Source organism: Bacillus sp. A01H, assembly GCF_045277205.1.
GTDB classification, from domain to species: Bacteria; Bacillota; Bacilli; order Bacillales; family Bacillaceae_G; genus Bacillus_A; species Bacillus_A paranthracis.
On sequence record NZ_CP117702.1, the window covers coordinates 4,114,635 to 4,228,334 of the forward strand.

134 protein-coding genes, 1 tRNA gene, 2 pseudogenes and 2 riboswitches (2 of these 139 running past the window's edge) are annotated in these 113,700 nt (G+C 36.0%); of the genes and pseudogenes, 34 read left to right on the forward strand and 103 right to left on the reverse strand.

Features of this window, described 5'->3' with window-relative positions; all coding sequences use genetic code 11:
* Positions 1-197, forward strand: the 3' portion of a protein-coding gene (gene mgtA / locus PSR14_RS21705) for a magnesium-translocating P-type ATPase (protein WP_113732762.1). The gene continues 2,509 nt to the left of window position 1, outside the view; only the last 197 of its 2,706 coding nucleotides appear in the window; the start codon falls outside the window, past its left edge; it ends in the stop codon at positions 195-197.
* A gap of 75 nt (positions 198-272) precedes the next feature.
* A complete protein-coding gene (locus PSR14_RS21710; RefSeq protein WP_000262357.1) occupies positions 273-974 on the forward strand; it encodes an MgtC/SapB family protein in 702 nt (233 codons plus the stop codon).
* 41 nt (positions 975-1,015) lie between these two features.
* Here the strand turns inward: PSR14_RS21710 and PSR14_RS21715 are convergent, their stop codons facing one another.
* Entirely contained in the window at positions 1,016-2,254 is a 1,239-nt protein-coding gene (locus tag PSR14_RS21715) for a DNA polymerase IV (RefSeq protein ID WP_001208839.1), read from the reverse strand.
* A gap of 144 nt (positions 2,255-2,398) precedes the next feature.
* Between PSR14_RS21715 and PSR14_RS21720 the strand changes: the two genes are divergently transcribed.
* A complete protein-coding gene (locus PSR14_RS21720) occupies positions 2,399-2,599 on the forward strand; it encodes a hypothetical protein (RefSeq protein WP_000842869.1) in 201 nt (66 codons plus the stop codon).
* A 43-nt stretch (positions 2,600-2,642) separates the two neighbouring features.
* On the opposite strand, the gene PSR14_RS21725 is transcribed toward PSR14_RS21720, so the two are convergent.
* Complete coding sequence (locus PSR14_RS21725) at positions 2,643-3,761, reverse strand: tripeptidase T (RefSeq protein ID WP_000609811.1); 1,119 nt, start codon at positions 3,759-3,761, stop codon at positions 2,643-2,645.
* A gap of 127 nt (positions 3,762-3,888) precedes the next feature.
* The gene (locus PSR14_RS21730; RefSeq protein WP_033673919.1) at positions 3,889-4,434 is read right to left on the reverse strand and encodes a GNAT family N-acetyltransferase; all 546 of its coding nucleotides are present in this window, start codon (positions 4,432-4,434) and stop codon (positions 3,889-3,891) included.
* Between the two features lie 190 nt (positions 4,435-4,624).
* Between PSR14_RS21730 and prli42 the strand changes: the two genes are divergently transcribed.
* A complete protein-coding gene (gene prli42, locus PSR14_RS21735) occupies positions 4,625-4,717 on the forward strand; it encodes a stressosome-associated protein Prli42 (RefSeq protein ID WP_000549038.1) in 93 nt (30 codons plus the stop codon).
* 72 nt (positions 4,718-4,789) lie between these two features.
* Here prli42 and PSR14_RS21740 read toward each other — a convergent pair whose 3' ends face one another.
* From PSR14_RS21740 to PSR14_RS21825, 18 genes are all read right to left on the reverse strand, one after another.
* Positions 4,790-5,029, reverse strand: coding sequence for a DUF3894 domain-containing protein (locus tag PSR14_RS21740; RefSeq protein ID WP_000281163.1), 240 nt, complete (start codon positions 5,027-5,029; stop codon positions 4,790-4,792).
* Positions 5,030-5,095: 66 nt separating this feature from the next.
* Positions 5,096-5,656: a L,D-transpeptidase gene (locus PSR14_RS21745; protein ID WP_001146558.1), complete on the reverse strand. Its 561-nt coding sequence runs from the start codon at positions 5,654-5,656 to the stop codon at positions 5,096-5,098.
* A gap of 16 nt (positions 5,657-5,672) precedes the next feature.
* Positions 5,673-6,641 carry an aromatic acid exporter family protein gene (locus PSR14_RS21750; RefSeq protein ID WP_098487583.1) on the reverse strand — a complete coding sequence of 323 codons (969 nt, stop codon included), beginning with the start codon at positions 6,639-6,641 and terminating at the stop codon, positions 5,673-5,675.
* 100 nt (positions 6,642-6,741) lie between these two features.
* On the reverse strand, positions 6,742-7,464 hold the full coding sequence (locus PSR14_RS21755; RefSeq protein WP_000590218.1) for an amino acid ABC transporter ATP-binding protein: 723 nt from the start codon (positions 7,462-7,464) through the stop codon (positions 6,742-6,744).
* Positions 7,457-8,116, reverse strand: a complete 660-nt coding sequence (locus PSR14_RS21760) for an amino acid ABC transporter permease (RefSeq protein WP_001046921.1) — start codon at positions 8,114-8,116, stop codon at positions 7,457-7,459. The genes PSR14_RS21755 and PSR14_RS21760 overlap by 8 nt, the downstream gene beginning before the upstream one ends.
* Positions 8,117-8,152: 36 nt before the next feature.
* Complete coding sequence (locus PSR14_RS21765) at positions 8,153-8,932, reverse strand: transporter substrate-binding domain-containing protein (protein ID WP_000735471.1); 780 nt, start codon at positions 8,930-8,932, stop codon at positions 8,153-8,155.
* 294 nt (positions 8,933-9,226) lie between these two features.
* Positions 9,227-9,640 (reverse strand): BrxA/BrxB family bacilliredoxin, encoded by a 414-nt coding sequence (locus tag PSR14_RS21770; RefSeq protein ID WP_001998211.1) that lies wholly within the window; start codon positions 9,638-9,640, stop codon positions 9,227-9,229.
* Positions 9,641-9,783: 143 nt separating this feature from the next.
* A complete protein-coding gene (locus tag PSR14_RS21775) occupies positions 9,784-10,242 on the reverse strand; it encodes an NUDIX hydrolase (protein WP_000542556.1) in 459 nt (152 codons plus the stop codon).
* A 69-nt stretch (positions 10,243-10,311) separates the two neighbouring features.
* The gene (locus tag PSR14_RS21780; protein ID WP_000550968.1) at positions 10,312-11,016 is read right to left on the reverse strand and encodes a DUF421 domain-containing protein; all 705 of its coding nucleotides are present in this window, start codon (positions 11,014-11,016) and stop codon (positions 10,312-10,314) included.
* Between the two features lie 105 nt (positions 11,017-11,121).
* Positions 11,122-12,300, reverse strand: coding sequence for an FtsW/RodA/SpoVE family cell cycle protein (locus PSR14_RS21785; RefSeq protein WP_000831200.1), 1,179 nt, complete (start codon positions 12,298-12,300; stop codon positions 11,122-11,124).
* 340 nt (positions 12,301-12,640) lie between these two features.
* A complete protein-coding gene (locus PSR14_RS21790; protein ID WP_000257652.1) occupies positions 12,641-13,960 on the reverse strand; it encodes a dihydrolipoamide acetyltransferase family protein in 1,320 nt (439 codons plus the stop codon).
* A gap of 15 nt (positions 13,961-13,975) precedes the next feature.
* On the reverse strand, positions 13,976-14,959 hold the full coding sequence (gene bfmBAB, locus PSR14_RS21795) for a 3-methyl-2-oxobutanoate dehydrogenase subunit beta (RefSeq protein WP_000290076.1): 984 nt from the start codon (positions 14,957-14,959) through the stop codon (positions 13,976-13,978).
* A 13-nt stretch (positions 14,960-14,972) separates the two neighbouring features.
* The gene (bfmBAA, locus tag PSR14_RS21800; RefSeq protein WP_000852555.1) at positions 14,973-15,974 is read right to left on the reverse strand and encodes a 3-methyl-2-oxobutanoate dehydrogenase subunit alpha; all 1,002 of its coding nucleotides are present in this window, start codon (positions 15,972-15,974) and stop codon (positions 14,973-14,975) included.
* Positions 15,975-16,001: 27 nt separating this feature from the next.
* Positions 16,002-17,423, reverse strand: a complete 1,422-nt coding sequence (lpdA, locus tag PSR14_RS21805) for a dihydrolipoyl dehydrogenase (protein ID WP_001051291.1) — start codon at positions 17,421-17,423, stop codon at positions 16,002-16,004.
* A gap of 4 nt (positions 17,424-17,427) precedes the next feature.
* Complete coding sequence (buk, locus tag PSR14_RS21810; protein ID WP_000115774.1) at positions 17,428-18,531, reverse strand: butyrate kinase; 1,104 nt, start codon at positions 18,529-18,531, stop codon at positions 17,428-17,430.
* An 87-nt stretch (positions 18,532-18,618) separates the two neighbouring features.
* Entirely contained in the window at positions 18,619-19,719 is a 1,101-nt protein-coding gene (locus tag PSR14_RS21815; RefSeq protein ID WP_001162675.1) for a leucine dehydrogenase, read from the reverse strand.
* 34 nt (positions 19,720-19,753) lie between these two features.
* Positions 19,754-20,653 carry a phosphate butyryltransferase gene (yqiS, locus tag PSR14_RS21820; RefSeq protein ID WP_000763079.1) on the reverse strand — a complete coding sequence of 300 codons (900 nt, stop codon included), beginning with the start codon at positions 20,651-20,653 and terminating at the stop codon, positions 19,754-19,756.
* Positions 20,654-20,848: 195 nt separating this feature from the next.
* A complete protein-coding gene (locus PSR14_RS21825; RefSeq protein WP_000811008.1) occupies positions 20,849-22,921 on the reverse strand; it encodes a sigma-54-dependent Fis family transcriptional regulator in 2,073 nt (690 codons plus the stop codon).
* 136 nt (positions 22,922-23,057) lie between these two features.
* Between PSR14_RS21825 and PSR14_RS21830 the strand changes: the two genes are divergently transcribed.
* Complete coding sequence (locus tag PSR14_RS21830) at positions 23,058-23,291, forward strand: DUF2627 domain-containing protein (protein ID WP_001190187.1); 234 nt, start codon at positions 23,058-23,060, stop codon at positions 23,289-23,291.
* Between the two features lie 49 nt (positions 23,292-23,340).
* Here the strand turns inward: PSR14_RS21830 and PSR14_RS21835 are convergent.
* Positions 23,341-24,069 (reverse strand): annotated as a pseudogene (locus PSR14_RS21835) (glycerophosphodiester phosphodiesterase).
* Positions 24,070-24,119: 50 nt separating this feature from the next.
* On the opposite strand from PSR14_RS21835, the gene PSR14_RS21840 reads away from it, so the two are divergent.
* Positions 24,120-24,266: a YycC family protein gene (locus tag PSR14_RS21840; RefSeq protein WP_001247671.1), complete on the forward strand. Its 147-nt coding sequence runs from the start codon at positions 24,120-24,122 to the stop codon at positions 24,264-24,266.
* A gap of 253 nt (positions 24,267-24,519) precedes the next feature.
* On the opposite strand, the gene spo0A is transcribed toward PSR14_RS21840, so the two are convergent.
* The 14 genes from spo0A to accB all read right to left on the reverse strand — a co-directional run bounded on the left by spo0A (position 24,520) and on the right by accB (position 39,046).
* Positions 24,520-25,314 (reverse strand): sporulation transcription factor Spo0A, encoded by a 795-nt coding sequence (gene spo0A, locus PSR14_RS21845; protein ID WP_014297988.1) that lies wholly within the window; start codon positions 25,312-25,314, stop codon positions 24,520-24,522.
* 287 nt (positions 25,315-25,601) lie between these two features.
* Positions 25,602-26,900, reverse strand: coding sequence for a SpoIVB peptidase (gene spoIVB / locus PSR14_RS21850; protein ID WP_098487580.1), 1,299 nt, complete (start codon positions 26,898-26,900; stop codon positions 25,602-25,604).
* 118 nt (positions 26,901-27,018) lie between these two features.
* Complete coding sequence (recN, locus tag PSR14_RS21855; protein ID WP_000947749.1) at positions 27,019-28,758, reverse strand: DNA repair protein RecN; 1,740 nt, start codon at positions 28,756-28,758, stop codon at positions 27,019-27,021.
* 266 nt (positions 28,759-29,024) lie between these two features.
* On the reverse strand, positions 29,025-29,474 hold the full coding sequence (gene argR, locus PSR14_RS21860; RefSeq protein WP_001032581.1) for an arginine repressor ArgR: 450 nt from the start codon (positions 29,472-29,474) through the stop codon (positions 29,025-29,027).
* A 142-nt stretch (positions 29,475-29,616) separates the two neighbouring features.
* Positions 29,617-30,456, reverse strand: a complete 840-nt coding sequence (locus tag PSR14_RS21865; protein WP_001274742.1) for a TlyA family rRNA (cytidine-2'-O)-methyltransferase — start codon at positions 30,454-30,456, stop codon at positions 29,617-29,619.
* A 3-nt stretch (positions 30,457-30,459) separates the two neighbouring features.
* On the reverse strand, positions 30,460-32,352 hold the full coding sequence (dxs, locus tag PSR14_RS21870; RefSeq protein WP_000366458.1) for a 1-deoxy-D-xylulose-5-phosphate synthase: 1,893 nt from the start codon (positions 32,350-32,352) through the stop codon (positions 30,460-30,462).
* 302 nt (positions 32,353-32,654) lie between these two features.
* Positions 32,655-33,545: a (2E,6E)-farnesyl diphosphate synthase gene (gene ispA / locus PSR14_RS21875; protein WP_000150360.1), complete on the reverse strand. Its 891-nt coding sequence runs from the start codon at positions 33,543-33,545 to the stop codon at positions 32,655-32,657.
* The gene (xseB, locus tag PSR14_RS21880) at positions 33,545-33,775 is read right to left on the reverse strand and encodes an exodeoxyribonuclease VII small subunit (protein WP_000428423.1); all 231 of its coding nucleotides are present in this window, start codon (positions 33,773-33,775) and stop codon (positions 33,545-33,547) included. Before xseB ends, ispA begins: the two co-directional genes overlap by 1 nt.
* The gene (gene xseA, locus PSR14_RS21885) at positions 33,765-35,123 is read right to left on the reverse strand and encodes an exodeoxyribonuclease VII large subunit (protein ID WP_000415266.1); all 1,359 of its coding nucleotides are present in this window, start codon (positions 35,121-35,123) and stop codon (positions 33,765-33,767) included. The genes xseB and xseA overlap by 11 nt, the downstream gene beginning before the upstream one ends.
* 26 nt (positions 35,124-35,149) lie before the next feature.
* On the reverse strand, positions 35,150-36,010 hold the full coding sequence (gene folD / locus PSR14_RS21890) for a bifunctional methylenetetrahydrofolate dehydrogenase/methenyltetrahydrofolate cyclohydrolase FolD (protein ID WP_000226726.1): 861 nt from the start codon (positions 36,008-36,010) through the stop codon (positions 35,150-35,152).
* 23 nt (positions 36,011-36,033) lie between these two features.
* Positions 36,034-36,426, reverse strand: coding sequence for a N utilization substance protein NusB (gene nusB / locus PSR14_RS21895; protein WP_000830249.1), 393 nt, complete (start codon positions 36,424-36,426; stop codon positions 36,034-36,036).
* A 347-nt stretch (positions 36,427-36,773) separates the two neighbouring features.
* Positions 36,774-37,166: an Asp23/Gls24 family envelope stress response protein gene (locus PSR14_RS21900; RefSeq protein WP_000807630.1), complete on the reverse strand. Its 393-nt coding sequence runs from the start codon at positions 37,164-37,166 to the stop codon at positions 36,774-36,776.
* Between the two features lie 22 nt (positions 37,167-37,188).
* Entirely contained in the window at positions 37,189-38,541 is a 1,353-nt protein-coding gene (gene accC, locus PSR14_RS21905) for an acetyl-CoA carboxylase biotin carboxylase subunit (RefSeq protein WP_406644058.1), read from the reverse strand.
* Between the two features lie 16 nt (positions 38,542-38,557).
* Positions 38,558-39,046, reverse strand: a complete 489-nt coding sequence (gene accB, locus PSR14_RS21910) for an acetyl-CoA carboxylase biotin carboxyl carrier protein (RefSeq protein ID WP_000472870.1) — start codon at positions 39,044-39,046, stop codon at positions 38,558-38,560.
* Positions 39,047-39,515: 469 nt separating this feature from the next.
* Between accB and PSR14_RS21915 the strand changes: the two genes are divergently transcribed.
* Positions 39,516-39,704, forward strand: a complete 189-nt coding sequence (locus tag PSR14_RS21915; protein WP_002081027.1) for a hypothetical protein — start codon at positions 39,516-39,518, stop codon at positions 39,702-39,704.
* A 98-nt stretch (positions 39,705-39,802) separates the two neighbouring features.
* On the opposite strand, the gene PSR14_RS21920 is transcribed toward PSR14_RS21915, so the two are convergent.
* Genes PSR14_RS21920 through PSR14_RS21960 form a run of 9 tightly spaced genes read right to left on the reverse strand, consistent with a single transcriptional unit; the run spans position 39,803 to position 45,325 of the window.
* Positions 39,803-40,459 carry a SpoIIIAH-like family protein gene (locus PSR14_RS21920; protein ID WP_000914701.1) on the reverse strand — a complete coding sequence of 219 codons (657 nt, stop codon included), beginning with the start codon at positions 40,457-40,459 and terminating at the stop codon, positions 39,803-39,805.
* Positions 40,460-40,474: 15 nt separating this feature from the next.
* A complete protein-coding gene (spoIIIAG, locus tag PSR14_RS21925) occupies positions 40,475-41,137 on the reverse strand; it encodes a stage III sporulation protein AG (protein WP_000368876.1) in 663 nt (220 codons plus the stop codon).
* Positions 41,127-41,759: a stage III sporulation protein AF gene (spoIIIAF, locus tag PSR14_RS21930; RefSeq protein ID WP_001161050.1), complete on the reverse strand. Its 633-nt coding sequence runs from the start codon at positions 41,757-41,759 to the stop codon at positions 41,127-41,129. Before spoIIIAF ends, spoIIIAG begins: the two co-directional genes overlap by 11 nt.
* Positions 41,760-41,771: 12 nt before the next feature.
* Positions 41,772-42,944 carry a stage III sporulation protein AE gene (gene spoIIIAE / locus PSR14_RS21935; RefSeq protein WP_000943695.1) on the reverse strand — a complete coding sequence of 391 codons (1,173 nt, stop codon included), beginning with the start codon at positions 42,942-42,944 and terminating at the stop codon, positions 41,772-41,774.
* Positions 42,945-42,954: 10 nt separating this feature from the next.
* A complete protein-coding gene (gene spoIIIAD, locus PSR14_RS21940; RefSeq protein WP_077317075.1) occupies positions 42,955-43,338 on the reverse strand; it encodes a stage III sporulation protein AD in 384 nt (127 codons plus the stop codon).
* Positions 43,339-43,361: 23 nt separating this feature from the next.
* Positions 43,362-43,565, reverse strand: a complete 204-nt coding sequence (gene spoIIIAC / locus PSR14_RS21945) for a stage III sporulation protein AC (RefSeq protein WP_000020914.1) — start codon at positions 43,563-43,565, stop codon at positions 43,362-43,364.
* 14 nt (positions 43,566-43,579) lie between these two features.
* On the reverse strand, positions 43,580-44,095 hold the full coding sequence (spoIIIAB, locus tag PSR14_RS21950; RefSeq protein ID WP_000238697.1) for a stage III sporulation protein SpoIIIAB: 516 nt from the start codon (positions 44,093-44,095) through the stop codon (positions 43,580-43,582).
* Positions 44,089-45,015 carry a stage III sporulation protein AA gene (gene spoIIIAA, locus PSR14_RS21955; RefSeq protein ID WP_000665886.1) on the reverse strand — a complete coding sequence of 309 codons (927 nt, stop codon included), beginning with the start codon at positions 45,013-45,015 and terminating at the stop codon, positions 44,089-44,091. The genes spoIIIAB and spoIIIAA overlap by 7 nt, the downstream gene beginning before the upstream one ends.
* Before the next feature lie 28 nt (positions 45,016-45,043).
* Positions 45,044-45,325: a YqhV family protein gene (locus PSR14_RS21960; RefSeq protein ID WP_000816054.1), complete on the reverse strand. Its 282-nt coding sequence runs from the start codon at positions 45,323-45,325 to the stop codon at positions 45,044-45,046.
* 186 nt (positions 45,326-45,511) lie between these two features.
* Between PSR14_RS21960 and PSR14_RS21965 the strand changes: the two genes are divergently transcribed.
* Both PSR14_RS21965 and PSR14_RS21970 read left to right on the forward strand, forming a co-directional pair.
* On the forward strand, positions 45,512-46,090 hold the full coding sequence (locus PSR14_RS21965; RefSeq protein ID WP_001190070.1) for a GNAT family N-acetyltransferase: 579 nt from the start codon (positions 45,512-45,514) through the stop codon (positions 46,088-46,090).
* Positions 46,071-46,373, forward strand: a complete 303-nt coding sequence (locus PSR14_RS21970; protein ID WP_000825746.1) for a hypothetical protein — start codon at positions 46,071-46,073, stop codon at positions 46,371-46,373. The genes PSR14_RS21965 and PSR14_RS21970 overlap by 20 nt, the downstream gene beginning before the upstream one ends.
* A gap of 35 nt (positions 46,374-46,408) precedes the next feature.
* On the opposite strand, the gene efp is transcribed toward PSR14_RS21970, so the two are convergent.
* From efp to PSR14_RS21990, 4 genes are read right to left on the reverse strand one after another with little or no spacing between them, the layout of a single operon-like run.
* Positions 46,409-46,966, reverse strand: coding sequence for an elongation factor P (gene efp, locus PSR14_RS21975; RefSeq protein WP_000626512.1), 558 nt, complete (start codon positions 46,964-46,966; stop codon positions 46,409-46,411).
* 21 nt (positions 46,967-46,987) lie between these two features.
* The gene (gene pepQ / locus PSR14_RS21980) at positions 46,988-48,049 is read right to left on the reverse strand and encodes a Xaa-Pro dipeptidase (RefSeq protein ID WP_000411051.1); all 1,062 of its coding nucleotides are present in this window, start codon (positions 48,047-48,049) and stop codon (positions 46,988-46,990) included.
* A 4-nt stretch (positions 48,050-48,053) separates the two neighbouring features.
* Positions 48,054-48,494 carry a type II 3-dehydroquinate dehydratase gene (gene aroQ, locus PSR14_RS21985; RefSeq protein WP_000757088.1) on the reverse strand — a complete coding sequence of 147 codons (441 nt, stop codon included), beginning with the start codon at positions 48,492-48,494 and terminating at the stop codon, positions 48,054-48,056.
* Positions 48,495-48,546: 52 nt separating this feature from the next.
* The gene (locus PSR14_RS21990) at positions 48,547-49,035 is read right to left on the reverse strand and encodes a YqhR family membrane protein (protein WP_000076575.1); all 489 of its coding nucleotides are present in this window, start codon (positions 49,033-49,035) and stop codon (positions 48,547-48,549) included.
* 244 nt (positions 49,036-49,279) lie between these two features.
* Between PSR14_RS21990 and PSR14_RS21995 the strand changes: the two genes are divergently transcribed.
* The gene (locus tag PSR14_RS21995) at positions 49,280-50,200 is read left to right on the forward strand and encodes a DUF1385 domain-containing protein (protein WP_000807112.1); all 921 of its coding nucleotides are present in this window, start codon (positions 49,280-49,282) and stop codon (positions 50,198-50,200) included.
* 79 nt (positions 50,201-50,279) lie between these two features.
* Complete coding sequence (locus tag PSR14_RS22000; RefSeq protein WP_001014446.1) at positions 50,280-50,681, forward strand: SA1362 family protein; 402 nt, start codon at positions 50,280-50,282, stop codon at positions 50,679-50,681.
* Between the two features lie 65 nt (positions 50,682-50,746).
* Here PSR14_RS22000 and PSR14_RS22005 read toward each other — a convergent pair whose 3' ends face one another.
* From PSR14_RS22005 to splB, 3 genes are all read right to left on the reverse strand, one after another.
* Complete coding sequence (locus tag PSR14_RS22005) at positions 50,747-51,340, reverse strand: HAD family hydrolase (RefSeq protein ID WP_142328667.1); 594 nt, start codon at positions 51,338-51,340, stop codon at positions 50,747-50,749.
* Between the two features lie 53 nt (positions 51,341-51,393).
* Positions 51,394-51,822, reverse strand: coding sequence for a transcriptional regulator MntR (gene mntR, locus PSR14_RS22010; protein WP_001143073.1), 429 nt, complete (start codon positions 51,820-51,822; stop codon positions 51,394-51,396).
* Positions 51,823-51,966: 144 nt separating this feature from the next.
* Positions 51,967-52,992, reverse strand: a complete 1,026-nt coding sequence (gene splB / locus PSR14_RS22015; RefSeq protein WP_000802120.1) for a spore photoproduct lyase — start codon at positions 52,990-52,992, stop codon at positions 51,967-51,969.
* Between the two features lie 271 nt (positions 52,993-53,263).
* Between splB and PSR14_RS22020 the strand changes: the two genes are divergently transcribed.
* A complete protein-coding gene (locus PSR14_RS22020; RefSeq protein WP_061132211.1) occupies positions 53,264-54,106 on the forward strand; it encodes a hypothetical protein in 843 nt (280 codons plus the stop codon).
* Between the two features lie 28 nt (positions 54,107-54,134).
* On the opposite strand, the gene PSR14_RS22025 is transcribed toward PSR14_RS22020, so the two are convergent.
* Positions 54,135-54,971, reverse strand: coding sequence for a biotin/lipoate A/B protein ligase family protein (locus PSR14_RS22025; RefSeq protein WP_000514079.1), 837 nt, complete (start codon positions 54,969-54,971; stop codon positions 54,135-54,137).
* Between the two features lie 170 nt (positions 54,972-55,141).
* Between PSR14_RS22025 and PSR14_RS22030 the strand changes: the two genes are divergently transcribed.
* From PSR14_RS22030 to PSR14_RS22055, 6 genes are all read left to right on the forward strand, one after another.
* Complete coding sequence (locus PSR14_RS22030; RefSeq protein ID WP_000108655.1) at positions 55,142-55,525, forward strand: rhodanese-like domain-containing protein; 384 nt, start codon at positions 55,142-55,144, stop codon at positions 55,523-55,525.
* A 252-nt stretch (positions 55,526-55,777) separates the two neighbouring features.
* Positions 55,778-56,755, forward strand: a complete 978-nt coding sequence (locus PSR14_RS22035) for a LacI family DNA-binding transcriptional regulator (protein ID WP_061132210.1) — start codon at positions 55,778-55,780, stop codon at positions 56,753-56,755.
* A 96-nt stretch (positions 56,756-56,851) separates the two neighbouring features.
* A complete protein-coding gene (locus PSR14_RS22040; RefSeq protein WP_061132209.1) occupies positions 56,852-57,433 on the forward strand; it encodes a TetR/AcrR family transcriptional regulator in 582 nt (193 codons plus the stop codon).
* A 71-nt stretch (positions 57,434-57,504) separates the two neighbouring features.
* A complete protein-coding gene (locus PSR14_RS22045) occupies positions 57,505-57,837 on the forward strand; it encodes a multidrug efflux SMR transporter (RefSeq protein WP_000312349.1) in 333 nt (110 codons plus the stop codon).
* Position 57,838: 1 nt separating this feature from the next.
* Positions 57,839-58,153 (forward strand): multidrug efflux SMR transporter, encoded by a 315-nt coding sequence (locus tag PSR14_RS22050; RefSeq protein ID WP_098487579.1) that lies wholly within the window; start codon positions 57,839-57,841, stop codon positions 58,151-58,153.
* 15 nt (positions 58,154-58,168) lie between these two features.
* The gene (locus PSR14_RS22055; protein WP_000265386.1) at positions 58,169-58,426 is read left to right on the forward strand and encodes a DUF3975 family protein; all 258 of its coding nucleotides are present in this window, start codon (positions 58,169-58,171) and stop codon (positions 58,424-58,426) included.
* A gap of 16 nt (positions 58,427-58,442) precedes the next feature.
* Here PSR14_RS22055 and PSR14_RS22060 read toward each other — a convergent pair whose 3' ends face one another.
* From PSR14_RS22060 to gcvT, 12 genes are all read right to left on the reverse strand, one after another.
* On the reverse strand, positions 58,443-58,628 hold the full coding sequence (locus tag PSR14_RS22060; RefSeq protein ID WP_061185686.1) for a hypothetical protein: 186 nt from the start codon (positions 58,626-58,628) through the stop codon (positions 58,443-58,445).
* A gap of 403 nt (positions 58,629-59,031) precedes the next feature.
* Positions 59,032-59,625, reverse strand: coding sequence for an ABC-2 transporter permease (locus PSR14_RS22065; protein ID WP_000811438.1), 594 nt, complete (start codon positions 59,623-59,625; stop codon positions 59,032-59,034).
* Between the two features lie 13 nt (positions 59,626-59,638).
* Complete coding sequence (locus PSR14_RS22070) at positions 59,639-60,262, reverse strand: ABC-2 transporter permease (protein ID WP_000595387.1); 624 nt, start codon at positions 60,260-60,262, stop codon at positions 59,639-59,641.
* A gap of 32 nt (positions 60,263-60,294) precedes the next feature.
* Positions 60,295-60,927 (reverse strand): ABC-2 transporter permease, encoded by a 633-nt coding sequence (locus PSR14_RS22075; protein WP_001186556.1) that lies wholly within the window; start codon positions 60,925-60,927, stop codon positions 60,295-60,297.
* Positions 60,928-60,941: 14 nt separating this feature from the next.
* Positions 60,942-61,610 (reverse strand): ABC-2 transporter permease, encoded by a 669-nt coding sequence (locus tag PSR14_RS22080; protein ID WP_098487578.1) that lies wholly within the window; start codon positions 61,608-61,610, stop codon positions 60,942-60,944.
* Positions 61,591-62,463 (reverse strand): ABC transporter ATP-binding protein, encoded by an 873-nt coding sequence (locus PSR14_RS22085; RefSeq protein WP_000891296.1) that lies wholly within the window; start codon positions 62,461-62,463, stop codon positions 61,591-61,593. The genes PSR14_RS22080 and PSR14_RS22085 overlap by 20 nt, the downstream gene beginning before the upstream one ends.
* A gap of 3 nt (positions 62,464-62,466) precedes the next feature.
* Entirely contained in the window at positions 62,467-62,841 is a 375-nt protein-coding gene (locus tag PSR14_RS22090; protein WP_001021352.1) for a GntR family transcriptional regulator, read from the reverse strand.
* A 116-nt stretch (positions 62,842-62,957) separates the two neighbouring features.
* Positions 62,958-63,149, reverse strand: coding sequence for a hypothetical protein (locus tag PSR14_RS22095; protein ID WP_000535935.1), 192 nt, complete (start codon positions 63,147-63,149; stop codon positions 62,958-62,960).
* Between the two features lie 70 nt (positions 63,150-63,219).
* Entirely contained in the window at positions 63,220-63,423 is a 204-nt protein-coding gene (locus PSR14_RS22100; protein WP_000262495.1) for a DUF3929 family protein, read from the reverse strand.
* Between the two features lie 361 nt (positions 63,424-63,784).
* Complete coding sequence (gene gcvPB / locus PSR14_RS22105; protein WP_000795696.1) at positions 63,785-65,260, reverse strand: aminomethyl-transferring glycine dehydrogenase subunit 2; 1,476 nt, start codon at positions 65,258-65,260, stop codon at positions 63,785-63,787.
* Positions 65,257-66,600: an aminomethyl-transferring glycine dehydrogenase subunit 1 gene (gene gcvPA, locus PSR14_RS22110; RefSeq protein ID WP_000903231.1), complete on the reverse strand. Its 1,344-nt coding sequence runs from the start codon at positions 66,598-66,600 to the stop codon at positions 65,257-65,259. Before gcvPA ends, gcvPB begins: the two co-directional genes overlap by 4 nt.
* Before the next feature lie 20 nt (positions 66,601-66,620).
* A complete protein-coding gene (gene gcvT, locus PSR14_RS22115) occupies positions 66,621-67,721 on the reverse strand; it encodes a glycine cleavage system aminomethyltransferase GcvT (protein WP_000631771.1) in 1,101 nt (366 codons plus the stop codon).
* Between the two features lie 391 nt (positions 67,722-68,112).
* On the opposite strand from gcvT, the gene PSR14_RS22120 reads away from it, so the two are divergent.
* Together PSR14_RS22120 and PSR14_RS22125 are read left to right on the forward strand one after the other, a co-directional pair.
* Complete coding sequence (locus PSR14_RS22120) at positions 68,113-69,795, forward strand: DEAD/DEAH box helicase (RefSeq protein WP_001100026.1); 1,683 nt, start codon at positions 68,113-68,115, stop codon at positions 69,793-69,795.
* Complete coding sequence (locus PSR14_RS22125) at positions 69,782-70,576, forward strand: YqhG family protein (RefSeq protein WP_001183969.1); 795 nt, start codon at positions 69,782-69,784, stop codon at positions 70,574-70,576. Before PSR14_RS22120 ends, PSR14_RS22125 begins: the two co-directional genes overlap by 14 nt.
* 35 nt (positions 70,577-70,611) lie before the next feature.
* On the opposite strand, the gene PSR14_RS22130 is transcribed toward PSR14_RS22125, so the two are convergent.
* Together PSR14_RS22130 and PSR14_RS22135 are read right to left on the reverse strand one after the other, a co-directional pair.
* On the reverse strand, positions 70,612-70,743 hold the full coding sequence (locus PSR14_RS22130) for a hypothetical protein (RefSeq protein ID WP_098487577.1): 132 nt from the start codon (positions 70,741-70,743) through the stop codon (positions 70,612-70,614).
* Between the two features lie 104 nt (positions 70,744-70,847).
* Positions 70,848-71,075, reverse strand: a complete 228-nt coding sequence (locus tag PSR14_RS22135; protein WP_000032699.1) for a hypothetical protein — start codon at positions 71,073-71,075, stop codon at positions 70,848-70,850.
* 73 nt (positions 71,076-71,148) lie between these two features.
* Here PSR14_RS22135 and PSR14_RS22140 point away from each other — a divergent pair, with 73 nt between their 5' ends.
* The gene (locus PSR14_RS22140) at positions 71,149-71,265 is read left to right on the forward strand and encodes a GTP pyrophosphokinase (RefSeq protein ID WP_071727059.1); all 117 of its coding nucleotides are present in this window, start codon (positions 71,149-71,151) and stop codon (positions 71,263-71,265) included.
* Between the two features lie 134 nt (positions 71,266-71,399).
* Complete coding sequence (locus PSR14_RS22145) at positions 71,400-72,032, forward strand: VC0807 family protein (protein ID WP_001073109.1); 633 nt, start codon at positions 71,400-71,402, stop codon at positions 72,030-72,032.
* A 67-nt stretch (positions 72,033-72,099) separates the two neighbouring features.
* Here PSR14_RS22145 and PSR14_RS22150 read toward each other — a convergent pair whose 3' ends face one another.
* The 10 genes and pseudogenes from PSR14_RS22150 to comGA all read right to left on the reverse strand — a co-directional run bounded on the left by PSR14_RS22150 (position 72,100) and on the right by comGA (position 77,718).
* On the reverse strand, positions 72,100-72,300 hold the full coding sequence (locus PSR14_RS22150) for a YqzE family protein (protein WP_000106079.1): 201 nt from the start codon (positions 72,298-72,300) through the stop codon (positions 72,100-72,102).
* Positions 72,301-72,338: 38 nt separating this feature from the next.
* Complete coding sequence (gene aroK, locus PSR14_RS22155) at positions 72,339-72,836, reverse strand: shikimate kinase AroK (protein WP_000836628.1); 498 nt, start codon at positions 72,834-72,836, stop codon at positions 72,339-72,341.
* A gap of 119 nt (positions 72,837-72,955) precedes the next feature.
* The gene (locus tag PSR14_RS22160) at positions 72,956-73,606 is read right to left on the reverse strand and encodes a 2OG-Fe(II) oxygenase (protein WP_000183886.1); all 651 of its coding nucleotides are present in this window, start codon (positions 73,604-73,606) and stop codon (positions 72,956-72,958) included.
* 178 nt (positions 73,607-73,784) lie between these two features.
* Positions 73,785-74,156 (reverse strand): competence type IV pilus minor pilin ComGG, encoded by a 372-nt coding sequence (comGG, locus tag PSR14_RS22165; protein ID WP_000595196.1) that lies wholly within the window; start codon positions 74,154-74,156, stop codon positions 73,785-73,787.
* The gene (gene comGF, locus PSR14_RS22170; RefSeq protein ID WP_000923058.1) at positions 74,153-74,623 is read right to left on the reverse strand and encodes a competence type IV pilus minor pilin ComGF; all 471 of its coding nucleotides are present in this window, start codon (positions 74,621-74,623) and stop codon (positions 74,153-74,155) included. The genes comGG and comGF overlap by 4 nt, the downstream gene beginning before the upstream one ends.
* Entirely contained in the window at positions 74,593-74,895 is a 303-nt protein-coding gene (gene comGE / locus PSR14_RS22175) for a competence type IV pilus minor pilin ComGE (RefSeq protein ID WP_000829518.1), read from the reverse strand. The genes comGF and comGE overlap by 31 nt, the downstream gene beginning before the upstream one ends.
* Positions 74,888-75,343, reverse strand: a complete 456-nt coding sequence (gene comGD, locus PSR14_RS22180) for a comG operon protein ComGD (protein ID WP_000810389.1) — start codon at positions 75,341-75,343, stop codon at positions 74,888-74,890. Before comGD ends, comGE begins: the two co-directional genes overlap by 8 nt.
* Positions 75,340-75,639, reverse strand: coding sequence for a competence type IV pilus major pilin ComGC (gene comGC, locus PSR14_RS22185; RefSeq protein WP_001178694.1), 300 nt, complete (start codon positions 75,637-75,639; stop codon positions 75,340-75,342). The genes comGD and comGC overlap by 4 nt, the downstream gene beginning before the upstream one ends.
* 11 nt (positions 75,640-75,650) lie before the next feature.
* Positions 75,651-76,682: a competence type IV pilus assembly protein ComGB gene (comGB, locus tag PSR14_RS22190; protein WP_061185681.1), complete on the reverse strand. Its 1,032-nt coding sequence runs from the start codon at positions 76,680-76,682 to the stop codon at positions 75,651-75,653.
* A pseudogene (comGA, locus tag PSR14_RS22195) lies at positions 76,675-77,718 on the reverse strand (competence protein ComGA). Before comGA ends, comGB begins: the two are co-directional and overlap by 8 nt.
* Positions 77,719-77,923: 205 nt before the next feature.
* Between comGA and PSR14_RS22200 the strand changes: the two are divergent.
* The 3 genes from PSR14_RS22200 (at position 77,924) to PSR14_RS22210 (ending at position 80,489) form a co-directional block, all read left to right on the forward strand.
* The gene (locus PSR14_RS22200; protein ID WP_000434109.1) at positions 77,924-78,619 is read left to right on the forward strand and encodes a metalloregulator ArsR/SmtB family transcription factor; all 696 of its coding nucleotides are present in this window, start codon (positions 77,924-77,926) and stop codon (positions 78,617-78,619) included.
* Between the two features lie 125 nt (positions 78,620-78,744).
* Positions 78,745-78,987 (forward strand): DUF2626 domain-containing protein, encoded by a 243-nt coding sequence (locus PSR14_RS22205; RefSeq protein WP_000440714.1) that lies wholly within the window; start codon positions 78,745-78,747, stop codon positions 78,985-78,987.
* A 107-nt stretch (positions 78,988-79,094) separates the two neighbouring features.
* The gene (locus PSR14_RS22210; protein WP_001094339.1) at positions 79,095-80,489 is read left to right on the forward strand and encodes an L-cystine transporter; all 1,395 of its coding nucleotides are present in this window, start codon (positions 79,095-79,097) and stop codon (positions 80,487-80,489) included.
* A gap of 174 nt (positions 80,490-80,663) precedes the next feature.
* Here the strand turns inward: PSR14_RS22210 and PSR14_RS22215 are convergent, their stop codons facing one another.
* Together PSR14_RS22215 and PSR14_RS22220 are read right to left on the reverse strand one after the other, a co-directional pair.
* The gene (locus PSR14_RS22215; protein WP_000877912.1) at positions 80,664-81,071 is read right to left on the reverse strand and encodes a hypothetical protein; all 408 of its coding nucleotides are present in this window, start codon (positions 81,069-81,071) and stop codon (positions 80,664-80,666) included.
* A gap of 87 nt (positions 81,072-81,158) precedes the next feature.
* Positions 81,159-81,374 carry a DUF3912 family protein gene (locus PSR14_RS22220; protein WP_001008331.1) on the reverse strand — a complete coding sequence of 72 codons (216 nt, stop codon included), beginning with the start codon at positions 81,372-81,374 and terminating at the stop codon, positions 81,159-81,161.
* Positions 81,375-81,628: 254 nt separating this feature from the next.
* Here PSR14_RS22220 and PSR14_RS22225 point away from each other — a divergent pair, with 254 nt between their 5' ends.
* Complete coding sequence (locus tag PSR14_RS22225) at positions 81,629-81,940, forward strand: hypothetical protein (protein ID WP_001093243.1); 312 nt, start codon at positions 81,629-81,631, stop codon at positions 81,938-81,940.
* Between the two features lie 36 nt (positions 81,941-81,976).
* On the opposite strand, the gene PSR14_RS22230 is transcribed toward PSR14_RS22225, so the two are convergent.
* From PSR14_RS22230 to PSR14_RS22255, 6 genes are all read right to left on the reverse strand, one after another.
* Positions 81,977-82,465, reverse strand: coding sequence for a hypothetical protein (locus PSR14_RS22230; RefSeq protein ID WP_000764274.1), 489 nt, complete (start codon positions 82,463-82,465; stop codon positions 81,977-81,979).
* A gap of 79 nt (positions 82,466-82,544) precedes the next feature.
* Entirely contained in the window at positions 82,545-82,919 is a 375-nt protein-coding gene (locus tag PSR14_RS22235) for a nucleoside 2-deoxyribosyltransferase (protein ID WP_076868286.1), read from the reverse strand.
* Between the two features lie 90 nt (positions 82,920-83,009).
* Complete coding sequence (locus PSR14_RS22240) at positions 83,010-83,270, reverse strand: DUF3966 domain-containing protein (RefSeq protein ID WP_000817964.1); 261 nt, start codon at positions 83,268-83,270, stop codon at positions 83,010-83,012.
* 96 nt (positions 83,271-83,366) lie between these two features.
* Positions 83,367-84,425, reverse strand: a complete 1,059-nt coding sequence (gene murG, locus PSR14_RS22245; RefSeq protein ID WP_000724753.1) for an undecaprenyldiphospho-muramoylpentapeptide beta-N-acetylglucosaminyltransferase — start codon at positions 84,423-84,425, stop codon at positions 83,367-83,369.
* A gap of 18 nt (positions 84,426-84,443) precedes the next feature.
* Complete coding sequence (gene metH / locus PSR14_RS22250) at positions 84,444-87,842, reverse strand: methionine synthase (protein WP_061185680.1); 3,399 nt, start codon at positions 87,840-87,842, stop codon at positions 84,444-84,446.
* The gene (locus PSR14_RS22255; protein WP_000770344.1) at positions 87,842-89,674 is read right to left on the reverse strand and encodes a bifunctional homocysteine S-methyltransferase/methylenetetrahydrofolate reductase; all 1,833 of its coding nucleotides are present in this window, start codon (positions 89,672-89,674) and stop codon (positions 87,842-87,844) included. The genes metH and PSR14_RS22255 overlap by 1 nt, the downstream gene beginning before the upstream one ends.
* A gap of 70 nt (positions 89,675-89,744) precedes the next feature.
* Positions 89,745-89,854, reverse strand: a riboswitch (SAM riboswitch).
* A gap of 203 nt (positions 89,855-90,057) precedes the next feature.
* Positions 90,058-90,167: riboswitch (SAM riboswitch) on the forward strand.
* A 93-nt stretch (positions 90,168-90,260) separates the two neighbouring features.
* Between PSR14_RS22255 and metI the strand changes: the two genes are divergently transcribed.
* The 4 genes from metI (at position 90,261) to PSR14_RS22275 (ending at position 93,928) form a co-directional block, all read left to right on the forward strand.
* Entirely contained in the window at positions 90,261-91,373 is a 1,113-nt protein-coding gene (metI, locus tag PSR14_RS22260) for a cystathionine gamma-synthase/O-acetylhomoserine thiolyase (protein ID WP_000103875.1), read from the forward strand.
* On the forward strand, positions 91,370-92,533 hold the full coding sequence (gene metC / locus PSR14_RS22265; protein WP_000122291.1) for a cystathionine beta-lyase: 1,164 nt from the start codon (positions 91,370-91,372) through the stop codon (positions 92,531-92,533). The genes metI and metC overlap by 4 nt, the downstream gene beginning before the upstream one ends.
* Before the next feature lie 158 nt (positions 92,534-92,691).
* Positions 92,692-93,204 carry a cysteine hydrolase family protein gene (locus tag PSR14_RS22270; RefSeq protein WP_098487083.1) on the forward strand — a complete coding sequence of 171 codons (513 nt, stop codon included), beginning with the start codon at positions 92,692-92,694 and terminating at the stop codon, positions 93,202-93,204.
* A gap of 433 nt (positions 93,205-93,637) precedes the next feature.
* Positions 93,638-93,928 (forward strand): metalloregulator ArsR/SmtB family transcription factor, encoded by a 291-nt coding sequence (locus PSR14_RS22275; RefSeq protein ID WP_000894375.1) that lies wholly within the window; start codon positions 93,638-93,640, stop codon positions 93,926-93,928.
* A gap of 143 nt (positions 93,929-94,071) precedes the next feature.
* Here the strand turns inward: PSR14_RS22275 and PSR14_RS22280 are convergent, their stop codons facing one another.
* Both PSR14_RS22280 and PSR14_RS22285 read right to left on the reverse strand, forming a co-directional pair.
* Entirely contained in the window at positions 94,072-95,184 is a 1,113-nt protein-coding gene (locus PSR14_RS22280; RefSeq protein ID WP_000525121.1) for a class I SAM-dependent methyltransferase, read from the reverse strand.
* Between the two features lie 9 nt (positions 95,185-95,193).
* Complete coding sequence (locus PSR14_RS22285) at positions 95,194-95,823, reverse strand: MBL fold metallo-hydrolase (protein ID WP_000871248.1); 630 nt, start codon at positions 95,821-95,823, stop codon at positions 95,194-95,196.
* A 170-nt stretch (positions 95,824-95,993) separates the two neighbouring features.
* On the opposite strand from PSR14_RS22285, the gene PSR14_RS22290 reads away from it, so the two are divergent.
* On the forward strand, positions 95,994-96,167 hold the full coding sequence (locus PSR14_RS22290) for a DUF2759 domain-containing protein (RefSeq protein ID WP_000524853.1): 174 nt from the start codon (positions 95,994-95,996) through the stop codon (positions 96,165-96,167).
* 80 nt (positions 96,168-96,247) lie between these two features.
* Here PSR14_RS22290 and glcK read toward each other — a convergent pair whose 3' ends face one another.
* From glcK to PSR14_RS22360, 14 genes are all read right to left on the reverse strand, one after another.
* Positions 96,248-97,231, reverse strand: a complete 984-nt coding sequence (gene glcK, locus PSR14_RS22295) for a glucokinase (RefSeq protein WP_000391706.1) — start codon at positions 97,229-97,231, stop codon at positions 96,248-96,250.
* A gap of 19 nt (positions 97,232-97,250) precedes the next feature.
* Positions 97,251-97,451 carry a YqgQ family protein gene (locus PSR14_RS22300; protein ID WP_000949156.1) on the reverse strand — a complete coding sequence of 67 codons (201 nt, stop codon included), beginning with the start codon at positions 97,449-97,451 and terminating at the stop codon, positions 97,251-97,253.
* Positions 97,452-97,554: 103 nt separating this feature from the next.
* Entirely contained in the window at positions 97,555-98,133 is a 579-nt protein-coding gene (locus PSR14_RS22305; RefSeq protein WP_001206419.1) for a 5-formyltetrahydrofolate cyclo-ligase, read from the reverse strand.
* Positions 98,134-98,237: 104 nt separating this feature from the next.
* Positions 98,238-98,387, reverse strand: a complete 150-nt coding sequence (gene rpmG, locus PSR14_RS22310; protein WP_001265616.1) for a 50S ribosomal protein L33 — start codon at positions 98,385-98,387, stop codon at positions 98,238-98,240.
* Positions 98,388-98,456: 69 nt separating this feature from the next.
* Complete coding sequence (locus PSR14_RS22315; RefSeq protein ID WP_098487084.1) at positions 98,457-100,811, reverse strand: sugar phosphate nucleotidyltransferase; 2,355 nt, start codon at positions 100,809-100,811, stop codon at positions 98,457-98,459.
* Positions 100,812-101,189: 378 nt separating this feature from the next.
* On the reverse strand, positions 101,190-101,846 hold the full coding sequence (gene phoU / locus PSR14_RS22320) for a phosphate signaling complex protein PhoU (protein ID WP_000251231.1): 657 nt from the start codon (positions 101,844-101,846) through the stop codon (positions 101,190-101,192).
* 168 nt (positions 101,847-102,014) lie between these two features.
* Positions 102,015-102,830 (reverse strand): phosphate ABC transporter ATP-binding protein, encoded by an 816-nt coding sequence (gene pstB / locus PSR14_RS22325; RefSeq protein ID WP_000226683.1) that lies wholly within the window; start codon positions 102,828-102,830, stop codon positions 102,015-102,017.
* A gap of 28 nt (positions 102,831-102,858) precedes the next feature.
* The gene (gene pstA, locus PSR14_RS22330; protein WP_001242539.1) at positions 102,859-103,725 is read right to left on the reverse strand and encodes a phosphate ABC transporter permease PstA; all 867 of its coding nucleotides are present in this window, start codon (positions 103,723-103,725) and stop codon (positions 102,859-102,861) included.
* A 1-nt stretch (position 103,726) separates the two neighbouring features.
* Complete coding sequence (gene pstC / locus PSR14_RS22335) at positions 103,727-104,677, reverse strand: phosphate ABC transporter permease subunit PstC (RefSeq protein WP_000323875.1); 951 nt, start codon at positions 104,675-104,677, stop codon at positions 103,727-103,729.
* A gap of 27 nt (positions 104,678-104,704) precedes the next feature.
* On the reverse strand, positions 104,705-105,622 hold the full coding sequence (phoX, locus tag PSR14_RS22340) for a phosphate ABC transporter substrate-binding protein PhoX (protein ID WP_000871260.1): 918 nt from the start codon (positions 105,620-105,622) through the stop codon (positions 104,705-104,707).
* Between the two features lie 322 nt (positions 105,623-105,944).
* A complete protein-coding gene (locus PSR14_RS22345; protein WP_000516828.1) occupies positions 105,945-108,065 on the reverse strand; it encodes a penicillin-binding protein 2 in 2,121 nt (706 codons plus the stop codon).
* 109 nt (positions 108,066-108,174) lie between these two features.
* Positions 108,175-109,452: an MFS transporter gene (locus tag PSR14_RS22350; RefSeq protein WP_000871368.1), complete on the reverse strand. Its 1,278-nt coding sequence runs from the start codon at positions 109,450-109,452 to the stop codon at positions 108,175-108,177.
* A 116-nt stretch (positions 109,453-109,568) separates the two neighbouring features.
* A complete protein-coding gene (sodA, locus tag PSR14_RS22355; protein ID WP_001052031.1) occupies positions 109,569-110,180 on the reverse strand; it encodes a superoxide dismutase [Mn] in 612 nt (203 codons plus the stop codon).
* Between the two features lie 221 nt (positions 110,181-110,401).
* Positions 110,402-110,475, reverse strand: a tRNA-Ile gene (locus PSR14_RS22360).
* Between the two features lie 242 nt (positions 110,476-110,717).
* Between PSR14_RS22360 and PSR14_RS22365 the strand changes: the two genes are divergently transcribed.
* From PSR14_RS22365 to ispG, 3 genes are all read left to right on the forward strand, one after another.
* Positions 110,718-111,482, forward strand: coding sequence for a DUF1189 domain-containing protein (locus PSR14_RS22365; RefSeq protein WP_000021910.1), 765 nt, complete (start codon positions 110,718-110,720; stop codon positions 111,480-111,482).
* Between the two features lie 53 nt (positions 111,483-111,535).
* Entirely contained in the window at positions 111,536-111,901 is a 366-nt protein-coding gene (locus PSR14_RS22370; RefSeq protein ID WP_000825406.1) for a hypothetical protein, read from the forward strand.
* A gap of 164 nt (positions 111,902-112,065) precedes the next feature.
* Positions 112,066-113,169, forward strand: coding sequence for a flavodoxin-dependent (E)-4-hydroxy-3-methylbut-2-enyl-diphosphate synthase (gene ispG / locus PSR14_RS22375; protein WP_011040674.1), 1,104 nt, complete (start codon positions 112,066-112,068; stop codon positions 113,167-113,169).
* Positions 113,170-113,249: 80 nt separating this feature from the next.
* Here ispG and PSR14_RS22380 read toward each other — a convergent pair whose 3' ends face one another.
* Positions 113,250-113,663: a Fur family transcriptional regulator gene (locus PSR14_RS22380; RefSeq protein WP_001054512.1), complete on the reverse strand. Its 414-nt coding sequence runs from the start codon at positions 113,661-113,663 to the stop codon at positions 113,250-113,252.
* A gap of 13 nt (positions 113,664-113,676) precedes the next feature.
* A protein-coding gene (locus PSR14_RS22385; RefSeq protein WP_000613823.1) for a metal ABC transporter permease crosses the window boundary here: on the reverse strand, positions 113,677-113,700 show its 3' portion. Its footprint extends 810 nt past the window's final position; only the last 24 of its 834 coding nucleotides appear in the window; its start codon lies off the right edge, out of view; its stop codon occupies positions 113,677-113,679.

The following is a 113,700-nucleotide window of genomic DNA, read 5'->3' on the forward strand; positions in this document are numbered from 1 at the left end:
TACCGGTTCTTTTATTAACCGCTTGTATTATGATAATCGGAATTTATATTCCATTCTCGCCACTTGGAGCAGCCGTTGGATTACAAGCATTACCACTTAGCTATTTCCCTTGGTTAGTAGGGATACTATTAGGCTATGCTTTCTTAACACAATTCCTGAAAAATCTTTATATTAAAAAGTTTCATAGCTGGTTATAAAAATGAGAATGAGCGGGTGCTTCCCGCTCATTCTCAAAAACATAACTTGGACTTATATGTATGGAGGTGACCATGATGGTATGGTATGACATTGTACTAAGATTATTTATTGCAATTATTGTAGGTGCTTGCATCGGAATGGAACGACAATGGAGACATAGGATGGCTGGGCTACGGACAAATGCTCTCGTATCACTTGGTGCCTGTATATTTGTTTTATTATCCGTCATGATTGATCACGATGCTAGCCCTTCACGTATTGCCTCTCAAGTCGTCAGTGGGATTGGTTTTTTAGGAGGCGGCGTTATTATCCGCGATGGTTTTAGTATTAGAGGGCTTAATACTGCGGCTACCCTATGGTGCGCAGCTGCTGTTGGTACTCTTACAGGCGCTGGTTTCCTCATTGCAGCTATATTAGGTGCAGCTGGTGTTTTACTAGCAAACATACTACTTCGCCCAATCGCTCTCTTTATGAATCAGAAATCAAAAGAAGAATCACCTGAACAAACGAACTACTTACTTTCTCTCACTTGTTCAGAAGAACATGAAGCCCATATTCGTTTTTTACTTATGCATATGGTAAGTTCTGAAGGCATTGGTTTAAAAGAATTGTATAGTGAAGACGTAGATTCTAATCAAAAAGTATGTATACAAGCGACATTACACTGCAACACAAATACAGCAGTCTTAATTGAAAAAATAGTGAGCAGAATGCTATTAGAATCTGGCGTTACTGCAGCTGGTTGGAAAACTTCATTAGATTTAGAAGCAAGTTGAACATAAAAGGTGTCATGATATTTACAGCTTCATGACACCTTCTACATAAACTTATTTTCTAATTTTTGCTGAAAAGACTTTTCTTGCTTACGTAATAATTGACTACCTCGTTGTAAAAGCGGCATTCCATACTTATCATTAATTTGATCAATGACAGCAAGTAGCGGCTCTTCTTTCGCATCTTCTTCAAATGAAAACAAATCTAATTGCTTCACCGATTCAGTCTTCCACTCTATTTCAGTAGCTGTAACACCTAATAAACGAACGGAATCGCCATCCCAATGTTGCTTCCATAAACGAGAGGCCGCTTGAAAAATATCTCGTTCTTCCCAAATGGCATTTTTCAATTGCTTACTCCTCGTTACTGTCCGCCTATCATGATATTTAATCATAATTTGAATATTATAACTGACAAGAGTTCGCTTTTGTAATCTTTTACTCACTGATTTTGATAGCCTTTCTAACATATCAAGTAATTCTTTTTCTTCATCCATATCCTTTGAAAAAGTCATCGAATTACCAACGCTTTTATGTTGTCCCATTTGACTCGGATCAACTTCTCTATCATCCACACCTTTTGCCCTTCTTTGTAAATCAACACCATGCTTTCCAATTTTAGCGCGAATGATATGTTCATTTCCTTTTGCTAACTGTTCAATTGTTTGTATATGAATATCTTTTAATTTCTCAGCTGTTTTTTCTCCAATTCCATGCATCGCTCCAACCGGAAGTGGCCAAATCATTTCTGGAATATCTCGTTTTCGGAGCACGGTAATACCGAGAGGCTTTTTCATATCAGAAGCTGTTTTTGCTAAGAAAAGGTTCGGAGCAATCCCGATGCTACACGGAAGCTGCAATTCTGTTAATAACGCCTGCTGAATCATCTTTGCTATTTCAAGAGGTGAACCGAGTGCGTAACAGTCTGTAATATCTAAATACCCCTCATCTATTGAGACTGGTTGTATTTTTTCCGTAAAACGGGAAAGAATTTGAAACATTTGAAATGAAGCTTCGCGATATAATGTAAAATTAGGGCGCCTTACAATTAATTGCGGACATAACCTTTTCGCTTCCCAAAGTGGCATCGTTGTACGTATTCCATATTCTCTCGCCTCATAACTACATGTTATGATAATTCCTTTTCTTTCTTTTTCATTTCCAGCAACCGCTAACGGCTTCCCTTGTAACGATGAGTCATGAGCAATTTCAACAGATGCGAAAAAACAATTCATATCTACATGTAAAATAACACGACCTTTTTTTGGATACATTTCTCGCATAGTACTCACCCCCTAATCAGAACGTTCGTTCTTTTATTATAGCAAATTTTGCACAATAATTATAATTATTACTTGTTCTTTTCCATCATATTTATTGCTATAATTTAAATGAAGTGGATATTTTTGTAATTAGGGGTGATTATTATGAAATCAACTGATAAACTCAATTATACGTTTCTCATAATTATACTAATCGTCGCAATCAATTATTTACTTCTTCCTATATTTGATATAAACATAGCTGGTTTCTTTCCTCGTCTAGTCCATGTAGTAACAACTTACATACTGCCATGGATTTTCTTGTATTGGCTTATCCGCCTTGTAAAAGCAATCGAATCAAAGTAAAAAGCGTGTAAATCACAATTGATTTACACGCTTTTTTGTTATATTATTTCGCTACTTCCTCTATGATTGCAACAACTAATTCTGCTGTTTTCGCTAATTCTTCAACAGGAATCTTTTCGTTTGTTGTATGAATTTCTTCATAACCAACTGCTAAGTTAACTGTTGGAATTCCGTGTCCAGCAATTACGTTTGCATCACTTCCGCCACCACTTTGGTGAAGAGAAGGTGTACGACCAATTTTTTCAGCTGCGCGTTTTGCAACTTCTACAACATGATCGCCATCAGCAAATTTAAATCCTGGATACATAACCTTTACTTCAACATCTGCTTGGCCGCCCATTTCTTTTGCAGTTGTTTCAAATGCTTCTTTCATTTTCGCAACTTGTACTTCCATTTTTTCATTGATTAAAGAACGCGCTTCTGCAAAGATTTGTACATGATCGCAAACGATATTCGTTTGTGTACCACCTTCAAAACGTCCAATATTTGCAGTTGTTTCAGAATCAATACGACCAAGTGGCATTTTCGCAATTGCTTTCGCTGCGATAGTAATTGCAGATACACCTTTTTCTGGTGCTACACCAGCATGAGCTGTTTTCCCGCGAATAATCGCGTTCACTTTCGCTTGTGTTGGAGCTGCAACAACGATTTCGCCAACTTTCCCATCGCTATCTAACGCGTAACCATATTTCGCTGTAATGCGCTCACGATCTAATGCTTTTGCACCAACAAGACCAGATTCTTCTCCAACTGTAATAATAAATTCAATTGTACCATGAGGGATATTTTTTTCTTTTAAAACACGGATTGCTTCGAACATGGATGCTAATCCCGCTTTATCATCCGCCCCTAAAATCGTAGTACCATCTGATACGATATATCCATCTTTAATAGAAGGCTTAATTCCATTACCAGGAACTACTGTATCCATATGAGAAGTAAAGTAAATTGTATCAACACCATCTTTTGTTGCTGGTAATGTACAAATTAAGTTACCTGCACCATGCCCAGTAACAGCCATTGTATCATCTTCAAATACTTCTACACCTAAATCTGTAAATTTCTTTGTTAATACTTTGCAAATTTCTGCTTCAAATTTCGTTTCAGAATCTACTTGTACTAACTCCATAAATTCATTTACTAAACGTTCTTGATTAATCATAAGACTGCGCCTCCTGCACTACCATTATGTATGTAACACTATTAATTATAACAGAATTTCGCAAAAGTTTCGAAATACAAGACAAAAAACAGACGGTTTATATGTCTAGATAACCATCTGCTTTCTATTACTCATTTAACAATACCCAGCGCATATGATCTTCCCACACTCCATTAACCATTAACATCTTCCTAGACACGCCCTCATACTGAAAACCTATCTTCGTTACGACTTGTATAGATGCTAAATTTCGTGGCATAATCGGTGCTTCTATACGATGTAATTGAAATTCCTCAAAAGCAACTTGAATCGCTTTTCTAAGCGCTTCTGTCGTATAACCTTTGTTTAACTCTTCCTTATCTAATTTATAGCCGAGTACACAAGATTGGTAAATTCCACGAACAATTAAATTAAATGAAATACATCCAATTATTTTCGTATCATCACCTTTTTTAAAAATCCAAAGTCTGATGATTTTACCTTCTGCGATCTCTTTTCTATCCTTTTGTAACTTTTTCTTTTGATAATCTAACGAAAAAAAATCATCCGGTCTATACTCTTCCCAGGCTTTTAAAAATTCACGATTTCTGTCGTAATATTGAAGAACTTTTTCAGCATACGACTCATCAATTTCCCTTAAATGTAAACGATTTGTTTCATATATTTTCATCATCGTATCTCCATTCTTCAGCTTGCATAACAAAAAACTTATACCCTATCATTCTTATATATTCTCTACGTACATACAAATTTCCTGTTATACTTTACACACACTTCTCGAATTTTGTCATTTCTCTCCCCCTTGTCCACAATATCATTTCTCGTTACAATGATATTGTACTGATTTGCAAGGAGGTTTAACGATGCATAAAAAAGCTCAAAAAGTTATGATTTATGTAATGCTAATTTCTATGCTTGTAACAACATTACTTGCTGGCGCAAGTATGTTTTGGTAAAAAGGACGATCTGTTCGTCCTTTTTTTACTTTTTACACATAATAAAATAAACCATCTCGAAATCGAGATGGTTTATTTTATGTAAAGCACAATCGCTACAATACTAAAGAAAAATGACATTACAAGTGCTATCACAAAACTTGTATATTGTTTCTGCTGAAATGCCCCAATAACAAAAGTAAGATTAAGTAATGCCATACATACAATCGCTACAAGATAAGAACATATATTAAAAGTTGCCAATATGAATGTAATAATAAATAGAAATCCCATAAAAAACTGCATATACGAAAGTTTTGGATTCAAGTACATATGAGCAACCCCTTTATCTCATTTTATCTTTCTATACTCTCATTAACGCATGGTTATGTACACATGTCAAGACAACTTATTACAATAGAAAAAGCCAACTTTTTCGTTGACTTTTTCATATGCAATGGCTCCTTTTTCTTTTGCCAATTGCTGAAATGACTTTTTCGATTTTACAATCCATACTTTCGTTCCAATTGGAATGCGATCAAATAAATATTCCACATCATTTTTCTTCATTCTTATACATCCTTGTGAAATATACTTTCCAATTGAACTCGGTTGGTTTGTTCCATGTATTCCATATTTACTCCCATCAGTTCCTCTTGCATTAAATCCCATCCACCTAGATCCAAGTGGATTTTTCGGTGATCCCCCAGGAATATTCTTCGCAATATAATATGGGTCCTTTGCTTTCATTACAATATCAAAAGTTCCCTCTGGGGTTAATTCATTTGTTTTTCCTGTCGCGACTGGAAAAACCTTTTGAATCTTTCCATCGTCAATATAAGCTAGTTTATTCGTCGCTTTATTTACAATAATGAAAGGATCACCGGCACGCGGATTATCACCAAGAGGCCAAATAGGCGATAAAGAAAGACATAATAGGAAAGAGAGAAGATACGGCATAGATAATTCCTACCTTCTATATAAGTTCTTTTATATTATCCTTTCCTTTAAAGCGACTTTTAATGAGTAAATATTGTTCCATTTCGTATACAAGTTGAACAAGTTTCGCACGTATCTCAAATTCTTCACGGGTAGCCGGCAATGGCATATCTCTAAATAATTCTCGCATTTCTTGAAGCTGCCTTAAAGAAATAACCCCGGTACTCTGAGGGCTAATAGCATTTCCAATGTTTTCAACCACATCCGCAATCATGTCCGCTTGTTCATATGTCCATGATAAAGAAGCTGCTAACGGAATCATTCGCTCTAAAATTTCGAATTGTTGCATACGCATATTGAAATAGCGATAGTAATAGTCATCTTCTCGCATAAATGCATTCTCAAGTTTCTTAAACGATAAATCTCTAGCTTCATTTAGCATCTGTTCAGTTTCAATAAGTTCTGCCCCGCTCCAACTACTTTCTCGGTTTCGTAAATATACAACCATTTCAAACAAAATCGTTTTAAAATTTTTTTCTATTTTACCTTGATACTCTTTTAGCTTATTTTCACTACTTGGCATATACATATTTACTAAGAGAGCCACGCTAATCCCTATCGTTAATATCGCAATTTCATTCCCAACAATAAGCCATGTAATTTGTTTCAATGAATATAGATGCATCACAATAACTGAACTCGTAACAATACCTTCTTGAATTTTAAACATGACTGCAGTCGGAATAAATGTAAGTAATAGTACGCTAATTGCTAGTGGTGTATATCCAATTGTTTCAAAAATACAAAATGCGAACACCATTGATAATACACAGGCTAAAAAACGGTGTAACGACACTTGAAGTGATTTACGTTTCGTATTTTGTACGCATAATATAACTAAAATACCCGCTGAACTATAAAATTCCAACCCTAATAACTGTGCAATAAAAACGGCTGCGCCTGTCCCTATTGCTGTTTTTACTGTACGGTATCCAATTTTGAACATAGCATTGCTCCTATATGTATAAACGTATTTACAGTTAGTATAAAAAAAGGATGACACAATGTCATCCTTTTCTACTTATTATTCACGTAACCTTTACATATTACAATATCTTTTGTAAAAATTGTTGCGCACGCTCACTTTTCGGTGCTGCAAAAAATTCTGCTGGCGCACTATCTTCTACAAGCTTTCCACCATCTAAAAAGAGAACACGATCTGCTACTTCTTTTGCAAATCCCATTTCATGTGTAACAATCGCCATTGTCATTCCTGTCGTAACTAATGATTTCATAACTTCTAACACTTCTTTTACCATCTCTGGATCTAGTGCTGATGTCGGTTCATCAAATAACATTACTTCTGGTTCCATTGCTAACGCTCTTGCAATTGCTACACGTTGCTTTTGTCCTCCCGAAAGACGATTTGGATACGTATCTTTTTTATCTAATAAGCCGACCTTTTCTAACAGTTTTTCGGCTTTCTTTTCAGCTTCTTGTTTCGTTACTCCTTTTACATTGATAGGAGCATACGTAATATTTTCTAATACAGTCATATGAGGAAATAGGTGAAAATGCTGAAATACCATTCCGACATTTTCACGAACGTGCATAATATTCGTTTTTGGATTCGTTACTTCTTCCGTTCCAATCCAAATGTGACCATTTGTCGGTGCTTCTAACACATTCATACAACGTAAAAATGTTGATTTCCCTGATCCAGACGGTCCAATAATTGCTACTACTTCCCCTTTTTCAATCGTTGTTGTAATTCCTTTTAATACTTCGTTTTTTCCAAATGATTTATGAAGGTTTTCAATTTTAATCACTTTTCTTCATTCTCCCTTCAATTGCCTTCCCGACTAATGTAAGAATAATGACTAGCATATAATAAATGAGTCCAACAAAAAGTAATGGTTCAAGGTATTTAAAAGTCTCCCCGCCTACGATATAAGCACGACGCATTAAATCCGTTGCTCCTATTACTGTTACTACAGCCGATTCTTTCGTAAGTGTCGCAAACTCGTTTACAAGTGCCGGTAATATATTTTTTAAAGCTTGAGGAAAAATGATATTTCGCATCATTTTTCCGTATGGAATTCCTAAAGCCATCGCTGCTTCTGTTTGTCCTTTATCAACCGCTTGAATGCCGGCACGGATTACTTCTGACATATATGCACCTGAATTTAAGCTAAATGCAAGTACAGCTGCTAAGAATGCCGGTATTTCATAACCAATTATTTGCGGGACACCGAAATAAATAATCATTAATTGCAATACAAGTGGTGTACCACGGAAAATTGATGTATAAAGATCTGCCGCTATATTTAATGCTCGTATTCTAGCAATTTTGCAAAGTGCTAATAACGTCCCTAAAAGAAAACCTGCTAAAGCTGATACTGCTACAATTTTCAAAGTAACTTCTAGACCTTTTAATATATATGGTATCGAAGGCGTAATCGCCGAAAAATCTAAGTTCATTCTTTTCATTCCCCTCACAGAAAAGTGAAAGGCAGCTTATTTTTCGCTGCCAAACCATTTCTTCACTAATTTATCCATTTCTCCATTTTCTTGCATTTTTTTAATTACTTTATTAAATTCAGCTGTTTTATCACTGTTTTTCGGAAGGGCAATTGCTGCTCCAACTTCTTCTGGAGCTTCTTTAATTTCAATTCCTTGTAAATCTTTCATTTTCTCTAAATAATTTTTAGCAACTGTGTCTTCTATAATTGCAGCATCAAAACGACCAGCTTTAATTTCTTGTACGATTTCTGGTATACGGTCACGTCCCTCAACTTTGAAATCTACTTGCTTTTTAAATTCTGCTGCTTTCTCTTCTTGAATAGATCCTGTTTGTACCCCTACTTTTTTCCCTTTTAAATCCTCTATAGATTTAATGTTAGAGTCTTTTTTAGAAACGACCATGTTTTTCGCAACAAAGTAAATATCTGTGAAATCAACATTATTTTTACGCTCTGCAGTTGGCGTCATACCTGCCATTACGAAATCAACTTTTCCTGAGCTAAGAGATGCTAATAAACCACCAAAATCCATATCTTTCACTTTCACTTCATAACCAAGTTCTTTTCCGATATATTTAGCAACATCAACATCAAAGCCGATAATTTCATCACTCTTTGAAGCTTCTACGTATTCATATGGTTTATAATCTGCTGAAGTCCCCATAACGAGTACTTTTTTATTTTTTCCAGTAGCCTTTTCTTCCCCATTACTACAAGCACTGAACATACTTACAATTAAAATAAGTGCAAACGATATTGATAATAACTTCTTCATCTTTCTTCCCCCTAATAATGTATATTTAAAAGTTTAATAGAATATTTATTCGATGTTTGTATTGTATCAGCACTTTTATTTTTATGCAATATATAAAATAAAAATAAATATAAAACAAGTTAAAACACAGTTATCCATGTATAAAAAGTTGCATAAAATAACAGAACTATGCATATCCCACAAATTTTAATACGAAATAAAAAAGGCGGTACATCCACTTGAGTGTGGACGTACCGCCTTTTCATTTATTTTTATAAGGACTTATAATCAGTTGGGATGAACCACCTCCACTGATTATAGTTCTTCGCAATTCTCTTCGAAATACGATTGTAGTTTTGCAATAACTTGCATCGGTTCATGACCTTCAATTTCATGACGCTCTACCATCGTTACAATTTTTCCATCTTTTAATAAAGCAAATGATGGAGAAGATGGTGGATACCCTTCGAAATATTCACGAGCTCTTGCTGTCGCTTCTTTATCTTGACCTGCAAACACCGTTACAAGGTGGTTAGGACGTTTATCATAATGTACAGAATGCGCAGCAGCAGGACGAGCAATACCGCCTGCACAACCACATACAGAGTTTACCATTACAAGTGTTGTTCCATTTCTTTTAAACGCTTCGTCTACTGCTTCTGGCGTCGTCAATTCTGTATATCCAGCAGAGACAATCTCTTCACGCGCTTGGCGGACAACATCATTCATAAAAAAGTTAAAATTAATCAATCTTTTCCCTCCTCTAAAACTACCTATTTGTATCTTACCAGTTAATGTTTATGAAATACAAGTAAGTTTACTTGTATTTGGATATAGAAAAGGTGTTAGAACCCTGTTCTAACACCTTTTTGTCACTTTTCCATAATCTTCATATATTCAGCAATCATTTTTTTATGCGACCCAACAATATAGTCAGGTAGTTCTGTTAGTGGGAAGAATTTAAGCTGAACCGCTTCTTCTTTGTTCATAACAAAATCTCCATCGTATTCGTCCGTATAATAAGCGGTCGTTACAGATTGAAATTCATCACCGTTTGCTAATTTTGTAAAATAGTTCGCTCCAGAAAACACATTGATTAATCGTAGGTTCTTCACCTTTATTCCTGTTTCTTCGTATACCTCACGAAAAGCAGTTTCTTCTGGTGATTCACTAAGCTCCATTAATCCACCAGGCAGCCCCCATTTTCCGTAAGGCTCTGTTCTTTGTTGTAATAATACATATCTATTTTCATTTATAACGAGTACAACAGCACCAACTAAAATTAAAGGGCGATGACCAACTATTTTCCGTAATTCTTCTACATATCCCATCGTATCCCTCCTTTTTCGTTGTCCACACTATTGTATCATATGTATGAAACGACAAAATGCGTATATTTTTCATTTTTTTAACAAAATATTTATTTTATGTGTTTCATCTACTGTAGCTAACAAAATGGATTCAACTTCTGCGTTTTTCTCTAGAAATTCTCTCGCCCATTCTTCTGTTTTCCCTAATAATGCAAGAACATCTTGCTGAATGCTCCCATCCTTTACTAATACAAAAGAAACTGGAGATTTTTTTCCCGCCACTTTTAGATCAAGTCGGGAAACTGCCTCATATTCTGGATACCGAAATATAGAAACGACACCGTTCGCTTCCCATAATGCTAATTTGATTGTTTGAATATCGCTCACATTTCGCATACGAAGTTCTGAAAATAAATATTCCACGGTAATTCTCGCTTTTTTCAAATTGCTAAAATCAATGGAGCCGTTGTGTATAAGAATGATAGGTGCTGGCTCTAAAAAGCGTCTCCATCTATCCCACTTCAACATTAAAACTGAACTTATAATATGAAGTACAACGAGTATAAACGTTGTAATCATCGAGCCCATTAATCCTACTTTTTCATCAGACAATGCGTTAGAAATATTCCCGCCAAGCAATAACACCAATACAACATCTAAAAAGCGAAGTTGTGCGATGGACCTTTGCCCCATCGCTTTCGCAACTAATATTAAAAATATGTATGCTATAATAGCCCGAATAACCCATTCACTATTAGAAAGATGCCGTGCTCCCTCAAAAATATGCATATGCATCACTTTGCACTCCTTACATCCTAAACTGCTAGTCTGTTTTAGTTTGCAACGTTTATGAGTATATATGTAAAAAAGCTGGTTCGTTTAAAAACGAACCAGCTTTTTTTACTTAACGGAAAACATATACTTTTTATACGTTTTTCGTACCGATAATATGAGACCCATCATAATCATATTCGAGAACAAGGAACTTCCCCCATACGATAAGAAAGGTAATGCAATCCCTTTTACAGGCATTAATCCAACAATCATACCGATATTTTGGAATATTTGAACCGTTAATATCCCAATTGACCCAGCACATAATAATGTACCGAATAAATTATCAGCAGAATAACCGATAATAATTGTTCTATATAGTAGTAATAAGAACAAGAATACAACTAACGCTGCTACGATAAATCCACCTTCTTCGGCGATTGTAGCGAAAATAAAGTCTGTATGCTTCTCAGGGATATAAACATTCCCTTCGCCAAACCCTTTCCCTTCCATACCGCCACTACCTACAGCTAAAATTGATTGCTGTGTTTGATAACCTTGATCTGTATGTTCAAATGGATCTAACCAACCTAAAATACGTGATTGTTGGTGCGGTTTTAGTAGCGTAACTAACTTATTAAAGAAGAAATCCTCATACCTTACGTAAATAAATATTAACGTGGATAGTATGGTGACTGGAATAACTGTACATAACGCTATCAATTTCTTCTGAATACCTGACATAAATAAAATACATGCAATGGCAGCAGCGTATAAGAACACCATCCCCGTATCCGGTTGGCTATATACAACAGCCATAGGCGGGAGGGATACTAGCATAATTTTACCTACTAATTTTAAGTCCGTTTGAAATGTCCTTGCCATATACTGCGCATTATGTTTCACTGCTATACTTGCTACTACGAGAAGCAATGAAATTTTGAAAAACTCAGATGGCTGAATTTGTCCAACTAACGGAAATACAAACCATCTTTTTGCACCTAATTTTTCAGGTGTGAAATTGGAAACCGGTAGTATTTTCAAAAGAATAAGTGAAGCAAATCCAACGATATAAAGTGGCCAAGACAATTTTTGTAATTGATCTAAGTCGATGCTTGCAACAAGCAATAACAATACAACCCCAATTATGTAGTTCAAACCTTGTTTCATCGCAAAGTTTGCCTCTCCATATTGGCCAGTTTGCTGACTGCTATATATAGCAGCTATACTTGTAACACATAATGCTAACAAAATTAAAATTAATTTTACATCTAAACTTTTTAGAAACTCGGTACTTCTTTTCATGACATCCTCCTGAAACATTGTTACAGCAAAATAAAAAACCAGGAGTCAACATTCTTCATGTTTTGACGACTGATTACACATTATCTATAAAACACTTATATAGAATAACTCTCTTTTTCATACAATACAATATATTATACTACAGTTTCGTCAGTAAGATTTGCCAAAAAAATTATTCTTTTCTTATTTTATATCCATATACCATATATCAGCAATGTATTTTCATAAATTCCTAATACATAATGGTTCATTGTAAGATTACTGGGAAAGGTATTATACATATAGTAGATGTAGATGAAGAAATAAGATGATAAAAAGCTCGCATAAGCGAGCTTTTTATTTAATATACAGATGTATTATTTTCTGACGTATTTTCTAAAATTTCTTTTACACGTCCTAAGAACTTACCACAAATTAAACCATCTAGTACACGATGATCAAGTGATAAACATAAGTTAACCATGTCGCGAGCACCGAACATACCATTTTCCATAATTACTGGGCGTTTTACAATTGATTCAACTTGTAAAATAGCCGCTTGTGGGTAATTAATAATACCCATAGATTGAACAGAACCGAATGATCCTGTGTTATTAATTGTAAATGTTCCGCCTTGCATTTCGTCCGCTTTTAACGATTTCGTACGTACTTTTCCTGCAAGTTCTGTAATTTCACGAGCGATACCTTTAATTGTCTTCTCGTCCGCGTGTTTAATTACTGGTACAAATAGTTCGTCCTCTGTCGCAACAGCGATAGAAAGGTTAATATCTTTCTTCTGAACGATTTTATCGCCAGCCCACATTGAATTAATTTGAGGATACTCTTTTAACGCTTGTGCTACTGCTTTTACGAAGAAAGCAAAGAACGTTAAGTTAAAGCCTTCGCGTTTTTTGAAATCACCTTTAATTGAATTACGGTATGACACAAGGTTTGTCACATCTACTTCAATCATCATCCAAGCGTGTGGCGCTTCGTGTTTACTACGTAACATGTTCGCTGCGATTGCTTTGCGTACACCTGTTACTGGAATTTCGATATCGCCAGGCATTGTTGGTACAGAAACTGGTTTCGCAGCTTCTACTTTTTGTGCTACTGGCGCTGCTTTTGGTGCTTCCGGACGCGCTTCTACTACTGCCGCTACCGCTTCCTCTTTCTTCGCCGCACCTGCTTGCGGAATATTTCCTGATTCCACTAGCTTTAAAATATCTTTACGAGTGATACGGCCGTTTGCTCCCGTACCTTCTACTAGATCTAAATCAACGTTATGTTCACCTGCAAGTTTTAACACAGCTGGTGAAAAACGAGGTTTTCCATCAGTTGGTTGTTTTGCTTTCGGTGCTTTTTCAGGCGTAGCTACTTCTGCCTTTGGTTCTTCTTTTGTTTTTTCCTCAACAGCTGTTGCTGCTACTTCATCTGCGCCTTCTACTTGAATCACACAAACTACTTCACCTACAGCTAACGTATCACCTTCACCAGCGATCAACTCTTTCACAATACCAGTGAAAGAAGATGGTACTTCAGCATTTACTTTATCAGTCATTACTTCTGCAAGCGGATCATATTTGTTTACGTGATCGCCAACATTAACGAGCCATTTACTAATTGTACCTTCTGTAACGCTCTCCCCGAGCTGAGGCATTGTAATATTTTCTACAGCCATGTATAGTCCCCCCGATTAAAATTCCGCAAGTTCACGCATTGCTTTTTCAACTTTATCTGGATTTACCATAAAGAATTTTTCCATTGTTGGTGCATATGGCATTGCTGGAACGTCTGGACCTGCAAGACGCGCAATTGGTGCATCTAAATCAAATAGACAGTTTTCAGCGATAATTGCTGCCACTTCACTCATAATACTTCCTTCTTTATTGTCTTCTGTTACAAGAAGAACTTTACCTGTTTTAGAAGCTGCTTCAATGATTGCTTCTTTATCTAATGGATATACAGTACGTAAATCAAGAATATGTGCAGAGATGCCATCTTGCGCTAACTTTTCAGCTGCTTGAAGAGCAAAATGAACACATAATCCGTATGTGATAACAGTAATATCATCACCTTCACGTTTTACATCTGCTTTTCCGATTGGTAATACGTAATCATCTTCTGGCACTTCACCTTTAATTAAGCGATATGCACGTTTATGCTCAAAGAATAATACTGGATCTTCATCACGAATTGCAGCTTTTAGTAAGCCTTTTGCATCATATGGTGTAGAAGGGATAACGATTTTTAAACCAGGTTGGTTTGCAAACATCGCTTCTACAGATTGCGAATGATACAATGCACCGTGAACACCGCCGCCAAATGGCGCACGAACTGTGATTGGACAAGTCCAATCATTATTAGAACGGTAACGAATTTTTGCTGCCTCAGAAACAATTTGGTTTACTGCTGGCATGATGAAATCCGCAAACTGCATTTCAGCGATTGGACGCATTCCATACATTGCTGCACCAATTGCAACCCCAGCGATTGCAGATTCTGCAAGTGGTGTATCTAGCGCACGATCTTCACCAAATTGATCATATAATCCGTGTGTCGCTTTAAATACGCCACCTTTTTTACCAACATCTTCACCTAAAACGAATACTTTCTCATCGCGTTCCATTTCCTCGCGCATTGCTAATGTAATAGCATCAATATAAGACATTACAGCCATGAAACGTTCCCCCCTATTCTGCGTATACGTGCTTCAATGCATCTTCAGGTGCTGCATACGGAGCATTTTCTGCATATTCTGTTGCTTCGTTTACGATATGCATAATTTCGTCTAACATTTGTTTTTCTGATTCCTCAGTTAACACGCCAACCTCTTTTAAATAAGCAGCAAATGTTACAATTGAATCATTTTTCTTCGCTTCTTCTACTTCTTCTTTATCACGATAAACGCGATCATCATCGTCACTTGAATGTGCTGTTAAACGATATGATACTGTTTCAATTAAAGTTGGACCTTCACCACGGCGGCCACGGTCTGCTGCTTCTTTTACAGCTTTATATACTGCAAGCGGATCGTTTCCGTCTACTGTATATCCAGGCATACCGTATCCAATTGCACGGTCTGATACATTTTTACATGCTAATTGTTTTTCAACTGGAATAGAGATTGCGTATTTATTATTTTCACACATAAAAATAACAGGTAACTTGTGTACGCCAGCAAAGTTTGCACCTTCATGGAAATCACCTTGGTTGGAAGAACCTTCACCGAATGTAACAAACGTTACTAAATCTTTCTTTTCCATTTTTCCAGCTAATGCAATACCAACTGCATGTGGTACTTGCGTTGTTACTGGAGATGAACCTGTCACAATACGATTTTTCTTTTGACCGAAGTGACCAGGCATTTGACGACCACCAGAGTTTGGATCTCCAGCTTTCGCGAAACCAGATAGCATCAGTTCTTTCGCTGTCATACCAAACGCTAGTACAACACCCATATCACGGTAGTATGGTAATGCATAATCTTTCTCTCTATCAAGAGCAAATGCTGCTCCAACTTGTGCTGCCTCTTGTCCTTGACAAGAAATTACGAATGGAATTTTACCAGCACGGTTTAATAACCACATACGTTCGTCGATTTTACGTGCAAGTAACATCGTACGGAACATTTCTAATACTTGCTCATCACTTAAGCCAAGCTCTTCATGGCGCTTTTCTTTTACTTCTGCCATTTTTCATAACCTCCTAAATCCACATTTTTATGCGTGTAACGCTTTTCCATCTACAGCTAATGCTGCTTCACCAATCGCCTCAGATAATGATGGATGCGGATGAATTGTATGTGCTACTTCCCAAGGTGTTGCATCAAGTACTCTTGCAAGACCCGCTTCAGAAATCATATCTGTTACATGCGGTCCAATCATATGAACACCGAGAATATCATTTGTTTCTTCATCAACTACAAGTTTTACGAAACCATCTGATTCGCCGTATACAAGCGCTTTTCCGATTGCACGGAATGAGAACTTACCTACTTTTAGCTTATAGCCTTTTTCTTTCGCTTCTTGTTCTGTTAAACCGACAGAAGCAACTTCCGGACTGCTATATACGCATTTTGATACCATAGAATAATCAATTGGTGTAACTTCTTTACCAGCAATATGTTCTACTGCAACAATTCCTTCATGAGAAGCAACGTGAGCAAGCTGTAAGCCACCAATTACATCACCGATTGCGTAAATATGAGATTCTTTCGTTTGATAAAACTCATTTGTTTGAATGTATCCTTTTTCCACAACGATATCCGTATTCTCTAAACCAATATTTTGCGTATTGGCTTGTCGTCCTACAGATACAAGCATTTTTTCTGCTTTAAATTCTTTATTCTCACCGTTATGTTCAGCTTGAATTGTTACTCCATTATCTTTTACCAATGTTTCTGGTAATACTTTTGCACCAGTTACCACTTTAATACCTTTTTTCTTGAATAGACGTTGCATTTCTTTTGAAACGTCTTGGTCTTCTAGTGGTAGTATCGTTTTCGCATACTCTAATACTGTAACTTCTACACCGAAGTCAGCAAGCATAGATGCCCACTCAATACCAATTACACCGCCACCAACGATAATAATCGAGCTAGGAAGCGTTTCCATTTTTAGGGCATGATCAGAAGACATTACATACTCTCCGTCTAATTCTAAACCTGGTAATGAATTCGGACGAGAACCTGTTGCAATAAGTACATTTTTTGGAATTAACATTTCATTCTCTTCTCCACTTGCAAGTTCAACTGAAATTGTCCCTGGCATCGGAGAGAAAATAGATGGGCCAAGAATACGGCCAATACCTTCAAACACATCAATTTTACCTTGTTTCATTAAGTGCTGAACACCTTTATGAAGTTGCGTTACAATCTTCTCTTTACGCTCTTGTACTTTCGCAAAGTTTAGTTCTACATTACTTGCAATAACTCCGAACTCTTCGCTTTTTTTAGCAGTTGCGTATACTTCCGCACTACGTAAAAGGGCTTTACTAGGAATACATCCTTTGTGTAAACAAGTACCACCAAGATTTTCTTTTTCAACAAGTGCAGTTTTTAACCCTAGTTGTGATGCACGAATTGCAGCAACATATCCACCAGTACCGCCGCCAACGATGACTAAATCATATTCTTTTGCCATTATCTCAACCCCTAGCTACCGTTTCTTTTTCACGTACAATATATTCTTTTGGAGCTTCTTCTTCACGTAGTACACGAAGTGCCCCTTCTGCTAATGCTTGTAATTCATCTTCTCCTGGATGTACGATAACATCTGCAATCCAGTCTACTCGTTCTTTTATTTCATCAACAAGGATTTTACTGTAAGCAAGTCCACCAGTTAATACGATTGCATCGATTTTCCCGTGAAGTACAGCGCTAGCTCCGCCAATCTCTTTTGCAACTTGATATGCCATAGCTTTATAAATAAGAGTTGCTTCAGGATCACCTTTTTCAACCATTTGTTCTACTTTAATCGCATCATTTGTACCGATAAGACTTACAAGTCCACCTTGTCCGACAAGTTTTTTAATCATTTCATCTCGGTAATACTCACCAGAGAAACACATTTCTACTAGTTGCCCTACTGGTACTGTACCAGCGCGCTCTGGACTAAATGGGCCTTCTCCGTTTAAACCGTTATTTACATCGATTACTCTTCCTTTTTTATGAGCACCAACTGTAATACCTCCGCCCATATGTGTAACTAATAAATTTAAATCCTCATATTTGTGATTTAACTGTTCAGCTACTTTACGAGCAACTGCTTTTTGATTTAATGCATGGAAAATACTTTTGCGTTCCATACCAGCAATACCACTTATACGAGCAATAGGCTCCATTTCATCTACAACGACAGGGTCTACAATGAATGCCGGAATATTTAATCCAGAAGCTATTTCATATGCTAAAATGCCCCCAAGGTTTGAAGCGTGATGACCGCTAAAACCATTTTTTAAATCTTCTAACATCGCATCGTTTACTGTGTATGTTCCGCCTTCGATTGGACGAAGTAATCCCCCACGGCCACAAACTGCGTTTAATTTTGAAATGTTAATACCGTGAGAATGTAGAACTTCTAAGATCGTTTCTTTCCGAAACTCATATTGGTCGATAATTCGCTTATATTTTCCAATCTGTTCTTCGTCATGACGAATAGTTTCTTCTAAAACGGGTCTTTCATTATCAAAAACACCAATTTTTGTGGATGTACTACCCGGATTAATAACAAGAATTCGATTTACAGACACTGTTGCTACCTCCACTAATAAATTCAAAAGGAGGTGGAAACCTCATAAGAGGTAACCACACCTTTTGTAAAAGTAATATATGAATGATTAGCGACGGCTAATAATGTCGTGACCGTTGCGTAAGTATGTGCTACGAGAGTTTTTCAAGCTTGCAATGCGCTCTTCAGCTAGACGATCAGCTGCTACATAAGTTGCAATGCCATCGCGTTTTGAAATTTCGATTACTTTTGCAATTGTGTCATAAATTGATTCTACGCGTTTTAATGCGCGTTCTCTATTGTATCCATATAACTCGTCTGCTACGTTAATTACGCCACCCGCATTAATTACATAGTCTGGTGCGTATACAATACCCATTTCATGAATGATGTCGCCGTGACGATCTTCTTTTAATTGGTTATTTGCAGAACCTGCAATTACTTTTGCTTTAAGTTGTGGAATAGTTTCGTCATTAACTGTTGCGCCTAATGCACATGGTGCGTAAATATCACATTCAACACCGTAAATTTCATTTGGCTCAACTGCTGTTGCACCGAATTCTTCTACTGCACGTTGTACAGCTTCTTTATTAATATCTGTAACGATTAGTTTTGCGCCTTCAGCGTGTAAATGTTTGCATAGGTGATATGCTACGTTACCAACACCTTGAACAGCAATTACTTTTCCTTCTAAATTATCAGTACCGAAAGCCTCTTTCGCAGCAGCTTTCATACCACGATAAACACCGTATGCAGTTACTGGAGATGGGTTACCAGAAGAACCGAATGATGGTGAAATACCTGTTACAAAGTCAGTTTCTTCGTGGATAATATCCATATCATCTACTGTTGTACCAACATCTTCAGCTGTAATGTAACGTCCGTTTAGTCCTTGAATATAACGACCTAATGCACGGAACATTGCTTCGCTCTTATCTTTACGTGGATCACCGATAATTACTGTTTTCGCACCACCTAAGTTTAAACCAGCTGCTGCGTTTTTGTATGTCATCCCTTTTGCAAGACGCAATGCATCTTCAATCGCCGCTTCTTCAGAATCATATGTCCACATTCTTGTTCCACCAAGAGCAGGTCCAAGTGTTGTATCATGAATTGCAATGATTGCTTTTAAACCTGATTCTTTATCTTGACAAAATACTACTTGCTCATAATCATATTTTTCTAAGTATTCGAAGATTTCTAATGCCATTGTCGTTTCCCCCTAATGTTTTACCCTATTTGGTTTATTTTGAAGCAGTGGCAACTGCCAATGCTAATGAATATACTTTTGTTTCTGCTGAATCAGCACGAGATGTTAAAACAATCGGTGCTTTTGCGCCAGCAATCATTGCTCCTACTTTTGCATCCGCAAAGTATACGAGTGATTTATATAGTACATTTCCAGCTTCAATTGTTGGGACGAGTAAAATGTCTGCCTTACCTGCTACATCACTTACTATGCCTTTATGTTCTGCTGCAATTTGTGATACTGCATTATCTAAAGCAAGTGGTCCATCAACGACACAATTTTTAATTTGTCCGCGGCGATTCATTTGAGTTAACATCGCTGCATCAATTGTCGCTTGCATCGCAGGATTCACAACCTCTACCGCTGCAATTGGTGCTACCTTCGGCAAATCAATTCCTATTGCCCGGGCAACTTCTACAGTATTTTGTATAATAGCAGCTTTTTGTGTTACATCAGGTGCAATGTTCATCGCTGCATCTGTAACAAAAATGAGACGATTGTAGTTTGGAACTTCAAATGCTGCAACGTGTGAAAGTACGCTACCTTTACGAAGTCCCCACTCTTTATTTAATACAGCCTTCAAAATATTTGCTGTTGGGATGTTCCCCTTCATAAGCACATCTGCTTCGCCATTTCTTACAGCTTTAACAGAAAGTTCTGCAGCCTCAGCACTTGACTGTGTTGCAATCACTTCAATATGTTCTGAAGTTTGTAAACTATGTTCTTGTAGCATCCCCATTATTTTTTCTTGATTTCCATATAGACGAAATTGAGCTAGCTGTAATGTAATTGCTTTCGCTACAGCTTCAATTACTTCATGATCTTCAGCTACTGCTACAGCCACAGTTTTTTTAGGCTGGCCTGCCGCTTGATCAATTAAGTGTTCTAACTTCATATTTTGTAATCAACCCTTTCCGTCGTCCCTCGTCTTTTTATTAAGCAAATACCGTGCCAACTTTCAAAAGTGGTCTTACCAATAATGAAAACGCATTCAAAACACAGTAAAATCAATACTTTGGAAAATAACAAAAGATTCTGTCTTATTTTGTCGCTTTTTGTATACCATGCAATAAATTGCACGGTACGCAATTTATTGCATGCTATTTTTTGCACACTCATACTTTTCTAGCTTGTAATATAAATTTCGAACCGAAATTCCTAACGCTCTTGCTGTTTGTGTTTTATTTCCACCAAATCTCTCTAAATATTCATGAATGATATTCCCTTCAAACTCCGTCACTAAATGCTCAAGTGGCTTTTCTTCTAACTCAGGCAATAAATGAGCTTGTTTTGACTCCACTTGCTCTTCGTTATGTAATGGCGGTAAATGTTGTACATCAATATAGGTCTCGTTATAATTCATAAAGATAATAGCTCTCCCCAAAATATTTTCAAGTTCCCTCACATTCCCTGGCCATTCATATGATTGTAAATATGAAATAGCAGAATTAGTGAGCCCCTCTATATTTCGGCCATAATCTTGGTTGATTTTTTGAATTAATCTGTCTGCGATTGCCGGTATATCCCCTTTACGCTGACGAAGAGATGGGATTTGAATTGGAATTTTATTTAATCGATAATATAAATCCTCCCTAAACTTCCCTTCTAGAATGGCTTTTTCTAAATTCACGTGCGTCGCTGCAATTACTCTGACATTGATAGGGATCGCTTTCGTTCCACCAACTTTTACAATTTCTTTCTCTTGCAAAACACGAAGGAGTTTCGCTTGCGTATTTGCAGATAGTTCCCCTATTTCATCTAAAAAGATGCTGCCGTTATTCGCTTCCTCAAAGAATCCACGTTTTCCCCCTCTTTTCGCGCCAGAAAACGCCCCTTCCTCATAACCAAACAATTCACTTTCTAACAACGTCTCCGAAATAGCTGCACAATTTACACGAACAAACTTATTATATTTCCGATTACTTCCATTATGGATAGCATGCGCAAACAATTCTTTACCTGTCCCTGACTCCCCGCGTAACAACACTGTTGCTGGTGTATTCGCCCCCAGTTTCGCCTGTTCAATAGCAGCCGTTGTTTCATCTGAATTTCCGACAATGTCATCAAATGAATATTTCGCTTCTAACGTTCGAATAATTTGCCTTGCTCTATTCAGTTCATTTGTTAATTTTTGAATTTCTGATACGTCGCGAATTACACCGACGCTCCCTTTCAATATTCCATCCACAATAACTGGTGCTACGTTTACAATTACATCTCGCTTTTTTTGTCCGATTTTCATATGTATGCCTCGTACCGCCCTACGCGTTCGAAGTACTTTCATATGCATACTTTCACCTTCTACAATATCAGTTGTAGCTGGCTTTCCAATAATGTCCTCTTCTGTTAAACCTGTTAATTTCGTATATGCAGGGTTAATTACTAACCCTCGACCTTTTTCATCCACGACCGAAATGGCTTCCTCAGACGAGTTAATAATCGCCTCAAGTAACGTTTGAATCTCCTTTAAATCTGTAACTTCTTCCGCAAGATCTACAACCTCTGTTATATCTTTAAAAATCGCAAATGCCCCTTGCACTTCTCCTCCCTCTTTTAATATTGGAATACGGGTTGTAATAATTTTCTTTCCATTCTCAAGCGTCAGTTCATAATTTACTTCTATTTGTTTCGTACGTATAATACGAAGCAACTTACTAGTCGGAATAACTTCTAAAATATATTTCCCTACCGCATCTTCTTTTTTATATCCGATAATACGTTCTGCACTTTTATTGAATAGGCGAACTTGTCCTTCTTGATCAATCACTATCATACCGTCATGCGTAGAGTTTAAAATTAAATCGCCTTGCTGCGTCTGCTCTTCTAACTTTCCAATTAAATTTTCCTTCTCATGTGCTAATCTCGTAACAATTTTTGCAATATCACCTGGTATAAGAAGAGTATCTTTATGCTTTTTCTTTAATAAATCTTTATGTAAATCATCGTCACCTGTCATATCAAACATTACATCAATGTGCATAGAAAGAAACGGAGTCACACTCTCTCCAATTGCAATCCCGTATTCCTTTGCCATCTGTAACCCTTTTGCTATCGGATTTATATCAATAATCCCTATAATTTGAAATATATTCGAACTCTGTAACAGACGCAGCAGTGTACTACCACCTTCACCTGCACCAACAATTAAAACTTTTTGTTTCATATATTACACTTCCTCTCGGAGTATCTCTGCAAAATTTTTCACACCCTTATCTTACTCGTTCAGCCCCCTCTTGACAAACCCCCTTTTCATATAACATCATTAAAATAAACAAAATAATCTGAAAAGGAGCGTTTATATGCAGCGTTACCTTGCTCTATTATTAGCACTCATCCCTATTTCATTAGCTGTGTTTGGCATTAAGTTAATGAGAGATACCGTATTCGGGATTTTATTTCCTCCACTCTCTATACTATGGTTACAATTTTTAATCGGGGCTCTCTGCTTCGCGCTCGGATTTTATATCTTTGGTGGTTTCGTCTTACACCGAGATCGTAAACGAAATAAAGTACAAGCTCGCTTTCGAAGATAGGAAAGCCCTACTATTTACAAATAAAAAAATGAGACCGTTACAAGCGGTCTCATTTTTTTATTGGCAATAATGTTCTTGCCGTTTCAGGATAATCCGTAATAATCGCCGAAATATTCATATCAAAATATTTACGCATAAGTGTTTCTTCATTAATTGTATAGGGCCGAACCTCTACATCACTTTCCATCGTTAGTTCGGCAACAGCATCTTGAAGATAACGATAATTAGGATGCACTGCTGTAGCCCCCATTTTTTTTGCATATGCCCACGGACTATGCAAACCTTCGCGATATAAAATCGCTGTTTGAATATCTGGAGCCATCATATGACACCTTTTCATACTGTAATGATTAAATGAAGAAAATATAACACGATCTTCTAGATTAAATTTCCGTACAAGCGTTATAACTTCTTCTTCTAAACCTCTGTATGGAATTTTATTATTTTTAAGTTCAATATTAAGTAACAACTATGTTTTTTCAATCCATTTTAACACCTCTTCTAAAAGAGGTATTTTACAAAATCCTACTTTATCACCAAATTTATAACTCGCATCTAATTTACATAAATCCTCATATACATAATTTCGAACCGCACCTTTTCCATTCGTTGTCCGATTCACTGTTTCATCATGAATGACGACAACCTTTCCGTCTTTCGTTAATTGAACATCCAGCTCAATTCCATCTGCCTTAAAAGATTCAGCTGCTTCAAATGAAATCATCGTATTTTCTGGGTACGTTCCCGCTGCACCACGATGCGCAAATATAAGAGTCATCCTCACTCCCCCAATCTTATGCTATACTATACGAAAAAGGAGGTACTTCTATGAGACCATTACAAATTTCTCCAGACACTGCAGTCCGCCTATCAAAAGCATTAGGTGTTCCACTTGAACAACTTATGCATATGCCGCAGCACATTTTAATTCAAAAGTTAGTTGAATTAGAAAAACAAAATAAAGACGAAGAATAATACAGTCCTGTTTCGCAGGACTTTTTATTATTTTCTATTATATCATGGATGGCTTCCTTGCTAAAATCCCTCATTGGATATACCATGATTCAATTTAACCTTCACTTCGAACATGTACAATAAAAAGACCAACGAATTCTAACATTCATTGGTCATTAATTAAAAAGTTCATTGGTTTTAAATTTACTATCGAGTATACATTTCAAGAATTATTAAGCTTTATTAAAACTTAAATTCCTTACTTCTTCTATTCTCAGCTAGCCTTATGTTCAAGTCTCAACTTATCCGCAACCATTGCGATGAACTCAGAGTTCGTAGGTTTTGCTTTTGACATAGATACTGTATAACCGAATAAGGACGAAATAGAATCGATATTCCCACGACTCCATGCTACTTCAATTGCGTGACGGATTGCACGCTCGACACGACTTGCTGTTGTATTATATTTCTTCGCGATATCTGGATACAATACTTTCGTAATAGATCCCAGTAATTCGATGTCATTGTACACCATAGAAATTGCTTCCCTTAAGTACATGTACCCTTTAATATGAGCAGGCACACCAATTTCATGAATGATACTCGTAATGCTTGCATCTAAGTTTTTCGGTTTTCCATCTACTGTTGTTGCTGATCGGAAAGATGGCAGTGGACGTTTAATAGTAGCGTTCGCTTTACCGCTCACTTGACGAATATGACTCGTTAAATTCTCCATATCAAATGGTTTTAATATGAAATATGACGCACCTAAGTCAACTGCTTTTTTCGTCACATCTTCTTGTCCAAACGCTGTCAACATAATTACGCTAGGCTGTCTTAACCTTTCAATATGGCGCATTTTCTCTAGTACAGCTAACCCATCTAAATGTGGCATAATAATATCTAATACAAGTACATCCGGCTGCTTATCTTTTAATAAATTTAAACACTCTTGACCATTATAAGCAGTACCAATTACTTCCATATCCTCTTGAGCAGCTACATAACTCTCTAGCATTGATACTAATTCTTTATTATCATCCACAAGACATACTTTAATTTTCTCCACAGCTTTTCCTCCCTTACCGAATCGATTCTCCGACATGTGTATCCTTCTAGGCTACATGAATTGTTCGACAATTGTGTGAAAATTCCCTTTTAAAGTTTGTTACTTTCCGATAAAATCACAAAAAAATATGTTTATCGTTTATTTATTCCTTTTCGCAACACATTCCATCATAGAAAAACAACGAAACGTTCAACCCTTTCCTTTTATTTTACAACAAAAAACACCTCTTGCGGAGCTTTTACAAAATTTCAACGAATTTTTCAATAGAAAAGCGAGCTAATTATTAATTAGCTCGCTTTTCTTTCTTGATCATAAATGTTAATTCCAGCCTCATGTAACATCCATTCAATATGAACACCATACCCGGATGTTGGATCATTTACAAATACATGTGTAACAGCGCCAATTACCTTTCCATTTTGTACAATTGGACTTCCGCTCATCCCCTGTACGATACCACCTGTTTTCGCTAATAAACGTTTGTCTGTTACTTTTATTACCATGCCTTTTGTTGCCGGAAACTTTTGCGGTACTGTACTCACAACTTCAATATCAAACGCTTCCACTTTATCTTGATCAATAACCGTTAATATTTTTGCTGGTCCTTCTTTTACTTGATGAGATAGTGCAATAGGCATTGCTTTATCCATTACGCCATTTGTCATATTTGTATTCAATTTGCCAAAAATACCAAATGGACTATTTATTGTAATATTGCCAATCACTTCACGATCAGGTGAGAACCTCGCTAATTTCTCCCCTGGATTCCCATGACTACCTCTTTCAATTGATGTAACTGTCGAACGCATAATTTGTCCATCTTCGACTTGAATCGGCTTTTTCGTATCATTATCAGAAATAACATGACCAAGTGCCCCATATTTCATAGAATCAGGATGAACAAATGTCATTGTTCCGATTCCAGCTGCCGAATCACGAATATATAAACCAATGCGATAAGACGATTCTCCACTGTCTTTTTGTGGTGTTAATTTAGTGCGGATATGCTTTCCATCCCTTAGCAAAACGAGATTAAGCGGTTCGCCTGTTTCCCCACTATTATGAATAAATGGTGCTACATCACTCATTCTTTCAATTGTTTTACCATTAATTTCAGTAATCATATCTCCAATTTGCACACCAGCTGTTTCACCAGGAGATACTTTCCCTTTTTCAGTTTGAATTAAATGATGGCCTATAACAAGTACCCCTTTTGTGTTTAACTTTACACCAATTGATTGTCCACCTGGAATAACTTTGAAATCTTTTAATACTCTCACATTTACTTTTTTCACTGGAAAACCAGCAAGCTGAAACACCATATCTGCTTCACCATTTTGATGAGAATTTACCATAAGTCCTTGTTTTTGTTCATTTGAACTTACTGTAAACACATGACGATCTGTAGATGAAGCTTTAAATACTGGTAATGAAGCTATTTCTGATTGTTGTCCTTCAAAAACAACAAGTTGCTTCGGAGATGAAATAAACGTCCGAAGCGGTTTAAAACACCCAATAAAAACTAAAGAAACAAGGAGAAAAATACCTATTATTTTGCGAAATCTTTCTAATTTCAATTTGTTCACTCTCCTCGCTCCTACCCCACATTCAGCCTTTTGGCTTCACTTTTTAATCTCTCCTTGCAATGCTTTATTTATAACCGGAAGAATTAAGAAATCATCATTTGAGAAAAAAAGCTATCCATTACTGGATAGCCTCTGCTGTCTGTTTAAAATGATGCGCTTGCGTAAGTAATTCTTTCGCATGTTCTGTCGTTAAATCTGTAATTTCCACACCAGAAATCATTCGAGCTATTTCTGTTACTTTATCCTCCATAGTTAAAACGGTAACTGATGTAATTGTTCGATCATTTGCTACTTGTTTTCGAATAAATAAATGCGAATCCGCCATTGAAGCTACTTGAGGTAAGTGCGTAATACAAAGTACTTGTGAGTTTACTGATACTCGATAAATCTTTTCCGCAATAGCCTGTGCGACCCGGCCACTTACACCAGTATCCACTTCATCAAAAATAACAGATGCAACACCTTGATGCTTAGAAAAAATGCTTTTTAAAGCTAAAATAATACGGGATAACTCTCCGCCAGAAGCAACCTTTGAAAGTGGTTTTAGCGGCTCACCCGGATTTGTTGAAATATAAAATTCCACATGATCGTAACCATCCGCTGTAAGTCTTACCGGTGCTCCCTCCACGAGAGGCTCTTCTGCATTTCCTTCTCGCTTCATAATTCTCACTTCAAATTTTGTTTTTTCCATATATAATTCTTTTAATTCCTGATGAATGGCATTTGTAAGATGTTCTGCAAGTTCATGACGCATATTACTTAACAACGTTGCTTCTTTCAGAATAACACTTTCTAATTCCTTCAACTGTTTCTTCGTCGTTTCAATATGAACGTCTTTATTTTCAATCGTAAAAATTTCTTGTTCAATTTTATCAGCATACGCTAAAATCTCTTCTACAGTATTTCCATATTTTCTCTTTAGCATACGAATTTCATTTAAACGCGTTTCAATTTCATCTAAGCGATTCGGATCATATTCCATCATATCGAGCTTTTCTCTTAGTTGATAGGCAACTTCTTCTAATAAATAATAACTATTGGCAATGGAATCATGATTTTCTTGATACACTTCATCTAAATGTGTAATACTCTCCATTTGTCCCATTGCGCTTCGTACATTATCTAACCCTTGTCCGTCAGCACTTAACGAGCGATACGCATCCCCTAATGCTTTGTAAATTTTTTCGAAATTAGAAATTTGCAATCGTTCTTCAGTTAAGTCATTTTCTTCATCTATCTTTAAATCCGCTTTACGGATTTCTTCATGCTGAAATTGAATTAAATCTAAACGATGTGCCATTTGTTGTTCATTTTCACTTAACGATTTCAACTGTTTTTTTAATTTCTCATAGTCAGCATATACGTTTTGGTATATATCTAATTGTTTAACGATACGCTCTCCATCAAAATGATCGAGCATAAATAGATGACGTTCTTCATTCATTAAGTCTTGCGTTTCGTGTTGTCCATGAATATCAACAAGTGTTTTTCCAATTTCTTTTAATACACTAAGGGTAACTAGTTTTCCATTTACACGACATACACTTTTTCCGTTTGCAGCGATATCACGCTTCAAAATAATCATGCCGTCTTCTATTTCTATATCCAACTCTTCTGCTTTTTCAATACATGGATGCTTATCATCTTCCACATAAAATAGCCCCTCTATCTCAGCTTTTTCTGTTCCGTATCGAACAAATTCTGCTGAACCACGGCCACCTACAAGTAAACTAATCGCATCAATAATAATCGATTTTCCGGCCCCTGTTTCACCACTTAAAACCGTTAATCCTTTTTGAAAAGAAATATTTAATGCCTCAATAATAGCAAAGTTTCTAATCGATAATTCCGATAACAATGCCCCATTCACCTCGTTATAAACTAATCCCCTATGAAGGGCTTTTCTCAGTTCTTTATTCAAATAGTCATACTATATGTTTGTATGTATAAATTACTTTTCTAACCGCTCCATTGTACCAAACATTTGTTTTACGGGTCAATCCACCTATTTCCTAATTTTATTCAAAGAAAATATTATATTACAATTAAGAATTCACGTTTTTAACCAATAAAAATATCCTGTTCACTTTCCACTTTACAGAGGAAAGCAAACAAGATTTTTTATTACAGCATATTTAAGAAACGATCAGAGACAACACCTGTATCTTCAGGTGTACGGCAAATAATTAAGCAAGTGTCATCACCACAAATGGTTCCGATGATCTCATCCCACTCTAAATGATCAATAAGTGCTCCAAGTGAATGAGCGTTACCAGGCAATGTTTTTAGCACAAGCATATGTCCTGCCGTGTCTAATTTTACAAATGAATCCACTAGATTACGTTTTAATTTTTGTAACGGGTTAAATCGTTGATCTGCTGGCAAACTATATTTATAGCGACCATCATGTAATGGCACTTTCACTAAGTGCAATTCTTTAATATCGCGCGATACTGTTGCTTGCGTTACATTAAATCCCTCATTACGTAAAATATCAACTAATTCATCTTGTGTTTCAATTTCTTTGTTCGCAATAATTTCCCTGATTTTAATATGGCGCTGACCTTTATTCATACATTTGCACCTCACACTATCTCTTACCATAGTTTAAACATTGGTATACTTCACTTATTTATGTTAACTTATAATTCGTTACTTGTACACAATTGTTTTTACAATCATTATACAATTACAACAAAAAGAGGAACAACATATGTTATTCCCCTTTCCCTTTTTGTTTTAGGACATCATGTGCCTCTGTAACTACTTGCTCAACAGAAACTGGAGAATGATTTTCGCCATTCTCACGTTCACCATGCCATTTCAGATGAATTAAAAATTCAATATTACCATCCCCGCCCGTAATTGGTGAGAATGTTAAGCCTTCTACGTCGTATCCTTCTTTTATAGCAAAGTCGACAATCATTTCTACGACAGCCTCATGTACTTTTCGATCGCGAACGATACCCTTTTTACCAACTTGCTCTCTTCCAGCTTCAAACTGCGGTTTAATTAACGCTGCTACATCCCCGTTCGGCATAAGCATTGTTTTTAAAACTGGCAATATAAGTTTTAATGATATAAACGAAACATCGATACTAGCAAATTGCGGTAAACCACGTTCTAAGTCTGCTGGTGTTACGTAACGGAAGTTCGTTCGTTCCATTACGACAACACGCTCATCTTGACGCAATTTCCAAGCAAGTTGATTGTACCCTACATCTAATGCATAAGATAATTTCGCTCCATTTTGAAGCGCGCAATCGGTAAAGCCACCAGTTGATGAACCAATATCTATCATAACTTTATCTTGTAAATCAAGATGAAATGTCTCTAATGCCTTTTCAAGTTTATAACCACCACGGCTTACATACGGCATAACTTGCCCCTTCACCGTAATCTCTGTATCTTGTGGGATTTTCTCCCCTGGCTTATCCAATCTCATCTCATTCGCATATACAAGGCCGGCCATAATGGCGCGTTTTGCTTTCTCACGTGTTTCTATAAGCCCTCGCTCTACTAATAGTACATCTACTCTTTCTTTTTTCGCACTCATTTGTTACGCCCTTTTTTGTTTTGATGGAATCATTGTATGAATACGGTCTACAACAGCATCTGTCGTTAAACCGATTTCTTCTAATAATTTTGTTACACTACCGTGTTCTATGAAACGATCTGGAATACCCATTCGTTCAACTAACGCACTATGGTACCCGTTCTCAGACGCAAATTCAACTACTCCTGTTCCAAAACCACCAATTAAGCAAGCTTCTTCAATCGTTAAAATTGGTATATTTTTTCCTAAGAGATCATGTAAATATGCTTCATCCATTGGTTTAATGAAGCGAGCGTTCACTACTTTCACTGAAATACCAGCCTTTTCAAGACGCTCAGCCGCTTCCATTGCCATTGGTATTGTCGTACCAAATGTTAAAATAGCTGCTTGTGTACCTTCTTTTAACGTTTCCCATGAACCGATTGGAATCGCCTTTAATTCTTCATCCATATGAACGCCAAGTCCATTACCTCGCGCATAACGTAATGCGATTGGTCCATCTTCATATTGCATCGCCGTGTATACTAAATGTTGCCCTTCATTTTCATCTTTTGGCATCATAAGTACCATATTCGGCAAGTGGCGTAAGAATGAGATATCAAATACACCTTGATGCGTTTCACCATCTGCTCCTACTAAACCAGAGCGATCAATTCCGATGAAAACATTTAAATTTTGGCGGCATATATCATGAACAACTTGGTCATAAGCTCTTTGTAAAAATGTTGAATAAATCGCTAAGAATGGTTTCATACCTTGCGTTGCCATACCCGCTGCCATTGTTGTAGCATGCTGTTCTGCAATACCTACATCAATCATACGATCCGGGAATTCTTTTTGGAATTTCTCAAGTTTCGATCCAACAGGCATTGCAGGTGTAATTGCAACGATACGCTCATCCGTTCTCGCTAACTTAAGTACTGTTTCACTAACAACAGCACTCCATGCTGGTGCAACTTCTTTCGGTTTAACGAAGTCACCTGATTCAATTTTATAAGGTCCTGTTCCATGCCAAGTGCCAATAACATCACTCTCAGCTGGTTTGTAACCTTTTCCTTTTTTCGTAATAACATGAACAAGCACTGGGCCTTTTGTTTTCTTTGCATATTGCAACGTTTCGAATAACTTTTCATAATCATGTCCATCGACTGGACCTAAATATGTAAAGCCTAACTCTTCGAAAAAGACACCAGATACTAGTAAATATTTAAGACTATCTTTTATTTTCTCTGCTGTCGCAGCAACTTTCCCACCGACAGCTGGGATTTTCTTCAAAATATACTCTAGCTCATCTTTTACCCAATGGTATTTTCCTGCGGTACGTAGACGTCCAAGCACATTATGAAGTGCACCAACGTTTGGCGCAATTGACATTTCATTATCATTCAAAATAACAATCATGTCTGTTTTTTCATGTCCAATATGGTTCAATGCCTCTAAAGCCATTCCGCCCGTTAAAGCGCCATCACCAATGATTGGTATAACATATTCTTTCGTTTTCTTTAAATCACGTGCTAGAGCCATTCCCATTGCAGCAGATAATGATGTCGAGCTATGGCCAGTTTCCCATACATCGTGCTCACTCTCACAACGTTTTGGGAAACCACATAGACCTTGATATTGCCTTAATGTGCCGAATTCTTTTGCACGTCCAGTTAAAATTTTATGTACATAGGATTGATGTCCTACATCCCATAAAAATTTATCTTTCGGACTATCAAATAATTTATGCAGAGCAATTGTGAGTTCTACTACACCTAAATTAGGCGCAATATGTCCACCTGTTTGAGAGAGCTCTTCAATTAAAAACTTACGAATATCCTCACTCAATCCCTCTAGTTCACTGATAGACATCTCTTTCAAAAAACTAGGGTTTTGAATTTGCGTTAGATCCACATGGATCACTCACTTTCATTTCATAATCTGTCAACATGTCAAATATTATAAAAAACATTTACACAAAACAAGAAATTCTCTTTTTTTATTTTTCACCTTGTCCTGCTATTAACCAGTCTATTGCGCCCTAATCTTATTATAAACCATATTTCTTTAGGCGATGAAAAAAATAGCCGCTAACACGAAGTGATAACGGCAATGTAATCTACATATATTTTTGCCAATAACAAGAAAAGAAAAACCTTTTCCTACATTTATATCATAAAATGATGAATGACTCAACAAATGAAAACGCTGTTATATTAGTTATTACGTTTTGCAATCAAATCGCAAATAGATAGTAAATATTCATCTTGTAATTGCAAGGAACTAATAGCATCTTTTGCTTTTGCAATCGTTTCTTCTAAAATATCCTTTGCTCTATCTACAGTAAATAACGTCGTATATGTGCTCTTTTCGTTAGAAACATCACTACCAATCGGTTTTCCAATCTCTTCTTCGGTTCCTTCCACATCTAAAATATCATCTCGGATTTGGAAAGCTAGGCCGATATATTTCGCAAACTCAAGTAATTTTTCTTCCTGTTCTTCTGTCGCATCAGACAGTATCGACCCTGCAAGTACAGCGAATTCAAGTAGTTTTCCAGTCTTATGCTTATGAATATACTCTAGCTCATCGATCGTAAGCTGTTTCCCTTCCGCTTCCATATCTGCTACTTGTCCGCCAACCATTCCTTCTGGCCCTGCCGCTTTTGCAAGCTCAAGTACAAGTCTTACTTTTTTCTCAGCAGAGATTTCCTTTTGTTCATATGCCATAATAACTTGAAAAGCATATGTCAACAAACCATCTCCTGCTAAAACTGCCATCGCTTCACCAAATACTTTATGATTTGTGGGCTTCCCTCTTCTTAAATCATCATCATCCATACAAGGTAAATCATCATGAACTAACGAGTATGTATGTATCATTTCAAGAGCACAAGCTGCACCTACACCAAGATTTTTTTCTTTACCAAACGCTTGTAATGTTGCAAATAAAAGTAACGGGCGGAGACGCTTTCCACCCGCTTCCAAAGAATATGCCATCGCTTCACGAAGTACATTTGGACATTGTAATTCATTTGCATAGCTTACAAGCTTCTCTTCTACGAAAGTTTTACTTTCTTTCAAAAAAGTATCAAAAGCAATTGTCACTATGCTTCATCTCCTAAAGCAGTAAACGGTTCAAGCTCTCCATCTTCCCCAAGAATAACTGCCATTTGTTCTTGTACGTTCTTCAACTTCTCATCACAAAGCTTAGATAATTCCATACCCTCTTTAAAATAAGAAATTGCTTCTTCTAAAGGTACGTCACCTTGCTCTAATTTAGAAACGAGGTGCTCAAGTTGCGAAATTGCCTCTTCAAAGCTTAATTTATTTTCCATTATTCAATTCACGCTCCTCTATTCCTGATACGCTACAATCTAATATTCCATCTTGTAATTGAACTGAAACAGCATCTCCAAGGCTAACATCTTTCACACTTTTTAACACTTGCTTCTCTTCATCATATACAAGCCCGTACCCTCTCATCATTACTTTAAGCGGACTTAGCGCTTCAAGTTTTTGAGCAGCTCTTACAAAGGCAAATTCTTTCGTTTGGAGTAACGTTTGCATTTCACGTTGCAATTGCTTTTGCAATGTTTCAACTGCTACCTTTGTTTGCATAATTTTTTGAGATGGGTGGTGCTTCTCTAAATAAAATGAAAGCTGTTTTAACTGATTTACCTTTTTATCAATATAGCGCTCTTTCGCTAACACAAGCTGTTCTAACGCTCTATCCAATTGCTCTTCTTTTTGCTCATATACTTGTCTTGGATAACGGAACGCATAAGATTTTTGCAATACTTGTAGTTTTTCTTCTTTTTTATGTACTAACTCTCTCATTGCTCTTTGCAACCTTAGAGTTCTTTGTAATACCTTTTCTTGTAACTCGATAATATTAGGCGCTGCCAGCTCAGCCGCTGCAGTTGGTGTTGGTGCTCTTAAATCGGCAACAAAATCCGCAATTGTAAAGTCTGTTTCATGGCCTACTGCTGAAATAATAGGAATCTCACTCTTGAAAATAGCTCTTGCAACCATTTCTTCGTTAAACGCCCACAATTCCTCAATAGAACCTCCACCGCGCCCAACGATTAGGACATCTATCCCTTCCATTTCATTCGCTGTACGGATCGCTTGTACAATTGAGGGAGCTGCTGACTCCCCCTGTACAAGTACTGGAAACACAATAACATTTCCAATTGGATAACGACGTTTAATCGTTGTTATAATATCACGAATCGCTGCTCCTGTTGGTGACGTAATCACACCTATTGTTTTCGCATAAGGAGGGATTGTTTTTTTATAAACTTGAGAAAACAATCCTTCTTCCTCTAAACGAACCTTTAATTGTTCGTAAGCTAAATGCAGGTTTCCGACTCCGTCAGGCTGCATGTCTTGAATATAAATTTGATAAGAACCACTCGCCTCGTAAACAGAGATTTTCCCTTTCACGAGTACCTTCATCCCATTTTCAGGTCTGAATTTAATATTACGATTATGACCCGCAAACATAACCGCTGCGATTCTTGCATTTTCATCTTTCAATGTAAAATACATGTGGCCACGGCTATGATTTTTAAAGTTGGAAATTTCACCTTTTAACCAAACAGACTGTAAATGCGGATCATATTCTATTTTTGTTTTTATATAGCGTGTTAACGCTGTAACGGTTAAATATTGTTTCTCCATTTCTCTCTCCTCATAGCCGACTCAAATTATTTACAAACGACACCTGCACGCTTAGCCGATTCAACAGTATTATGAAGAAGCATTGTGATCGTCATTGGACCAACACCCTTTGGCACAGGTGTAATGTAACCTGCAACATCTAGCACGTTGTCAAAGTCAACATCACCACAAAGTTTCCCTGTTTCTAAACGGTTTACACCAACGTCGATTACAACTGCTCCTTCTTTTATATAATCAGCTGTTACCATTTTAGGTCGTCCTACTGCTACGATTAAAATATCAGCTAATTTCGTTAACTCTTTCATATTTTGCGTCTTAGAATGACAGTATGTGACAGTTGCATTTTCATTTAAGAACAATTGTCCCACTGGCTTGCCGACAATATTACTTCTTCCAATTACTACAACATGTTTTCCTGAGATATCAAGATTTGTTTCTTTTACTAACTCTACAATACCATGCGGTGTACATGGAAGGAATGTATCTTGTCCCGTCATCATACGTCCTACGCTGATTGGGTGAAATCCATCTACATCTTTTTCTGGTGAAATTCTTTCAATGATAGCTTTTTCTTCAATATGTTTTGGTAAAGGTAATTGCACTAATATGCCATTAATGCGGTCATCGCCATTTAAGCGATCGATTTCAGCAAGCAAACGCTCCTCCGTAATTGTTTCAGGAAATTCAATTAGCTCTGAATAAATTCCTACTTGTTCACAGCCCTTTTCTTTTCCTTTTACATAAGAACGAGATGCTGGATCTTCTCCAACTAAAATAACTGCTAATCCTGGTACAATCCCTTGCTCTTTCAACTTCACAACTTCTTCTGTTAATTGTGCTCGTTTTTTCTCCGCAACTTCATTTCCTTTGATGATTACTGCTACCATTTTAAGATTCCCCCTTAAAGAAATTACAGTGTATCTTTTATATTAGATAAAACGCCGTTAATAAAACGACGAGATTCCTCATCCCCAAATGTTTTAGCAATTTCAATTGCCTCGTTAATTGTTACGTTGTGTGGAATTTCTTCCATGTATTTCATTTCATACACAGCTACACGTAAAATACTGCGATCAACAATACTAATACGCTCAAGCTTCCACTTTTTTAAATTTTGACGAATCGCTTCATCAATTACTTCTTTATTTTCTACAAAACCTACAACAAGTGATTCTAGAAACTCATTTGTTTCTTCACCTTCATCTAGCGTGTTTTCCACTGCTACTTTCGGTTCTAATTCACCTGTAATATCCATTTGATATAATGCTTGCATAGCTCTTTCTCTAGCCGTCCTACGTTTCATTGTAACTCTCCTTTATGCTTCAAGTCTTTCCTTATGCTTTGTTATATTATTATAATTTATAAGCCGTCAATTCACTTACTCTTACAGTTTTCATTGATTTTCCAACCTTATAATACAATGATAATAACACAATTTATCGTTTCACACACGGGTTACAAGGCTGAAAAATAATAAAAAGATTAACTTCAAGTTCCATATCTTATCACAATGTACGTTTTTTGGTAAAACGAAACATTTTCTTTTTTATTTCTCATTTTTTGAAATAGTATAATAATTAGAGGGTTGTAATTTGTGAAGAAATGAAACGATAAAAAAGATGCCTATGTTACTAGGCACCTTTTTCATTCTTACACTGGTTCGATTTCTGTTTTTTGTGTTTCGAATGTTACGCCAACGATGTGAACATTCACTTCTTTTGGCTCAAGCCCTGTCATTGTAAAGAGTGCTTGGCGAATGTTGTCTTGAATCTTTTGTGCAACAACTGGAATTGCTACGCCAAAATACATTACAACATAAAGGTCAACGATAATATCTTCGTTTGCTAATTCAACCTTTACACCTTTACCATGATTTTTCTTACCTAACTTCTCAACAACATCTGTAGCAAAATTACCACGCATTGCCGCTACGCCTTCTACCTCAGCAGCTGCAATACCTGCGATTACTTCAATTACTTCTGGTGCAATTTCTACTTTACCAAGAGTTGTATCTTGACCCATATCTAACATATGTTCAGCCATGAAAAAAACCTCCTTTAATGTATCACTGCGTCACAAGTTCATGCTCTTCCAAAAATTTCGTATTAAACTCACCTTTTACAAAATCAGGATGATCTAACAATTGCAAATGGAACGGGATTGTTGTATGTACGCCTTCAACGACAAACTCACTGAGTGCACGCTTCATTTTTGCAATTGCCTCTTCACGTGTTTTTCCGTGAACAATTAATTTAGCAACCATCGAATCATAGAAAGGTGGGATTGAATATCCCGGATATACAGCTGAATCGACGCGAATACCAAATCCGCCTGGTGGCAAGTACATTTCTACTTTACCTGGAGATGGCATAAATTTTTTGGCAGGGTTTTCCGCATTAATTCGGCATTCAATTGCCCAACCATTAAATTGTACTTCTTCTTGCTGTAACGATAACTTTTCTCCAGAAGCAACAAGAATTTGTTCTTTAATTAAGTCTACCCCTGTTACCATTTCAGTAACTGGATGCTCAACTTGGATTCTCGTATTCATCTCCATGAAATAAAAGCTTTTCGTTTTATATTCATAAATAAACTCAACCGTACCAGCACCTGTATAATCAACCGCTACCGCCGCTTTAACTGCCGCCTCACCCATCTGCTTACGCACATTTTCATCAAGTGCTGGTGATGGACTTTCTTCTAGTAGTTTTTGCAAGCGGCGCTGAATCGTACAATCACGCTCTCCTAAATGAATGGCATTTCCGTGTGTATCTGCCATTATTTGAATCTCAACATGGCGGAAATCTTCAACGTACTTTTCTAAGTATACACTAGGGTTCCCAAAAGCGGTACTAGCTTCTTGCTGTGTAATTTGAATTCCTTTTACAAGCTCCTCTTCATGGCGCGCAACACGAATACCTTTTCCTCCGCCACCTGCAGTTGCTTTAATAATAACAGGATATCCAATTTGATTCGCAAGTTTGATCGCTTCTTCGGTATTTTTAATAATTCCTTGTGAACCTGGTACAATCGGAACCCCTGCTTCTTTCATTGTATCACGAGCAACGTCTTTTGTGCCCATCTTTGAAATAGCTTCTGGACTTGGACCGATAAAAATTAAGTTACATTCACGGCATAACTCTGCAAAATCTGCATTCTCTGCTAAAAATCCGTATCCTGGATGAATTGCATCGCAGCCTGTTAACTTCGCAACACTAATAATGTTCGTCAAATTTAAATAGCTTTCTTTCGAAATCGTTGGTCCTACACAATACGCCTCATCAGCAATTTGTACGTGAAGTGACTCTTTATCCGCTTCTGAATAAATTGCGACCGTTTCAATATCCATTTCTTTACAAGCACGAATAATTCGTACAGCAATTTCCCCACGATTGGCTATTAATACTTTTTTTATCATCACAAAGACTCCCTTATTACGCTTTTACAAGAAATAGCGGTTGTCCATACTCAACAAGCTGTCCGTTATTAACAAGAATCTCAACAATTTCTCCATCTACATCTGCATCGATTTCGTTAAATAACTTCATAGCCTCGACAATACATACGATAGAATCTTTCGATACTCTATCCCCAACACTTACATATGGAGGCGTATCAGGAGAAGAAGAAGAATAGAATGTACCTACCATTGGTGATGTAATTTTATGTAGGTTTTCATTCTGAACAGCTTTTTTCTCTTCTTGTTTTGGCACTTCCACTTGTGCTGCCGCTACTGTCGTTTCAACTTCAACAGGTGCTACTGGTTGCACGGCTTGTTTTGCTACAGGTGCTTGCACCGCAACAACTTCATTGCCACGCTTTTTCATTTTGATTGTCGTACCATCTTTTTTGTATTCAAATTCATCAATATTAGAGCTATCAATTAATTTAATTAATTCACGAACTTCTTGAATTTTAAACATGTAAAATCCACTCCCATACTCTTGTTTGTCCCGTTTTTACAGATTTCTCTTCACTAAAACTAGATTGACTGTAAAAATACGATGTACTCTATTAGAAAATGTATTTCATTTACTAATAGAAATAGTTACTATTTCCATCTTACGATAAATTTTTTAAACATTCCAATTTATATTTCTTTATAATAAATCGAAACTCCTGTAAAAATATTATTCCAATAAAAATTTATTACCTAGTAATAATACCAAGTTTCACACAAAATTGGCAAGACCACTTCCGAAAAAACATTCCTTACTTTTCAAAATACTATAAAGTAAACCTACCATTACCGCTTTACTCGTCACCTCATCTATAGTCAATAACGTATTTTTACCAAATATTATTTTTTTGTTTACACGTCGTTCATTATTCCTTCATATAAGAATAGTATGTTCAAAGTGTAGAAAATATATCGTATCGAGGTGTGGACATATGATATGGCTCATTCTCTTCTTACCTGCCGTAATGGTCTGGGCATTCGTTCTCTTCATCCACGTCAAATCCGGAAAAAGTAATCATCACTACCATGAACCGCTAATCTTTTACTCACAACGTATTTCTCCGTTCCGAGTTGAACATAGTAAAAACAAAGACGAAACAGAAAAAAGCTATCGAAAATGATAGCTTTTTTCTATTATTATTTTTATCTAACTATTTTCAAACAATCCGATTACTAAAAACGAATAATCCGCGGAGGAATTCCCCGCGGATTATTCGTTTTATTTTGTTGGTGGATCAAATTTTACACCTACATCTTTTGATCCGCCTTCACTTCTTACAAGTTGTATAATTTTATTCGCTTCTTTTTGTGAATGTTTTGCTGCTTTTACAGTTACTTTAATGTCAGTTCCATCAGCTCTTACAAGGGCATCTTTATATCCACCTTGAGATTTAATTACTGTCTCAAGTAATTCTTGCTTCGTTTCCATTGTAGTGATTGCATCAAAATTTTCTTTCGCTTTATTCTTTTCTGTTGCTGAAGCTTTTGTTGAACTCATCACTTCTTGTAATTTTGCTTTTTGTTCACTTCGCTGATCTTCCATTTGCATACGTAATGCTGTGAAATTTTCATCACTTGATTGAACTGTTACGTTAGCTTCTTTTTTGCTTGTTTCTTTTGTAGCACTCTCTTTTTTATCTGTTTCTTTGTTTGTTTCTTTATTTGATGTTTCCTTGTTTGTATTTTCTTTTTTAGGCGTTTCTTTAGGTGCTTCGTTTGTTACTGCTTTATCAGTACCTTGTTTTTCTTGTCCAATCTTTTCACCTGTTGCCGGCGATGCTGTATTCATTTTGTCTGGAGTTGTTACGTAATACACAGATAGTACAACAACTAAACTTAACATCGTTAATAGCCAAACCGTTTGTTTTTTTAACACTTTATTTCCTCCCTATCAATTTTTCGGTGAAACTGAAACGCGATGGGCTGGTACATCTAGTAGCCGTATGACAGCTTCTTTTACCATCGCTTTAACTTGTATATTATCCACTCCCTTTGCTACGACAAGAACCCCTCGCACTTTCGGTTTCTCTGTTCGTAAAACAACGGGAGTTTCTTTATCCCCTTCACGTATAATGACTGTCTTTTCATCAAGAGACTCATCTTCTACTTCCCTCTTGCCACCTGTTTTATCTGTTTCACCTGTTGTTTGTGAACGTTTCACTGTATTTTTTTCTAATATTTTTTCCTCTGATGAGTCTAAATTTACATTAATCGTTACATCTTTTACTCCTGCTATTTCTTCTAAGGCTGCTTTTAATTCTTGTTCATACGCTTTTTCATATTTTTCTACATTTGACATATTATCATTATTTTTTTGTCCAAAAGTTGGTACGTCTTTTTCTTGGTTTTGAGTTTTTTGTTCTTTAAATACAGGTACTTCTTCTTTTTTACTTGAAAAGAAACTACTAGAAAACATAAGCAACATTCCAAGTATGAGTAGGACAAGTAAGAACTTAGGTGTTACCTTTTTCCCCTTCTCATTACTTTCTTTTTCATCTCCATTCAATAAGTTTCGAAAAAATGAGAACTTCGAATTTTTATCTTTATTGTCCATTTACTCTACCTGTCCTCCCTTCCATTTGAACTTGGATTTGTTTATTCTCTAGTTGCCACCTGCTTGAAAAGAAGTCTTTCATTTCTCCATTCGTTTCCTCTACTTTTTTCGGTGGTTCTTTCGTATTAATTTCAACTGGTTTTACTGTTTCGATTGCATCATTTTTACTACGTTCTTTTTCTTTCAACGTCACAACAACAGATTGAATATCTTTCGCTGACTTTACTTCCGCTGTGCTTTCCGCTGCGACTATTTGTATTTCAGAGACTGACATACCATACTGTTTCTCAAACTCTTTTCCTACTTCTTTTTTCATTTTGGTAGCCATCTCTTCTAAACTATATGCACGTGTTAGAGCTTGTATTTCTTTTTTCTTCGAATCTATTGAATTTTTTACAGATCCTTCTGCTACGTACTTCTCTTCATTAAAATTTGCGATTACTTCATTTACATCTGTTTGCAATAGTTTAAATAGAGGCGTTAAAATTAAAACAACTAATAATAGACTTACAACGAATTTAACGTACTTTTGCAAATTGGAATTTGGAAGAATAAGATGAAGCATTGTCGCTAAGAGTAAAAAAACGATAATATTTCTAATCCACTCTGTAACAAATTGCATACCCTTCACCTCCTACCGCATCATAAGTGTAATGTTCCCCGCAGCAATAATAATTGTGATACTTAAAAAGAACATAAACGATACGATAGCTAAGCAAGCAAATACATAAATGATGCTCCGTCCAATGATATCTAAACATTGAATGATTGCTCCGCCGCCAACTGGTTGCAATACTGCTGCTGCGAACTTATAAATAAATGCGATGCAAAAAATTTGAATCGCTGGAAAAGCGACAATTAAACATAGAATGACGAGTCCGATAATTCCGACTGTGTTTTTTAATAATCCCGACGCACTAATAACTGTATCCGCCGCCTCTGTAAACATTCTTCCTACTACGGGAATAAAGTTTCCTGTTACAAATTTAGCTGTTTTCACAGCGATTCCATCCGCAACAGCTGTCGCTGTTCCTTGTACAGATAATACGCCTAAAAAAATCGTTAAAAAGATACCGATAATCCCGACGCTAACGTTTTGCAGAAGCTTGGACAATTTCGTAACTTTATATTGATCACTCATCGTACTTACAATACTTAATATCGTTGCAAGTAATAAAAGTGGTAGAACGATATAATTCATCAAAAGCCCACTCGTATTCATTAAGAAGATGATAATCGGATGAAAAAACGATACGGATACAACGCCACCACCTGTCGCTATGAGTGCAAGCAAGATAGGTAATAACGCTAATATGAAATCTACCATTGTTTGTATCGTTTCTCTTGCATATGTCATAACGACATAAAAGCTATTTAAAGCGAAAATAATTAGTACCATATATACAACTGCATCGGCTATTTTGCTTACGCTACTCTTTGAAAATGCAGATTGCAGTGATTGCAACAATGCACTAAAAATTGTGAGCATAATGAGCGTTCCGAGTAGTTTCCCATTTGCAACAAGTTCGTGAAATAAGTACTTTAATAAACCTAGCATCCACTCTTTTATAGAGATTTCTTTTTCTCCCTTTACAAACTCCATAAAGCTACCTTTTTGACTCTCTGGTAAGTAACCTCCATATTTTGTAACAAGCCCGTCCCAAAATTGCTTCACATCTTCAATTCCGAGCTTATCCAATTGTTGATCAACGACGTTTGTCTCTACAGGAGAAGCTTGTACAACAACTGGTAAAGAAAAGAAAAGGAAGCAAGCAAATAGCAGCTTAGCTCCAAACCCCCTCAACATTCACTCCCCCTTATCCCGTCGGTAAAAATCCGAGAATAGTTTCAATTACAACCGTCAAAATAGGGATCGCCATAACGAGAATTAAAATCTTTCCAGCTAATTCAATTTTCGAAGCGATTGCCCCCTGCCCTGCATCCTTTGTAATTTGCGCTCCAAACTCAGCGATATAAGCAATCCCAATAATTTTTAGCAACGTTTCTACATATACGTTGCTAACTTTCGCTTCACTCGCTACTCTCTCAATCATTTGTAAAATAGCGTGAATTTGATCGATTAAAAGAAGGAACATTACGCTACCTACGAACACAATAAATAATGACGTAATGCTAGATTTATGCTGATTCAATACAGCCGCTAAAAACGTAGCAACGAGGCCTAATCCGACAATTTGTATAATTTCGATTCGAACCGCCCCCTTTACTGGAAGAGAAAGACACTTTTAATCTTGTCGAATAGTGTATTAATTAAAAATGCGACATGAAATAAAATAACGACAAAACCGACGAGGATAACCCAATTTGCAATATCCTCACGCTTTAATTCTTTTAGTACAGTATGAATGAAAGCTAAAACAATGCCGATTCCGGCGATTTGAAATATTAATCCAACATCAATGGACATCGCCTTTCTCCCCCCTATAGCAGTAAAATTACAATAAGTAGCCCCGCTAGTACTCCTAAGCTCTTAATCATCTTTTCATATTGCAGCTGTAATGCTTTCGCTTCTTCTTCTTCTCTCTCTAAATGTGTAATACATAACCGAATATGTTTTTGTTGTGATTCACGATCATGTTGTCCGAGCGTTTCACCAAATTGCTGCAAAATCTCATACTCAGTTTGTTGAAATGCTGTTAGCTTCCAATTTTCTTTCAAACTATCTATCCAAGCTTCTCTAACTGTTTGTTCTCCACTTTCTAGCCTGCTAGCGAAACTTTGAAATATCCAATTTAACGGCTTCGGCATTTGTTTCACTAATCGCTCAGCGGCTTCAGACAATGGTGTATGCCCATACATAATTTCTGCCTCTAATGATTGCAGTGCCGCTTTTAATAATCTAAGTTGCCTCGGTCTCTCACTGTATCTTTTGGCGTATGAAAACCCGAAAAAGGTGCTGACCGCAACGATTAACACTGCACCAAATATTTTCACCATACGCCCTCAGCCTTTCTATGAGGTAATACCGGTTTTCCATATTTATCTTTCACTTGCATAACTGTTCCTGGCCCTCTTGCTTTTGACAATTCCACAAACCTATCAAAAATGCCGAGCTCTAGCACTGCCTTTAATGATGGGCGTTTCACAACATCATCATAGGAAAATCCATGTGCACTTATAAAAAGCTGAACCCCTGCATGTACAGCCTCCATAATTGCTTCACTATCTTCTTTACGACCAATTTCATCCACAATTAATATATCTGGGCTCATAGAACGGATCATCATCATCATTCCTTCAGCTTTTGGACATGCATCTAACACATCTACTCGTGTGCCAAAGTCATATTGCGGGATGCCTTTCACACAGCCAGCAATTTCTGACCGTTCATCAACAATCCCGACTTTACAAGAAGGAATTTTCGAAGTACTTACACCTTGACTCATGCAACGTGCTACATCTCTTAAAAGTGTTGTTTTCCCCGTTTGCGGCGGGCCAATTACCATCGTGTTTAACCATCGTGATTCATACAAATAGGGCAAAAGCGGTTCAGCAATGCCTATTTTTTGACGAGCAATACGAATATTAAAGGAAGAGACATCTCGAATCATTTTCACTGTGCTTTTTTCTGTAATAACTTTTCCTGCTAAGCCTATTCTATGCCCACCTCGGAGTGTCACATACCCACGCTTTAATTCTTCTTCCATTGTATAAATTGAGAAGTGACTTAACTTATTCAATAAGTAAATAGCATCCTCTGCTGTAACGATATAGTCATAAAAAAACACTTCACCTTGAGCAATACACTCTAGCGGTCTTCCAATTCGAACACGGATTTCCTCTAGAGCATCGTACTGCTTACAATTTTCCACTAACTGCTTCATCGTTTTTGGTAAAACTTCTAATACTTCTTTCATCAGCTTCGCCCCACTATACTCGACTTACTTATTTCAACAACGCGATAAAAATGCAGCCAATTCCAAGCGCTAGAAAAAAGAGTTTCAAGAAAGAGATCTCACTTGCCACACTCGCTATGCCTATTGTCATTGTTAAAATTAATACGGTCGGTCCAACAAACGCCAACATACCATTTATAAACAATGCTTTCTTCGCATCATTCACATAAAGCATAAGCAAAGCGGCGAATATTTCCGCGCTACCTGAAAACAACCGAAGTAGCCCCATTACAAGCACAGATGTTTCCATTGCCGCTAGCCACTGTTTCATTCTCCCACCTTCTCCCATAACGGTTACTAGTGCATGTGCTAAAAAAGAATATATTTGTACAACCATATGCAGAGGTTGTCTATTTCAGAATTAAAAACATAATTTTTATCTACCGCCTATAATAATTTGAATATTCTTAATAATAATGGTATTTTATGGTATATTTATTGAAAAGGAGGGAAAATGATGCAACGAGTTACTTTACTACCACTCGATTTCCGTTATGCAAATGCGATTTTCAAGCTATCAAGTGATCCACATGTAAAAAACGCATTAGGAATAAAAGTAGAAACAATCGAAGACACGAAAGCATTCCTTCTTTTCGCCATAGAAGAAGAACACCAAAAGAAGTCTTTATCGAGAGTGATTGTAAATGCAGAGAATGAAATAATTGGTCTCACCACACTTAAACATATTAATTATGAGAAGAAACAATCTCACATTGGCAGCTGGCTCGGCTATCCATACTGGGGAAAAGGATATAATGAGGCTGCAAAAAAAGAAATTTTTAAGATTGCTTTTTTAGACTTACAACTTTCCTATGTATTTGCTGGTGCTAAAACGAATAATATTCGCTCTTTAAAAGCACAAGAAAAACTACCTTATATTTCATTGCATGTGGAAAACAAATTTCCAGACGAACACGCTGCACTAGAGAAAGAAGTAAGGTCACCTTGCTCTCTGCACGTCGTGTCACGTGAAAAATTTTTAAACTGGTTGGAATTACAAAATGAGGAGGAAAAATATGAAGAGATTAAAAATTAGTTTAACAATCGTAGTAGAAGTAACTCTTATTTATCTTTTTTCATCATTGGTCGGCTGGTCATTCATGGAAGCCTTTTTCCTTGGTAGTTTAGCGATATTCGGGGCAATTTGGCTCGTTGCTTTAAATATAAGCCAAAATAACAACATTGATCACACTATATATAAAACAGGTACAGTAAAACCATTTCAAATGACATGGGGTCCTTACACAACAGGTGCTGCTAGTCTTACAGCTTTCAGTTTTATAATAACTACTATTTATTATTTGCCCTATTTTCTATAAAAAAAGCACTCGTGATAATCACGAGTGCTTTTCTACTATGCACGAGAAACGTATTTACCTTCACCAGTGTTGATGATAAGTGTTTCGCCTTCGTTAATGAAGATTGGTACTTGTACAACAAGGCCAGTTTCTAATGTAGCTGGTTTTGTTACGTTAGAAGCAGTATCACCTTTAATACCTGGCTCTGTTTCTGTAACTTGTAATTCAACTGTGTTTGGAAGTTCAACACCAAGTACTTCGCCTTGGTAAGTCATAATAGATACTTCCATGTTTTCTTTTAGGAATTTAAGCTCGCGCTCGATTTGTTTTTCACCAAGTTCGATTTGCTCATAAGTTCCGTTATCCATAAATACGTGAGACTCACCGCTTGCGTATAAGTATTGCATACGACGGTTTTCGATGTGTGCTTTTTCTACTTTCTCACCAGCACGGAATGTTTTCTCTTGAACAGAACCTGTGCGAAGGTTACGTAGTTTAGAACGAACGAATGCAGCACCTTTACCTGGCTTTACGTGTTGGAAATCAAGTACTTGCCAAAGGCCATTATCCACTGCAATTGTTAAACCTGTACGAAAATCGTTTACTGAAATCATGTAAAAAAATCCTCCTGTGTATTACAAAATAATAAGTTCTTTTGGTGATTTCGTAATTACTTCATTACCTTCACTTGTCACAATGATATCATCTTCAATACGTACGCCGCCAATACCTGGAATATAAATACCTGGCTCTACTGTTACAGCCATACCTGGTTCAAGTACTGTATCAGAACGGAATGCTAAACCTGGTGCTTCATGGATTTCAAGACCGATTCCATGACCAGTAGAATGTCCGAAGTATTCACCGTATCCTTTTTCCGTTATGTAATCACGCGTTAACGCATCCGCTTCACGGCCAGTTAAACCAGCTTTAATACCGTTCACACCACGTAATTGTGCTTCTAAAACGATATTATAAATTTCTTTCAATTTATCAGATGGTTCACCAACTGCAATCGTACGAGTAATATCAGAGCAATATCCTTTGTAATAAGCGCCGAAGTCTAATGTAACGAAATCTCCTGTTTCTATCACTTTTTCAGATGCCACGCCGTGCGGTAATGCCGAACGAAGACCTGAAGCAACGATAATATCAAACGAAGAAGATGTTGCTCCTTGTTTTCTCATGAAAAATTCAAGTTCATTTGACACTTCAATTTCAGATACTCCCGGGCGAATGAATGATAGAATATGTTCAAAGGCAGCATCTGCAATCTGTGCAGCTTCCTTTAATATCTTAATCTCTGAATCAGTCTTTATCAAGCGTAACTTTTCTACAAGCCCAGAAGTTGGGATAAATTCAGCATCGATCGCTTCTTTATGAGCTGAATAAGAACTATATGTAAGAGTATCTTGCTCAAAGCCAAGCTTTTGAATTCCTAATTCTTTCACTTGCTTTGCAACTTCATCGATAATTAATCCCGCATGCTGTACAATCTCGTATCCAACCGCTTGTTTAGTAGCTTGCTCTACGTAACGGAAATCTGTAATAAATTGAGCGCGGTTTTTCGAAATGAGTACAACACCAGCTGTTCCTGTGAAGTTAGCCATATATCTACGACTATGTTCATTTGTTAATAAAATACCGTCAATACCAGCCTCATCAAATGCACTTCTTAATCTTTCGATTTTCTCCATTACTTTATGCCTCCCTCAATTTCTCCATTAATGCAAATAACGCTAACTTATAGCCATAAAAACCAAATCCAACAATTTGTCCCACACAAACAGCTGCCGTCACAGATTCGTGACGGAACGACTCACGCTGATGAATGTTAGAAATATGTACTTCAATAACAGGAATCGAAATGCTTGCAATTGCATCTCGAATCGCATAGCTATAATGCGTAAATGCTCCAGGATTTAAAATGATCCCTTCATATATATCTTCCGCCTCATGAATACGATCGATAATCGCACCTTCATGATTCGATTGGAAACATTCTAACTCCACTCCCATTGTTTCTGCTTCTTGCTTCATATCTGCTTCAAGTGTCGCTAGCGTGCCCTTTCCATATACATTTACCTCTCTGACACCGAGGCGATTTAGGTTAGGACCGTTTACGAGGAGTACCTTTTTCATATGCTTAAAACTCCTTAATATTAAATGTCTATATAACATTTTAACATAGGAGTTACTTGTTTGAATAGTTTGTCTTCTCTTCCCCTTCTCGCTCGGCCTTATTGGTATTTACTGCGTAAGAAACAGAGTATGCTATAAATACACCATACAATATAAAAATGCATATCGTCGTCACAATTGTTTCTTTCGGTAAATGGAGTGCACTTTTAATAGCAGGCGCTATTAACCCCACTCCGAAAAATAGTAACGCCCACCAAAATAGACCATAAATAATCCCTGGCAGAATTCCTTCAAACTTTGCCAAAAACGCTTTATACAAAAAGGCAATTAAAATCGAAAGTAGTCCCATACAAACAATTCCTGACACATTTCCCCATACCCCTTCTTTCCAACTTCCAAAGGCAAATGGTAGAAGTAAATAGTTCGGTCCCGCTTCTGTAAATGAAAATATATGAAGGAAATACCATATTCCTCCCCAAAAGAGTCCACCAAATAAACCAATTTGCACAAAATTTCTTGTTCCTATATGTTCTTGACTCACATCAACACCTCCGCTCAATAGTATGCCCGAAACTATTTTGAACCATGTTTAAACACTGCGAAATTTGTCTATAAAAAGAATAAGAAATGTCCGACTCTCGTAACATTTTTCCTTGTCATCTACTTGTATTTGTCGATAAAATAAAGGAAACTCGGTGATTGTCTTATTTCAAAACGACAGAACCCAGTATGACAATTGCCTCTTTTTCTACATAAGAGAGAAACAAATACAGGTTGGTGTTAACATGGCAGAAGAGTCAAAACAAATATATGGCGGGCAAGCAGTCATAGAAGGAGTTATGTTTGGCGGTAGAGAATATACTGTTACAGCAGTTCGTCGTAAAGATAAATCGATTGAATTTTATCGATTACCACGCGTTCGTAATAAAGCATTATCTATCCTGAAAAAAATTCCATTTTTACGAGGGATTGCCGCTATTGTGGATGCAAGCGCGAACGGGGCAAAACATTTAAACTTTGCTTCAGAACGATTTGATGTTCACCCAGAAGAAGATGAACAAATTGCAAATAAAAAAGAAGAACAATCGAAGTTAACGATGGTATTAGGAGTTGCAGCAGTTGGCGTTTTATCTTTCATATTCGGTAAAGTCATTTTCACAGCAGTTCCTGCATTACTAGCTGAATTAACGAGACCGATTTTCCCATCTCATACAGGGCAAATCATTGTCGAAAGTGTCATTAAGCTCATGTTATTACTGAGCTATATATACTTTATTTCTTTAACGCCACTCATTAAGCGGGTATTTCAGTACCATGGTGCGGAGCATAAAGTAATTAATGCCTATGAGAATAATCTTTCATTGACTGTAGAAAATGTTCAAAAACAAACTCGCCTTCATTATCGTTGTGGCAGTAGCTTCATTATATTTACAGTCATTATTGGAATGTTTGTTTATTTCCTTGTCCCTACAGATCCACTTTGGGCCAGAGTGGTAAACCGAATTTTATTAATTCCAGTCGTTCTCGGTATTTCTTTTGAAGTGTTACAATTTACGAATCGATTACGCGATATTCCAGTATTACGCATACTTGGATATCCCGGATTATGGCTACAACTATTAACAACGAAAGAACCAACAGATGATCAAGTGGAAGTAGCCATTGCATCGTTTGAAGAATTATTACGTTTAGAAAACAAACAATAATTATTTAAAAATGGTGTTCAACTCCTTTCCTCATCGTTAATATACTAATTTTAATATATGTTTTTAGGAGGTGTTCCTTATGAACGGTCGTTCGTTTACTTTCGCTATATTTGTGCTTATTATCGGATTAGCAATATTCGGCCTTGTTTCATCTGTCATTACAGATCCAATGGGAGTGTTAAGAAATATTGGTATCATGTTGGCTGTCGTTGGTATCTTTTATTTACTCTACAAAATGTTTACAAACTCTAGCGGTTCAGCAAATTCGCAAAGCTCATATAAGCGCGCTGCAAAACAATCGAGCCGCAAGCATGGGAAACAAAATGTAGCACCCCTAAGCAATTCTTTCTTTAAATCAAACGCTTCTAATGACAAAGGGAAAAAAGGGAATCTTTCTTCTTTAAAGCGAAAAAGAAAACAATCTCATTTAACTGTCATTGAAGGTAAAAAAAACAAAAAGAAAGACCGTGCTTCCTTTTAGGAAATACGGTCTTTCTTTATATTTTGCAGTACTTCTTTCAAGCTTTTATCTTTCATACTTTCAATTCAAAGATGATGATTTTCAAAGGGTAAATTCCGTGTTACATCATTCGGTACAACAACGCACGTTAACCCTGCCGCAATTGCTGCTTTCAATCCGTTTAACGAGTCTTCAAATACAACGGCTTCAGACGAATCTATCCCTAAACCTTCTATTGCCACTCGGTAAAGTGCTGGATCTGGTTTTACCTTCTCAACATCTTCTCTCGTTTTAATGACTTCAAAATAATCTCGAATTTGTAGCTCTTCCAAAAAAGGAATAACCCATTCTCTAGATGAACTGGAAGCTAATGCGATTTTTAATCCCATTTCTTTCGCTTCTTGTAAGTATTCTTTTACCCCGTCACGAGCTTCTGTTATTTTCATTTTCTCTTTATGTAAAGTTTTCACTTTTTCTTTTAATGCATGCTTGTTAAACTTCTCTTTTAATTGATCATTTAAATATGCATACAGTACATCATCTGTCGTTCCAATACACTTTGCAAATTCCTCTAAAGGTAAATCTCCACCATACTCACGAACGGCGTCTCTGAAAGAGTGAAACCATATTGTTTCTGTGTCCACAATTAATCCATCAAAATCAAAAATAATTGCTTTCATAATTCTCCCATCCTTTTCGATTGAAATAAAAAAGGAAACGACATACGTTCCCTTTAATTACTTTTCTCTTCATTTGCTTTTTGAACACCACGAAGTGTTTCCACTCGAACCTCATCTTGTTCAAAGTATTGCACTAAATCACCAATGCGATCAATTGCTTCCCAGCTTAAATGATGTTCAATTCCTTCTACATCATTGTAAATCTTACTTTCATCCACACCGATAATACGCATAAATTGCTCTAGCAAGTCATGACGGTATACGAGACGTTCTCCAATTTTTTTACCTTTTGATGTTAATACAAGCCCTCTATATTTTTCATAAATTAGATATTCATCTTTGTCTAATTTTTGCACCATTTTTGTTACAGAGGATGGATGTACACTAAGCGCTTCAGCAATATCAGATACGCGGGCATAACCCTTTTCATCAATCAACAAATAAATTTGTTCAATATAATCTTCCATACTAGGGGTAGGCATCGGTTTCCTCCATCCAATTTCATTTTGCTCATTCCGTACGAAGCAATCAATAAAATGATACACCAGAAAGAATAACGTGACAAGTTGAAAACAAGCCTAAATATATAAAACAAAAAAGAATCTGTATTTGCATACAGACTTCTCTTAAGTAAAGTATTGTATTTCTGCATCAGGGAAAAACTTATATATATAACCTCTTATCGTTTCTTCCAATACTTCCGCATCATCTTTTTTATATACGTATTTCCCAATGCCGTACCGTCCCCATTTATATTTACGCTTCTCTTCATCCATTTCAAGCTTCGTACTCGGATAACGCTCTTGAATGACCTTTTTTGCTGGTTTTGTAAAGCGATGTTGAATTAATTCAAATGTTAAATTCGGTATGGACAAATCTTTTAGTGCATTGTACAGTCGTTCAAATAATTCACGGTATCCTTCTTCCCATCCTTCATGCATATAAAGTGGCGCAACTATAAAGCCAAGTGGATAACCAGCACCTGCTACTTTACGTGCTGCTTCAATACGCTCTTCAAAGGGTGACGTCCCCGGCTCAAAATTTTTAATTACATACCGTGAATTAATACTAAACCTAAAACGAGTTTTCCCATTATGTTTTGCATCTAACAAATGATCAACGTGCGAATATTTCGTAACGAAACGTAAACGCCCATGCTCACTTTCTCCAATAAATTCGATCGCCCGCTTTAATGCATGTGTTAAATGATCGATCCCAACGATATCTGATGTACAAGCAGCTTCAAACCTTGTTATTTCAGGTGCTCTTTCATCCATATATTGCTGTGCCTTCTCAAATATTTCATCAAGATTCACATACACGCGAACGTAAGGCTTACTCCCAAGTGTCGTTTGCAAATAGCAATAATGACAATGTCCCATACACCCTGTTGCAAGCGGAATTGCATATTCAGCTGACGGTTTTGACGTATCAAATTTTAATGTCTTCCTCACTCCAACGACAAGTGTCGCCTTTGCATTGCGATACTTTTGCAAATCATTTTCACCCGGCAAATTTCTAATTTGATTATGGGATGTCGTTTCACGAATCTCTAGTCCCATCTTCGTAAACTTCTCATATAGCTCTTTTCCAAGTGGATATTCAAGTGCCTTCGGTTCAAAGTAAACGAGTTTTGGCATAAACGGTTTCATATACTTCCCTCCTCTCGTTAGTATGGGGAACGTGGAAAAATTAAAACGCATTAAAGTTTTCCACGTTTTAACAGCCTTTCAAAAGGCTGTTTTTCTTCTGTCTAATTTTACAAATTGAAAAATTTCATAAAGAAAATAAGAAAAATGCAAAATAATTAAAGTTAATTGTTGACGTGATGCTTTTATTATCGGTATCATAAATCTTCGTGAGCAATTATTTTTCGTTATACGATTTTTTTATTATTACTGAATTTTTGAGAGGAGAAATTAGATGTCAGTTAAGAAGAAAACGCAAGTACGCACCGGCAAAATGGTACGTGAACTAATGTTAGCAGACGAAGATGTAAATGCTTCGCTAATTATGGTATATAGTGAAAACGGTGTAAACGCAGAAATTAAAATCGAGGGCTTAACGCCGAAATGTAACGAAGAATTATTTTTGAGCGGAAACGTGGATTGGAACAAGAGTGTTATTTATAAAATTGTTGATTTCACTGGAAACGCTGAAGTTGGTAAAGTTACATTAACAGCGATGAACAAAAATAATGTTTCTCTAGAAATAGAACGCGTTATGTGGAGTAAAGAAAATAAAGAGGCTGCTGAACAAGAAGAAACAGTTGTAGAAACTACTCCGAAAAAAGAAGTAGTTGTAGAAGCTCCAAAAGCAGTTACACCTGCTCCAAAGCCTGTTACACGTGTAGAAACACCTGCTACAGCACCAACACCGAAGCCTACTCCGGCACCGAAGCCAGTAAGTGTAGAAGCAGCTGTGGAATTATCTACTCCAGCACCTGTGAAACGAGAAGTACCAACTCCGGTTACAAAGCAAGAGACAGCACCGGTCGCGCCTGCAAAACCGAAGCAACCTGCTTTGACTGAAACAAATTCAAAACTACAAGAAAATTATGTGAAACTCGTGAAAAAGACAATTGAAGTTTGTCAAGATTACGAGCTTGGCATCGACATAGATGATTCTATTGAAGGCTTAAAAGAAGAACTACAAAGCCAAGGTATTAGCGTTACATTTGACAAAGAAATTATGGACGTTGTCAATCGCCTTCGTTCTTTACAAGATAAAGGAATCAAAGTAGAAAAAGTACTTAATTTACTATAAAAAAATAAGAGGCGGCAATTGCCACCTCTTATTTTTTATAATTCCATTCTTTACTTTCATACTTTTCTTTTGCTAACGTTTGCACTTCATGTAATTGTTCTTCTGTTAATTCATACGGAACAAGCTCTACATCTAATCCTTTTTCAAACCCAACCTCAAACGCTTTAATTAACTGCTCGATTGTAAACGTACGGTCTGTTAATTCATTAATTGCTACCGCTTTAGATGAGAACATACTCTTCATACGTTCTTTCACACGTTCATTCGGGAATAAAAACAGATCATATAACTCATCTAAATCTATTTCTAATGGAATCGACCCGTGCTGTAAAATAACGCCTTTTTGACGTGTTTGCGCACTACCTGCGATTTTTCTTCCTTCTACTACAATTTCATACCAAGACGGCGCATCAAAACATACGCCTGAACGTGGATTTTTTAAATTTTCACGATCTGCTTCTGTTTTTGGAACTGCATAATACGCTTCTAACCCTAATGCTTTAAAACCATCTAATAAACCTTGCGAAATAACACGATACGCTTCTGTAACTGTTTTTGGCATATTTGGATGATCTTCAGACACAATAACACTGTACGTTAATTCTTTATCATGTAGTACACCCCTGCCGCCTGTTTGACGACGAACGAATCCATATTTCTTTTCGTTAACTACATCCATATTAATATCTTTTTCAACACGCTGGAAATATCCGACTGTTAATGTTGGTACTTCCCATTCATAAAAGCGAATAGTTGGTGGCATTTTCTTTTCACTTTGCCAATTTAATAGACATTCATCTAACGCCATATTAAATGCCGGTGAACATTGACCAGAGTTAATATAACACCATTTTTCTTTTCCCATCCTGCACCTCATATAACCAATTATTTTTCACATTCTCTAGTCTACCAAATTCGACAAAATTTGTGAAAGAATACGAAATTTCTTCTTATATACAAATGAATCTGTTGCATAAATACATACGGGCATTATAATATTGAAAGTAGGATAAGAAAAAAGGGAGCGATAGAATCGTGTCAACAACTTGGATTATTTTATTAGCCGTAATCGTAGCGTTCATCGGTTACACTGTATGGATGTATTTCTATCAGAAGAAATTAATTACAACACTTTCAGAAGAAGAGTTTCGCGCTGGCTACCGTAAAGCACAGCTTATCGATATTCGCGAAGCAGACGAATATACTGCAGGGCATATTTTAGGCGCACGTAACATTCCGTTATCACAAATTCGCCTTCGTCATAAAGAACTTCGTAAAGATCAACCAGTTTACTTATACTGTCAAAGTGGATTCCGTACCGGTCGTGCGGCTCAATACTTAAAGAAACAAGGCTACAAAGATTTCTACCAATTACAAGGTGGATTTAAAACGTGGACTGGAAAAATTAAAAAGAAATAATAACATACAAAAACTAGCTGAATAATTCAGCTAGTTTTTTCATTTGAAAACTTTCCACGTTATTCTCACACATTTTGACAAAAATTCTTTTATAGACGCAAGAAAGACCCCTATCATTCTCACGCCCAAATAAAAAGGTTACGCGAATAACAGAAGTCATATTTATAACATAGTTTGTGAAAAGCTTTTCAGGTCAAGATTTTTTTCATTCTTATTATTTTCCCTTTATAATAAGAGGAAGAGGTGATACATATGGCCAATATAAAACAAATTGCAAAAACCGCTGGTGTATCCATATCAACTGTTTCTCGCGTCCTGAATAATCACCCTTACGTAAAAGAAGAAAAACGTAAGCGTGTTCTAGATGCTGTTGAAGAATTGAACTATGCCAAAAATATAAATGCTATTCATTTAATAAAAGGAAAAACATATACGATCGGTGTTATGCTCCCTTTCATTAACCTTCCATACTTCAGTACCATTATTGAAGGAATCGGTAACGAAGCGTTAGCAGCTGGATATCACATTAATTTATGTCAAACGAATTACGATAGTATCGAAGAAATTCGTGTTCTGGAAATGATGAAAATGAAACAATTCGACGGGATGATTATTTGCTCTCGAACGAGTTCATGGGAACAAATTGAAACTTTCGCAAAATTTGCTCCTATTATTTCATGCGAAAAAATGCACCACCCCCTCATTTCATCTGTCTACGTAGATCATTATGAAGGCTTCCGTCTCGGCACCGCCTATTTACTCAATAAAGGTCATGAAAAAATCGGGATTTGTTTAGCAAGAAAAACAAGTGTAAATTCTATGGAACGTGAAAAAGCGTTTGCTGATACACTTCGTAACGAAGGCAAAACGTTACATCCCGAATGGATTTTTCACCAATGCTATACAATGCAAGACGGTGCACAAATACTCCATCGTATTGTAAACATGAAAAATCGTCCAACCGCTATTTTTACAGCGAACGATCAAGTTGCAGCTGGTTTATTAACAGAGGCTCGAAAGCAAGGTCTTCGAGTACCCGAAGATCTTGCTATCCTCGGATTTGATAATCATGAAATTTCAAAGGCGTTAGAAATTTCAACAATTGAACATCCCGGTCTCGAAATGGGCTCACATGCGTTTTCTTTATTCCATAAACAAATCCAAAGCGAGCAAATTATCGGGAACGCAAAAGAGCTTTCATTCCATTTAATCGAACGAGATACTGTCTAATAAGAGCGTTACCTATAGCGCTCTTTTCCAGCTCTTCACCTATTGACTTTATATTTTTACTCGCATATAATAAACCTAACGAACGGTAGGTAGGGGATGAAAATGACAGCAAACCGCATTAAAGCTGTAGCACTTTCTCATTTCGCACGCTACGGCTACGAAGGAACTTCATTAGCAAATATTGCTCAAGAAGTCGGGATTAAAAAACCATCAATTTACGCACACTTTAAAGGAAAAGAAGAGCTATATTTTATATGCTTAGAATCCGCTCTTCAAAAAGATTTACAGAGCTTCACAGGCGATATCGAAAAGTTTTCCAATTCGTCTACTGAAGAATTGCTCTTACAGCTACTAAAGGGCTATGCAAAACGATTTGGTGAAAGTGAAGAATCAATGTTTTGGTTACGAACTTCTTATTTTCCGCCTGATGCATTTCGCGAACAAATTATTAATAAAGCAAATGTACACATTGAAAACGTCGGAAAACTTTTATTCCCTGTATTTAAAAAAGCAAGCGAACGAGATGAGTTGCATAACATTGAAGTAAAAGACGCCTTAGAGGCTTTTCTATGCTTACTTGACGGTCTTATGGTTGAACTACTATACGCAGGTTTAAATCGTTTTGAGACACGTTTAGACGCTTCTTGGAAAGTATTTTGGCGTGGACTTTCAAACTGACGGATTGCTCCTTTGCAATGCGTCGTTTTTAAGCCCTTTACCTAACGACTGGTAGGAAGGAGAAATGACATATGGCATGGATTTATGTAATCTTAGCTGGTATTATTGAAATCTTTTGGGTAATTGGATTAAAACACGCGGAGGCTCCACTTGAATGGGCTGGTGTTGCGTTATTAATTACAATTAGTTTCGTCTTATTATTTAGAGCTTATAAAGATTTACCTGTTGGTACTGTATACGCAGTCTTCACTGGAATTGGAGCTGGTGGAATCGTTCTTACAGAAATTTTCGTTTTCGGAGAGCCATTCTCTATCGTAAAAGTATTATTAATTGGTTTAATCTTCTTTGGCGTAATTGGTTTAAAGCGAGTAACAGAAGAAAAAGAAGCGAAGGAGGCCGCATAAAATGGCTTGGGTATTTTTAATTCTAGCTGGTATTTGTGAAATTATTGGTGTACTCTTTATGAAAGTAGCCACTGAAAAGAAAGGCTGGGCACCAAAAGTTATTTTAATTGCTAACTTCGGCGTAAGCTTCTTCTTCTTATCCCTTGCGATGAACACATTACCGATGGGAACTGCTTACGCGATTTGGACTGGAATCGGAACTGCCGGAAGTGCACTTCTAGGCATCCTTATTTTCCGCGAATCAGCGGATTGGCGTCGCCTTGCTTTCTTAAGCTGCATTCTATGCGGCACTGTTGGCTTAAAACTATTAAGCTAACGTGAGGTGAATGTCATGTGGAAAGAAAAAGGGAAGCAACTGTTAGCATGGATCACACTTAGTATCGTCATTCTATTACAAATAAGTTTTCACATAATAGAATGGTTGTTTCATAAAGTAGTATCCATTCTCACATTCCTTCCTAACATGACACTTGAAATAATATCAATCGTCTGGTCCATTATTGCCTCCATTGCAATCGTCATTATATGGAGTATCGCCAGGCTATGGAATAAGTTATTTAAAAAGGACAGTTCTTCTGAAAAAGAGTAACTGTCCTTTTTTATATTCATTCAGACTTTCTATAAAAGTTTGATGTAATAAGACAAAACAGACCGACTATGGCAATACTTATACCAACCCCTTTATGCAAACTAGGAAATAACGGTGGTATATCTGAATAAACATTTGCTAATATGAGACCGATTGAAACGAAAAATATCCCTATTCTATATAACCATTTTCTTTTGTTCATTATTCTCCCCTCCTAAAATTTTTCATACACTCCTTTCTTTTGGACATACTACCTAAAAAAGGAGTGGATAATATGCAAAATTCCGTACATAAACAGATCCTATTTTTATTTTTCCTCTTTCTTATTCTCGTTATCGTTTTCAGCTTTATATTACATACTCCAAAAGATGTTGTACCGAATAGCCTCTCTGTTTATAAAGTGAAACTTTAATCAGTGGGGGTTTTGTTCATCCCCCACTGATTATTAGTTGAACCAATCGGACTTTTACGGACAGTTGATCCCCCACCTAACTTCTTTGCTTCCACTGAATTTTGAGGTGGGGGTCTTACTGCCCGTTAAAGCGGGATAAACTTTTACTTTCCTATTGTCGCTATTGAAGAAGATGCCTTACATAAGGCACCTTTTAAAATTCTCTCTTCTCATACAATTTCACTGAAACGAAGATAGATATTATAAACATGCATATTGAACTAATGAATAACACGCTGTTATATAGTTGAATTTGTTCCATGCTGATTTCAAAGAACATGGTACCAATTGCTGTCGGTGCTATTAGTATGAAAAACGTAATAAAAGTAGCTTTTTTGTAGCTAACCCAAAACAACATCGGTAAGACAAAACTTAAATATATAAAAACAAAACCAGAAATCGTAATTACTGTTGTCGTTATAAATTCAACAGTTCCATCTTCAAACCGATTAATTACTACAGGACTAGACACTATCATACTTATAATAAAAATAATAAGTGCCATTATGTATTTAGCTAACACAATTTGCGTTCTTGCTAGTGGTAAACTATTTACTATTACTTCACTATTATATTTTTTATCGTCATTAAATGTTCTTAAAATTGCTATAACTGGAATTATAGCTGACATAATTATGTAAAAACTTTTCATGTCTATTAATGTCATATACATGAAAAGAGGATATATTAAGTGCCATATTAAATACTTCCATTGCACGATAAAGTCTTTTATTATAAGTTGCTTCACAATCGCTCCCTCCTTATAAATCACGCTCATTGTATAAGTTAATTGAGAGTAACATGGACATAACATACAAAATAAGAAGCCCTGCTATAAAACAAATATTTACGACTAGACTCGTGTTCCAAGCATTTTCTACATCTAACCAAACGTTACTTACAATCAATCCACTCAAATATCCCAATGCAAGTCCGGCGAACGGAGCAATTTGTTTGGCACTGCTATATCCTACTGAGAATTCAATCGGAAGTACAATTATGCTACAAACAAACCCACCTGTTATACCTCCGAGAATTTCTCCCCATAGCATAAATCCAGTCATATGCTCATTTTGCAACTGTATGAAACCAATCACTAGTGAGAAACATCCACCTAGAGCAACTAAAATACTTACAAATATGTATTTCCCTATGACAAGATCTTTACGGTCAAACGGTAAACTATTTACTATCGTTTCACTTTTATTTTTCCCCTCATAACTCATTGACAGTACCGTGCTAAGAAAAGGTATAGATACGCTAATCGTCATAAGAAAACTATCACTACGAAAATCAACAATAGCAAGGAAAACCAAACATATAAGATAAACAAACCCTAACTTTCTTTGCATCATCATATCTTTTAAAACTAATTGCTTGATCATGTATTGCACCTCCTAATATGAAAATGTCCCTTCTATAACTCTGCCTGCTGAAACATTTTCATTGAGAGGAACATTGATATGAATATACTCACTAATACTCCAATACCAAGAACACCCATTGCTTGCGTAGCCTCTTGAGAGTGAAGTACTTTTAACATAATTGTTTTATCACCAAAAATATTGCACATAAGACCAATCATGCCTATTAAAGGAAACAGCATAATCAAATTCAAGACTGTAATAACTTTATATCCCCCAATGTAATTAGTCGGTATCGTTACTACACAATAAATCAAAGTTGCTACTATTGCTGAAAACACTGCATATCCAGGAATAACTATATCTCTGTCTAATAAAATATTTCCTAATATTATGACTATAAAAGTTATACTCAAACCAGCTATAATAAATAATGTGCTTGAAATATATTTAGATATAACTATCTCTTTTCTCGTTATAGGCAAACTCACTAATACTTTTTCTGTTTTACTTTTCTCCTCATGATAAAAAGAAATATAAATAATTGTACTACATGTTATAAATAATCCTATTGCAATCCCCATTGGTTCGACGGAATTCTTAAAAATAGATAAAATAGGGATTAAAAAATAGAAAGGAAACATCTTCTTCTGTAAAAAAAACTCCTTCAAAATCAACTGTTGCATATGAATTCTCCTCTCTATAAATCACGCGTTTCATAAATTTTAATTGTAAGAAGCATAGAAACGATATAGACACTAGCTAATATAATTCCTCCAATTATAAATACACCAATATGCACCGGGTTCATAATCCACTCCATGAATGGAGGCGTTGTTTCATCCAATCCATCACTAATAAATAGCCAAATAATTACACCTACTCCCATTGATGCTGCTGATACTATACTTCTCACTACCTTTGATTTTGTACCATAATAACTGGGGAAAAACATTGCAACAAAAAGCAAGGCGTAAACAGCTCCATTTATTACTTCATACCATGGAATTTCAATGTATAGATTCGGATGGTATGTACCGATATCACCAATTACCACAATGCCTCTTATAAGAAAAACAACTAACATCGTAGAAAGAATGGCACCGACAATAAATATTGCACAGGAAATATATCTAGCAATAATGATATCCTTTCGACTTACTGGTAAACTATTTATAATAATGTCACTTTTATTTCTTTCATCCATAAAGGTTAACGTCATAACGGAGGAAAGGGTTATAAATAGACAACTCATCGGAAATAAAAATTCACCACTTGGCTCTAACATAAAAAACAAAAGAGGCATAACAAAATTCACTAACCACATTACCCGAAAAAAGAACAAATCTTTATATACGAGCTGACGCATAGGCACCTCTCCCTTTCGCAGTGTAAACGATAATATCATCTAATGTAGGCTTTTCTAATACAACCTCATTTCCAAACCAGTCGATAATTGCTTGTTTATCCTTCGCTAAACCTTCAAAACCAAATTTATTTTTTCGTAATCCAACAAATAGTTCTTTTCCTTCTCGATCTAATAAATCATTACTTCCTTTTACGATTACGTAGTTCTCCATCAAGTCTTCTTTTTCACCAGTAAATATAATTTCTCCATCGTTGATAAACGTAATATAATCTGCAATGCGCTCTAAATCTGTTGTAATGTGCGTTGAGAATAATACCGATACTTCATCTTCCATTACAATTTCTTGCAACATATCAAGTAATTCACTTCGAACAACTGGATCTAATCCTGCTGTTGGTTCATCCATGATGATAAATTCTGCGTGGTGCGAGAGCGCGATGGCAATCGCAAATTTCATTTTCATTCCTTTTGATAATTCTTTAATTTTTTTATACTTCGGAACTTGCAATCTATGCATATACGATTGATACTGCTCTTCATCCCACTTTTTATATAACGGTGCAATAATACGCTTCATTTGCTCACACGTTAAATCTTCGTAATAATGATTTTCATCATATACAAAGCCGATATTTTGCTTTATTTCCTTTTCGGCTTTCTTGTTGTCCTTGCCAAAAATTTTTATATCGCCGCTATCTTTTCGAATTAAATTCATAATCATTTTGATCGTCGTACTTTTCCCGGCCCCGTTCGGTCCGACAAATCCCATAATATATCCGCGTGGTAATGTAAAACTTATATTTTTTACTGCAAAATCTTCATAGCTTTTACATACGTTTTTTAACTCTAACATCTCTTATTCCCCCTCATATAAACACGCAATCATCTGCTGTAATTCTTCAAGTGAAAGCTGTAACGCTTTACTTTCATTTACAATCTCTTCCGCTTTACTTTCCAATAGACGAAGCCTTTGTTCTTTTAATAGTTCATTATTTTTACGTGAAACATAAGTCCCCTTCCCAGCAACAGTTTCTATATATCCTTCTTTCTCAAGCTCCTCGTACGCACGCTTCGTAGTAATTACACTAATTTGTAATTCCTTTGCTAAGCTACGAATAGACGGTAATTGGTCTCCACCCTTTAAACCACCATTTAAAATAAGCTGGCTTAATTGTTTTCTTATCTGTACATAAATAGGGTCTTGGGAAGAATTCGAAATAATAATATTCATGTTTTCCTCCAGTGTGTATATACTGTATATACCTTATATATACAGTATATACACACCATCCTATTTTTGGCAAGAAAAAAAGACCAACATTTTCCTGTTGGTCTTTCGTATATGTATCACTTTTCAAAGCGATCTAACATCTCATCTCTCATTCCGAAACTCACTACCGCAATTCCTACATACATAAACAGAAGGAACGCCGGATGAACTGTGTTGTACCAAGTGCTATCAACAATTAAATAAATCGTTAATGCCACAACAAGAACAAACGCTAAGATAAACATATAAAAGTGTCTTGTACTACCCATGATAAACTCCTCTCTTCTCACTTCACCATTCAACAGTATATTTTATCGAATAATTCGATATGACTCAAGGTTAACTTTCTGTTATGTAATCAAGTTCCACCTTTACAATGTCCTCACATGCTATTGAAATGATCGTTCCTTGCTTATCAATTGCCGTCACTTCTCTATTATCCATTACACGATGCGCTACTCTTTCTAGTACTTTTCCTTGATCTCGGTAACAAAATTCTTTTACATCTTTAATTGTTTCTCCATTTTCTAAATGGTATACCATCCTATAACATCGATATCCCACACTTTCACCCCCGTCTTGCTCGTTTTTTCACATATACATAAAAATGAGTAATTTTTGCCTCATCACACCTTCTTAATTTCAATAAAATTCTAACAAAAATAAATACTTTTATCAAACTGACTTTTTCAACAAAATCACCTATAAAACTGCCTCTTTACACCATTATGAAACAAAAAATATAAATTTTTAACATTTTCTTCACCACTTCTGCATAAAGTGAAACTTTAATCAGTGGGTGTTTTTGTTCATCTCTACTGATTACCAGGCCACAAATTGCGGAACAAATTCTCCATACAAAAAAAGAACTCGCATATAGCGAGTTCTTCCTTTGTTATTCTAATCAAACTTGTACAGGAGCTGGCTTTTCATAACGTAAAACTGGTTTACGTGCAGCCATCGTTTCATCTAAACGTTTAATGACTGTTGTATGAGGTGCTTCTTGTACAACTTCTGGATTTTCTTCTACTTCTTTAGCGATTTGAATCATCTTATCAATGAAACCGTCTAATGTTTCTTTTGATTCTGTTTCCGTCGGCTCAATCATAATACATTCTTCCACATTTAATGGGAAGTAAATTGTTGGTGGATGGTAACCGAAATCAAGCAGACGTTTTGCGATATCTAATGTACGTACACCAAGTTTCTTTTGACGACGACCTGATAATACAAACTCATGCTTACAATGTCTATCGAATGGAAGATCATAAAATGGTGCTAATCTTCTCATCATATAGTTCGCATTTAATACCGCATACTCTGTTACTGCACGTAGTCCATCTGGCCCCATAGAACGAATGTATGTGTATGCACGAACGTTAATACCGAAGTTACCGTAGAATGGTTTTACGCGCCCAATTGCTTCTGGACGATCATAGTTAAAGCGATAGCCATCTTCCGTTTTCTCTAAAATTGGTTTTGGTAAGTACGGAATTAAATCAGCTTTCACACCTACTGGACCAGAACCTGGGCCGCCGCCGCCGTGAGGACCTGTAAATGTTTTATGAAGGTTTAGATGCACAACGTCAAACCCCATATCTCCTGGGCGCGCTTGGCTTAATACCGCATTTAAGTTTGCACCATCATAGTATAATTTACCGCCTGCGTTATGGACGATTTCTGCCATTTCTAAAATATTTTCTTCGAATAAACCTAATGTATTAGGGTTTGTTAACATAAGTGCTGCTGTTTCTTCATTTACAACACGTTTTAAATCTTCTAAGTCAACAAGACCATGTTCATTTGATTTTACTGTAATTGTTTCAAAACCAGCTACAGTTGCAGATGCTGGGTTCGTTCCGTGAGCAGAGTCAGGAACAATTACTTTCGTACGGTTAAAGTCACCATTTGCTTCATGGTATGCACGAATTAACATTAAGCCTGTCCATTCTCCGTGTGCACCAGCTGCTGGTTGTAATGTAACAGTATCCATACCTGTAATTTCAATTAAATGCTCTTGTAAATCGTACATTAATTCCATTGCACCTTGTACTGTCTTTTCATCTTGCAACGGATGAATATTTGCAAATCCTGCGAAACGAGCTACACTCTCATTAATTTTCGGATTATATTTCATCGTACAAGATCCAAGTGGATAGAAACCAGAATCAACACCGTGGTTACGGTTTGAAAGTGCTGTATAGTGGCGCATAATATCAAGTTCAGATACTTCTGGTAGCTCTGCATCTTCTACTCGAATATAATCGCTCTCAAATACATCTTCTAGTTTCACTTCTTCTACATCTAATTTTGGTAGGCTATATCCTATGCGTCCTTCTTTACTTACTTCAAAGATAAGTGCTTGGTCTTGGTTCTTCATTGGATAGCCCCCATTTCGTTTACAAGTGTGTCAATTTCCTCTTTTGTACGAAGCTCAGTTACTGCTACAAGCATATGGTTCTCATGCTCTTTATAATCACGGCCTAGGTCGTAACCGCCGATAATATTCTTTTGTAATAATGCATCGTTTACTTCTTTCACTGGGCGCTTGCAATCTACAACGAACTCATTGAAGAATGGTCCAGCAAATGTAACTGTGAAGCCTTTCGCTTCAAATTGACGTTTTGCATATTGTGCTTTAGAAATGTTTTGACGTGCCATTTCTTTCACACCTTGTTTACCAAGTGCCGTCATTGCAACTGATGCTGCTAATGCATTTAACGCTTGGTTTGAACAAATGTTAGACGTCGCTTTGTCACGGCGAATATGCTGTTCACGTGCTTGTAACGTTAATACAAATCCACGTTTACCATCTGAATCTACAGTTTGTCCGACAAGACGCCCTGGAATTTTACGCATGAATGCTTTCGTTGTTGCAAAGTAACCACAGTGTGGTCCACCAAACTGCGTTGGGATACCAAATGGTTGTGCATCACCGATGACAATATCAGCACCAAATTTTCCTGGTGGTGTTAATGCGCCTAATGATAATGGATTTGAAGAAACGATAAATAATGATTTTTGTTGATGAACGATTTTTTCAATATCAGCTAATTTTTCAACTTGTCCGAAGAAGTTTGGATATTGAACGATTACACAAGCAACTGTATCATCTACTTCACTTTGTAATACGTCTAAATCTGTTACACCATCTTTATGATTAATTTCAACAACTTCAAGATGTTGACCTTTTGCATACGTTTCAAGTACAGCTCTTGATTCTGGATGAACTGCGCTAGATACAAGAATTTTCTTTTTACGAGTATGGCCAGCTGCTAGCATTGCCGCTTCAGCTAAAGCTGTACCTCCGTCGTACATAGAAGAGTTTGCTACATCCATTCCTGTTAATTCACAAATCATTGTTTGGAATTCAAAAATTGCTTGTAATTCCCCTTGTGAAATTTCCGGTTGGTATGGCGTGTAAGCTGTATAAAATTCTGAGCGAGAGATAACATGATCTACGATTACTGGAGCGTAATGGTCGTATACGCCTGCTCCTAAGAAAGAAGCATACTCTTTTAAGTTCGCATTTTTACTAGCCATTTGAGATAACTCTTTTAAAAGCTCTGGCTCTGATTTTGCTTCTTTAATTTTTAAATCCCCTTTAAAACGAACACTCTCTGGAATATCAGAGAATAACTCATCGATCGTTTGAACGCCGATCGTTTGTAACATTTCTTTTTTGTCTTCTTCTGTCATTGGAAGATAACGATGCAACATGAAATCTACCCCTCTCCCCGTTACTTTGAACGTTTATAAAATGGTGTTGGAACAACTACTGCTTTGACGCGTTTATTACGAATTTCAATTTCTACTTCTGTATCAACTGCTGCGTATTTTACATCAATTAGTGCTAAACCAATGCTTTTCTTTAACGTTGGAGATTGTGTACCACTCGTTACTTCCCCAATTTTTTCTTCTCCAATAAATACAGGGTAATGCGTACGAGGAATTCCACGTTCAATTACTTCGATGCCGACTAACTTACGAGGTGCACCGTTTTCTTTTTGCTCTTTTAACGTTGCTTTTCCAAAGAAGTCTGCTTCTTTATTTGGTTTTACCGCAAAGCCAATTCCAGCTTCAATCGGTGTAATATCTTTTGATAATTCTTGACCGTAAAGTGGTAATGTTGCTTCGAAGCGAAGTGTATCACGAGCACCTAAGCCACATGGTTTTAAGCCTTCTTCTGCTCCAACTTCAAGAAGTTTCTCCCAAAGTTTTGCAGCATCCTCACTCTTACAGTAAATTTCAAATCCATCTTCACCTGTATAACCTGTACGAGATACAAGTGCTGGAATTCCATCTACAAGAATATCGTTTTTAAATTTAAAGAACTTAATTTCTTTCAAATCTTCTGACACAACTTTTTGTAAAATGCCTTCTGCTTTTGGTCCTTGAATTGCAAGCTGTGCAACTTCACTAGAAACATTGACTACTGTCGCATCGCCAATTACGTGGCTAGCTAACCATTCGTAATCTTTCTCGATATTTGATGCGTTGATAACTAATAAATAGTCTTCTTCACCACGTTTGTAGATTAATAAATCATCTACTGTACCACCATTTTCGTAGCACATTGCTGTATATTGTGCGCCTCCTACCTTTAAGGTAGATACGTCATTTGTAACAACACGTTGTAAAAATGCTAAACTATCTACACCTTTTACCTCAACTTCTCCCATGTGAGACACATCGAATAAACCTGCCGCTGTACGTACAGCTTCATGTTCTTCTTTAATGCTTGAAAATTGAACTGGTAACTCCCAACCACCGAAGTCGATTGTTTTCCCACCATACTTCGCGTATACATCAAATAACGGTGTACGTTGTAATGTAATCATGATCTCTCCCCCTTATGCTCTGACAAATCAATAAAAGTTGTTACTCATTTCTAAACATTTTCATTCTAAAAAGATAGGATATACGGAATCTCATTATATTTTTTTATGAAAGCGTAAATAAAAAATCACTTTCTTGGATAAAATACGAAAGATTCCACACATTTCACACCATTATCCTAACATTATTCGCTATATTTCATCAATATTCTAGCATAAAAAATAATTTAGAATTTTTTACGCTTAATCTTATTACATACAGTTTTTAAGATTTAGTCCTTTATCTTTACTTATTGTTTACCTTTCAGTAAGTGTAATAGCGCCTTATTACAAGGCTTATATATTAAAGATTTTTTCATAATTACTTTAGTTTATAAAAGGTGGGAGAGTCGTAATGAATGTCGATATTTCCATAGATCGAACGTGGCAAAACAATTTTTTAAATAGAATTGACGAAGATGGTCCTTGGACAAACTGGGATTTATATCATTTAGCTTATGAAACAGAAAAATCATTACTTGTTCCTACTTTTGATGGATTACAAGCACCGAAACATTTATCCCATTTCACACCACTGCCTCATCAATTAGAAGTCGCTCAAAATGTTATTGAACAAATGAATGGTAAAGCGATTCTAGCAGATGAAGTAGGACTTGGAAAAACGATTGAAGCTGGACTTATTTTAAAAGAATATATGGTCCGCGGCCTTGTGAAAAAAGTACTTATACTCGTTCCAGCCTCTCTCGTATCACAATGGGCATACGAATTAAATACAAAGTTTTTCATTCCAGCTGTAGCTCAAAAGAAAAGCTACTCGTGGGAACAAGCCGATGTGATTGTATCATCAATTGATACTGCAAAACGTTCCCCACATCGTGATATCGTTTTGAACTTAGAATATGACCTTATTATTATCGATGAAGCACATAAACTTAAAAATAATAAAACAAAAAACTATGAATTTGCACAGCGATTAAAAAAGAAATTTTGTTTATTATTAACCGCTACTCCTGTTCAAAATAAGATTGATGAAATTTTCAACCTTGTTTCTTTATTAAAACCAGGACACTTAGGCAATCAATCCAATTTTGAAGAATATTACGCTTCAAAAAATCGTTCAGCCGAATCTGATGAAGATTTAAAAGCTCTTATTAACAAAGTGATGGTCCGAAATCGGCGCCATAATACTGGGATTGATTGGCCAAAGAGACATGTACGTACAATTTTTGTTGAGTTTAATAAAGAAGAGCAAGATTTATATAACAATATTGAAAATTGGCGAGGACAAGATGCATTCACATCAGCTTTCTCATCGTTAACTTTAAAACGGGAAGCGTGTAGTAGTCGTGAGGCTGTTTACTATTCATTAAAAAAACATGTAGAAAAACGACAGAAGGAAAATGAACATTACGTAAAAGATCCGCATATCGATGTGCTAATGGAGAAAATTAATCATATTCCTTTTAACTCAAAAGCAAATAAAGCGCTAGAGCTTATAAAAGAAATTGATGATAAAGTCGTCATCTTCACAGAATATCGAGCATCACAAATGTACTTACAATGGTTTTTACAACAACACGGTATTTCTTCCGTCCCATTCCGCGGTGGATTTAAACGCGGGAAGAAAGATTGGATGAAGGAACTTTTCCAAAATCATGCGCAAGTGCTAATCGCAACGGAAGCTGGTGGTGAAGGAATTAACTTACAGTTTTGTAGCCATATGATCAATTATGATTTGCCATGGAATCCAATGCGTCTTGAACAAAGAATCGGACGTATTCACCGCCTTGGTCAAAAGAATGATGTTCATATTTATAACTTAGCTACAAAACACACTGTGGAAGAACATATTTTGAAACTGTTATATGAAAAAATTAATTTATTTGAGCGTGTGATCGGTGAACTTGATGAAATTTTAACGAGAATTAATATGAAAAACATCGACGCACACATTCAAGAAATATTTGCGCAATCAAAAAGCGAAGGAGAAATCCGAATTAAGATGGAAAACTTAACATCTATTATCGACTTTGCGAAGCGAAATGAAGCTGAGGTGCAAGGCTATGCAGCAACATGAAATTCATAATTACTTATACAATTTTTTTGAGGCGAATAACTGTGAAATTTTAGAACGTTCTCCTCATCTATTGGATGTGCAATTAACAATTGAGATGGATAAATTATTAATGAACCGTCCTTTTTATTGGCACTATCTTGAGAAGACAGGAGGCGTACCGAATCCGATGCGCCTTACTCTTATTACAAATCCAGAAAATGAAGAAAACGATGGTGAACTTATTCACTACGGTTCACCACGTCTTCATCAAATTTTTCAAACGACAAAAGAATTAGGCTCTTACATACGCTTATATGAGGAAGTACGGCATAGCGGAGCAACACATACACCGCTCCATCCGTGGCTCGGTGTAAATATAAAAGTTTCCTATCAATGTGATCGAAAAAAAGATATCCTCCACTCCATTGGCATTCATCTTATTTCTGGCACAATGATTGCAAACTTTCATGAAACATTAACTAAAATTAAACTTACACCGAAAATACCTGACTTTTGTTTTACGCTCTCGCCTATTATTAAACCGCAAAGCGGTTTACAACGTATAGAGGATGCTTTAAAAAATATTATTGCAGAAGATGACCATACGTGGGCGAAAGAAGCAAGAGTGCGCTGGAATCACGATTTGGACCTTTTAAATCGTTTTTATGAAGAAAGTGATGAACTTCCTGAAAGCTATGAAATTGAAAAACAAGCACTGCAAGAACAATATGAACCCCGCATTACAGTACAAATTATTAACGGTGGACTCTTTTATGTTACCGCGAATCATTTTCTAACTTAAAAAGCTCCTTCTGTTTTAGAAGGAGCTTTTTTGAGTTATCCTCTATCGCCATTACGCTCTTGTTGTTTTTGCTTTGCCATGCGTTTTTGATGCGCACAATCCTTTGCACTCACATGATTAGCATCAGTTGGAAGATTTTCTTTTGAACGACCAATTCCATTGCTCATTATTTCCCCTCCTTTTTATATCTTTCAAAATACACCCTTATTTTCAGCTAGAGACACCATCCTTATACAAAAAAATAAGAGCAGCCGTTAGCTACTCTTACTTCTTACTCACTCACATATTTTTGAAACATATCATGGATGCCTTTATTTACTAGGTTCGAGATCTGCTCGTCAGATTTATTCGGATAACGATCACGCAATCTGATAGATGCCTTCACCATTAAATTTTCTAATACAGAACGGCCGCCTTCTCCATAAATAATTTCAGCATATTCAACAAGCCTTCCATCCTCTACTGTCGCTGGATTATGATTGAAGAAAAATTTACTCATTGCCTCCACCTCTCTCTTTTGTTAACGTTTACATTTATATAAATTATTTATGTTATTTATTTCACAATATTGTATGCATGTATATTTAATTAGTTTCATTATAAAGCAACATATCGATAGTAAATATGTGATTTTCCGTCTATTTTGTGAACAAACTAAAAATGAAAGCGTTTCCTTTATTGTATACTAAAAAAACTTACTACGCTAGGGGTATTTTTTTCAATCTACTAAACATATACTTTTTCTTTTTCTTTTCCCACTAAACCTTATACAATTTTCAGAAATTATATTATAAAATATATGTATGACTTAAGGAGGCTGTATATGAATCAAAATAAAAAAGCTATATTAGATCTTGTCTTTTATCTCGTAATCCCATTCCTCATTTGGAAATTTGCAAAACCTTATATCGATCCTTATTACGCGATGTTACTTTCCTCTGTTCCGGGGATTATTTATACACTGTATACCTTTAAAAAAGAAAAACAGTTTAACGTAACAGGGTTCTTTATTTTAATTACACTCATTTCTAATACGACAGTAGATTTATTATCTGGATCAGCTGAACGAATGTTGTGGAACGATGCATATTATCACATCGTACTCGGCATTATCGTTATATGTACAATTTTTATAAAAAAACCACTTATGTTATATTTCGCAGCAGATATTGCTGCACTGCAAGGCCATGACCGTGATAAAAGTCGTGAACTGTATCGTGATAGTCGTATCTATCCAGCATTGCAATATTTAACGCTCTTTTTCGGTCTACAATTCATATTAAAAAGCTTCTTAAAAATTTATTTCATCTCTGTTTTCGGTGTAGATGGCTACGGTGAAATGAGAGCAATTATGACCGCTGTTGGATGGGGCATTTCCATTTGTATCGGAATTGGATTTGTCTGGGTGAACAATAAAATACATGCCGTTACAGAAGAAAAAGAGTCTATGCAGTAAATGAAAATCCCCTAGTAGTATGATGCTACTAGGGGATTTTCATTTTACTACACATATTACGAAATCTTTAACTTGATTTTTTTCTTTTATTTTTTACGTTTTGATAAAACAAAGCAGCACTTAGCGGCATAACACCAAACCACTTATTCATAAATGGCTCTTTTTCAGCACGGCGTTGTTCTTTCTTTTGTTTACGATCTTCTTTTGGAGCATCCATATACGACACAAACTGCTGTGTCACAAAGCGAACATAATCATTAGTAGACATATTATCATCACCTCTACTTGATTAGTATGTCCACTTTTTTATTCATTAATCTTTTCTTTTAATTCATCCATAATTTGCTTTACAGACTTATTCGTCGTATCGATATGAATATGAGCCTCTTCATAATAAGCTCGGCGCGATTCGAATTTCGTTACAAATGCATCTATATCTTTCTTCTGAAATAGTGGCCGTGTCGTATCTTCACGAAGCCTTTCTGCAATTACATGTGGATCACAATATAAATACACGACAGTTCCATTTTCCTTCATCCACTTTCGGTTTTCCTCTCGCTCAATGATTCCGCCGCCAGTTGTAATGATTACATTTTCAACAGGTAGTGAACGTAACATCTTACTTTCATATTCCCGAAAAGCCATTTCACCTTCTTCGGCAAAAATATCACGAATCTCCTTCTCTTGCTTCTCTTCAATTTTTTGATCTGTATCTATAACATCCATATGAAGTTCTTTACTTAATGCTTTTCCAATTGTTGTTTTCCCAGCTCCCATATAGCCGGTTATGTATATAGATTTCATTTTCGTTCCTCTCAATCGTCATGTATTACTTGTTATTATAACGAAAGATGCTACTTTATTTAATAAAAAAACGTTTTGTTCTTCTTATACACTGAAGAACAAAACGTAACATACTCGCTTTATCTATAAGTACCTCTTCTCACCCACTGTGTTGCAATCCATTTCTCACCTTTCGTTACAGGTGCCCCTCCGTGTAACGTAAGCTCATTTAGTGATTGATCTTGATAGAAATACTCAAAGTATACTGCCATTCCCTTTCTAGGGTGCACAGAAAGATTTAATTTCGGAAAGAAAGTTTCTCCGCCTTCTTCTACATCATTTAAGTACATGACAAGCGTACTAATACGATTATTAGCAGCTGATCTACTATGTTCGGCAAAATAATCATAGTGTGCTTTATATTGTTGATCCACTTCATAATTTAAAATGTGTAATCCTTCTCCATGCGAAACAGGAACATTCATGATAGATGAAATTCGTTTTTCAATCTTCGCAGTAAGTTCATTATCATCTAAAAATGCACCACTACTCGTTCGAATATCATTTACATCACGTGATGAACCAACTTTAGAACGTGCTAATTTATTTTTAGACAATTCAATTAATTCATCGCACTCTTCATCACTTAATACATTTCCTAACACGACAATAAGAGGTTCTTCGAATTTTGAAATAATTTGTATTTCCCTATCTTCTGTCATAATTGCATTTCCTTTATGATTAAAAATAGTTTGTTCCTTATTTTCACCTATTTGATTGTTGTTTGTCATTTCCCTATTCTCCCTAAAAATAATGATTGGATAGCATGAATATATCATATTCTTTCTACCTTTCTCTTTTTTGAGAAAATTTAAACTTTTAATTGTTTTATTTATCCATTTCCTTTTAAAAAACAGCCTATTTTCAAATGATAAATCATAGTTTTTTATCCATATATTTCACATACTATTATCCTTCTATCCAATCGAATATTTTCTCATCTTTTTTTCTATACCGAAAGCTTACTTTATAGAAAACTTCCTGTTTTATTTTGCACTGCAATGAAACGAGAATAACGTCGTTTTCAAATACGTAATTTCCACTCGCTTCGCCCTTTTCATATGAAAAGAAAAAAGTATCTTCCTTTTCTTTTTGCCGTAAGTCTTTTTTTATATTTGTAATAGATTGATTTAGTATTTCCTCCAGTACAAACTTTTGCTCTATTTCAATATAAAATTTTTTATCTATAAGCAACATATTCGTTTCGTATATAAAGAACGAAGTTAATAATATAAGAAAAATGATTGTTCCTGGCATCGTAAATCCATCTTGTTTTATCATACATGTATTCCCATTTCGCTATACCTTATAGCTACACCTTCATATTTTTTCCCGCTCCTATCTTTCACATTGATAAAGAGCAAATGAGGTGTTACTTCATACGAAACCATTTCAACATTTTGTAATATAACTTCTCTTCCGCGCATGTTTACTTTTCTTATAAGGTGATTATTCAATTTTTCATACGTCACTTCATCTCCAGTGCGAAGACGGAAGCGCAACATACTCTCTCTATTTTCAGGAACTATTTTTTCCACAAATGATACTTCACGAAACTCTAACTGTACTTGTCCTACAAACACATCCCATTCCCAATTATTTAACCCTTTTGATTGCTTGTTTTCTATTCCAATAAAGCTTAAACGTGGTAAGAGTAAAAAGAAAAGTGATAACAGAAAAAAACATACGATCATTTCAATTAATGTAAATCCAACTTCTAATTCATTTTTTCTCCCGCATAAAAGCATTGTTCCATCATTTTTCCTTTCACATCTTTCCACATCGCACAAACTTCATTTCCTCCCCAATATGTGTAATATACATTTCCATTTATGACTTTTTCTTTCTGTTGTTTTGCCTCATTCTCATACATATATAAAGCTGCTTCTTTTTTTAATAATACAAATGCCTTATAACGAATTTGTATGTTTTTTCGTTCTTGCATAATCAATACTGTTTGCGGAAGTAGTAAAGATACCATCATCATTACTATACTTAATGCTACAAGCATTTCAGCCATCACTGACCCTTTTTGACATTTCACGATACGTAAATCTCCCTCTTCCAAGCTGGAATACAATCTCATATTTATAACTTCGATACGAAAGTAAAATCGTGCCACCTCTATTAATATTTCCACTCGGATTATATGTCATCGGATTTGGAAAAGTATTCAAATCCAACTGTATATCGCTATCATATTCTCTTTTAATGATAGAATGATCCGTACTCGATTCCCCTATATAATACATCTGTCTATCTTTATGCCATCGTAATGTATAGTGTTTTTGACGATTTATAGCTAATTGTTGCATATACAAAATATCATTTGAAAACTGTCTTAAAAATTGTTCGATTTTTTGTTTTTCGTATAATGAATGTACATGAAAATACGTGACCATACTTAATACAGAAATGGCAAATAAAACGAGTAGCATTTCTAAAAGTGTAAAACCTTTTTGCTTCACAGTTTCCCACTTGTTACCGTGCCATCATTGGAAATATGAATAGCTTCACCATTCGGACACTCATCCTTTGTAATATATTTCCCATCAATTAGCTCTTTTAGCGAGGGAATTTTATTATGTTGTAGTTGATATACTTGTATTTGCGCTTCTATAGATTTCACATAGGCTTTACATCCTTTTCCTTCGACGGATGAGCGCTGCGTAACTACATTTGGAATAATTAATAGTAATAATACAGTGATGACGACCATAACTAATAACATTTCTAAAAGGGTAAACCCTTCCTCATTCTGCATGTAAATGCCTCCTATATAGAATTCATCATTTGAAACATTGGCATAATCATCGCTAAATACATAAGAACAACTATTGCTCCAATACACGTAAATAAAATCGGTTGAATAATCACTAACATACGTTTAATTTTTTGCTCCATCTTTTCCATAATCAGATCACTATAATCACCTAATTCAATCGCCAAATTACCGTTTGCTTGACCATGTGTAATAATATAAGAAAGTTCTTCCTCATAATATCCGCTTTTAGCAATAATAGATTGCAACGGTTCTCCCGCAATTAATTGGTGTTTAACTCGGCCCGCTTCATACTGAAAGAACGGCTGATACTTTTGCTCCATCATTATTGTTAGAGCCTCAAGTACTGATAGTCCTCCGTGTAATAAGCCGCTCAATTGAGTAGCGAAATAATGCGAATGCTTTAAAATAAGAAATGTTTTTACGAGGGGGATACGAAGCATAATTTTTATCTGCTTCATATGCGGGAGTTTCCGAAAGTACAATATATATACACTACACCCCACCATAACAATAAAAATAGTGCTAAAAATAAGATAGGGTAGTAGCTTAATTGTACTTAATATTTGTTCTGTGAATAACGGTGCTGTAGAACCAAATGAACTATATACCATGTCAACTTGTGGTAATAAAATGCGGTTAAAAATCAAAATCATGATTATTAAAAAGAACGCCAAAAACATAGGATACTGCATTATTTTCATCATATCTTTCCTATACTTATCCTTTTTATAAAGAAGTGCACTCCCTTGTTGCAACGCAAAAGAAATATCACCATGTTGCTCGGCATAAAATAAATAGCTTAACATCTCCTGATGAAACTTTAATTGATGAAAAGAATCGTGTAAACTTTTTCCATTTTTTAATCCATCAATCATGCGCTGCAATTGTACTTTCTTTTCTAAAGGTAATTGAAACCGTAAAAATTCTAATGCCTGCAAAAGAGAGTATCCTTTTTCTAATAGTTCTCCTAATCGTTTCAGTAATATTACTTGATCACTTAAACTCCATATTTTCTTAAACATAAACATCCTCTTCTAAAAATCCTAAAGCGTATCCTTTTCGCAACGAAGACTCTAATGTCTCATGCTTGTACGTGACACATTCCCCGTTTGCTTCTTTAATCGCTTGTTTTAACTCATATCCATATAACAACTCATAAATACTCGCTTACCTTACTTGCCTCATTGATTTACATACAGTTGAGCACTTTCTTTTACAAAACGGACACTTCAATTCAACAAGTCGCTGTGCAGCTATAGCCAATAAAGATTGTTCAATCTCTTGCCTTGTTATGCCAAAGTCCATAAACCGAAGTATTGCTCCTTTCGCATCATTCGTATGCAGTGTCGTCATTACTAAATGGCCAGTCAAACTTGCTCTTATAGCGATTTTTGCTGTTTCTTCATCACGAATTTCACCCACTAAAATAACATCTGGATCATGACGCAAAATAGCCTTTAGTCCCGCCTCATATGTGATACCTGCTTTTTCATTTATTTGAATTTGTAATACATCGTCATTTCTTTTTTCAACTGGATCTTCCAGTGTAACGATGCGGCGTGTTTTCTTTTTTCTAATTACCTCTAATAATGCATACATTGTTGTTGTCTTCCCCGATCCAGTCGGTCCAGTAAATACGAGTAACCCATGGGAATAATGTAAAAAAGAAAGTAGTTTCTTCGCTGTACTTGGAAATAACGAAAGATGAGATAACGGCTGAATAGATGCTTGTAAATGAAGACGAATAACGAGACTTTCTTGATATACAGTTGGAAGCGTGGAAAGACGTAAATACACTTCCTGTCCATCCATTTGTAAATACAGTGAACCATTTTGTGGCTTCCGCCTCTCCCCTATATCCATGGATGCTAAAAATTTAAAGTGTGAAACAAGTTTTTCTCCAAATTCCTTTTCAATGTATTGTTTCGTCATTAAATCTTTCCCTATGCGCAGTTGAATCACTACATCCTTCTTCCGGGGCACAATATGTAAATCCGAAGCTTGTACCCTACACGCCTCTTTCAAAATCGTATTCGCAAAGCTTTCAATTCCATTCATCATTTTTCCCTCCCCACTATGTATATAGCATGAAGAAATCCATCTGAAAAATCGGTATTTTTGCATTTTCACTAGATAAAAAAGGAAAAATATGTTTGTGAAATTATGAACAATTTCCGAATTATTGTCTAAAATTACCTATACCCATGTTTATCTGTATTATAATGTTATTATCTTGGATAAAGTGATAAAGGTGGAGATCCTCATGGAACAAGCTTTAAAAATTACAGGTGTTTTAGCTGACCCAACTCGTTATTACATTTATAAATATATTTCTCAAAAACATAGTTACGTAACTGTACAAGAAATTGCTGATGAGTTTGACATTCATCCAAACGTAGCGCGTTTACATTTATCTAAATTAGAAGATGTTCATATGCTGAAATCTGAAACGAAGAAAACTGGAAAAGGCGGACGACCAAGCAGATTATATGTATTATCTGAAGATGTTATCCAATTACAATTCCCATTCCGTGACTATCAATTGTTAGCAAGAATCGCGTTTAATTCTTTACTTAGCCTTGGTGCTGCTGGTGAAAAAGCGCTCTACGAAACAGGGAAACAATTCGGGGCCGAATTAATGCAACAACATATGCAGCGCTTAAATGTGAGCGAAGATGCTTTAACAGTGGAGCAAAAAGTTCAAATTGCAAAGGAAGCCTTTTCAACAGCTGGCTTATCACCTGCATTTGAATTAAGTGCAGATGGAACAAAAATTTTCTATGATGTACACAATTGTCCATTTAAAGAAGTTGCTGTCCATCACCCAACTGAAATTTGTAATATGCACGGAGATATGATGAAAGGGATTTTTGAAATCCTATTCCCTAACACGGAATTAACACGAAATGATAGTTTACTAGATGGATGTAAATCTTGTAATTATAAACTAACAATTTGATTTCTCATATAAAAAGAAGCCAATTATAATTGGCTTCTTTTTATATGAACGAATATTTACAATAGTAAGAAAAATAAACTATAATGAAGTGAGGTTTACTTTTTTTAGAAAAGGAGGGAGATGGCATGGAGCGCATGTTTCGCGTTCTCGGCTTTTGGACTGGAATTTTCTCGGTTATGTTTTACGTAGGGGATATGCATTCGACTGCACTACTATTTTTAGGACAAACAGGATTCTTCGTACTTTTAAGCTATTTAAATTTAACAGAGCGTATGTATATATACGTATTCGGGGCATATTTAACTGTTTTCTTCATAGGATTTACATACTACACGACATTTTTACTTGTCCCTGGGGCTGGACATTAAAAGATGGCATTTTGCCATCTTTTTTTTAATTCCGGAATTCCCTAGTTGACTTATAGGTTTTATTGATTTATATTCTATATAACAGATTGGAATTAGGGGGAATCATCATGAATACACTGCTTGTCGGAATTAACGTTGCAGTCATGCTCATTTTAGTTGGCGTATTATATTATATGCAACGTAAGCATGTATCTTTTAATAAACGTGTATTTACCGCTTTAGGAGTCGGAATTATCTTCGGTCTTATATTACAATTTATTTATGAGCCAACTTCTAAAGTAATTATTGAATCAAATACTTGGTTTGGCTTAATCGGTAACGGTTATGTGAAGTTACTTCAAATGATCGTTATGCCACTTATTTTAGTATCTATTATTTCAGCATTTACAAAATTACAGTTAACGAAAAACCTTGGTAAAATTAGTGGTCTTATTATCGGAATTTTAATTCTGACTACAGGAATTGCTGCAGCTGTCGGTATCGCTGCAAGTGCAGGATTTGATGTTTCTGCAACTGGTCTGCAACAAGGTGATGCAGAATCTGCTCGTCTGAAGCTAGTTGAAGAAAGATTTACTTCTATTGAAAAAACAACAATTCCAGATAAATTATTAGAGCTGTTACCTACAAATCCATTTCTTGATTTAACAGGTGCTCGTCCAACTTCAACAATTTCTGTTGTAATATTTGCAGCATTTATCGGTATCGCCTTTATAGGTGTAAAACGAAAATATCCAGAACAAGCAGAGCTATTTAAGAAAATGCTTGATGCTGTATATGCAATTGTAATGCGTATGGTAACATTAATTTTACGTCTTACTCCATACGGCGTATTAGCTCTTATGGCAAAAACAGTTGCTGGTAGCGACATAAATGCTATTTTAAAACTTGGTAACTTCGTGTTAGCGTCTTACGTGGCACTTATCGTAATGTTCGTTATCCACTTATTATTAATTGCTCTATCTGGTTTAAATCCAATTCAATATTTGAAAAAGGTGTTCCCTGTATTAACATTTGCATTCACATCTCGCTCTAGTGCTGGTGCAATGCCATTAAATATTGAAGCTCAAAAAGAAAAACTTGGTATTTCTGAAGGGATTGCAAACTTCGCAGCCTCATTTGGAGTATCTATCGGACAAAACGGTTGCGCAGGTATTTATCCAGCAATGCTTGCAATGATGGTCGCTCCAACTGTAGGAATTGATCCATTACAACCACAATTTATTTTAACTTTAATCGCTGTCGTTGCGATTAGCTCATTCGGTGTTGCCGGCGTTGGTGGCGGTGCAACATTCGCAGCGTTAATCGTACTATCTACAATGAACTTACCAATCGGTATTGTCGCTCTTGTTATCTCAGTTGAACCATTAATCGATATGGGGCGTACAGCTCTTAACGTAAGTGGTTCTATGACAGCAGGTCTTATTTCTAGTAAATGGCTTGGTGAATTAGATCAAGATACGTACAATCAAGATGATACAAAAACTGGTGAAATTGCTTCATAATGAAAAGGACGCTAACAAAACGGTTAGCGTCCTTTTTTAGTTCTTTTCATCTTCCTCTTTATCTTTTATACATAAGGCATAACATATTGTTTCAAACACTATGTACAGATATAAAGAAATTACACCGTTTTTCATTTTTTTAATAACTATTAATTATAAACTACAGATTAACTATTATTCCTCACCCGCAAACTGTAAAAATTCTTCCAACCGCTCCTTTAACTCCTCCTCTATCTCACAATAAGATTCATCAACAAGTTCACCACTTAACTTACTTCCCCAAAACCTTATTGGAAGCGGTACTCCTAAAAAATAACTACAACATTCCCAGATAGGAACTGTATAAAATTCAACCATCTTTCCTTCTTCATCTAATACAGCTATCGAAATTGATGAAGAATATCCTGTTTCAAAAGGATTTTCTTTATCTCTGATGAGTTCTATAAATAATTCCATGTTTTTTTCTATGTACAAATGTGAATAATCTTTAAAAAGTTTAAATGCTATTCTCTCTATTTCCTTCTCCATGCATTGAATGTTCTCTTTTAACTCCAATGTAAAATCTCGTTCTGTATACTTCATCTCCGTCTCCTTACACATAGAAAAAGAGAATACAATAACATATTCTCTTTCCTCACATATACTTCATTATCTCACAGCCCGTCCTTTTCACAAATAACCATTTTGTTCGCACCATTTATGAAATTGTCCTACGTCTACTCCAACTAACACGATATCCTTTAGCTCTACCTCAATGATTTGTTCTCCAATTACAATAGCAAACTGCGATTCTAATTTTGTCTCGTTTTTCTTTACAATTCCAATTCGGTTCCGATGCGGTCCATCTTTTATATATGCTTTTTGTCCTACAATATCAAAGTTCAAGATCTTCACCTCTTTTACTGCGCTCAAATTGGAAATACGATCTCCACCTCGGAAAATTTCCTTTCATTGCACTATTTCTCTATATATATGACGAAACAATAAAAGAGTCCTTCCTTCTTTACAATTATTTTTTCTTTGTTTCATTTTTGTGATTGAAACGTAAAGTTTATAATAAAATACACTTGGAAGCGCTTTCTATGTAATTTTTTATGTTATAATGTATAAGTAGAACTTCGTAAAGAGGGTTAAAAAAAATGAATACAAAAATGATAAAAAAAGTAATTGAAGCATTAAAAGTATATGGCTTTCAGAATGTATCATTCTGTGACAAAACGAAGCAATTTTTATTTCATAACGAAACAGATATTATGAGCGGCTATGCAGAAATAACATATAGTAGTCAATTTGAAAAATTCAACGTACAAATTCATCCTATTGAAACGCATCACCAAGCAGAGTTACAAGAGGTTGAAAGACATATACAAGCCTGTATAAGAAAAGTGGAATATTTAAACGCACTTCTTAGCGGACAAACGAAACTAGATGATAAAATTATTATAATGTAAAAAAAGAACGTGATAGTCTCACGTTCTTTTTTTACATTATACATTCATCTTTTCTTTCAGTTGTAATCCTGTAATAGACTCTAATACATCCATTGCTTCTCCAAATGTCATGTCAAAAATTGTTTTATCTTCTATGTATGGAAATTGTCTGAAACGCTTTTCTAACATTTTCACAGCATCCGACGTAAAGTGTGCACTATCGATGCCAAATTCTGTTTCAAGAAGAACGATCCAATCTAACACATGAAAACCTAATCCATTTACGAATGAAATAAGTTTTTCTTCTGACTGTGAAGATAAGAATACGTGTCGTTCCATCTCACTAAAAAGTTCTTCTCCTAAAATATGAGCTAATTCATCATCATGTTCGCGGTCAATGATTTCTTCATAACCATAATCATCTACAAGCTCCTCAACTTCTTCACTATCTGCAAAAAGTAATTGGCTAAGAAGTGCCTCTTTCTTAAATTCGCTATTTTGTACGACTTCTAAAAAGCTCGTTTCCCATCCATTTTCTAATTTCATATTATGTACTCCTTTATATATGTTTCTTATCATCACTGTACCCAAAAGATCACTTTTATAACCTTTTAGATAGTTACTATTATTTCACATGATTCATAACATAAGATGCAAATTCTGCTGCATCTCCTTCAAAAATATTTATTTCTGGCAAATGATAGAACGTTGTTTGGAGCGGATTTCCTTCATGATATACATATATATTTTTCTCTAACGCGATCGCCATTCCAAACTCTGTATGGCTCCCGTTTCCGCCATCTAATATAAGTAAAAATATATCCGCTTCCTTAATAGCATTCTTTTCTGCCTGACCAATTTCTCTTAATTGCTCTTGATTCACAGCTCTTTCGTTTCTTGTCCAATCATATGTATGGTGCCATCCTGCATATTTCAGTTCATTTGCTATAGAACTTACAAGATGTTTATTTTGGAATCCTGAAGCGATATAAAAATTCATTTCTATACACCCCTTCTTTATATACGGGAAACTCCTTTTTAGCGTTACTTGCTATATAATAAAAAACGACTTCAAAAAAAATCCCCATCTTTAAAACTTATTTGCGTTTAAATGATGGGATGCCTCATGGTCTTCTTTTATTTTTTGTTTTTTATAACTTTCATCAGCTAACATTTCTAGTTCAGCTGTTATTTCTGATTTTTCAAGCTCTCTTTCTTGCGAAAACTTCCTTGAAATATAAACAATAACACTACCAACGTACAACACAAAGCATATAATAAGTGCAGTATTTTCATAGAGACTTAGCTCCAACACAGTCACTCCTAATCCATTCGTATTTTCACGCTTCATTAATTGGAATTTCCCTACTAATCCATTTGCTATTGTAACATAAAAACACCGTTTCTTGGAATCTTTCATCCTACTAAAAGAGGCATGATTGTTTCATCATGCCTCTGAAATATGTTGAATGATTGTTTGAATTGCTTCTTTTCCATTATATTTTTTTAGAGCTGTTCTATACACTTCATTATTTTGATTTAATTCTTCGACATGCTTTATAAGAGATTTCACAGTCACATCTTCTTCATACAATACGGAAGCATATCCTTGTCTCTCAAAAGACTCTGCATTTAGTATTTGATCTCCACGACTTGCAAATTTCGATAGTGGAATTAAAACCATCGGCTTTTGCAATGTTAAAAACTCAAAAATGGCATTAGAGCCCGCACGTGAAATAACAAAATCTGTTATGGCTAATATATCTGGCAGTTCTCCGTGTACATACTCAAATTGTTTATATCCTTCTTTATTTTGTAAACTATCATCAAGATTACCTTTTCCGCAAAGGTGAACAATTTGATATTTTTTCAGAAGTTCTGGTAACGCTTCTCGAACCGTTTCATTAATTTTTTTTGCGCCTAAACTTCCTCCCATGATTGTAATAACTGGCTTTTTACGTGAAAAACCTAAAAATGCTAAACCTTTTTCACGATTTCCCTTTAGTACTTCTTCACGTACAGGAGATCCTGTATAAATTACTTTTTCTTTCGGTAAATGTTTCGCAGCTTCTTCAAATGTAACAAATATTTTTGAAGCGAAACGGAGCGCAATTTTGTTTGCTAGTCCTGGCGTCATATCAGATTCATGTAATAAAACTGGTACCCTGTTTAACCATCCTCCAATTACGACTGGTACAGATACGAAACCACCTTTTGAAAAAATTACATCTGGTTTTAGTTTTCGAATCCTTACATACGCTTCCATAACACCCTTCATCACAAGAAAAGGATCTTTTATATTTTTTAAATCAAAATAACGGCGTAGCTTTCCGCTCGCAATACTATAGTACGGAATGCCTTCCTTTTCTATAATCGTTTTCTCAATTCCTTGATGAGAACCAATATAAGAAATATCCCAATTTTGTTCTTGTAAATGTGGAATGATGGCTAAATTAGGTGTTACATGCCCTGCCGAACCGCCACCTGTAAAGACTATTTTTTTCATACGTCTCCCCCTTCTAGACTATAATACACTAAAATATCTTGCCTCGGGGTGAGAAAATACCATAGCCGTTACAGACGCTTCTGGCTCCATCATAAATCCTTCCGTTAATGAAATACCTATTTCCTCTGGATGAATTAAGCGAAATAACTTTTCTTGATCTGCGAGTTCTGGACATGCTGGATAACCGAAGGACACTCGTATCCCTCTATATTTCGTACGGAAGCGTTCTTCCATCGTCAATTCTGGCGAATCTGGAATCCCCCAGCGATCGCGAATGAGCATATGTGTTTTTTCAGCAAGTCCTTCTGCTAGTTCAAGCGCTAACGATTGAATAGCATGACTGCGTAAATAATCACCTTTCGCTTTCCACTCTTCAGCAATGTCACGAACACCTTCTCCAACCGTAACAGATAGGAAAGCAACATAGTCCATCTCATCTCCAACTGGGCGTAAATAGTCACCTAAAGTACGATATGGTGCTTTTCCTTGTCTTGGGAATGTGAAACGCTCTATAACACGCGTATGATCTTCTGGATCATATATTACAATATTCTGTCCGTCGCTTTGCGCTGGGAAAAATTGATACACTGCTTTCGGTTTTAACCAAGATTGTCCTTCCTGCAATAATTCATCTATTAAATCATTTAATTCATGCGCTCTTTTATCTCCCTCTCGCAAAAGTTTCTTCACACTTCCCTTTAGGCCAAGGTGATGTCCAAGCAGCATTTGTCTATTTAGAAATGGCGCGAGATGTGAAACAGGAACATCTCTTAATACAATTCGTTTTGTTGAATCCGGTACGATAACCTCAGCCTTCGGTAATGGCTCAATTACTGCTGGAATTTCTACTTTCTTCTCTTCTTTTGTTACGATATGAAGATGACGTTCTTTTTTATCCTGCTTCATCTTCTCACGCTCTTCTTCTTTTTGAAGCTTATTAATAATATCCAGCCCCGTCATCGCATCACTCGCATAACATACGAGCCCTTTATAAGATGGCGAAATGCGATTATCTGTAAACTTTCTCGTTAACGCTGCCCCGCCTACAACAATTGGAATATCAATATCCGCCGCTTTTAAATCTTCAGCAGTCGTTACCATTTGTTGAGCCGATTTTACTAATAAACCAGAAAGACCTATAATATCAGGCTTCTTTTCTTGTACTTCTTGCACAATTCGATCCGAGCGAACATTAATTCCTAAATTAATAATCTCATATCCGTTATTTGCTAAAATAATTTCAACGAGATTTTTCCCAATATCATGCACATCACCTTTTACAGTTGCTAATAATACTTTCCCTTTTTTCGCACTATCGCTAGATTCCATATGTGGCTCTAAATAACTTACAGCAGCTTTCATACTTTCAGCACTTTGCAATACTTCAGCAACGATAAGCTCATTATTATTAAATAATCTTCCTACCTCATCCATTCCTGTCATAAGTGGGCCATTAATAATATCCAAAGGTTTTCTTCCTTCTGTAAGTGCGAGACTTAAATCTTCGTGTAAACCTTGTTTCGTACCTTCTACAATGTAATTTGCGAGCCTTTCATCAAGTGTTAATGTTTCTTGGACAACAACATCTTTCTTTTTTGCCACGCGATAGAAGTTTGTAAATTTCTCCAACGTCTCTTGCGTCGTTTCAAAAAGCAATGCATCTGCAAGGCGTTTTTCTTCATCAGGAATTGACGCATAGCGCTCTAATTTTTCCGTATTTACAATCGCGTAATCTAACCCTGCTTTCGTTGCATGATATAAAAAGACGGAATTTAACACTTCGCGACCAGCTGGTGGTAAACCAAATGATATGTTACTTACACCTAAAATCGTTAAACACTCTGGTAATGCTTCTTTAATAAGGCGAATCCCTTCTATCGTCGCAGCCGCCGAGCCAATATACTCTTCATCACCTGTCCCTACAGGAAATACAAGTGCATCAAAAATAATATCTGATGGGCGTATACCATATTTCGTCGTCAATAACTCATAACTTCTTTTCGCAATTTCTAGTTTTCTTTCCGCACTTACTGCCATTCCATCTTCATCGATTGTTCCAACTACAATTGCAGCACCATATTTACGAAGAAGCGGTGTCACTTTTTTAAATCGCTCTTCTCCATCTTCTAAATTAATTGAATTAATAACAGCTTTCCCTTGAATATAAGTAAGAGCTCGCTCCATCACATGTTCATCTGTTGAGTCAATCATAATCGGTACTTTTAACACTTTCGTAACTTCTGCCAAGAAGTTTTCCATATCTTCTATTTCATCGCGGTCCGGGTCTGCCATACAAATATCAATAATATGAGCATTTTTCTTCACTTGCGCTCTAGCGATTTCAGCAGCCTCTTCAAATTTCCCTTCTGCTACTAATCTTTTAAATTTACGTGATCCAATAACATTTGTTCTTTCACCAACAAATAACGGTCTCATAGAGTCATCATATTGCAGTGCCTCTAATCCACTAACCCCATGTCCCGCTCTCTCTTGCTGTTCACGAGGTTTAAGAGACGTTAATGCGGATTTCATTGCTTTTATATGTTCTGGTGTTGTACCACAACAACCACCGATAATATTAACCCATCCTTCTTCTGCAAATCGCTTCACTTTCTCGGCAAGCGAGGATGGAGATTCATGATAATGTCCATCTTCATCAGGAAGACCTGCATTTGGATAACAAGAAATGTAACACTCCGATAAATCAGATAGAGAACGAATATGGTCTCTCATAAACTCCGGACCAGTCGCACAGTTTAATCCAACAGATAATGGCTTCATATGTTCTACCGATAAGTAAAAAGCCTCAATTGTTTGCCCAGCTAGAGTCGTTCCCATCGGTTCAATCGTTCCCGAAATCATGATAGGTACAACTGTATTTAGTTCATCAAAAGCCGCTTGAATTCCAATATAAGCAGCCTTCACGTTACGCATATCTTGACTCGTCTCAACGAGTAATACATCCACTTCTCCTTTCAACAATCCTCTTGCCTGCCGCGTATAAGCTCCAATTAATTCTTCAAACGTTACACCACCAGTAACACTAATCGCTTTCGTTGTCGGTCCCATTGCTCCCGCAACATATACTTCCTTCCCGCTTTCTTCGACTGCTTGCTTCGCTAAACGCGCTGCCTTCTCATTTAGCTCCTCGTCTAAATGAGATAACTCATAATCACTTAGTACAATATTGGTTGCCCCAAATGTATTTGTTTCAATAATATCCGCTCCAGCTTCAATATAGGCTTTATGAATCTTTAAAATAACATCTGGTCTTGTTTCTACTAAATACTCATTACACCCTTCGTACTCCTCTCCTCCGAAATCTTCCGCAGTTAAATCCTCTTGCTGGATCATCGTTCCCATTGCACCATCTAATAGTAAGATGTTATTTTGTAATTTTTCTTCTATACATTTCATCAATTAATACCTTCTTTCACTTCTTGCTTTTCTCTCACATATTTAACAAGATGTTCTGTAATTTCATATTTTAAAAATGGTGTAATAAGATAAATGCCGTTAAAGTATTTCATCGCCGCATCGATTAATTCTTGAGAAATACGAATCCCTTCCTCAATTGCTGCCTCTTTCGTTTCATGTCCATCCATTCTCTCTCTTACTGCTTCAGGTAAAGTAATACCTGGCACCTCAAAATGAAGAAAATCTGCATTCCGTTTACTTATTAATGGCATAATCCCAATAAAAATAGGTTGTTCTAAATGCTTTGTCGCTTCATACACTTCTTCAATTAACGCGATATCATAGATTGGCTGCGTTAAGAAATATTCTGCTCCAGCATCTATTTTCCGTTCCATTCGCTTAACCGCTGCTTTTAAATGTCTTACATGCGGGTTAAATGCACCGCCCACAGAAAACCTTGTTGCCGGTCCAATGGATTTCCCTAAAACGGAACGCCCATCGTTCATTTCTTTAATCATTTTAATGAGCTCGATAGAGGACAAATCATATACAGAAGTGGCACCTGGAAAATCACCAACGCGCGCTGGATCTCCAGTTAAAGCTAACACTTCTTCCATGCCTAACGCTGATAATCCTAGTAAATGAGATTGTAGTCCGATGACGTTATGGTCTCTACATGTTAAGTGCGTCAATACCGGAATATCATGCTTCGTTAATAATGCTCCCATTGCCATATTCGAGATACGGGGCGATGCTAATGAATTATCTGCTAGAGTAATAGCATCTGCTCCAGCTCTTTTCAATGCTCTTGCGCCTTCAAAAAACCGCTGCGTATCTAACGTTTTTGGTGGATCTAATTCCACTACTACGGTCGTTTGTTTTTTTGCTTTCTCTGCTAAAGTGACATGAGCTTTTGAACGTTTCTCATGTGTATGAACTACTTTCGGTCTTTGAACCGTATCCTTTTCTATTACAGGCGTAACATTTAGAGTAGCACGTTTCATACTTTCAATATGTTCTGGAGTCGTGCCACAACAACCGCCCAATAACCGAATACCTTGCTCAATAAATTTCGGTGTCATCGCTTCAAAATAAGCTGGACTTCCCTCATATACGTATCGTCCCTCTACATAATTTGGGAGACCTGCATTTGGATATGCTGACAAGTAACCATTTTTCGGAATCGATATCATTTTAAAAGCTTCCGTCATATGAAGTGGCCCTAGTTGGCAGTTCAATCCAACAACATTTGCACCATAATCTAAAAGTTGTTTTAATATTTCATTTACATCATTTCCATTTTGAGTCGTACCCGCCTCATGTAACGCCAATTGCGCTACAATTGGAATATTTGTTTCTTTTCGTAACACCTGGACAGCATGAAGTAATTCAAACTCATCATAAAAAGTCTCTAATAGCAGTCCATCAACCTGTTCTTCTAATAATGCACTTGCCTGTTCCAGTAACATAAATTCTCGCTCCATATCAGTTGTCGTAACCGCCCCGATATGTTTCATACCACCAATTGTGCCTAAAATTGCATTTCTGTCTGTAACAGATGCTTTCGCCAGTTTTACTGCCGCTCTATTAATTTCAGTAACTTGATTTTCTAATCCATACATACGTAATTTCGCTTCATTTGCTCCGTACGTATTTGTTTGAATCACATCTGCCCCAGCCGCTACATATTGCTTATGAATCGATACAATTAAATCTGGATCAGATATATTCAATTCTTCAAAACTACTTTGCAAACCATGTGAATGTAATAACGTCCCAACCGCACCATCACCTATTACAATTCCTTTTGATAATAAATCTAGTAATTTCACAAATCTCCCTCATTTCTATCAATATAAAAACCCCCTCTTCACTTTGAAGAGGGGGACATAATCGATCCTCCTCTTATTATGCAAAACATTCGTTTTGCAGGTATTAGCACCGTTTCAAACATTTCGTTTGAAGGTTGCCGGGTTTCACAGGGCCTTTCCCTCCACCGCTCTCAATAAGAGTTTGTCTTTATTATTTTATTTATGTAGCTAAAAGGAAATGCGTTCCCCTTTTAACAATGTTTGTTAATTTTTTTATAAATTTAGCACGCACAAATACAAAAGTCAATGACACTTGCGGAAAAATAAAAATTATTTAAAATAAAGTTGCAATTCAATTATCTTTTGTTGTAAAGTTAAAAACATAATAAAATTTCATACGAACATTCTTATCTAGAGAGGTAGAGGGACTGGCCCTATGACGCCTCAGCAACCATTAACATTTGTTAATAAGGTGCTAATTCCAGCAAATTGTGAAAGATTTGACAGATGAGAAGAAGACTCTATTCAAACCGAAAGCCTTCTTCTTAGAAGGCTTTTTTATTTTATATTCAACTAATGGTTCAATTTAAAAAGGAGGAATTTTCACATGTCAACTATCGAAACAAAATTAGCGCAAATCGGAAACCGGAGTGAAACTACAACAGGAACTGTTAATCCACCTGTTTATTTTTCAACTGCTTATCGTCACGAAGGAATTGGTAAATCTACTGGATTTGATTATTCACGAACTGGAAATCCAACGCGCGGCCTATTAGAACAGGCAATCGCAGACTTAGAATGCGGTGAACAAGGTTATGCCTGTAGTTCAGGGATGGCAGCCGTTCTTCTTGTCCTTTCCCTATTCCGCTCTGGAGACGAACTTATTGTTTCTGAAGATTTATACGGTGGCACTTATCGATTATTTTCTGAGCACGAAAAAAAGTGGAACGTTCGATGTAGATACGTAAATACACAATCTATTAAACAAATTGAGCAAGCCATCACAACGAAAACGAAGGCTATTTTCATAGAAACTCCAACTAATCCATTAATGCAAGTTACCGATATTGCCGCTGTTGCAACTGTAGCGAAAAGACACGGACTACTTCTTATTGTAGACAACACATTCTACACACCTTATATACAGCAGCCATTAACAGAAGGTGCCGATATTGTACTTCATAGCGCAACGAAATATTTAGGTGGTCATAACGATGTACTAAGCGGACTTGTCGTTGCAAAAGGAAAGGAACTTTGTGAGGAAATCGCTCATTATCATAATGCCTCTGGTGCGGTCTTAAGTCCATTTGACTCATGGCTATTAATCCGTGGTATGAAAACGTTAGCGCTTCGCATGAGACAACATGAAGAAAATGCAAAAGCAGTTGTTGCTTATTTAAATGATGAGGATGGGGTGACAGATGTATTTTATCCTGGAAGAGGCGGCATGATCTCGTTTCGTCTGAAAGATGAAACATGGATTAACCCATTCTTACAATCTTTATCCTTAATTACATTTGCCGAAAGTCTCGGTGGTGTTGAAAGTTTAATGACATATCCAGCAACACAAACACACGCTGATATTCCTGAAGAAATTAGAACAGCAAACGGTGTATGTAATCGTCTTCTTCGATTTTCCGTTGGTATTGAAAATAGTAACGATTTAATTCAAGACTTAAAGCAAGCCATTAAACTTGTAAAAGAAGGTGTAAGAATATGAGTTATTCTATAGATACACTCTTACTGCACAACCAATATAAACATGACTCGCAAACAGGAGCTGTTAACGTTCCCATCTATAACACATCAACATTTCACCAATTTGATGTAGATACGTTCGGGAAATATGACTATAGCAGGTCAGGCAATCCAACTCGTGAAGCTCTTGAAGACATCATTGCTTTATTAGAAGGCGGAACAAAAGGATTTGCCTTCGCATCAGGAATTGCAGCGATTTCTACTGCATTCCTCCTCCTTTCACAAGGTGATCACGTACTCATTTCAGAAGACGTATACGGAGGAACTTATCGAATGATAACTGAAGTTCTCTCCCGTTACGGTGTTTCACATACATTTGTTGATATGACCAATTTAGAAGAAATAAAGCAAAACATTAAGCCAAATACAAAACTCTTTTATGTAGAAACACCTTCCAATCCACTTTTAAAAGTGACAGATATTCGTGCTGTTTCTAAACTTGCAAAATCTATTGGCGCCCTTACTTTTGTTGATAATACATTTTTGACACCACTATTCCAGAAACCACTTGACCTTGGCGCTGATGTCGTTCTTCATAGTGCCACAAAATTCATTGCCGGTCATAGTGATGTTACTGCCGGATTAGCAGTTGTAAAAGATACCGATCTCGCTCAAAAACTTGGCTTTTTACAAAATTCATTCGGCGCTATTCTAGGCCCGCAAGATTGTTCTCTCGTACTTCGTGGTCTAAAAACATTGCATGTACGTCTTGAGCATTCAGCTGCTAATGCCAATAAAATTGCACACTATTTACAAGAGCACGCTAAAGTTCAAAATGTCTATTATCCAGGATTACAAACACATCTTGGATTTAACATTCAACAATCTCAAGCTACATCAGCAGGAGCTGTCCTATCTTTCACTTTACAATCAGAAGACGCACTTCGCCAATTTTTATCAAAAGTAAAATTACCTGTCTTTGCGGTTAGTTTAGGGGCTGTCGAATCGATCCTTTCCTACCCAGCTAAAATGTCACATGCAGCACTATCGCAAGAAGCTCGTGATGAAAGAGGGATTTCAAATTCATTACTTCGGCTATCCGTCGGTCTTGAAAATGTTGACGATTTAATATCCGATTTTGAAAATGCCCTTTCTTATGTAGAAGAGCCTGTAAATGCATAGAGCGAAAAGAAGATATGAAATTAAATTTTCATATCTTCTTTTTATGTTTTCGATTATACTTTTTACTTTTCGTATAGTTCATAAAAAAAGAAAGAGTACACCCATTTCCAAGTAATGAATTAATTGATATATTAAGAAGTAAAAAAGGGGCAAAAATAATGGATACTTGTGCAGATATTTTAATCGTTATCGATCTACAAAATGGAGTATGTTATAGCGAAGAACATTTATTTGACTTACAAAATTTACTTGCAAAAGTAAATAAAAGAATTTCTTCATACAGAAAATCAAATAAACCAATTCTTTTCGTTCAACATTGTGATGATGATTTAGTACCTGAAAAAGAACTTTGGGCTATTCATTCAGATTTAGATGTTCAAAAACAAGATTTTTTTGTAAGAAAAACACATGCCAATTCTTTTTATAACACAAACTTGAAAGAGATTTTAGATCAATTATCTGTACATCGTATTGAATTTTGTGGTGCCCAAACAGAGTACTGTATGGATACCACGATTAAATTTGCCCATGGACTAGGGTACGAAAACTTCATGTTCCAGAAAGCAACCTCTACGTTAAATAATCCATTTATGTCCGCAAAAGAGACAATTGATTTTTATGAAAATATATGGAACCACAGATTTTTAAAATTGATGAAAGATGAAATCTAGAATACATAACTAACATCTTGGTAATTCTAAGATTTATCAGCTATATTCAAACATTTCATTTTCACCATAAAGAAGCTGACTACATTCGGCTTCTTTTCTTTTAACCTGTTTTATATTCTATATATAACATTACAATTCCTTTGTCATATTATTTTAAAAATTTAGTATATTCATTTGAAAGAATAGGAAAATCATGATAAAATTGTGTTACAAATATATCTATATCTTTCAATTTTTAAAACGCATCGAAATTTTCACCCAAAAATGTCATTTTACAAAACCGTGCTAAATTATCTACTTTATTTACATCAGGGTCTCTTTTCTTACAATTTCTTTACTTTAGGAATGTTTTTCTGCAACAACTGTTTTCTTTTCTTTAATTTTTTGGTATGTATAGTATGGTATAACAGCTCACACGGAGGTGGAAAAGAACATGTTAGAAACCTTTCAAAAAGAAATAGAACTATATGAAAGCAATGCAGAATTATTGAAAGTACTTGCTCATCCTGTTCGCTTATGTATTGTAAAAGGATTAATTGAACGCGGTCCAAGCAACGTTTCTACAATGTACACTGGCTTAAACATGCCACAATCTACAATTTCACAGCATTTAGCAAAGTTAAAAAGTGCTAAAATCGTTTCAAGTGAAAGAAAAGGATTGGAAATTTATTACAAAGTAGAAAACGAGACAATTATTCAACTCGTTCGCGTATTATTGGGTTAGGGACTCATAGACAGAAAAAAAGGATGTATTTTATATTTTTCATCTCATATCTTTAATATAAATATATATCATGAGAGGAAATATATGATGCTACATAAGTCGTATTAAAAAACAAGACACAGAACTATGCTGTGTCTTGTTTTTTATATTTTCAAATACCGATCCAAGTGTAACTGTTGCATATGTTTCGTATGTATAACAACATCACATGCACTCCCCAACCCTCCGCTCAAAATCATAGAATGAACTGCACGATTTTGTTTTTGAATTTCAGAAAAAGGATCCCGATCTTGATGATTCGTAAGCAGCTCTAGTATTCCTGCTGCTAACAAAAACTCAGATTGTTTCTTATGCCATACCATATTCATACCTTGCAGGCTAAACATTTCTTTCAGTTCGTCCCAATGAATATGAGTAGTAAGATCCATTTCACCTGGATACGCTAAAGGATTACGAATTAATTTATGCTCGTAATATCCTCGTAAACTACCTTCTTGATGTGCAGGATGCATCCATTCTTCTTTTGTATATCCATAATCAACTGTAATACATACACCTCGTTGAAACCATTTCGCAATTTCTTTTATATATTCTTCCATCGCAATTGGCACTTCAAAACGCTGGCCTTCAGCGAGATGAATATTATATTTCAATAAGTATCGACCAATTCTTTTATGTAACGGCCTACATACTTCTGCAAGTTTCCCTTCCTCTGTGTACGTAACACGTACTTCATACAATATTCCATTTCTCTTCTCAATTACTTCAACAGGAAATGCATCAAATAACTCATTCGAAAAAAGAATCCCCTCGAACGATTCTCCCATTTCACTATGCGACGTATAATATGACACATTAGAAAACGAACAAAGAGTCTTTTGCTGCAATTTTCTATGAAAAGGGCTCATTTCAATTATCGAATAGTTTAAATCAATAAAGGTTTCCGGTGATAATTGCTTCCATTCTTGTAAAACATCATAGGCAAACCTTCCTGTCCCCCCACCAATCTCACAAATATGTGGAGCAACTTCACCATTTTCAACAAGACGAATAAAAAACTTAGCAAAAGTTTTTGCAAACACAGAGGATACGTTGCTACTTGTAAAAAAATCCCCTTGTCTTCCTATTTTTTCACGTTCTTTCATATAATATCCATGTTCCTCTGCATATAATGCGAGGTTCATATATGTACTGTATGAAATTGAATAATCCTTTTCTTTTTCCATCCATTCTTTTAAAATGAGCTCCATCCCCATACTAGCTCCTTACTGTAAAAATGGATTATTTTCTTTTTCAAAACCAATGCTTGTTTCTGGACCATGTCCACATAACACCGCTGTTTCATCAGGTAATACAAATAATTTCTCTTCAATACTTCCAATCAACTCTGCAAAACTTCCACCAGGTAAATCTGTTCTTCCAATACTCATTTGGAATAATACATCTCCAGAAAATACAGCATTCGCCTCTTTACAGTAATAAGAAATACTGCCTGGAGAATGTCCTGGTGTCTCAAAAATTTCAAAGTTAAATGAACCAATTGCTAATGCACCTTCTGCATCAATAATATGATCTGCTGGTTTTGCTGTAATGCTGCGATTCATCATAAAGATTTGAGAACCATTTACAGTTGCATCGCCTAACCAATCTGCTTCTTCTTTATGTACGTACACAGGAATATGAAAAGCGTCTCTTACCGCATCAACAGCACCAATATGATCAAAGTGAGCATGTGTTAATAAAACAGCCAGTGGCTTTAATTGTTCTTCTTGTAAATATGTAACGAGCTTCTCTCCTTCGTGACCAGGATCAAAGATAATACACTCATTTTGCTCATTCGTTAAAATATAAGCATTTGTTTGTAATGGGCCTAACGGCATTTGTATCCATTTCATATGAAAATCTCCTCCAATTATTAAACTTACTTTCAATGATACAACATTTTTTTCTCTTAGGAAAAGAAAGGATGCTATCTCGACAATCATTTTTAAAACATGTACAATATAAAAGAGTAAATATTCCAAAAACTCATATTAAGGAATGGGTAGACAGAGGAGGATATTGTATGGGCCTTGTTATTATTTTTACGCTTGTCACTCTGTTAGCTGTATTTGCTACGCTTAGAACACTTCGCGAAAAGAATTTTCTCGCGGGCGGCTTTGCAATTGCAACTGTACTCGTTTTCGGATGGTTTACAATCATGACTGTTCTATATAACGGGTACCCACCAGCAGCTTAATTCATTTACATGCTCGTCTTCATCAAGATTTCGCACAAAAAGAGGAAGGGTTTCCCCTTCCTCTTTTCATACTTCACAACTTATATCATCTTCGCTTCGTATTTGTGCTTTTTTACAAGCCAAGCTCCTCCGATAACACCTGCATCATTACCAAGTGTTGCAATAGCTAACTTCGTGCTCTTTACAGCACGTGAGAAAGCATATTGCTCAAAATAGCGTTGAATTGGTTCTAAAAGTGCATCTCCAGCTTTAGAAACGCCTCCGCCAATAACGATTTTCTCTGGGTTCAACGTGCTAGAAAGGTTCGCTACAGCTAATCCTAAATAAGAAGCTACCTTTTCTACTACTTCGCCTGCTAGTTCATCACCTTGTCCATGTGCTTCAAATACGTCTTTTGATGTGATACGTCCTTCTTCTGCTAACATAGAACGTAGAATACTTTCTTTATCAGTCTCTTGTATTTTTTGCATAGCAACACGCACAATACCTGTTGCAGATGCTACAGTTTCTAGGCAACCAGACTTCCCACAATTACATGGGAAAGCATTCTCTGTAACGACTGTAATGTGTCCGATTTCACCAGCAGCACCGCTTACGCCGTGTACAATCTCTCCATTGGCAATTACACCGCCGCCAACACCAGTGCCAAGCGTCATACAAATTAAATCTTTTGCTCCTTCACCAGCACCTTTCCACATTTCACCAAGCGCTGCTAAGTTCGCATCATTATCAATCACAACAGGTAATCCTGTTTCTACTTCTAATAAATCTTTTAACGGATAGTTCTTCCATCCTAAGTTAACCGCTTCATAAATCATTCCAGACGCCACGTGTACAGGGCCAGGAGCTCCCATACCAATACCGATTAACTTACTTTTTAATTCGCCTAACTCCTCTAACTTTTTATCAATAGCTTTCGCTACATCAAGTGTAATATGTTTTCCTTGCTCATTTGTATTCGTAGGGATTTCCCACTTATGTAAAATTTCACCATATACATTAATAAATGCTAATTTAATCGTTGTACCACCAAGGTCAACACCAACTAACCATTTCTCTTCCATGTTACTTACCTACCTTTATCTAATTCTTATTTAGCTCTTTTTGAATTTCTTGCTTCAATAAAAATAAAGCTGTTTGATAGTCTTGTGAATCGATTAGCTGTGATTGATTTAATTCACGCAATTCATCTTGCATTAATTGTAAATCTGCAATTCGATCTCCCGTATAAATAATCGTACCAAATTTCTTTAGCAATTGCTGAATATCATATATAGATAACATTTCATCACCCTCTATGCTCACTTACTATAAAAAATTATAATAAGAAAACGTTCACATATTTTATTATAATCAAGAAGAAAAAGTCTCGTCAATTTTTATTTGTCTATACAAGCCCATTTTTAACCATTGTTCCTTTTTCTGTAATAATTTTTTCTACATTTTTATCAAACGGCTCTATTGGAATATGGTCTACCATTTGAAAACTATAAGCTAATGATAGCGTTTTCCCTTTATAATGCATGAGATAACGATCATAATAGCCACCACCATATCCAATCCGTTCTCCTCGCTCTGTATAAGCTACACCTGGTACAATTTGAAGGTCAATTTCATCTGCATTCACTTCTTCCGTAAGCGCTGGAATTGGCTCACGTAAATTCATATACACTGTTTCCAATTGATCAAAATTACTAATTTGCCTAAAGGACATTGTTCTTGTTTCTTTATTACATTTCGGAACAACAACTTTCTTTCCTTCTTCCCAAGCTTTTTCGATAATAGGATATGTATTCACTTCATTTTCCATTGAAAGAGTGATTCCAATTGTTTTAGCTTCAGTCCACTCTTTTTGTGCATACAACGAAAATGCAATTTGCTCTGATAAAGTTGTATACCGTTCTTTTGATAAAGAATTCATGTGCTCTATTATTTGTTTACGTAAACGTAGTTTCTCTTCTCTCACACATTTTCCCCCTCACAGTGATACTTTGCTCTACGATGATAGTGTATCACTTTTAAGAGAGGAATCGAATAAAAAAAGAAACAGTAGGAAAATATTCCTACTGCTTACTTTGTTTCACGGTGTAACGTAGACTTCTTGTCACGCTTGCAATACTTTTTAAGCTCGATACGCTCAGCGTTGTTACGTTTGTTTTTCTTTGAGATATAGTTACGATCTCCGCATTCTGTACATGCTAGAGTAATATTCACACGCATTCTTATTTCCCTCCAGTACTAATAACTTAAATCAGACTATACTATAATACCACTTTTAAAATAAAAATTCTACACCTTTTGATATTGTCTAATTTTTTCTATAAGATTTTTCATGTTTTCCCTTGCTATTACTGGGTTTCTAGCATGTGAATACACTAAAAATTTCGGTTGTTTTGTGTCAGAAACGATATAAGACCACTCCTTTTCGGTATATTTGAACTGTACTCCTTCAAATATGCCTTCTTCCTTCCTTTCGATATCAGCCAATAATTTCCTCATCACCTTCCCTTTTTCATTCCACGAACATACAACTTCATCACAAAGTAAATAAAGCGGCGGGGATTGCTCTACTATGCTGAGAAAGGTTTTTCCCTGCAATGCTATTAACTCGAATAATTTTCCAATTCGATATAAAATATCTCGCTTCCATCTCGCTTGAAACGATTTTTTTTCATCCTGCGTATAAAATAGAAGATAACATTCTCCTAATTTCAAAGACATTGGGTAAATATTTCCTGCCGATTCCAGTAATAAATCTGGAATATCAATCTCTTCAAAATCCGTCCCTTGGTAAATATTACTATGATTATCATATAACTCGAAATAATTTCCTTGCTCTGAAAACATAAGCGCCATATTTGCTTTACTTGATTTCATTAAAGCTTTCACATGATCCTTTTGTTCGCCCGCATAAATCCACGTAACTGTGCATCCGAGTCTTTGCAAAAAGAGCATAAGCAAATGTTGTAACATATCATTTCTCTTATTAATAAGAAGATGGAACTTCTGTTTTTTTATTTTCTCAATATCAATACGCTCTAATACAGCCTCTATATAATTATGTAAAGAAACGTGTACTAGCTTATTCCGCCCCATTTCCTTCTCACATACGTAATAAAACGACTCAGACATATACACTTGTTCTATCGCTTTTTGCTGCTTATACGTTAACTGTGCCCCATCCTTACCATACAACTTTATAACAATCTCTTTTTCTTTTTCCGCTTGAATGAAAACCCCGCCCGCACATTGCAAATCTTGAATGCTGTACTGAAAAAGTGATTCGTTCATTTCTTTGCATTCCATCGTATGAATCCCAATACCATGAATTGCATGAAGAAAAAGATTTTTATAAGAAGTCGTTTCTATATGTTCTTGACTCCCGATTAATATACTTTCCCCTTTTGTAAAAAGAGATCCGTACGCCATCGCAACCTTTACAATAAATTGAGGTGTAATCTCCACATTACCTCTTCCTACAATGCGGCTTTTTTGCAACCATCCTGCACTCTTCTCACTTTCTTGAACACCAGCCGATCCTACTACCGAATGACTATCAATCGCCTTATATGGCCATAGTTTTCCCTTTTGCTTAATTACCGTACTTTTCCCTATATGACAATGGTCCGCTACAATGCTTTTTTGAAACAATGTAACATCATCTTCCACCATTGTATGTTCTCCTATTGTCGTTTCTAGTAACTCACAATATTTCCCAATGTGCGCATTTGCAAAAATAATACTCTTTTGAAGATGAGAATAACTTGAAACAACACTATTTTTCCCGATAATAGAGTATGGCTCAATTACAGATCCAGCACCAATTCTTGCTCCTTCACCAATAAAAGAAGGACCGTGAATTTTCGTTCCTTTTCCAATCGTTACCCCTTCTCCCATCCATACCATCGGTAATACTTCCGTATATGGGATAGGTACTTGCAATTTTTTCGTTAACAAATCAAATTGTGCTTGTCGATATTGATCAAATGTACCGATATCTAACCAGTAACCTTCTGACAAATATGCAAATAATGTGTTCTTATTTGCCAATAACGGAAACACATCTTGACTAAAATCAAAAAATTCTCGGGGCGGTATGTAAGAAAAAATTTCTGGCTCCATAATATATATACCTGTATTCACAATATTAGAGACTACTTCATTCCAACTCGGTTTTTCTATGTATCGTGTAACCTCTTGTTCTTTGTTCATTACAACTAAACCAAATGAGAGTGGATTTTCTACTTCCTTTACAAACATAGTTACCATTCTTTTCTTTTGTTTATGAAACGTAATTCCTTCTGATAATTGAAAATCAGTTAACGCATCCCCACTTATGACAACAAACGGTTCATCCAAAAATTTTTCCGCTTGTTTAATACTCCCTGCAGTTCCAAGCGGTGGAGAGTCTTCAAAGTAGTACAAGTTAACGCCCCATTTGCTACCGTCACCAAAATATTGCTTAATAGCTGTACTCATATACTGAACAGTAATTGCAATCTCACGTATACCATGCTGACGCAATAATTCAATGTTGTATTCTAAAACTGGCTTTTCTAATAATGGCAACATCGGCTTTGGAGTATTACATGTTAATGGTCTAAGGCGTCGTCCTTTTCCTCCAGCTAAAATAACCCCCTTCATATACTTCAGCCTCCACTTATATAATGTTCAGTAACTTCATATACGATATGTATATTATCTACCCAGCATTAACTAGCAGTATAAAATAAAGTGAAACTTTAATCAGTGGGGTTTTCTTCATCCCCTACTGATTATTAGCCTTGACCAATCGGGCCGACAGGCAGTAAAGTTCCCCTTATATACATTCACCTTTCAACAACTTAAGAAAGCGCTTACTATTAACTTTTAAAATATTACTTAATAAGCGAATAACATATACGCCCTATTTTTTCCATTATATTATGATACATCTTATCATCATAAACTAAAGGAAACAACGAGCTTTTTTTGTCATGTTTTGACTAAAAAAAGCAGGTGATGCTTCACCTGCTTTTTTCTTTATTCATTTAATAAGTAATGCTTTCCCTTTACTAAATAAAAAACATTTTCAGCAATATTTGTAATATGGTCTGCTACACGTTCGATATATCTCGCTACAAAGGATAATTGTGTAATTTGTGTAATTGCTTCTGGTTGTTCTGGAACTGAAGATATAAATTCACGAATCGCTTTCCCATATATTTCATCAACAGAATCATCCATTTCGGCAATTTGCTTCGCAAAAGTTAAATTTTCTTGCTCATATGCATCTAGCGCTAACTGTAACATCTTATTTGCAATCGCAAACATCTCATCAAGATTGTGCAAACTAACAGACACGTCTTTTTCCCCGAGACGAATGGTTGATTTCGCAATATTAACAGCATGATCTGCAATCCGTTCTAAATCTGTCGCTGTTTTAATTGAAATGAAAATCCTTCTTAAATCACTTGCTACAGGTTGCTGCTTCGTAATGAGCATAAGCGCAAGATCATTTATTTCCTCTTCTAAATTATCCATACGATAATCACCATCTATTACCTCTAACGCTTTCTCTACATCCTTTTTATGGAGCCCTTCCATAGCAAGCAATAAAGCTTCTCTCGCTAGTTCACCAAGCTCAATCACCTTTTGCTGTAACGTTTTTAAATCACATTGAAATTGTTCTCGTACCATTGTTTCTTCCCCCTCAATATTATGTGCCACTATATATAACTCTCCTACCTAGCCTACTTATAATAAACCTTAAGATAGGAGAAGTATTACTTCTCCTATCTTAAATAAGGTAAAAATAAGAAATACCCTCTGTTAAGAGGGTATTTGCTCTTAGCCTTGCTAGCGACATCAACCGAATCGGCCTGTAATATAATCTTCTGTACGCTTATCTGAAGGTGTCGTAAATAATTTATTTGTATCTGTATACTCCACAACTTCTCCACTTAAGAAGAAAGCAGTTTTATCTGAAATACGCGCAGCTTGTTGCATGTTATGCGTTACGATAACGATACTAAAATCTTTCTTTAACTCTTGAATTAATTCTTCTACTTTTAATGTTGAAATTGGATCTAGTGCTGATGTTGGCTCATCCATTAAAATAACGTCTGGTTCAATCGCTAAACAACGTGCAATACATAGACGCTGTTGCTGTCCACCAGATAAACCGTATGCATTATCATGCAAACGATCTTTTAACTCATCCCAAATTGCTGCTCCACGTAAACTTTTTTCAACAATTTCATCTAAGGTTTTCTTGTCGCTAATCCCATGAATTTTCGGGCCATATGCTACATTTTCATAAATAGATTTTGGAAATGGATTTGGTTTTTGGAACACCATTCCTACATGTGTTCGTAATTCTTCAACTGGATATGATTTATCAAATATATTGCGCTCTCTATATTCAATTACGCCTGTAGTTCGCACGATTGGTACTAACTCTACCATACGATTTAATGTTTTTAAGTACGTTGATTTACCACAACCACTTGGCCCGATAATTGCTGTAACTTCATTCTCATGAATACTTAAGTTAATATCTTTTAAAGCATGGTCTTCTCCATACCATAAATTTAAGTTTTTCGTATCAAATACTACTTTCTTTGGCGCAGTCTCGATTTTCTCCTCGTTTTTCACCTGTACATTTACTACTGTTGCTACCATTTGAATTCCCCTTTCATCCATTTCCAACTTATTTTCGATTTCGTAACCATAGGACAACTATATTGATCAAGAGCAACAAACCTAACAAAACAATCATCCCAGCAGCTGCTACATACTGAAATTCTTCCTGTGGTCTACTCATCCAATTAAAAATTTGAATTGGTAAAACTGTAAATCTATCAAACATACTAAACGGAACATAATTTGCAAATGCAAGTGCCCCGATAACTAATAACGGTGCCGCTTCTCCAATCGCTCTTGATATCGCTAACGTACAACCTGTTATAATTCCTGGGAACGCATATGGCAATACAACTTGATACATCGTTTGCCACTTCGTAGCACCTAACCCGTAAGAAGCTTCTAATAATGACCTCGGTACAGATCGTATCGCTTCTTGACTCGCTACAACAACTGTCGGTAAGACGAGTAAGCTCATCGTCAGTGCCGCTGCAATAATACTCTCACCTAAGTGAAGAGCGTATACAAAAATGGTTAAGCCGAGTAATCCAAATACGACGGAAGGTACTCCCGCTAACGTTTGATTATTAATTTCTATTACCTTTTTAAATATAGATTCCTTCGCATATTGCTCTAAATAAAGAGCAGTTCCGACCCCAAATATAAAGGAGAGTGGTATAACAATACTCATAAATAATATTGTTCCTGACAAAGCTGCAGCAATCCCAGCTTCTTTCGGATTACGCGAAGCGAAGTTTGTAAAGAAATCTAACGAAAGGTAACTGACACCTTTTTCAAAAATTTGAAAAAGCAAAATAAGCAGGATTACTATTGAAAACAAAATTGCCATATAAAATAACAATTTGTAAATTCGATCTTTAAAAAAACGTGATGCCATATTTTCTTGTATTTTTTTATGATTCAACATGCGCATATTATGTCACCCTCCTAAAGCGGCGCATAATAAACTGCGAAATGATGTTCATTATAAAAGTAAACAAGAATAACGTTGCGCCTACAGCGTACATGCTGTAATAAGTAATTGTTCCATGCGGAGCATCACCTAAACTCACTTGCACAATATAAGCTGTTAACGTTTGAATAGAGTGTGTCGGATCGAGAGATACGTTCGGTGTGGACCCTGCTGCAATTACAACGATCATCGTTTCACCGATTGCTCTTGAAGCAGCTAATATAATCGCTGCCATAATCCCTGCGAAAGCTGAAGGAAACACGACTTGTTTTACCATCTCAAACCGAGTTGCTCCAAGTGCCAACGAAGCTTCTTTCGTTCCTTTTGCTACAGCTCTCATTGCATCTTCAGACAGAGATGCAATTGTAGGTATCATCATAAAGCCAATAACAATACCTGGACTAATCGCATTAAAAAACTGTAAATCAGGTATAATCCGTTGTAAAAGCGGTGTAACAACTGTTAATGCAAAAAAGCCATATACAATTGTCGGGATACCTGCTAATAGTTCTAACATCGGTTTTAATACTTTTCTTACACTGTTTGAAGCATATTCACTTAAAAATACGGCACACGCTAAACCGATAGGAACTGCTACGCACATAGCGATTGCTGTTACAAGTACCGTTCCACATATAAGTGGTAATATACCGAATTTAGGATTTTCAAAAAAAGGTAACCATTCTTTCTCTGTCAAAAAGGAGAGCAATGATATTTTTTTAAAAAACATTATTGTTTCATTAGAAAGCGTAAAAATAATTCCAAGTGTCGTCGCAATAGACACGCTAGCAATTATTTTTAGTAATAATGGAACGATTCGATTGATTCGCTGCGTTTTTTTTCTATGTTTTGTATTTCTTTCAATCAAATGTTGTACAGAAAATGTAATTTGACTTTTGTCATTATAAGCCAAAGATGAAAACCCCTTTCCACCCTGACATTACCTTTTTATTTCTGTTAACATCCGCAGCTGTTCATTGTATTTTTCTTTTGGTAATTTTACATATCCAACCTCTTCAACAAGATTACCAACATGCTGAATCATAAACTCAATATAATTTGCTACATTCATTTTATTTCGGATAGATGCATGATTCACATAAGCAAATAGCGACCTAGATAACGGCTTATACTCACCTGATTGGATGGTATCTTTCGTCGGAAGTACACCATTCACTTTTATTGCTCTCACCTTATCTCGATTGGCCATATAATAAGCATATCCTACAAAACCAATGGCATTTTTATCATTCATTACCCCTTGCATAATAACTTGATCATCTTCAGACAAAGAGACTTTTTTTACAATGCGACTTTTTTGTAAGATGACATTTTGAAAATAATCATACGTACCAGAGTCTACACCTGGCGCATAAAACTTTACCTGTTCACGTGGCCATGATGAATGAATTTGTGACCATCGCTTTTCACTTTCATCTTCACTCCATAATAGACGTAACTCGTCTACCGTCATATTATCTACCCAAGTATTTTGACGGTTCACAACGATTGTAAGGCCGTCATAAGCGACTTCAAACGGTGTAAACTGAATGGAGTTTTTCTTCATTTCATTTTCTTCCACTTGTTTCATTACTCTCGAAGCATTATTTATATCTACTTCTCCTTTACTGAAACGATTAAATCCTCCTCCTGTCCCAGAAACACTGATGGAAATTTTCACGTTTGGATGCACCTTTGTATATTCCTCCGCTACTGCTTCTATAATAGGAAAAACCGTTGAGGATCCATCAACTCTCACTTCTCCCATTTCATTCACAGCAAATGCAGTAGACGTGCCAACATAAAAGAAACATGTCGACAGTATGAAAACTTTAATTGATGCACTTATCCATTTCACGTGTTCTTCCTCCTAGAAGTAACCGGAAATAACAGGATTACAGATATAAGAATACTGCTAAACTATTAATTCGGTTTTAATTGTTTGTAAAAGTTTTGTAAAGTTCCACAAGAATCAACATTAGGTAAATTATTAATCCGTAGCCACTGTTCATCTTCACTGAGGATTGGTCCATAACTTCCATAGTGAATGCATACGTATTATTTGCAAGGTCCCTTAAAATTCCGATATGATCTGCTTGTCCACTTTATTAAAACGTATGCATGAATCAAAAAAAAAAGCACACTATCTTTTCAGATAGTGTGCTTTTTTTACAACTTTTTTATTCATCATCTTGCTTTTTATTTTTCTTATCTATTTCCTCTTGTGTAGCTTCGCCATTTTCTACCTTTTTCAAATCAAAGTACGCGTCCATAATGTCACGACTAATATATCCGTTAATACCTGATTTATCATCTACCCAAGGTACAACAACAGAAAATGCTACTTCAGGGTCTTCAAGTGGCGCATAACCTACTAATGTTAAGTTATATGTTTCTTTACGCTCACCGTTTGCTTTTCTACCAATCTCTTTATCTCCGCCATACACAGTTTGAGCTGTACCTGTTTTACCAGCAGCTTTATATGATGCGCCTGTAAAGTATTTCGCAGCTGTACCACCAGACTCATTAAATACTTGTCTAAATCCTTCCTGAACACGTTTAATTTGTGATTCAGGCATATCAATACGGTTTAGTACTTTTGGTTCCATTGAGTGAACGACTTTTCCAACTTCGCCTTGTTTCGCTTCCGGTTGACGAATTTCTTTTACAACTTGCGGTTGCATACGGTAACCACCATTTGCAATTGTTGAAACATACTGTGCTAATTGAAGTGGTGTATATGTGTCATACTGTCCAATTGATAAATCTAATAAGAAACCAGGCTGATTTCCTCTACCTATTTGACCCGCAGATTCGTTTGGTAAATCGATACCTGTTTTTACACCAAGTCCAAACTGTCCGAAATAATAGCGCATCGTATCAAATGCTTTTTTTGGTACATCTAACGTACCACCTCTCACATATTGAACACCTGCGATATTCATCGCTGTTTTAAACATATATACGTTAGAAGACATTTTTAATGCTGTCAGATCATTAATAGATCCCATCGTCTTCCAAGAAGATTTTTTCGGCGTTCCTTTCAATACGATTGGTTCATCCAGTTGGTAGGAACCCGGTTGAATCGCTTTTGTTTGATATCCTGTAAGTACTGTCGCACCTTTTACAGTTGATCCCATCGGATAAGAACTTGTCATCGTTCCTAATGCGAAATCTTGCACTTTCGTTTCGCCATTTTCTTCCACTAACTGTTTCCCTGCCATAGATAAAACTTCACCATTTTTTGGATTCATCATTACAACGAATGCGCGATCTAAAAGAGGTTGTCCCCCTTTATATCTCAATAAATTTTTCGTGATAATTTCTTCTACACGCTTTTGTAATTCCATATCAATTGTTAAATTCAGATTGTTACCACTTTGCCCTTTTGATACATTAATCGTTTCTAAAATATTACCGTTTTTATCCGTAATATTTCTCACTTCCGCTTTATTACCGTGCAAACTATCTTCATATTGCTGCTCAAGATAACTTTTCCCTACGCGGTCATTTCGATTATAATCACGAACAAGATAGTAATCTAGTCTTTCTCTAGGTAAACCTTCATCAGACGTTGACACGCCGCCAAGTACACTTCGGAATAAATCATCATAAATATACTTTCGATCCCAATCAACATTCGTATCTACACCTGGTAATGTTGCTAGATTTTCACTAATAATCGCATATTCTTGTTCTGTAGCACCCTTTTTAATGACTTGTGGCGTCATCGCATATCCGCCGTCCATTTTGCTTTTAATCGCTAGCACTTCTAAATCTTTTGCGGATAATTGATTCACTTCTTCTTCTGTCACGCGATTTCGTTGACGCTCATCTAATTCTTTATCGTCAATTTTTTTATCTTTAAACTCTTGACGATCTTTTTTCGTAATTTTTTCTTGCGCTTCTTCTTTATGAATAGCAAGCCAATAATCTTTTTTATCGCGATCTGTTAATTTATCTGTCGGTACTTCAATCAAATCTGCTAATCTTTTCGCTGTTTCTAAGCGAGCCTCTGCAGTTGATCCTTTCATTTTTGTAAATGTAATCGTACGTACAGCTGCATTATCTACTACAGCTCGCCCATAACGGTCAAATATTTTCCCACGTGGTACAGGATTACTTATCGTCGAGTTTTCTTTCCTCTCCACTTCATTCTTATATTCCTCACCGCGAACAATTTGTACATAACCAAGCCTTACAATAACCGCGGAGAACATTAAAAACACGCAGAAAAACAGCACGTTTAACCGAAAAGGAACGTGAGTCTTTTTCTTTTGTTGTTTCTGCTTCTTGCCCATACAAACCCCCTCTACCAACAGCTATGTAATTTGAAAGGGACACCTTCATACAGGTGTCCTCACTGCTGTCTTACATCTTTTTCTATTCTAGCATAAAACAAACGATAAGTTAACCTTCTGGTTCTGTTTGATTCTGCGTGGTTCCTTGCGCTACGACACTTGTGTTCCCTGCATTTCCTTCATCATATTTGACATTTTTAACTGCAAAATAAATAAGAAAATGTCCAGCACCTAAAATACATAGTAAGACAGGTAAACTCTTTTCAGGCGGAAAGAATAATACAGCACATAAAAAACTTAAAACTGAACAAATTCTCCCGGCATTTAACCATAATTCTCGGACAACAACATACTCTACACGCCACTCTCTCGCATTTTTCGCTCTACCAATTACATCATATGTCATCGATCCATATGGAACGAGTAAAATAGGGTATGCAATCGCAATGCATGCTGCATAAATAAGTAATTTTGTGTATGTAACATTGAATATAACTAAAAATACAACAGCATATAAAATAATGCCTCCAAGTAAAATTGCTTTTTTTCGCCACTCTTTCTTTAACATACGGGCGACTAAATAGTAACATACAAATGATACAGCAGAATTTACTAAGCTATATTTCCCTAATGCAAGCTCACTATCGGTTGCTAAGTACACATATACTGAAATAACAAAAATGAATGTCCCCTCTCTCAATCCTTGGAAAAAATGAGCGCGTGTAATTCTCCCCCAATTTTTATCAATCCGTCGCTCTTTCAAAACTTGTGTAACCTCATAACGACCTTCACATTCTCTCTTAGATACAAAAAAGCTTAAAACGACAGCAATTGCAAATAACAATAACGAGAGAAAGAATATGACCGTATAACCACTCCACTTCTCCATACGTGAAATTGTGTATCCAGCTGCTATCGGTCCAATCATGCCAGAGAAGGATGTAAGAAGCCCAAGAAACCCATTAAAGAAATCTCTTGTTTCTGGTTCTGTAATCTCAAATGTTAATAAGTTAAACGCGAGCCAGTAAAAACCATATCCGACTCCTAAAAGAGCCCCCATTAATAAAATATAGTGAGAAGCGCTTTTCCCCGCTACTAAAACAACGATAAAAAAAATCGCTAACGTGCCTACGCCTATTCGTAACAAGATCGAGCGATCAATACGCTTCGCTAATTTCCCACCTATAAGAAATGTGAGGGGCTGCAATACAACGCTGGCCAAATTATACAAGCCGAGATTCACATAATTTTGTGTTTGTTTCCATAAATAAATGTTAACAAACGTATTCGATAAAGAAATTGCGAGCGTGTATAAACCTCCAATAAGGAGTAATAACACTAAATCCCGATTCACTTCAACGTCACCAATTATATGTTTCCACTTCATACACAACTCTCCTTTACTTCATGTTCTAGTCTTCCAAAGACAAGCTCAATTATGTAAAAGGAAAGCATAGAAAAAAGCTAGGAGCATTCTCCTAGCTTTTTCTATCGTTATTACAATTATTTTGCTTCTTGGTAACGTTTTTCAGCAGCGTTCCAATCTACAACGTTCCAGAATGCACCGATGTAGTCTGGACGACGGTTTTGATAATTTAAGTAGTAAGCATGTTCCCAAACATCTAAACCGATAACTGGAGTTTTACCTTCAGTTAGAGGAGAATCTTGGTTTGGCGTGCTTGTTACTTCTAACTCACCATTATTTACTACTAACCAAGCCCAACCAGAACCGAAGCGAGTTGCGCCAGCTTTTGCGAATTCTTCTTTGAATGCATCGAAGCTACCGAATTTCGCTTCAATTGCAGTTGCAAGTTCGCCTACTGGTTGTCCGCCGCCGTTTGGAGATAAGATTGTCCAGAAGAATGTGTGGTTAGCATGTCCGCCACCATTGTTACGTACTGCTGTACGGATTGCTTCTGGTACTTCGTTTAAGTTTGCAACTAATTCTTCTACGCTTTTGTCAGCTAATTCTGCATGACCTTCTAAAGCAGCGTTTAAGTTTGTGATGTACGTGTTATGGTGCTTTGTATGATGGATGTTCATTGTTTCTTTGTCAAAGTGAGGCTCTAAAGCATCATACGCATAAGGTAAATTTGGTAATTCGTGTTTTGCCATTGTTATATTCCTCCCAGTTTATGTATTGCCACTTAAGTGACATACAACTACATTCTACCCTAATTGCCATAGGGTGCAAACAAATAAATCACATTGTCTTGCTATCATTAAAGTAGCAAAATTCCCACTTCTTTTCAATTAAAATGCTCATATATTTCATAAAAAAAGCTCCCTTCTACAAGGAAGCTTCCTACTGACATAATAAACAGGTGAAATGGATATGGACCCTGTAGGACTCGAACCTACGACCGGACGGTTATGAGCCGTCTGCTCTAACCAGCTGAGCTAAGGGTCCACAATTATGTATGTAATAATACATCAAATAAAGGAATTCCTATCGGATATACCCTTTAAGAAATGTAAGATAAATTTACCATATAGAAAAGAAAACTGTCAATTGTATTTTTTTCATTTAAAAGAAGAAAATTAATAAAAATAAATTTAGTTATCGCTACTATATGTAAATATAATATATCTTGAGATTCCCTAGATTCCTACGTTACAATGATTTTATACATACATAAAGGAAGTGAATCTATGTCCATATTTACCCAATTAGTCAAAAGCGTATATTCGCCTAAAGATATGGCGCTATTCCGTTTTCAAAAAATCGGAAAAACCATTTTGTATATTATGCTACTTTGTCTAATCACTACTATTCCAAGAACATTCTTTTACGGTAGCTTTATCCAAGATAGTGTTACTATGGTAAATCAAGCAATTGAAAAAGATTTACCTGATTTTAAAATCGAAAATGGTGAACTAAAAGCTGATATTGAACAACCTATTCAAAAAGAAGAGGGAGATGCTCTTTTCGTATTTGATCCAAATACAACAGATATCGAAAAGTATCAAAATAAAACTGGTTTATTTATTTTAAAAGATAAAGTAGTTTCTATAGGAAATGGCCAGACGCAAACATACTCCTACAATGATTTATTAGGGACATCTCTTGAGAAAAAAGATTTGCAAGATTTCATTTCTGTATTTGATAGTATTTATCCAATTTTATTAGCTGTTATCGGAGTGTTAGTATATCTATTCCAATTGTTCATTACTTTCTTAGGAATTACTTTACTTGCGTTTATCGGTTCTGCTATGAGTGGTCAACGTAAATTATCTTATAAGCAAGTATGGACGTTAACTGCCTACAGCTACACAATTCCAACCATCTTCTTTATGATTATGGATTTATTCAAAATCGTTGTACCTGGCTCAACATTCATTTATATCGCAGTTGTTTTAATTGTCCTATACTTAACAATTAAAGAAGTTCCAAAACCGAACGAAAAAAATGCCTAAATAGGCATTTTTTTTTTGGACAAGCATATATTCCTAGCAAAGGAGTGAAGAATATGAAGAGATTAGGTATATTCTTATTCGTGCTTGTTCTTGGTTATATATTTTATTACGATATAAAAATCGGCACTTTACCGATGTTAAGTTCATATAAAAAGACAAATGCGGCCGAAACGATAAAACAAGAAAGTACAAATACAAAACAAAAGAAAGAAAACAAAGCGGAAAAAGAAACAGATGTCACTTATAAAACAATTGAAGTCAAAACAGGTGATACGGTTCTTTCCATTACAGAAGCGATTAATAAGAAGAAAATTCCTTCTATCGAAAAAGTAATTGATGATTTTAAACAATTAAATAAAAATACACCTGCTACAAAAATACAACTTGGAAAGTCTTATAAATTCCCGTTATATCAATAAGCAATCACTTAATCCTTGTCAATTACATAAAGGCGCTGATACAATAGTAAAAGTGAAACCGAGCACTTCGGTTTCTATAGCCCTGTATCACGTATACTATCATTGATATAAGGGACTAAATAAGAAACTTCTTTTATAAGGAGAGCGATCTATTCGTGAATGAAATGACTCATCGTACAAAAACACGTCCAGTTAAAGTCGGTAATTTAACAATTGGCGGTAATAATGAATTAATTATACAAAGTATGACAACAACAAAAACACATGATGTTGAAGCAACAGTTGCTGAAATTAAACGTTTAGAAGAAGCTGGCTGCCAAGTCGTGCGTGTTGCTGTTCCAGACGAACGCGCAGCAAATGCTATTGCTGATATTAAAAAACAAATCAACATTCCACTTGTTGCTGATATTCATTTTGATTATCGTCTTGCTTTAAAAGCAATTGAAGGCGGCATTGATAAAGTACGTATCAATCCAGGTAACATTGGTCGTCGCCATAAAGTAGAAGCTGTTGTAAATGCAGCAAAAGAGCGTGGTATTCCAATCCGTATCGGTGTAAACGCAGGTTCATTAGAGCGTCACATTTTAGAAAAGTACGGATACCCAACTGCAGATGGTATGGTTGAGAGCGCCCTGCATCACATTAAAATTTTAGAGGACTTAGATTTCCATGATATTATCGTATCTATGAAAGCCTCTGATGTTAACTTGGCAATTGAAGCATACGAAAAAGCTGCACGTGCTTTTGATTATCCACTACATTTAGGTATCACAGAATCTGGAACGTTATTTGCCGGAACTGTAAAAAGTGCCGCTGGTCTTGGAGCAATCTTAAGTAAAGGCATCGGAAATACACTACGTATTTCATTAAGTGCTGACCCAGTTGAAGAAGTAAAAGTTGCGCGTGAACTATTAAAGTCATTCGGCCTTGCATCTAATGCAGCAACACTTATTTCTTGTCCAACTTGCGGTCGTATTGAAATTGATTTAATTAGCATCGCTAACGAAGTGGAAGAGTACATTTCTACACTACAAGTACCAATTAAGGTTGCAGTACTTGGCTGCGCCGTAAATGGTCCTGGGGAAGCTCGTGAAGCTGATATCGGTATTGCCGGCGCGCGCGGAGAAGGACTATTATTCCGCAAAGGGCAAGTCGTTCGTAAAGTACCAGAAGAAATAATGGTAGAAGAACTGAAAAAAGAAATCGACGTAATTGCTGCTGAAATGGCTGCTGAACGAGAAAAAGAAAAAGAAACACAAGAACAATAAAAAGAAGGTTGCCCACAACATTTGTGAGCAACCTTCTTTTCTACGTAAAAAAGCTCGTCAGTTATAGAACTAACGAGCTTTTACTTTGCACATTTTGGACAACGTCCGTATATTTCAAACTTATGACCTGTTACTTCATAACCATTAAAATCTTTATTCATAAAATCCATCGGGCAAGAAGTAATCTCTTTCGTCCCTCCGCAATCTAAACAAATAAAATGATGATGATGTTCCATAATAGAACATGTAAAACGAAAATGTTTTTCACCGTTTAATTCCGTTTGTTCTAAAACACCGATTTCAGCAAACACCGTTAAGTTACGATAAATCGTGTCAAAGCTAAGACCTGGATAATCATCCTTCATATGCTCTAAAACGTCCTTCGCTGTTAAATAACGATTGTGAGCTGCAAATAACCTGAGCATTTCTTCCCTTTTCCCAGTATGTTTGTATCCTTTATCTTTCATTAGGCGTAAAGCTTCTGTTAGATTCATATCTATCCCTACTTTATGCAGTTTTTTTCTTCTTCCA

Excerpts from the sequence above, each read along its gene's own strand:
- PSR14_RS22215 (WP_000877912.1), bottom strand. The coding sequence starts at position 81,071 with ATGAAGTATACAGAACGAGATTTTACATTGGAGTTAAAAGAGAACATT.
- PSR14_RS22140 (WP_071727059.1), top strand. The coding sequence starts at position 71,149 with ATGCATGTATATTTAATTAGTTTCATTATAAAGCAACATATCGATAGT.
- PSR14_RS22050 (WP_098487579.1), top strand. The coding sequence starts at position 57,839 with ATGGCTTGGGTATTTTTAATTCTAGCTGGTATTTGTGAAATTATTGGT.
- bfmBAB (WP_000290076.1), bottom strand. The coding sequence starts at position 14,959 with ATGGCTGTAATGTCTTATATTGATGCTATTACATTAGCAATGCGCGAG.
- murG (WP_000724753.1), bottom strand. The coding sequence starts at position 84,425 with ATGAAAAAAATAGTCTTTACAGGTGGCGGTTCGGCAGGGCATGTAACA.
- spoIIIAC (WP_000020914.1), bottom strand. The coding sequence starts at position 43,565 with ATGTCCATTGATGTTGGATTAATATTTCAAATCGCCGGAATCGGCATT.
- aroQ (WP_000757088.1), bottom strand. The coding sequence starts at position 48,494 with ATGAAAAAGGTACTCCTCGTAAACGGTCCTAACCTAAATCGCCTCGGT.
- PSR14_RS21745 (WP_001146558.1), bottom strand. The coding sequence starts at position 5,656 with ATGCCGTATCTTCTCTCTTTCCTATTATGTCTTTCTTTATCGCCTATT.
- PSR14_RS21965 (WP_001190070.1), top strand. The coding sequence starts at position 45,512 with ATGCAACGAGTTACTTTACTACCACTCGATTTCCGTTATGCAAATGCG.
- PSR14_RS22100 (WP_000262495.1), bottom strand. The coding sequence starts at position 63,423 with ATGGTATACCATTTAGAAAATGGAGAAACAATTAAAGATGTAAAAGAA.
- PSR14_RS22240 (WP_000817964.1), bottom strand. The coding sequence starts at position 83,270 with ATGAAGCGTGAAAATACGAATGGATTAGGAGTGACTGTGTTGGAGCTA.
- PSR14_RS21715 (WP_001208839.1), bottom strand. The coding sequence starts at position 2,254 with ATGCGAGAAATGTATCCAAAAAAAGGTCGTGTTATTTTACATGTAGAT.
- PSR14_RS22035 (WP_061132210.1), top strand. The coding sequence starts at position 55,778 with ATGGCCAATATAAAACAAATTGCAAAAACCGCTGGTGTATCCATATCA.
- PSR14_RS21765 (WP_000735471.1), bottom strand. The coding sequence starts at position 8,932 with ATGAAGAAGTTATTATCAATATCGTTTGCACTTATTTTAATTGTAAGT.
- PSR14_RS22235 (WP_076868286.1), bottom strand. The coding sequence starts at position 82,919 with ATGAATTTTTATATCGCTTCAGGATTCCAAAATAAACATCTTGTAAGT.
- PSR14_RS21790 (WP_000257652.1), bottom strand. The coding sequence starts at position 13,960 with ATGGCTGTAGAAAATATTACAATGCCTCAGCTCGGGGAGAGCGTTACA.
- sodA (WP_001052031.1), bottom strand. The coding sequence starts at position 110,180 with ATGGCAAAACACGAATTACCAAATTTACCTTATGCGTATGATGCTTTA.
- PSR14_RS22145 (WP_001073109.1), top strand. The coding sequence starts at position 71,400 with ATGAATCAAAATAAAAAAGCTATATTAGATCTTGTCTTTTATCTCGTA.
- metI (WP_000103875.1), top strand. The coding sequence starts at position 90,261 with ATGTCAACTATCGAAACAAAATTAGCGCAAATCGGAAACCGGAGTGAA.
- PSR14_RS21770 (WP_001998211.1), bottom strand. The coding sequence starts at position 9,640 with ATGAATGATGTTGTCCGCCAAGCGCGTGAAGAGATTGTCTCTGCTGGA.
- comGB (WP_061185681.1), bottom strand. The coding sequence starts at position 76,682 with ATGTTTAAGAAAATATGGAGTTTAAGTGATCAAGTAATATTACTGAAA.
- nusB (WP_000830249.1), bottom strand. The coding sequence starts at position 36,426 with ATGAAACGTAGGACGGCTAGAGAAAGAGCTATGCAAGCATTATATCAA.
- aroK (WP_000836628.1), bottom strand. The coding sequence starts at position 72,836 with ATGAAATCTATATACATAACCGGCTATATGGGAGCTGGGAAAACAACA.
- prli42 (WP_000549038.1), top strand. The coding sequence starts at position 4,625 with ATGCATAAAAAAGCTCAAAAAGTTATGATTTATGTAATGCTAATTTCT.
- PSR14_RS22135 (WP_000032699.1), bottom strand. The coding sequence starts at position 71,075 with ATGAGTAAATTTTTCTTCAATCATAATCCAGCGACAGTAGAGGATGGA.
- PSR14_RS21830 (WP_001190187.1), top strand. The coding sequence starts at position 23,058 with ATGCAGCGTTACCTTGCTCTATTATTAGCACTCATCCCTATTTCATTA.
- gcvPA (WP_000903231.1), bottom strand. The coding sequence starts at position 66,600 with ATGTTGCATCGTTATCTTCCAATGACAGAAGAAGACAAAAAAGAAATG.
- PSR14_RS21780 (WP_000550968.1), bottom strand. The coding sequence starts at position 11,016 with ATGCATATGCATATTTTTGAGGGAGCACGGCATCTTTCTAATAGTGAA.
- bfmBAA (WP_000852555.1), bottom strand. The coding sequence starts at position 15,974 with ATGGCAGAAGTAAAAGAAAAGCGCCATGAAGAGCTTGGCTTAAGTGAT.
- PSR14_RS21970 (WP_000825746.1), top strand. The coding sequence starts at position 46,071 with ATGAAGAGATTAAAAATTAGTTTAACAATCGTAGTAGAAGTAACTCTT.
- PSR14_RS22285 (WP_000871248.1), bottom strand. The coding sequence starts at position 95,823 with ATGAAATGGATACAAATGCCGTTAGGCCCATTACAAACAAATGCTTAT.
- gcvT (WP_000631771.1), bottom strand. The coding sequence starts at position 67,721 with ATGATTACATTACAACGTACACCGTTATTTGATGTATACGCGAAGTAT.
- PSR14_RS22025 (WP_000514079.1), bottom strand. The coding sequence starts at position 54,971 with ATGGGAAAAGAAAAATGGTGTTATATTAACTCTGGTCAATGTTCACCG.
- PSR14_RS22205 (WP_000440714.1), top strand. The coding sequence starts at position 78,745 with ATGGAGCGCATGTTTCGCGTTCTCGGCTTTTGGACTGGAATTTTCTCG.
- PSR14_RS21960 (WP_000816054.1), bottom strand. The coding sequence starts at position 45,325 with ATGAAACAGTGGCTAGCGGCAATGGAAACATCTGTGCTTGTAATGGGG.
- xseB (WP_000428423.1), bottom strand. The coding sequence starts at position 33,775 with ATGGAAAATAAATTAAGCTTTGAAGAGGCAATTTCGCAACTTGAGCAC.
- comGG (WP_000595196.1), bottom strand. The coding sequence starts at position 74,156 with ATGATAAAACAAGATGGATTTACGATGCCAGGAACAATCATTTTTCTT.
- spoIIIAF (WP_001161050.1), bottom strand. The coding sequence starts at position 41,759 with ATGCAATTTGTTACAGAGTGGATTAGAAATATTATCGTTTTTTTACTC.
- comGE (WP_000829518.1), bottom strand. The coding sequence starts at position 74,895 with ATGGCTGAAATGCTTGTAGCATTAAGTATAGTAATGATGATGGTATCT.
- PSR14_RS22045 (WP_000312349.1), top strand. The coding sequence starts at position 57,505 with ATGGCATGGATTTATGTAATCTTAGCTGGTATTATTGAAATCTTTTGG.
- ispG (WP_011040674.1), top strand. The coding sequence starts at position 112,066 with ATGACTCATCGTACAAAAACACGTCCAGTTAAAGTCGGTAATTTAACA.
- PSR14_RS21995 (WP_000807112.1), top strand. The coding sequence starts at position 49,280 with ATGGCAGAAGAGTCAAAACAAATATATGGCGGGCAAGCAGTCATAGAA.
- metC (WP_000122291.1), top strand. The coding sequence starts at position 91,370 with ATGAGTTATTCTATAGATACACTCTTACTGCACAACCAATATAAACAT.
- PSR14_RS21900 (WP_000807630.1), bottom strand. The coding sequence starts at position 37,166 with ATGGCTGAACATATGTTAGATATGGGTCAAGATACAACTCTTGGTAAA.
- phoU (WP_000251231.1), bottom strand. The coding sequence starts at position 101,846 with ATGGTACGAGAACAATTTCAATGTGATTTAAAAACGTTACAGCAAAAG.
- PSR14_RS21710 (WP_000262357.1), top strand. The coding sequence starts at position 273 with ATGGTATGGTATGACATTGTACTAAGATTATTTATTGCAATTATTGTA.
- PSR14_RS21915 (WP_002081027.1), top strand. The coding sequence starts at position 39,516 with ATGATATGGCTCATTCTCTTCTTACCTGCCGTAATGGTCTGGGCATTC.
- PSR14_RS22085 (WP_000891296.1), bottom strand. The coding sequence starts at position 62,463 with ATGTTAGAGTTAAAAAACGTATGTAAAAGCTATGAAGATTTTGCAGTA.
- pstA (WP_001242539.1), bottom strand. The coding sequence starts at position 103,725 with ATGCGCATGTTGAATCATAAAAAAATACAAGAAAATATGGCATCACGT.
- pstB (WP_000226683.1), bottom strand. The coding sequence starts at position 102,830 with ATGGTAGCAACAGTAGTAAATGTACAGGTGAAAAACGAGGAGAAAATC.
- xseA (WP_000415266.1), bottom strand. The coding sequence starts at position 35,123 with ATGGAGAAACAATATTTAACCGTTACAGCGTTAACACGCTATATAAAA.
- glcK (WP_000391706.1), bottom strand. The coding sequence starts at position 97,231 with ATGGAAGAGAAATGGTTAGTTGGTGTTGACCTTGGTGGTACAACGATT.
- PSR14_RS21720 (WP_000842869.1), top strand. The coding sequence starts at position 2,399 with ATGAAATCAACTGATAAACTCAATTATACGTTTCTCATAATTATACTA.
- PSR14_RS22150 (WP_000106079.1), bottom strand. The coding sequence starts at position 72,300 with ATGTCTACTAATGATTATGTTCGCTTTGTGACACAGCAGTTTGTGTCG.
- PSR14_RS22060 (WP_061185686.1), bottom strand. The coding sequence starts at position 58,628 with ATGAACAAAAGAAAATGGTTATATAGAATAGGGATATTTTTCGTTTCA.
- PSR14_RS22290 (WP_000524853.1), top strand. The coding sequence starts at position 95,994 with ATGGGCCTTGTTATTATTTTTACGCTTGTCACTCTGTTAGCTGTATTT.
- spoIIIAG (WP_000368876.1), bottom strand. The coding sequence starts at position 41,137 with ATGGACAATAAAGATAAAAATTCGAAGTTCTCATTTTTTCGAAACTTA.
- PSR14_RS21785 (WP_000831200.1), bottom strand. The coding sequence starts at position 12,300 with ATGAAAAGAAGTACCGAGTTTCTAAAAAGTTTAGATGTAAAATTAATT.
- metH (WP_061185680.1), bottom strand. The coding sequence starts at position 87,842 with ATGAAATGTATAGAAGAAAAATTACAAAATAACATCTTACTATTAGAT.
- mntR (WP_001143073.1), bottom strand. The coding sequence starts at position 51,822 with ATGCCTACCCCTAGTATGGAAGATTATATTGAACAAATTTATTTGTTG.
- yqiS (WP_000763079.1), bottom strand. The coding sequence starts at position 20,653 with ATGAAGTTAGAACACTTAATTGATCAAGCGGCAGGCCAGCCTAAAAAA.
- PSR14_RS21775 (WP_000542556.1), bottom strand. The coding sequence starts at position 10,242 with ATGGGATATGTAGAAGAATTACGGAAAATAGTTGGTCATCGCCCTTTA.
- PSR14_RS22075 (WP_001186556.1), bottom strand. The coding sequence starts at position 60,927 with ATGCAACAGTTGATTTTGAAGGAGTTTTTTTTACAGAAGAAGATGTTT.
- PSR14_RS21740 (WP_000281163.1), bottom strand. The coding sequence starts at position 5,029 with ATGTACTTGAATCCAAAACTTTCGTATATGCAGTTTTTTATGGGATTT.
- folD (WP_000226726.1), bottom strand. The coding sequence starts at position 36,010 with ATGGTAGCAGTAATCATCAAAGGAAATGAAGTTGCGGAGAAAAAACGA.
- lpdA (WP_001051291.1), bottom strand. The coding sequence starts at position 17,423 with ATGGCAAAAGAATATGATTTAGTCATCGTTGGCGGCGGTACTGGTGGA.
- spoIIIAE (WP_000943695.1), bottom strand. The coding sequence starts at position 42,944 with ATGTTGAGGGGGTTTGGAGCTAAGCTGCTATTTGCTTGCTTCCTTTTC.
- PSR14_RS22275 (WP_000894375.1), top strand. The coding sequence starts at position 93,638 with ATGTTAGAAACCTTTCAAAAAGAAATAGAACTATATGAAAGCAATGCA.
- PSR14_RS21760 (WP_001046921.1), bottom strand. The coding sequence starts at position 8,116 with ATGAACTTAGATTTTTCGGCGATTACGCCTTCGATACCATATATATTA.
- comGC (WP_001178694.1), bottom strand. The coding sequence starts at position 75,639 with ATGCAGAATGAGGAAGGGTTTACCCTTTTAGAAATGTTATTAGTTATG.
- efp (WP_000626512.1), bottom strand. The coding sequence starts at position 46,966 with ATGATTTCAGTAAACGATTTTCGTACAGGTTTAACAATTGCAGTGGAT.
- spoIIIAA (WP_000665886.1), bottom strand. The coding sequence starts at position 45,015 with ATGAAAGAAGTATTAGAAGTTTTACCAAAAACGATGAAGCAGTTAGTG.
- PSR14_RS21840 (WP_001247671.1), top strand. The coding sequence starts at position 24,120 with ATGAGACCATTACAAATTTCTCCAGACACTGCAGTCCGCCTATCAAAA.
- PSR14_RS21730 (WP_033673919.1), bottom strand. The coding sequence starts at position 4,434 with ATGATGAAAATATATGAAACAAATCGTTTACATTTAAGGGAAATTGAT.
- PSR14_RS22125 (WP_001183969.1), top strand. The coding sequence starts at position 69,782 with ATGCAGCAACATGAAATTCATAATTACTTATACAATTTTTTTGAGGCG.
- PSR14_RS22005 (WP_142328667.1), bottom strand. The coding sequence starts at position 51,340 with ATGAAAGCAATTATTTTTGATTTTGATGGATTAATTGTGGACACAGAA.
- pepQ (WP_000411051.1), bottom strand. The coding sequence starts at position 48,049 with ATGGAGAAAATCGAAAGATTAAGAAGTGCATTTGATGAGGCTGGTATT.
- PSR14_RS22270 (WP_098487083.1), top strand. The coding sequence starts at position 92,692 with ATGGATACTTGTGCAGATATTTTAATCGTTATCGATCTACAAAATGGA.
- PSR14_RS22225 (WP_001093243.1), top strand. The coding sequence starts at position 81,629 with ATGAATACAAAAATGATAAAAAAAGTAATTGAAGCATTAAAAGTATAT.
- PSR14_RS22315 (WP_098487084.1), bottom strand. The coding sequence starts at position 100,811 with ATGAAGGGGGTTATTTTAGCTGGAGGAAAAGGACGACGCCTTAGACCA.
- PSR14_RS22230 (WP_000764274.1), bottom strand. The coding sequence starts at position 82,465 with ATGAAATTAGAAAATGGATGGGAAACGAGCTTTTTAGAAGTCGTACAA.
- PSR14_RS22160 (WP_000183886.1), bottom strand. The coding sequence starts at position 73,606 with ATGACAAACAACAATCAAATAGGTGAAAATAAGGAACAAACTATTTTT.
- PSR14_RS22055 (WP_000265386.1), top strand. The coding sequence starts at position 58,169 with ATGTGGAAAGAAAAAGGGAAGCAACTGTTAGCATGGATCACACTTAGT.
- PSR14_RS22210 (WP_001094339.1), top strand. The coding sequence starts at position 79,095 with ATGAATACACTGCTTGTCGGAATTAACGTTGCAGTCATGCTCATTTTA.
- spoIIIAB (WP_000238697.1), bottom strand. The coding sequence starts at position 44,095 with ATGGTGAAAATATTTGGTGCAGTGTTAATCGTTGCGGTCAGCACCTTT.
- PSR14_RS22020 (WP_061132211.1), top strand. The coding sequence starts at position 53,264 with ATGTCAGTTAAGAAGAAAACGCAAGTACGCACCGGCAAAATGGTACGT.
- PSR14_RS22300 (WP_000949156.1), bottom strand. The coding sequence starts at position 97,451 with ATGTTATCTATATATGATATTCAGCAATTGCTAAAGAAATTTGGTACG.
- splB (WP_000802120.1), bottom strand. The coding sequence starts at position 52,992 with ATGAAACCGTTTATGCCAAAACTCGTTTACTTTGAACCGAAGGCACTT.
- PSR14_RS22365 (WP_000021910.1), top strand. The coding sequence starts at position 110,718 with ATGTCCATATTTACCCAATTAGTCAAAAGCGTATATTCGCCTAAAGAT.
- PSR14_RS22370 (WP_000825406.1), top strand. The coding sequence starts at position 111,536 with ATGAAGAGATTAGGTATATTCTTATTCGTGCTTGTTCTTGGTTATATA.
- PSR14_RS22280 (WP_000525121.1), bottom strand. The coding sequence starts at position 95,184 with ATGGGGATGGAGCTCATTTTAAAAGAATGGATGGAAAAAGAAAAGGAT.
- PSR14_RS22120 (WP_001100026.1), top strand. The coding sequence starts at position 68,113 with ATGAATGTCGATATTTCCATAGATCGAACGTGGCAAAACAATTTTTTA.
- PSR14_RS22200 (WP_000434109.1), top strand. The coding sequence starts at position 77,924 with ATGGAACAAGCTTTAAAAATTACAGGTGTTTTAGCTGACCCAACTCGT.
- PSR14_RS22080 (WP_098487578.1), bottom strand. The coding sequence starts at position 61,610 with ATGCGTCAGCTCGTATATAAAGATTTGTTCTTTTTTCGGGTAATGTGG.
- PSR14_RS22070 (WP_000595387.1), bottom strand. The coding sequence starts at position 60,262 with ATGATCAAGCAATTAGTTTTAAAAGATATGATGATGCAAAGAAAGTTA.
- PSR14_RS22380 (WP_001054512.1), bottom strand. The coding sequence starts at position 113,663 with ATGAATCTAACAGAAGCTTTACGCCTAATGAAAGATAAAGGATACAAA.
- PSR14_RS21865 (WP_001274742.1), bottom strand. The coding sequence starts at position 30,456 with ATGAGTGCGAAAAAAGAAAGAGTAGATGTACTATTAGTAGAGCGAGGG.
- PSR14_RS21815 (WP_001162675.1), bottom strand. The coding sequence starts at position 19,719 with ATGGCATTAGAAATCTTCGAATACTTAGAAAAATATGATTATGAGCAA.
- PSR14_RS22000 (WP_001014446.1), top strand. The coding sequence starts at position 50,280 with ATGAACGGTCGTTCGTTTACTTTCGCTATATTTGTGCTTATTATCGGA.
- PSR14_RS21725 (WP_000609811.1), bottom strand. The coding sequence starts at position 3,761 with ATGATTAATCAAGAACGTTTAGTAAATGAATTTATGGAGTTAGTACAA.
- accB (WP_000472870.1), bottom strand. The coding sequence starts at position 39,046 with ATGTTTAAAATTCAAGAAGTTCGTGAATTAATTAAATTAATTGATAGC.
- PSR14_RS22095 (WP_000535935.1), bottom strand. The coding sequence starts at position 63,149 with ATGGGTAGTACAAGACACTTTTATATGTTTATCTTAGCGTTTGTTCTT.
- PSR14_RS22345 (WP_000516828.1), bottom strand. The coding sequence starts at position 108,065 with ATGGGCAAGAAGCAGAAACAACAAAAGAAAAAGACTCACGTTCCTTTT.
- PSR14_RS22130 (WP_098487577.1), bottom strand. The coding sequence starts at position 70,743 with ATGAGCAATGGAATTGGTCGTTCAAAAGAAAATCTTCCAACTGATGCT.
- argR (WP_001032581.1), bottom strand. The coding sequence starts at position 29,474 with ATGAATAAAGGTCAGCGCCATATTAAAATCAGGGAAATTATTGCGAAC.
- PSR14_RS21825 (WP_000811008.1), bottom strand. The coding sequence starts at position 22,921 with ATGAAACAAAAAGTTTTAATTGTTGGTGCAGGTGAAGGTGGTAGTACA.
- PSR14_RS21750 (WP_098487583.1), bottom strand. The coding sequence starts at position 6,641 with ATGTTCAAAATTGGATACCGTACAGTAAAAACAGCAATAGGGACAGGC.
- PSR14_RS22350 (WP_000871368.1), bottom strand. The coding sequence starts at position 109,452 with ATGAAGTGGAAACATATAATTGGTGACGTTGAAGTGAATCGGGATTTA.
- PSR14_RS22040 (WP_061132209.1), top strand. The coding sequence starts at position 56,852 with ATGAAAATGACAGCAAACCGCATTAAAGCTGTAGCACTTTCTCATTTC.
- gcvPB (WP_000795696.1), bottom strand. The coding sequence starts at position 65,260 with ATGAAGAACCAAGACCAAGCACTTATCTTTGAAGTAAGTAAAGAAGGA.
- PSR14_RS22090 (WP_001021352.1), bottom strand. The coding sequence starts at position 62,841 with ATGAATATTATTATTTCGAATTCTTCCCAAGACCCTATTTATGTACAG.
- rpmG (WP_001265616.1), bottom strand. The coding sequence starts at position 98,387 with ATGCGTGTGAATATTACTCTAGCATGTACAGAATGCGGAGATCGTAAC.
- accC (WP_406644058.1), bottom strand. The coding sequence starts at position 38,541 with ATGATAAAAAAAGTATTAATAGCCAATCGTGGGGAAATTGCTGTACGA.
- comGF (WP_000923058.1), bottom strand. The coding sequence starts at position 74,623 with ATGCTTTTATGCGGGAGAAAAAATGAATTAGAAGTTGGATTTACATTA.